Below are 110416 nucleotides of genomic sequence, written 5' to 3'. Positions count from 1 at the left end.
AGCCGGAAACGGTCTCGGCCATTCTCGATGGCATTGCGCGGCACTGGCATGTGCCTGATGGCATCGAGATCACCATGGAGGCCAATCCTTCGAGCGTCGAGGCCGAACGCTTCCGCGGCTACCGCGCGGCCGGCGTCAATCGCGTCTCGCTCGGCGTGCAGGCGCTGAATGACCGGGATCTGAAATTCCTCGGCCGGCTGCATGATGTCGCCGACGCGCTGAAGGCGATAAGGCTGGCGCGCGACATCTTTCCGCGCATGTCCTTCGACCTGATCTATGCCCGGCCCGACCAGACGGTCGAGGAATGGGAAAAGGAACTGAAGGAGGCGATCTCCTATGCGGTCGACCATCTTTCGCTCTATCAGCTGACCATCGAAGAAGGCACGCCCTTCTACGGCCTGCACAAGGCCGGCAAGCTGATCGTGCCTGACGGCGAGCAATCGGCATTGCTCTACGAGGCGACGCAGGAGATCACGGCGCGCGAGGGCATGCCGGCCTATGAGGTTTCCAATCATGCCCGGCCGGGGGCCGAAAGCCGGCATAACCTGACCTACTGGCGCTACGGCGATTATGCCGGCATCGGCCCGGGCGCCCACGGCCGGCTGACGCGTGGCCCGGAGAAGCTCGCGACGGCGACCGAGCGCAAGCCGGAAACCTGGCTCGATATGGTCGAGCGTGACGGGCACGGCATTCTCGACGAGGAGCGGCTCGGCTTCGAGGAGCAGTCCGACGAACTGCTGCTGATGGGACTGCGGCTGAGAGAAGGCGTCGATCTCGCCCGCTGGCAGCAGCTTTCGGGCCGTGACCTCGACCCGAAACGCGAGGAATTCCTGCTCGAACACAAATTCATCGAGCGGATCGGCAATTCACGCCTGCGCTGCACGCCATCAGGCATGCTGATTCTCGATTCCGTCGTCGCCGATCTCGCCTGCTGACACCCATACGGTGCGTGGATTTGCAGCGGCGGCATTGACATCACCGCCGCGCAAGAAGGCATGTCTCAGCCGTGGCTGGTGGCACCCGCCTTGAAGAGGCTGCCGGTCGGTGTCTTCAAAAACATCTCCAGCGGAATATGCTCCTGGTGCAGGAAGCCGGTTGCCGGCAGCAGGCCGTCGCGGACCATCTCGATGACGGCGACGACGGAAGCTGACGTCGTCCAGGCGATCGCCGTGCGGCGCGCCCCGGCAATCTCGATCGGGTAATAGGCGCGCACGAACTCCTTGCGGCGCAGGCCGCCATTCTCGGTGCCTTCGGCGGCGACATGGACATAGACGACATCGTCTTCAACCGGCGGCTTGGCATTGGTCAGGATCTCGCCGGCGAGCTTGCGCTTGTCGCGCATCAACAGCTCGTGGAAGAAGAAGTTCATCAGCTCCATATGGCCGGGATAACGCATGGTCTTGTAATCGAGATTGTCGATCTTGCCGAGCATGGTGTCGCACATGGTGCCAAGGCCGCCCGACGTCGTGAAGGCTTCGAGCTTGACGCCGCCGACATAGACGGTCTCGTGCCATTCCATCGGGGAGACGAGCTTGCGCACACCGCCCTCGATGACCTCGCAGTCGTTCAGATATTCGTTGACGACGCCCTCGGGCGACCAGTTGAAGGCGTAGCCGAGCAGTCCGGTCGGATGCTGCGGCAGGGCGCCGACGCGCATGCGGATCGAACGGCAGCGATCGAAGCCGTCGGCCAGGCTTGCGCCGACGATGCCGACGAAACCCGGCGCCAGGCCACATTGCGGCGCCATCAGGCCGCGGGCCGTCTTCGACAGTTCGATGATGAAATTGGTGGTCGGAACGTCTTCGGTCAGATCGAAATAATGGATGCCGGCGAGATGGGCGGCGCGCGCCAGCTCGATGTTCAAATGATAGGGCAGGCAGGAGAGCACAGCCTCGACATTCGAGAGCAGTTCGCCGATCACCTGGGGGTCGGAGATATCGCCGGTGCGGCACTTGAAGGGGACGTCGCTCAGCGGCAATTGCGCGTCGACGCCGATGACCTCGAAGCCGCCTTCATGCAACAGCGTCGCCGCCAGCCGTCCGACCTTACCCAGGCCGAGAACGGCGATCTTTTCGAAACTCATTCATTCCTCCCACGCGCCGTTTTGGCGCTTCAGTCTTTGACATGCACGTCATGCGCGGGAGGTATAGAATAAAAAACTTATAAAAGAAAACGGCCGGAATCGCTTCCGGCCGTCGATTTTTCGGGAAAACTAGTCGATTATTCGTTGATCAGGCGCTTCAGAAGCTCGACTTCGTGCGAAAGCTTGGTGTCTCCCGAAATCAGCTCCTCGATCTTGCGCACGGCGTGCAGCACGGTCGTGTGATCGCGCCCGCCGAAACGGCGGCCGATCTCCGGGAAGGAGCGCGGCGTCAGCGTCTTCGACAGATACATGGCGATCTGGCGCGGCTTGACGATGACGCGAGTGCGGCGGTTCGACACAAGTTCCTGACGCGAGACGTTGTAGTGCCTTGCGACGATGCGCTGGATATCCTCGATGCGCACACGGCGGGGCTCGCCGGAGCCGACCAGATGGGCGAGCAGTTCGTCGACGCGTTCGATCGACAGGTTCGGCTCGAAGGAGCGGCGGAAGACCAGCTGGTTGAAGGCGCCCTCGAGTTCGCGGCCGCTGGCCGTGACGTTGCGAGCAACGTGCTGGAGCAGTTCGGCCGGAATTTCAAGCGACGGATCCTCGAGCCGGGCGACAGCAAGGCGACGCTTGAGGATTTCGAGACGCATCTCGTAATCCGGCGCATCGAGTTCGATCGCCACACCGCCCTGCAGGCGCGAGCGAACGCGGGGATCGAGCGACTCCAGCTCCCAAGGCGCACGGTCGGCGGCAACGACGACCTGCTTGGCACTGTCGAGCAGCATGTTCAGGAGATGGCAGAATTCATGCTGGATCATCTTGCCCTGCAGGAACTGCATGTCGTCGATGATCAAGAGATCGATGTTGCGCAGCGAATCCTTCAGCGTCAGCGCATCATTGTCGCGGATCGCGGTGGCGAAGCGCCACATGAAATATTCGGCCGTCAGATAGACGACGCGCAGAGCCCGTGGATTTTGCACCGCCGCATTGGCGACCGCCTGCAGCAGGTGGGTCTTGCCGAGACCGACGGTCGAATGAATGAAGAGCGGATTGAAGCGCACGGCGCCCTGACCAGCTTCCGCGATCGTCTTCGCAGCCGCAAGCGCGACCCGGTTCGAGCTACCTTCGACGAAGGTGTCGAAGGTAAAGCGGGAGTCAAGCGGCGAACCGAAGAGCGGCGAGCCAAAGCTGGCGGGCCTTGCGGCGGCAACAGCCGAAACCGCCTGCTGGACGGCCTGACCGGCCGGCTGCGCGCTTGTCGGGCGGCGCATCTGCGTGGGGGCGGCTGGTTCCGGCGCGACCGCCTCATCGAGCGCCTTCGTGCCGTGGCGCGTCGCCGTACGCACCAGGACTTCGATTTTCAGAATTTCAGGATCTTCGGCCTGGAACAGACCGGTGATGAGATCGAGATAACGATTGTTGATCCAAGACTTCAGGAAGGTCGTGGGGACCGAAAGGCGAACGACGCTCTTCGATACCGAATGCAGCTTCAGCCTGGCGAACCAGCTGGCGTAGACATCCTGACCGACCTGAGCCTTCAAGCGCGCACTGACGCGCTCAAACAATACGTTCTGCTTCATATCCGCCTTTACTTCCGCCGATTCCAGGCGAATTGAGCCGAACGCCTGCGGTGCCGCATCCCCATTGTCGAGCCCGCCCGTCGTCATCGTATTCATCTGCATAATGCCGCCTTTCAATTCCACCGGGCGGCATCCGCTAAAACGGCCGCCCGATCATTCCCCGCTTTGGCGGGCTGACGGATCCTCATGAGCCGCTCGCCTGCCGGTTCACTCAAACACTGCCCCCGAAGGGACCGGCACAGAATTCCGTTGCCGGTGCCGTGTTCATGCGGCAACCTTCATCGGCTTTCCGTGCCAAGCTGGCGGTCGAACCTCGTTTTCGGCCGACCAGCCCGAACGCAATATTACTTTACCTTCTCCGGTGGCCTCGCCTTAAACGTGTAGCCACTGAAGGCACAAAACATCCCCGCTCCGTAACAGCCACGTTACGGTTCAAATCCGTCGAGTGCTTGAAAAAACGGAAGCGCAATGCTCCGTAACAAACGGCACAAACTTATCGCCCTGCCGACGTGGCAGTTAAGACCGAGCCTCTGCAGGTGATGTCCGCGCCCTTTGTTGAAAGCCATTTAGGCAGGATCAAAAGGCAATATCAACGATGAATTTTACGCAAAATTAAGAAGCGGGCATTGACTCCGCCTGCCCTTTTCGGGCGTCACACCAGCGTCAAAAAAGAATCGCAGTTGAATCAAAGAGATTCCCCCGTTCGGGCTATTTTGACACGCATTGAAAGAAAAAAAATAAAATCCTCTTGACTCGCCTGTGGTCCCGGAAGCTCGGGGCAGAGTCGCGCGGCGTGAAAGCATCCTTGCGCAAGCTATTGTTTTTTAACGATTTTTCCTGTCATGGCGCTGACACGAAACAGTCGTCGGATTAACCATGCAGGGGCTGATCGATGGAATCGAAAAAGCCCGGTAAAATTACCGGGCTAATCATAAAGAAGAAGTCGTTAATGGAAGATTACGCGGTCGTGGTGACCGAAAGAGCCTTCACACGAGCGGCCAGACGCGAGACCTTGCGCGATGCCGTGTTGGAATGCAGCACGCCCTTGCTGGCGGCGCGGGCAAGCTCGGGCTGAGCAGCCAGGAAAGCTTCCTTCGCCTTGGCGGCGTCACCGGATGCGATGGCCTCTTCGACCTGGCGAACGAAAGTGCGAACGCGCGAGCGACGAGCCTTATTGACGTCGGTACGGCGGGCGATCTTGCGGGTCGCTTTTTTCGCCGAAGTTGTATTGGCCATGGATGCCTCTCTCAAGAATTCGAACAAACTCCGCCATTACCGCGGGCCCTGCGGCCACAAAATCCAGCAATGCGGGAGCAATCGCGGAAAACCAAACCGGCTTTCCGAACCGTGGGCGGGCATATAACTCTAAAGCCGGCCCACGTCAACGCGGATTTTCAAGCTTTACCACCGGCAAGCGCCTAAAAGCATTCAACGGTGCGTAAAAGCCGGTTTGCGCTTCTCGACGAAGGCCGCCATGCCTTCTTTCTGGTCGTCTGTGGCAAAGAGACTGTGAAACAGGCGGCGCTCGAAACGCAAGCCCTCCTCCAACGTCGTCTCGAATGCGCGGTTGACCGCCTCCTTGGCCATCATCACCGAGGGACGCGAAAGCGAAGCGATCTTTTCGGCCGCGGCAAAAGCCTCGTCGAGCAGACGTTCGGGCGCCACCACACGCGAAACGAGTCCCGATCGTTCGGCTTCCGCCGCATCCATCATGCGGCCGGTCAGAATGAGATCCATCGCCTTCGCCTTGCCGACGGCGCGCGTCAGCCGCTGCGAGCCGCCCATGCCGGGAATGACGCCCAGGGTGATTTCCGGCTGGCCGAACTTCGCCGTCTCCGAGGCAATGATGAAATCGCACATCATGGCGAGTTCGCAGCCGCCGCCGAGCGCAAAGCCGCTGACGGCGGCGATCACCGGCTTGCGCGCCTTGGCGACCTCATCCCAGCCGCTGATGAAATCACTCTTATAGATATCGGCGAACTGGAGCGGCTGCATCTCCTTGATATCGGCGCCGGCAGCAAAGGCGCGCTCGGAACCGGTCAGCACGATCGCCCCGACCGTCTCGTCGGCGTGGAAGGCGGCATAGGCCTCTTTCAGCTCCTTCAGGACGGTGGAGTTCAGCGCGTTCAGTGCCTGCGGGCGGTTCAGCGTGACGAGGCCGACATTGCCTCGGGTTTCGACGATCAAGGTCTCATAGGCCATGCTGTTCTCCCGGTTTCTCACTCTTACTTCTGGCAGGCTTACTTCTGGCAGGTGGCACAATAGAAGGTGGAGCGACCCGCCTGGACGATGCGGGCGACCGTACCGCCGCAGCCGGGCGTGCGGCAAGCCTGACTTTCACGATCATAGACGGAGAAGGAATGCTGGAAATAGCCGAGCGATCCGTCGGTCTGGATATGGTCGCGCAGCGACGATCCGCCGGCGGCGATCGCATCGGCGATGACGTCGCGGATCGAGGCGACGAGCAGACCGAGCTGCGCTTTCGGCCGGCCAGTCGCCGTTACTAGCGTACCGGCGGCGCGGATCGGCGAAAGATGCGCGCGCCACAGCGCCTCGCAGACATATATATTGCCAAGGCCGGCAATGTTCTTCTGGTCGAGCAGCGCGCTCTTCAGCGGCTGCGCCTTGTCCCGAAAGCGTTCGGCCAGATAGGCGGCGCCAAGCTCGTTGCCCGTCGGCTCCGGGCCGAGATCGCGGAAGAAGGGATGGGCGGCGAGATCGGCACGTCCCACCATATCCATGAAGCCGAAACGGCGCGGATCATTGTAGACGACGCGGCGTGGGCCGCTTGCGGCTTGCAGATGGAAGACGACGTGATCGTGCTTCTCGTCCTTCGAGCGGGCATGGTGGAATTCGCCCGGCACGCCGGAGGCGGCACCCTCCTCGATGCGGCCCTCCTCGATGCGAAACGAACCGGACATGCCGAGATGGGAGATAAGCGTGTTGCCGTCGTCGAGATCGACCAGCAGATATTTGGCGCGGCGGCCAAGGCTGACGATGGTGCGACCGGAAACCCTGTCCGCGAAAGCGTCTGGAAAGGGGAAGCGCAGATCGCCGCGGCGCAGCTCCAGCCTGGTGATGCGCGTGCCCTCCATCGCCGGCGTCAGGCCGCGTTTCACCGTTTCGACTTCTGGCAATTCCGGCATCTTAACCCATCTATCTGTAACGTGTTTCAACCGACGACGATGTGCGCTATAGCGCCAGTGTGCCGCGGAAAACGCGGCCCATAGATAACGTCGCGCGCGGTCTTTCGCTATGGCCGTCGCGCCCGAATCTTCAGGAACGGAGCAGTCTGATGTCAGAAAGCCGCACTTCCGCCGATGGCGGCATGGAGACCTCCTACGGCTTCCGCGAGGTGCCTGATGGTGAGAAGCAGAGCCTGGTCAACCAGGTGTTCCACAAGGTCGCCAAGCGCTACGACATCATGAACGACGTCATGTCGATGGGCATGCACCGCGCCTGGAAGGATGCGATGATCTCGGCGCTCAATCCGCGCAAGGAGCCGGGCTACAAGGTGCTCGACGTCGCCGGCGGCACGGGCGATATCGCCTTCCGCATCGTCGAGGCGTCAAGCAGACAGGCCCATGCCACCGTGCTCGACATCAACGGCTCGATGCTCGGCGTCGGTGCCGAGCGGGCGGAAAAGAAGAAGCTTTCCGGCAATCTCACCTTCGTCGAGGCGAATGCCGAGGAACTGCCTTTCGAGGCAGGCAGCTTCGATGCCTATACGATCGCCTTCGGTATCCGCAACGTGCCGAGGATCGACGTAGCGCTGTCGGAGGCCTATCGCGTGTTGAAGCGCGGCGGACGGCTGCTGGTGCTGGAATTTTCCGAAGTCGATATGCCGCTTCTCGACAAGATCTATGACGCCTGGTCGTTCAACGCCATTCCGCAATTCGGCAAGGCGATTACCGGCGATGCGGAACCCTACCAATATCTGGTGGAATCGATCCGCAAGTTCCCGAACCAGGAGAATTTCGCGGCAATGATCCGCCAGGCCGGCTTTTCGCGCGTCACCTTCACCAATTATACCGGCGGCATCGCCGCACTCCATTCCGGCTGGAAGCTCTGACGCATGACGCCGAAAAGTGTAGAGCGGTTTTCGAATAGCGTCGCGCGAGAATCAAACAGAACATGAGTACTTTCGGCGCATATTTCCGCCTTTGGCGCGTCGGCTGGGTGCTCGTGCGTGAGGGTGTCGTGTCAGCTCTCCCTTCCGAAGGGCTGCCGCCTCCGGTCGCACTCGCCAAATCCTTCGTCACGATTTTCGAGCGAAGCAAGGCGCGGCATCAGAAGCGCAGCGACCGGTTGGCCCAGGCGGTCGAGCGGCTCGGTCCCTCCTATGTGAAGATCGGGCAGTTCCTGGCGACGCGGCCGGATGTCGTCGGCGTCGAATTCGCCAATGACCTGTCGCAGCTTCAGGACCGCATGGCCTTCTTTCCCTCGGCGGCCGCCAAGGCCAATATCGAAGGCTCGCTCGGGCGGCCGATCGGCGAACTCTATGCAAGCTTCGGCGATCCGATCGCCGCCGCCTCGATCGCGCAGGTGCATCCGGCCGAGGTCGATAGTGCCGAGGGCCGGAAAAAGGTCGCCGTCAAGATCGTCCGGCCCGGTGTGCGCCAGCGTTTTGCCCATGACATCGAGGCGATGTATCTCGTTGCCCATATGCAGGAGCGTTTCATGCCGTCCAGCCGGCGGTTGCGGCCGGTCGAGGTCACGAAGACGCTGGAACAGACCACCAAGGTGGAGATGGATCTTCGCCTGGAGGCGGCAGCCCTCTCCGAGATCGCCGAGAATACCGAAAAGGACCCGGGTTTCCGCGTGCCGAAGGTCGACTGGGAACGCACCGGGCGCGACGTCATCACCATGGAGTGGATCGACGGCACCAGGATGTCCGATGTCGACGGCCTGCGCGCGGCGGGCCACGATCTCAACCTGCTTGCCGATACGCTGATCCAGTCTTTCCTGCGCCACACGCTACGCGACGGCTTCTTCCATGCCGACATGCATCCGGGCAATCTCTTCGTCGACGCTGACGGGATGATCGTCGCCGTCGACATGGGCATCGTCGGGCGGCTGGGCAAGAAGGAGCGGCGGTTCCTCGCCGAAATCCTCTATGGCTTCATCACCCGCGACTATATCCGCGTCGCCGAGGTGCATTTCGAGGCCGGCTATGTGCCCGGCCACCACAATGTCGAGAGCTTCGCCCAGGCGATCCGGGCGATCGGCGAGCCGATCCATGGGCAGCCGGCCGAGACGATCTCGATGGGCAAGCTGCTGACGCTGCTGTTCGAAGTGACCGAACTCTTCGACATGGCGACGCGGCCGGAGCTGGTGATGCTGCAGAAGACCATGGTCGTGGTCGAGGGTGTGTCGCGCATGCTCAATCCGCGCTTCAACATGTGGAAGGCCTCCGAGCCTGTCGTCGGCGACTGGATCCGTACCAATCTCGGTCCGAAGCGGATCGCCACCGATCTCAAGGACGGGCTGAAGGCGGCAGTCAAGCTCGCGGAAGCCGTGCCGGAAATCGCGGCGAAGACCGAAAAATTCCACCATCAGCTGCTGCATATGAGCGAGCACGGCTTACGTTTCGACGCTGAGACGGCGGAGGCGATCGGCAAGGCCGAAGCGCGGCACAACCGCTCGGCCAAGATTGCGCTGTGGATCATCGCATTGACGCTTGTCTATATTGCCTGGATGCTGAGCTGATCCGCCTGCCAAAAACATGCTGTGTTCGGCATTTGGGATATCCCATGTGACGGAGGGCTCGCTTAGTCTCGTCTTCAAAGCATGATGCCGAAAGTGTGAGCAGTTTTCGACATCATGCTCTGACTCTTTAATTCAGAACGGGATTCAGATTTTAGGCCGATCCGGCCTAAAATCATCCTGTTCTAGGGAGATAGGCACATGAAGCACGAACGCCTTGGCATCGAACTTTCCGGACGACCGCTCGGTTTTGCCGAGATGGTGACGATTGGTGCGGGCAAGGCTAAGATTTCGGCTTCGGCGACAGGCATGGCCCGCATCGCGATCGCCCGCGAGATCGTCGAGGATGCCATTGCCTCCGGCATGCCCGTCTACGGCTCGACGACAGGCGTCGGCGCCATGAAGGATGTGGAGTGGTCGGCCGACGAACTCGACACCTTCAATCTCGGCCTGGTGCGCGCCCATCATTTCGGCACCGGCACACCCTTTTCCTGCAATATCGTGCGTAATGCCATGGCGATCCGTATCAACACGGCGCTGACCGGCCAGGTCGGCTGCACGCCGGAGCTGATCCAGGCCTATATCCGGATGCTCGAGGCCGATCTCATCCCGGTCGTGCGCCGTACCGGCTCGATCGGCTGTGCGGATATCGGCCTGATGGGACAGATCGGCGCGGTGCTGACCGGCGTCGGCGAAGCAATCTATCGCGGAAACCGGATGCAGGCGGCCGAGGCTTTCCAGGCGGCCGGGCTGGAACCGATGCGGATGGCGCCGCGCGACAGCCTCGCTTCGCTCAGCATTAATGCGGTGAGCTTTGCCTCGGCAGCGGAAACGACGCGCAACGCCGCGGCCTCGATCCGCGTCCTGCTGGCAACCGCCATGATGGCGGCCGGCGCGCTGGGCGCTTCCCGCGATCCCTGGAAGGCGGTCCGGCATGTCGGCACGGCGCGCGAGGCGCTGATCGGCGCCTGGCTCTGCAATGCCTCCGACGAATGGAACTGGCCTGTCGCAACGCATGTACAGGATCCGCTCAGCCTGCGCATGATCGCCCAGGTGTTCGGCGCGGTGATCGAAAACCTTTTATCGACCGGCCACAAGATCCTTGCCGCCACCGGGCGCTCGGACGACAATCCCGTCGTCGTCGAAGGCCGGGTGATGACATCGGGCGGTTCTCTTCCGCTCGACGTAACGATCCTGCTCGAATCGGCAGCACTCTGCATGGCGCATGCGGCGCGCAACGCCTTCAACCGCTGCGTCATTCTCGGCAACGGCCAGCGGCGCGACCTGCCGGTCAATCTCGTGCCGCCGGGGCGGATAGCCACCGGTTTCGGGCCGATCATCAAACTTGCCGGCGAGATCTTCTCGCGCGTGCTGTCGATGTCCAATCCCGTGTCGGCCCAGTCGCTGGTGGTTGCGGCCGGACTGGAGGACGAGGCTGCCTTCCTGCCGCTCGTCATCGAGCGTTTCGACCGGCAGATGCGGGCGCTGAAGCGTCTCGCGGCCCTTGAGGCGCTGCTGTCGGCCCAGGCGATCGACATTCTCGGCGATGAACCGAAGGGTGTTGCCGCCATGCTCTACGCGGTCGTCCGCAAGCATGCGGATTTCTATACGGTCGACCGGCCGCTTTCGGCTGAAGTGGAGGCGATCGAGGAGGAACTTGGTTCGGACGACTTCGTTACGAAGCTGACCGAACAGGTTCCGATCGCCTCCTTCGACGATTTCTTCGCCCTCGGCTCGCTGGAGCGCATCGAGGAACGGCTAGAGCCGGCAGCAGTCTGATTTCCAGTTTGCTGCATAATTCCTTAAATCGAGATCGACTTAAGGGATTATGCAGCAATTCAAAGTGTTACAGCGTCCTTTGCGCATCTAGAAAGACGCGCGGCGCTGCAGGGAGGAAGCAACATGGACTTCGATCTCGTTTTGCAGGGCACGGTGGTGCTGCCGGATCGCATTGTCGAAGAGGGCTATGTCGCCGTGCGCGACGGCAAAATCGCCGAGGTCGGCCTCGGCGTGCCGCCTGCGGGCCGCGAACGGCATCTGCTCGGAAAAGCGCTGATCCTGCCCGGCGCGATCGATGCGCAGGTGCATTCGCTTTCGCAGAAGGACCAGGAGGATTTCATCTGGTCGACGCGCTCGGCGGCGGCAGGCGGCGTGACTACAATCGTCGACATGCCCTATGACGAAGGCAATCTCGTCTGTTCGGCAGCGGCGGTGAAGCGGAAAGTCGACCATGCCGGACCGCAGGCGCGCGTCGATTTCGCGCTTTACGGCACCGTCGATCCGGAAGAAGGCCCGGCGCGGATCCGCGAGATGGTGGAGGCAGGCGTTGCAGCCTTCAAATTCTCGACCTTCGGCACCGACCCCAAGCGCTTTCCGCGCATTCCGCCGGCACTGCTCGACGCCTGCTTCGCGGCGATCGCTCCGACGGGGCTGACAGCCGGCGTGCACAATGAGGACGACGAGGCGGTGCGCACCTATATGGAGCAGGTGAAGGCGAGCGGCATCACCGACTGGCGGGCGCATGGCCTGTCACGGCCGCCGATCACCGAGCTGCTGGCGATGCACACGATCTTCGAGACCGGCGCCAATACCGGCTGCCCGGCGCATGTGGTGCACTGCTCGCTCGGGCGCGGCTATGATATCGCGCGCGCCTATCGCCGCGACGGTTATGCGGCGACGGTGGAATGCTGCATCCACTACCTGACGCTCGACGAGGAAAACGACGTGAAGCGGCTCGGCGGCAAGGCGAAGATCAATCCGCCGGTGCGGCCGCGCGCCGAGGTGGAGAGGCTCTGGCGGAAGGTGGCGGAGGGCGATGTCTGGCTGGTCTCGACCGATCACGTCAGCTGGTCGGAAAACCGCAAGACCAATCCCGACATGCTCGCCAACGCCTCCGGCGTTCCCGGCCTCGAGGTGATGGTGCCGCTTTTCGTCAAAGGGGCCATCGAACGCGGCATACCGCTGACATGGGCAGCCAGGCTGATGGCGGAGAACCCGGCGAAGCATTTCCGGCTCGACCATATCAAGGGCGCGCTGACGCCGGGCAAGGACGCCGATATCGTCGTGCTGGAGCCGCGCGACAGTGTCTATGATGCCGCCGCGAGCGGCAACAATGTCGTCGGCTGGAGCCCCTATAACGGCATCCGCCTGCCCTGGACCGTTTCCGCCACCTACCTCAGGGGCGAAGAGATCGCCGAGGGCGCGAAGGTGCTGGCCAAGCCCGGCACCGGGCACTTCGTACGGCCGCTGCCGCGCCAGGTCATTGCGGGAGCTGAAGCATGAGCCGCAATCTTCCCGTCAATGCCAGCCGGATCGCTGAAGATATCGAGACGCTGGCCGAGATTACCGAGCCGGGGCATCCGTGGACGCGGCGGGCCTTCTCGCCGCTCTTTCTCGACGGCCGAGCCTATATCGACGCGCGGATGAAGGCAGCAGGACTGGAAACGCGGATTGATGCCGCCGGCAATCTGGTCGGACGGCGGACAGGCCGAAAGCCGTGGCTCGGCACGATCATGGTCGGCTCGCATTCCGACACGGTGCCGGACGGCGGCCGCTTCGACGGTATTGCCGGCGTGATCTCGGCGCTGGAGGTGGCGCGCGCGCTTGGTGACCAGAATATCGAGCTCGATCACGATCTCGAAATCGTCGACTTTCTCGCCGAGGAGGTCAGCATCTTCGGCGTGTCCTGCATCGGCAGCCGCGGCATGACCGGCCAATTGCCGGAGGCCTGGCTTTCGCGCGTCAGCGACGGGCGTGACCTGGCTGCCGGCATCGCCGAGGTCGGCGGCAGACCTGATGTGCTGATGCAGCAGAACAGACCCGATATAGCCGGCTTTCTCGAGCTCCATATCGAACAGGGCCCGGTGCTCGAAGCCGAAAAGGAGGATGTCGGCATCGTCACTGCGATATCAGGCATCACCCGCATCGAGATCATCGTCGAAGGGCGGGCCGACCATGCCGGCACGACGCCGATGGACCGGCGGGCGGATGCACTGGTCGCGGCATCGCAGCTGGTGCTCGACATCCGCAATGCCGCTGCCGAGCTTGCCAAAACGCCGGGTCACTTTGCAGCGACGGTCGGCGAATTCCGCATCGAGCCGAATGCCGCCAATGTCGTGCCGTCGAAAGTAGTGCTGCTGATCGACGGCCGTGCCGAAATCCGTGCCGACATGGAGGCGTTCTGCCGCTGGCTCGACGGCCATGTCGAAAAGCTGGCGGGGGCCTACAGCGTGACGATCACGACCCCGAACCGGGTTTCCGACAATCTGCCGACGCCTGCTGATGCCGGGCTGCTGTCGACCTTGGAGGCCGCCTGCGAACGTGTCGGCGCAAAACATCGGCGTATGGCCTCTGGCGCAGGACACGACACGGCCTGGATCGCCAAGGTGGCGCCGGCGGCGATGATCTTCGTGCCCTGCCGGGAAGGCCGCAGCCATTCGGCCGACGAGTGGGCTGAAAACGACGATATCGCGCTCGGCACCGCCGTGCTTTTCGAAGCGGTGCGCGAAATGGACAAGAGCTTGAATCAGGAGAGGACCGATGGGACGCATACTCGTTGAGAAGGACGTGGAAGCTGCCGTCAAGGGCGGCTCCGTCTATGCCGCCGGGGGCGGCGGCTGGGCCGATCACGGGCGGATGCTCGGTTATGCCGCCGTCAATGTCGGCAAGCCGGAGCTGGTCTCGATCGACGAGTTGAAGGACGAGGAGTGGATTGCGACTGCGGCCGCGATCGGCGCACCGGCCTCCACCACCCCCTGGGAAATGCAGGGCATCGACTATGTGAAATCAGTGCAATTGCTGCAGGAGGCGCTGGGCGAAAAGCTTTCCGGGCTGATCATCGGCCAGAACGGCAAATCCTCGACGCTGAACGGCTGGCTGCCGTCAGCGATCCTCGGTACCAAGGTGGTCGACGCGGTCGGGGATATCCGCGCACATCCCACAGGCGACATGGGCTCGATCGGCATGGCCGGTTCGCCCGAGCAAATGATCCAGACCGCCGTCGGCGGCAATCGCGCCGAGAACCGTTATATCGAGTTGGTGGTGAAGGGCGCGACGGCGAAGATCTCGCCGGTGCTGCGCGCTGCCGCCGATCAATCCGGCGGCTTCATCGCCAGTTGCCGCAATCCGCTGAGAGCCTCCTATGTCCGCAGCCATGCAGCACTCGGCGGCATCTCGATGGCGCTTGCGCTCGGCGAGGCAATCATCGCGGCGGAGAAGCGCGGCGGATCTGCCGTCATCGACGCGATCTGCAAGACGACGGGCGGACATATCCTTGCCGAGGGCGTCATTACCCGCAAGGACGTCGTCTACACCAAGGAAGCCTTCGACATCGGCACGATCACCGTCGGCGCGGGCGAAAAGTCGGTGACGCTGCATGTGATGAACGAATATATGGCGGTGGACGACGCGGATGGCGGGCGGCTTGCCACCTTTCCTGCCGTCATCACCACGCTTTCACCAGAGGGCGAGCCGCTCAGCGTCGGCCAGCTCAAGGAGGGGATGCGGGTGTTCATCCTGCATGTACCGATGGATATCATTCCGCTGTCGGCAAGCGTGCTCGATCCGACCGTCTATCCCGTCGTCGAAAAGGCAATGGGGATCGAGATCGCACGCTACGCACTGGCGACGAAGGCCTGAGCCATGGCGCGCGATCGGGGTCTCGAAGAACTGATGCGTGAGGAACTCGGCGATCGACCCGGCCTTGCCGAAAAATCCATGTTCGGCGGCTGGGCCTTCATGCTGAACGGCAATCTTCTCTGCTGCGCGCGCCATGACGGCATGCTGATCCGTCTCGGCAAGGGCAATGACGGCTGGGCGCTGGCACTGCCGGACGTGATCCAGATGCTGTCGGGCGAGCGTGTGATGCATGGCTGGGTGCGAGGCGGTGCCGAAGTTTATGGCGACGATACCCTGAGACGGCGTTTGCTCGATGCGGCGCTCGCCTATGTGGAATCGCTGCCCAGGAAATAACGAACGAAGGCAGAGCAAAACGAGGAACCCACGATGCCGAAGGCCAATCCACGTCATCCGAAATTTCCGATTCCCGGCGGGCCGGAACTGCGGGCCAAGGGCTGGCGGCAGGAGGCGCTGCTGCGGCTGCTCGAAAACGTGCTCTCCGTCGGCGAGGATCCCGACAATCTGGTCGTCTATGCCGCGCTCGGCAAGGCGGCCCGCAACTGGGCGGCGCATAGAGGCATCGTCAAGGCGCTGACCGAGATGGAAGAGGACCAGACGCTGCTCGTCCAGTCCGGCAAGCCGATCGGCCTCGTTCGAACGCATGCCAAGGCGCCGCTGGTCATCATGGCGAACTGCAATATCGTCGGGCAATGGGCAAAGGCCGAAGTGTTCTACGAGCTGCAGCGCAAGGGACTGATCTGCTGGGGCGGGCTGACGGCCGGCGCCTGGCAATATATCGGCAGCCAGGGCGTCATCCAGGGTACCTACGAGATCTTCATGCGCATTGCCGAGCGGCGCTTCGGCGGCGATCTCCTCGGCCGGTTCGTGCTGACGGCCGGCCTCGGCGGCATGGGCGGGGCGCAGCCGCTTGCCGGCCGCATGGCGGGGGCTGCGATCCTCTGCATCGACATCGACCCGGAGCGGGCCCGCAAGCGCCAGCAGATCGGTTATCTCCAGGAAATCGCGCCCGATCTCGATACCGCCCTTCAGATGATCGATGCGGCGGTGAAGGACAAGCGGGCGCTGTCCGTCGGCCTCGTCGGCAATGCGGCGGAGGTCTATCCCGAGATCGCCCGGCGCGGCATCGTGCCCGACATCGTCACCGACCAGACCTCGGCGCATGACCTCGTCTACGGTTACGTGCCGAAGGGCATGAGCCTCGAGCAGGTCAAGGGCCTGCGTGACGACGGCCAGGGGCAATTGATGGCGGCAAGCCGCGCCTCGATCGTCGACCATGTGACGGCGATGCTGGAATTCCAGAAGCGCGGCTCGGAAGTCTTCGACAACGGCAATCTGATCCGCACGCAGGCCAAAGAGGGCGGCGTCGCCAATGCCTTTGACATCCCGATCTTCACCGAAGCCTATCTCAGGCCGCTGTTTGCCCGGGCGATCGGCCCGTTCCGCTGGATGGCGCTATCGGGCGAGGAGAGCGATATCGCCCGGATCGACGACGTGCTGCTGGAAATGTTTCCCGATAACAAGATCATCACCAACTGGATCCGGCTGGCGCGCGAGCATGTGCCCTTCGAGGGACTGCCGGCCCGCATCGCCTGGCTCGGCCACGGCGAACGCACCGCACTCGCAAGGCGCGTCAACACGCTGGTTGCGAGCGGCGAACTCAAAGGCCCGGTCGCCTTCTCCCGCGATCATCTCGACGCCGGCGCCATGGCGCATCCGAATATCATGACCGAGGGGATGAAAGACGGCTCCGACGCGATTGCCGACTGGCCGCTGATCGATGCGATGATGCTCTGCTCGTCGATGGCCGATCTGGTCGTCATCCATTCCGGCGGCGGCGGCTATGCCGGCTACATGACGAGCTGTGGCGTCACCGTCGTCGCCGACGGCACGGACGCCGCCGACGAACGGCTCGACCATGCGCTGACCAACGATACGGCGCTCGGCGTCATGCGTTACGCCGATGCCGGTTACGAGGAGGCGCTTGATGAGGTGGCGAAGAAGGACGTGCCCTACATCCGGCTTGGTTGATCAAAAATTGCTATGTATCATTGTCACATCTCATCGGGAGCCATGACATGGAAACAGCAAAGATCTTCTGGTCGGGGCGCTCTCAAGCCGTCCTGCTGCCCAAGGAATTCCGTTTCGACGGCGATAGCGTCACCATTCGACGGCAGGGGCGTGCGATCATTCTCGAGCCGATTTCCGATAATTGGGACTGGCTTGTCAACGTGACCAGTCCAGTCGATCCCGATTTTGCGACGGCGGTGGAAGAACAGCCTGTCGGGCAGGAGCGATCCGAACTCGCCTTCTTCAAATGAAATGTCTGGCCGATGCGAATGCCGCGTCAGTGCCGTGATGAAGGGCAGCGAGCACCTCGTCGCGGAACAGGGCAAACACCCGTAAGTCTTCGACGGGTCGGCTGGAGCCGGAGCAGCGCGTCAGGCAATCAGATTGGAGACTTCGAGGAGGTTGCCGTCGGGGTCTCTGAAATAGACCGAGCGCAAACGCCCGGTCGCGCCGGTGCGCTCGACCGGACCCTCTTCGATCGTAACGCCCGCGGCCTGTAGATCAGCGATGACATCGGCAAGCGGTGTCTCGGCGATGAAGCAGAGGTCACCGGAGCCGGGTGTGGGATGTCTCGCCTTGGGATCGAATTCGCGGCCGGCCTGGTGCAGGTTGATCTTCTGGCCGCCGAATTTCAGCGCCTTGCGACCCGCTGCAAAGGTTTCGACCGACATGCCGAGGATGCGGGAATAGAAATCGCAGGTGATGGCGATATCGGCGACGGTCAGCACGAGATGGTCGAGGCGGTCTATGCGGATCATGCTTTTCTCCTCGCGAGGTGCTGGGCAAGACAGGCGGAGACAAAGGCTAGGCCCAGCATGGCAAGTGTGAAGATAACGACGGCGGCCCAGCCTTCAACCGCAAAGAACCAGCCGCCTGCCGAACCCATGAGGCTGGAGCCGACATAATAGGCGAGCATATAGAGCGACGAGGCGTGCCCCTTGGTGCCATGCGCCAGCTTGCCGACAAGGCCGCTGGCGATCGAATGGCTCATGAAGAAGCCGGTCGTGAGTACGATGATGCCGAGGATGATGACCGGGAGCGAGGCAGCGAGCGTCAGCGCGCTACCGGCGGCGGTGAGTGCCAGACCGAAGAGAAGCACGGAAAAGTGCCCGATCCGGTCTCCCAGCAGACCGCCGATCGAAGAGGCGCCGATACCGAAGAGATAGACGGTGAAGATCAGGCCGAGTTCGGTCTGGTTGAGGCCGTAGGGCGGCGCCACCAGACGGAAACCGGCATAGTTATAGATCGTCACGAAGGAGCCCATCGCCAGGAAGGCGATGGCGAAGATGAAAGGCAGCGCCGGATTGCTGAGATGGCCGAGCCAAGCCCTGAGATGAAAGCGCGGATCGAAGCCTGGCCGGCGGACGAAATTGCGTGACGGTGGCAAGAGGGCGATGAAGCCGATCGCGGCGGCAAGGCCGATGGCGCCGATGATGAAAAGCGCTGGACGCCAGGTGAGATATTCGGCGAAGATGCCGGTCAGCACGCGGCCGGACATGCCGCCGAAGGCCGTGCCGCCGACATAGAGGCCCATGGTGGCGCCAAGGCCGCGTGGGTCGATTTCCTCGGCGAGATAGGCCATGGCGACGGCCGGCACGCCGCCGAGAACGAGACCCTGCAGCGCGCGGATGACGAGCAGCAGGTGCCAGTTCGGGGCAAAGGCCGTGGCGATGGTCAGCAATGCCGCGCCGACCAGCGATATCGACATCAGGCTGCGGCGGCCAAGACCTTCCGAGACGGCGGCGGCGCAGACGATCGCGACCGCCAGGAAACCGGTGGAGAGCGAGAGCGACAGCGAGCTTTCGGCCGGGCTGACGGCGAATTCCTGCGAGAAGATCGGCAGCAGCGGCTGCACGCAATAGAGCAGCGAGAAGGTGGAGAAGCCGGATAGGAAGAGTGCCAGGCTGGCGCGGCGATAGGCGCCGGTGCCACGGGTCAGGTAGTGCTTCTGCCCTGGGATCGCAGCTGTCTCGGAGGTCTTCACTGCATGCACTGACGGCGGCATATCTTCATCCTTCCGACCTCCGATCTAGTCAAAGCGCCTCCATTTGTCCAATATATGAGACCGTCGATTCCGATAGGTTTTGGAGATAGCGATGGAGCTGCGGCATCTCAGGTATTTCCTGGCAGTGGCGGAAGAAGGCAATTTCACCCGCGCCGCCGCCAAGCTCGGTATCGGGCAGCCGCCGCTCAGTCAGCAGATCCGCGACCTGGAGAGGGAAGTGGGTGCGGCGCTGTTTCACCGCGTGCCGCACGGCGCCGAATTGACGGCGGCGGGCGCAGCATTCCTCGGCGAGGCAAAGGCTTCGCTGGCGGCCGCGGAAAAGGCGAAGCTTGCGGCGCAAAGCGCCAATCGCGGCGAGACCGGCCGGCTGTCGCTCGGTTTCACCGCCTCCTCCGCCTTCAACCCCGTGGTCAGCACGACGATCCGCCGGTTTCGCGCGCGCTGGCCGGAGGTGCAGCTGTCGTTGACGGAAATGAACACGCTGGCGCTGATGCAGAAGCTGGAACGCGGCGAGCTCGACGCCACCTTCATGCGCCCCAGCCTCGACGATCCCACGGGCATCCGGCTGCGGCGGCTGCCGGACGAGCCGATGGTGATTGCCCTGCCCGCCAGCCATCCCCTGGCACGGCGCAGCGAGCTACCGCTTGCGGCGCTCGTGGACGAACCCTTCATCCTCTTTCCCCGGCTCGTGGGCTTGAGCCTTTACGACGATGTCGTGCTTGCCTGCCGCAAGGCGGGATTCGAGCTGACCGTGGCACAGGAGGCGCCGCAGATTTCCTCGGTCGTCAATCTGGTGGCGGCCGATCTCGGCGTCTCGATCGTGCCGGCCTCGATTTCGCAGATCAAGCTCGAAGGTGTGGCCTACCGGCCGATCGAAGGGCCGCCGGCCGTGGCGCGCCTGGCTCTGGCAATCCTGAAAACACATCGCTCGCCGGTCACCGAGAACCTGATCAGCCTGCTGAACTAAAGCGCGTCGCGATCTTTCAGATCTTCGCGCTTTAGGTCTTTGTTTTTGCACATGTCGTTTTCGCAAAACCGCTGCACACTTTTGCGCGACATGCTTTAGCCCACCAGATCCCAATAGGGCGGATCACCAAAACTCTGCTTCAGATGATCGGCGATGGCGCGGAGCTTGGCGGAGGGATTTCGGCCCTCGGGATGGGCCATATAGATGAATTCGGCCTCCGGCCTATGGCCGACATCGATTTCGGCAAGCCGGCCCTCGCGGATGGCCGGGCCGGCTATGAAGGCGGGCAGCAGCGCAATGCCGAGCCCGGCAATCGCGGCATCGCGGAGCATGTCGCCATTGTTGATGCCGAGCGCCAGTTTCGCACGGACGACGATCGCACCCTCCGGCGTCTGGAAGCGCCAGTCGGCAACGCCGCGGTTGGTGTAGAAAATTCCGCGATGGCTGTTGAGATCAGCCAGCGACGACGGAATTCCCTGGCGGGCGAGATAATCCGGTGAGGCACAGAGAAGACGGCGGCTTCGCGTGAGCTTCCAGGCGACCAGCCTGTTATCGGCGATCGGACCATTGCGGATAATGGCGTCATAGCCGTCCGAGGCGGCATCGACCCGCCGGTCATCAATATCGAGGGTCAATTCGATCTCGGGATGCTCGGCGAGAAAGGGATAGAGCGCCGGGCCGAGATGCATGCGGCCGAAGGTGACGGGGGCGGCGATGCGGATCGGGCCTGACAGTGTTCCGCGCCGCTCGGCCATATCGGCCGCGGCTTCCTCGATCTCGCGCACGATGCGCGCGGCGCGCTCGAGGAAGACCGTGCCATCCTCCGTCAATGTGAGCTTGCGGGTCGTTCGGTGCAGCAGCATGCCGCCGAGCGATTTCTCCAGCTCGGCCAACCTTTCGCTGACGACGGATTTGGACAGCCGCAGGCGCCTGGCCGCCTCGCTGACCGAGCCCGCCTCGACCACGGCGACGAAAGCCGCAATGCCTTCTATCCTGATCATCGTTCGGCTTTTCCGAATACGAGTTCCCCGATCTGGAGACTAATCCGAACGAAAGGAAAATGCCATCTTCCATTCAACGGAAGGGACGGCAAGGGCCGCCTCGCCTCAACACAGGAGATGGAACCATGAACCGCTTGAACAACAAGGTCGCGATCGTCACCGGCGCAAGCTCCGGCATCGGCCGCGCCACGGCAAAACTCTTCGCCGCCGAAGGCGCCAAGGTCGTCGTCGGCGCCCGCCGTCAAGGAGAACTCGACAGCCTCGTTGCGGAGATCAAGGCAGAGAGCGGCGATGCCATCGCCATTGCCGGCGACGTGCGCTCGGAAGATTATCACAAGGCGCTGGTCGCCGCCGCCGTGAGAAATTACGGCAAGCTCGACGTCGCCTTCAACAATGCCGGCACGCTCGGCGAAGCCGGTGCGAGCACCGCCGTTTCCGAAGCGGGCTTCAGCGAGGCGCTGGCAATCAATCTGACGGCCTCCTTCCTCGCCGCCAAGCACCAGATCGGGGCAATGGTGGAGAATGGCGGCGGCTCGGTGATCTTCACCTCAACCTTTGTCGGCTACAGCTTCGCCTTTCCGGGCGTTGCCGCCTATGCCGCCAGTAAATCCGGCCTGATCGGCCTGACACAGGCGCTTGCCGCCGAATTCGGTCAGCAGGGCGTGCGCATCAATGCCATCCTGCCGGGTGCAGTCGATACCGACATGTATCGGGACATGAACGATACGCCTGAGAAGCAGGCCTTCGTCACCAATCTGCATGCGCTGAAGCGTGTCGCGACACCCGAAGAACTCGCCCGCTCGGTTCTCTATCTCGCCTCCGACGATGCGAGCTTCGTCACCGGCACGGCCTCGCTGGTCGACGGTGGCGCTTCGATCACCCGCACCTGAAATGGCGCGGCACGATTATCCGCTGCGGGTTGACGATCCTTCAACACGCCGGCTTATCGCGCCGCTTTTTTCAGAGCATTCTCCCATTGAATAACAACGGGCCGCGGCCCAAAATTCGATCAAAGGAACGTCATCATGTCACGCCTGCAAAACAAGACAGCCCTCATCACCGGCGGCACCAGCGGCATCGGTCTCGAGACCGCCCGCCAGTTCATCGCCGAGGGCGCCCGCGTCGTCGTTACCGGCAGCAGCGCGGCAAGCGTCGAGGCGGCCCGCGCCGAACTTGGCGGCAAAGCCACCGTCATCCAGGCCGATGCCGGCAATGCGGTCGGCCAGAAAGCCGTCGCCGAGAGCGTGAGGGAGGCTTTCGGCACGCTCGACATCCTCTTCATCAACGCCGGGGTCGCCGAATTCGGGCCGCTGGAACAGTGGAGCGAAGCCGCCTTCGACAAGTCGGTTGATATCAACGTCAAGGGCCCGTTCTTCCTGATTCAGTCGCTGCTGCCAATTTTTTCGAAGCAGGCCGCGATCGTGCTCAACACCTCGATCAACGCCCATATCGGCATGCCGAACTCCAGCGTCTATTCGCTGACGAAGGGCGCGCTGCTGACGCTTGCCAAGACATTGTCGGGCGAACTCATCGGCCGCGGCATCCGCGTCAACGCCGTCAGCCCGGGGCCGATCGCCACGCCGCTCTACAGCAAGCTCGGGGCATCGGAAGCCGATTCCAAGGCGATGACTGCGCAGATCCAGGCTCAGATCCCCGTCGGCCGCTTCGGAAATCCCAGCGAAGTCGCCAAGACGATCGTCTTCCTCGCCTCCGATGAGGCGGCCTATATCGTCGGCAGCGAACTCATCATCGACGGCGGGATGAGCAACCTCTGACCCCACGAGCGCGGCGGAGACCAGAGTAGCTCCGATGCCTGTCGCCCGCGCGATTGCATGTTCTCCACCAAAGGCTTAGGGTCGAGGGCGGTCAGAAAAGGCAACGGGTAGAAGGCCATGGCTCTCAGCGGCAAACGCATCCTCCTCATCATCTCCGGCGGCATCGCGGCCTATAAGAGCCTCGATCTGATCCGCCGGCTGCGTGAGCGCGGCGCGAGCGTGCGCCCTGTGATGACCAAGGGTGCGCAGGAATTCGTCACGCCGCTAGCGGTCGGTGCACTGGCGGCGGACCATGTCTTTCTCGATCTGTTTTCGCGACAGGACGAACAGGATATCGGCCATATCCGCCTGGCGCGCGACTGCGACCTCGTGCTGATCGCCCCTGCCACGGCCGACCTGATGGCAAAGATGGCGAACGGGCTTGCCGACGATCTCGCCTCGACCGTGCTACTTGCGACCAACAGGCCGGTGCTTGCCGCACCGGCGATGAATCCCGCCATGTGGGCGCATCCGGCGACGCGGCGGAATGCGGCGATGCTCAGAGCCGACGGCATCCGCTTCGTCGGGCCGATGGCCGGCGAGATGGCGGAAAGCCGGGAGGCCGGGCTTGGCCGGATGGCGGAGCCGCTGGAGATCGTCGCTGCGGCCGAAACCATGCTCGACGACGGAGAAAAGCCGCTCAAGGGACGCAAGGCGATCGTCACCTCAGGACCGACGCATGAGCCGATTGATCCGGTGCGCTATATCGCCAACCGCTCCTCCGGCCGGCAGGGCCATGCGATCGCCGCAGCCCTTGCAAAGCTCGGAGCGGAGGTGACGCTCGTATCGGGGCCGGTGACAATCGCCGACCCCGTCGGCGTGACCGTTGTGCATGTCGAGCGGGCGGAAGAAATGCGTGATGCCGTGCTCGCGGCGCTGCCGGCCGACATCGCCGTGATGGTCGCAGCGGTGGCGGACTGGCGCGTCGCCTCGGCCGCCGACCAGAAGCTGAAGAAACATCCGGGCGAATCCATCCCGACGCTGGCGCTGACCGAGAACCCTGACATCCTGAAAACCGTCGGCCATCATACGATGCGGCCGAAGCTGGTGATCGGCTTTGCCGCCGAGACGCAGGATGTCGAAAGCAACGCAAAGGCAAAACTCGAAAGGAAAGGCGCCGACATGATCGTCGCCAATGACGTTTCTCCTGCGACCGGCATCATGGGCGGCAGCCGCAACCGCGTCAAACTCGTTCGCCGCGATGGCGTCGAGCAATGGCCTGACCTGGCGAAGGAAGAGGTCGCCGAACGACTCGCGGCGCTGATCGCCAAGCAGCTCAGCTAATCGCCAGCGGCTCAGGCAGGAATAGCCACGCGCGGCTTGGAGGCACTCCGCTTCTCCGGCCGGAAGTCGACGACGTCGATGCCGTCTTTACCGACGGTGACGGCGCTGCCATCCGGAATTTCCGCCCAGGCATCGCCATCGTCGTTCAGCGGCTCGGAGACAAGGCAATAGCCCGCACCCACAGGCGAGGCATAGAGCGTCGGCGCCTTGCGATCGGTCGCATAGCGAACAGCATAGAGGGTGTCGCCATCGGAGAAGGCAGCGGTAAAGCGCAGCAGGATCGAGCCGATGACGCTGTCGGCCAGATCCTCGACGACACCGATCATGTGAGCCATCGCGGCGACCGGCGCCTCGCGCAGACCGAACTGCAGCGCCAGCAGGAACATCAGCTCGGAATCGGTCGTGCCGCTGCGGGCATTGAACAGCTCGTCGTCGAGCATCGCCTCCATCGGCCGGCGCAGGCGCTCGAAGCCGGAGATCTGGCCATTGTGCATGAAGGACCAGGTGCCATGGGTGAACGGGTGGCAGTTGTCGCGGCGCGTGCCGCCGCCGGTGGCAGCGCGGACATGGGCGAGGAAGAGCGGCGAACGGATCTGCCGCGCCAGGCTCTTCAGATTGCAATCCGACCAGGCCGGCAGGATATCGCGGTAGCGGCCGGGCTCGGGCCTGTCGCCATACCAGGCGATGCCGAAGCCATCGCCATTCGTCGCCGTCTTGGCGCGGGTGGCGCAATGGGACTGCTCGATCAGCGAATGGGCGGGCGAGGATACCAGCTCCTCGAGATAGAGAGGATCTCCACGATAGGCTGCCCAGCGACACATGGCTTTCTTGCTCCGGAACCCGCCGCCGCATCGGCGGGAATGCTCTAAATTGTCTGATGTCACGGCTAATAACAGCTTAACGCGTTGCCGGTTTGCAAGCGCAACATGACAGTTTCGTGGCGCCTGGCACCTTCACATTCGGCGAAAAGCCGTGTTCTTTTGTGAACACCCCCGGTTCTGTCAAAGCAGCGCATGCGTGCATTTCTGCTTGCATCTCAGAAGAATCAGCCTAACTTTAAGCCATCAGCAACAGAACGAAAGGAAGGTGATCCAATGTCTAATGAGATTTCGGACCTCGTAACGGGCATGGAAGAGGTGACGAAGGCGAGGCAGCCCTCGCTCTAATCCCCGCCTTCCTAGGGCTGCATAGACAGTCCAGGCCAGTTTGAGGCCAAACTCATGGAAAAGGGTCGCCGAGGCGGCCCTTTTTTATTGTCTTGATGGCTTTATCGTCTTGATGTCCGGCGTTGACGAAAGATCGAAATCTCACTACTCATAAAGTCATCTGATGACTTTATGAGTAGTGAGATGCGAGCGCTCAACAAGACCAATCTCGCGGATGAGGCGATCGAGGCAATCCGCGGCGACATTCTCGGCAAACGCTGGGCGGTCGGCGAGAAATTGCCGAATGAAGCCTCGCTGTCGGCGATGCTTTCCGTCAGCCGCGGCACGGTACGAGAGGCGGTTCGCGTTCTCGTCTCCCAGGGTTATCTCGAGACAAGGCAGGGTTCGGGCACCTATGTCCGCTCGACGACCGATGCCGGCCGGCCGCTGACGATGGCGCGCCGCGCCAGCCTGCGCGACCAGTTCGAGGCGCGCTTGGCGCTCGACGTCGAGGCCGCCCGGCTGACGGCGATCCGCAAGACGCCGGAGACTGTTGCCGGGCTTCGCAGGCTGCTTGCCGAACGTGGCAATTACGACGGCGGCGATCAGGCCGCCTTCGTCGAAGGCGACCTAGCCTTCCACAAGGCTGTCATCGCCGCTTCGGGCAACCGGGCGATGATCGAGATCTACGATTTCTTCTCGGCCTCGATCGCCGATACCATCGCGGCGACGCTCGGCAAGGATATTCCCGAACCGGACATGCAGGCGCATGCCGATATCGTCGATGCCATCGAGACCGGCGATCCCGACAAGGCGGATGCGGCGGTGCGCCGTTTCATGGCGCCGGTTCTTGCCGCACTCGACCGGATGATCCTGTCATGAACACGCCTTCCAACAATGCCGTCAGCGCGGTCGACTCCGCCGACGAATTGCTGATCGATGCGGAGGCAGGCAGCCTTCTGCTGCCGCAGGCAATGCCGGTGCGGGGAGCTGCGGGGCGTTTCCTGCTCGGCGCGAGCCTGGTGCTGATCGCCTTCAACCTGCGCCCGGTCTTCTCGAGCGCCTCGGCGCTTCTGCCGGAAATCCGCTCGGAACTCGGCCTCAGCGCGCTGGGCGCCAGCCTGCTGACGACGCTGCCTGTTGTTTGCCTCGGCGCCTTCTCGCCGCTTGCGCCTCGCCTTGCCCAGCGCTTCGGTACCGAACGTACGCTGCTCGGCGTTCTCCTGCTTCTGGCGCTCGGCACGGGTTTGCGCGGGCTTTCCTCCGTGCCGCTGCTCTTCATCGGCACCGCCCTTGCCGGCGCCTGCATCGCCGTCGGCAATGTGCTGCTGCCGGGGCTGGTGAAGCGGGATTTCGCCGGGCGCGCCGCGCTGATGACCGGCTTCTACACGATGGCGCTTTGCGCCGGTGCGGCAAGTGCCGCCGGGCTGACGTTGCCGATCGAGCACGGATTGGGCGGCTCCCTCGAAGGCGCGCTCGCCATCTGGGCCCTGCCCGCCCTGATCGTCGGCCTGCTCTGGCTGCCCGAGGTTCTTCGCAGCGGCCGGCAGGCAAGACGAAATGGCTTCCACGTCAAAGGCCTCTGGCGCGACCGGCTCGCCTGGCAGGTGACGCTATTCATGGGTTTGCAATCGGCCCTTGCCTATTGCGTCTTCGGCTGGCTGGTTCCGATCTTGCGCGAACGCGGGCTCGACGGCGTCACATCAGGGGCGATCGTTTCCCTGTCGGTCATGGTACAGGCGGCGTCCTGCCTGGTCGTGCCGCATATCGCCGTGCGCGGCCGCGACCAGCGGCTGATCAATGCGAGCCTCTGCGGCGTTGCCGTCATCGCCCTGCTCGGCCTGCTCTTCGCGCCGCTTTCGACGGTCTGGCTATGGGCGGTGCTGCAGGGCATCGGCCAGGGCGGGCTGATCGCGGCAGCCATGACGACGATCGTGTTGCGCTCGCGCGATCCCGATGTCGCCGCCCATCTTTCCGGCATGGCGCAATGCGTCGGTTATCTGCTCGCCGCCATCGGCCCGCTCATCGTCGGCCTCATCCGCGGCTGGACCGGCAGCTTTTCCTGGTGCGCAGCCCTCTTCGTCGCGCTCGGACTGGGCGCGGCAATCAATGGCTGGAAGGCCGGCCGGGCGGTGGAGATCAATGTCCATGCGGTCGAAAAGGACGGCTGAGCCCTTCGCTCACCTATCCATCACCATCTCTTGATGCCGGTCGTCGGCCGCGGATGTTACGCTATCTCAGCCTCTCATCCCGACCGCCGGAGGAAACATCTTGCGCATACGAACCCTGTTTCTGCTCGCCGCATTTATGGCGTCGCTGGCACCTGCCCTTTCCCATGCGCAGGAAAGCGATCCACCGAGGGCGAATGTCCAGAGGGGTGCGCGCGACGGCATGCTGAAACTGCTGCCGGCCGATTCCGTCACAGAGCACGCGCTGACGATCGGTGGCCAGAAGCTCGCCTATACCGCCACTGCCGGCACGCTGGATCTCTTCGGCCAGGACGGCGCACAGACCGGCGCGATCTTCTACACCGCCTATGTCGCAAGGGATGGCGGGGCGAACCGGCCTCTGACCTTTGCCTTTAACGGCGGGCCGGGTGCGGCTTCCGCCTTCCTGCATCTCGGGCTGGTCGGGCCGAAGGTGCTCGATTTCGGGCCGGACGGACGCGACGGCGCCAATGCGAAACTCGTCGACAACCCGCAAAGCTGGCTCGATTTCACCGATCTCGTGCTGATCGATCCGATCGGCACCGGCTGGAGCCGGACGGCAAAGGCAGACGACGCCTCCAACTATTACAACGTCGGTGCCGATGCTGAGAGCATCGCCAAGGCGATCGCGCTCTATGTCGCGCACAACAACCGTTCCAACTCGCCAAAGTATCTTCTCGGCGAAAGTTATGGCGGCTTTCGCGCCGCCAAGGTCGCCTCGGCGCTTCAGGAGAGCCAGGGCATCATCGTCGCCGGAGCGGTGATGCTTTCCCCCTTGCTCGAGGGTCAGCTGATGTTCAATGCCGACCAGTTCCCGCTCGGTGCAGCACTAGAGCTGCCGTCGCTGGCCGCCGCCGAACTCGACCGGCATAACGCCTTTGACGAAGAAAAGCAGAAGGCGGCCGAGACCTTCGCGCTGGGGGACTATCTGACGACGCTCGCCGGGCCGCCGCCGACGGGTGCCGACGCCGCCGCCTTCTATGGCAGGATCGCCGCATTGACCGGCATTCCCGAGGATATCGTCACCCGCAACCGCGGCTTCCTCGGCAGTTCCTTCGTCAAACATTCAGATGGAGGCAGCGGCGAGGTGGTGAGCTCGTACGACGCCTCCTTTGCAGCGCCTGATCCCTATCCGGAATCGGATTACGATCGCGGCGACGACGCCATCCTTGACGGTTTCACCCGCGCCTATGGCGGGGCTTTCGCCGACTACGCCCGCAACGAACTCGGTTTCAGGACCGAGATGACCTATTCGCTGCTCGACCGCGATATCAGCCGGCGCTGGGAATGGGGCGGCGGGCGCGGCGGCGGATCGCGCTTCCAGGCCAGTGCCACCGACGACATCAGGCAGCTGCTCGCCTCAAACCCGGCCTTCCATCTGCTGATCGCACATGGCTACAGCGATCTGGTGACGCCTTATGGCGTCAGCCGCTACGTGGTCGACCATCTGCCGCCCTCGCTCGCCAGTGGCCGTGTCGGACTGAAGCTTTATCGCGGCGGCCATATGTTCTATACAAGAGCTGAACAGCGGGCCGTCTTCACGGCGGATGCAAAGGCCTTCTACGCCACACACCCGGCCGCTCAGCCGGCGGACTAAAGCGTGGTGATGTCTTGTCGCTAAACCGTTGTACAGTTTTGCACGACATGCTTTGGGGACTTGCCGATGCATATTACCGGAGGATGCCACTGCGGCGCGATCCGCTATCAGGCGGATCTCGATCCGGAGCGGATCTCGATCTGTCATTGCACCGATTGCCAGCGGTTGACGGGCTCGGCCTATCGCATCACAGCACCAGCGCGGCCGGGAAGCTTCACGCTCACGTCAGGCGAGCCGAGAGGCTACGCAAAATATGGCGACAGCGGTGGTCTCAGCCGGCAATTCTTCTGCCCGAATTGCGGATCGCCGCTTTACCGCACGGATGGCGACGGCGGAGGGTTCGGCATCCGCATCGGCAGCATCGACCAGCGGCGGGAACTGGCGCCGAAGAAGCAGATATGGTGCCGCTCGGCCCTGCCCGGGGTGGAGAATATCGAAACGCTGCCGCGCTTCGAGGGCGAGGATTAGGCTGGCCTCGGCTTAACATCCCGCCTTTATTCCGGCAGAGGCATGTCCGGCCAGCTATCGGTGACGCCGGCCTGGACCGGGCGCTCTAGATAGGTGGAAAGCGCGATATAGCTGCGGGTGCCGGTGACACCGGGAACGGCATGGATCTGGGCGAGAAAAGCCTCCAAGGCCTGCGGGCTGGCAGTGCGGACCTTGAAGAGAACGCTGGCGTCGCCGGCGACCGAATGCATCTCCTCGACCTCGGGAAACTGCAGGACCTGCATCAGCCGCTCGCTCTTGCCCCAGCCGGCCGCTTCCACATGCACGAAAGCAAGCAGCGGCTTGCCGAGGGCTGCGCCATCCAGCGCGGCATGCACGCCCTTGATGGCGCCGGATTGTCTCAGGCGGCGCACCCGCTCATGCACGGCCGGCGCTGACAGGCCGACCGCTTCGCCAAGCCTGGCGTAGCTCTGGCTGCTGTCGGCGGCGAGCGCGGCTAATATTCTTCGGTCGAATGCATCGACGACAGCCTGCTGCCTGCGTCCCTGCCGAAGATCGTCTGTATTTTTCGCCATTCCGCAAACTCCCCTTTCTGCCGAAGAATAATCGCCGATACTGCCGTTCTTCAATAGGATATTCGGAAGAGGAGGAACCTCATGGAGATGATCGCGCACAATCCAGCAAACGGGATCTATGCAGCGAGCCCTGATTACATCCATGCGCTGGAGGTCAGGCATCCGTCGCGGCTGCTCTTCGTCAGCGGCACCATGGGTCTCGATCAACAGGGAATGGCGGCGGCCGATCTGGAAGGACAGCTGGAGCTGATCTGGTCCAATCTGCGCGCCATCCTCACTTCTGCTGATATGACCGTGGACAATATCGTGCGGCTGACGAGCTATCTCAGCGACGGCGCCTTTATGGAGGCGAACCAGAATGCCCGCCTTCGGGCACTTGGCGGCCGCGCCGTGCCGACCACGGCGATCATTGTCGAAACGCTGCGCGACGACTGGCTCGTCGAGATCGAGATCATCGCTGCCGGCTAAGCCACATTGGCCGTCGCACCGCAGGGGTGCGACGGCGGCGGCGATCAGGCCGCCTGTTTCAACAGGCCGAGCGCTTCGGCCAGATCGACCTCGCCGCGGAAACCGCCGCTGCTTTTCGCCTCCTGCCGATGCTCGATCGCATGGGCGAAACGCACGGCCGGCTCCTGCTGCATGCGCTCATAGAGGCGATGCAGGCCGGGAAACTGCCGGCGGTCGACGACCTTGTGGAAATCGTTCCAGCGGGCGATCCCGACGAAATAGGCATCCGCCAGGCTTGGCCCATTGCCGAGAAGCCATTCACGGCCATCGAGCAGACGCTCCAGCGTCTGATGCGCCTTTTCGACCGCGGCAATGCCATAGGCCGTGAGGGCCTGCTTCTGCTGCGGCTCCAGCGGATGCTCGATCGCATACCAGAGCGGGCCGAAGGCCTGGAAGAAACTGGTGTTGAGAAAGGCGAGCATCTGGTTCAGCCGATCGAAATCCGCCGACCCCTGCGCAAAGCCCAGACCGTTGCCGATCGTGCGGGCGCCGATATGGTGGAGGATCGCCATGCTTTCGCTGATCGTCCTGCCATCCTCGAGCAGCAGCGACGGCGTTTCGCCGACCATGTTGATCCGCTGGTATTCTTCGCCGGAGACCATGTCCGGCATCTCGACGCGGCAGAGCCGATAAGGCAGGCCGGACCATTCCAGCGCGACGATCGAGCCGAAGGAGCAGCCCTCCGGCACGCCGTAAAACAATATGGGTGACATCAATCGTTCCTTTCAGAATTGAACCCGTTTGGACACGTTGAATGTGCAGATGTGGACGATCCCGCGGTAGAGGCTGTAAATGCATCGCAATGTCTACATAGCTGGAAGCTGACGATGACGCTCTTCAACCTCAACGACCTCCATCTTTTCGTGCAGGCCGTCGACAGCGGCAGTTTTACCGCCGCCGCCAGGCATCTCGGCATTCCGAAATCGACCGTGAGCAAACGGGTTGCGGAGCTGGAGGCCCGGCTCGGCGTCCGGCTGATCCAGCGCACGTCGCGAAGCTTCGCGCTAACCGAACTCGGCCGGGAATTCTTTCAGCATGCCCAGGCCTCGATCATCGAGGCGGAGATGGCCGAAGGCATTGTGCGGCGGCATCTGGCTGAACCCGCCGGCAGCGTTCGCCTGACCGCCTCGGTGCCGACGGCGCAGTTTACCTTGACTGAGCATCTGCCGGCGCTGGCAGCACGTTATCCGAAGCTCCGGCTTTCCGTGCAAGTGACGGACCGCTTCGTCGACATCGTGCAGGAAGGCTTCGACATCGCGCTGCGCAGCCATCGCGGGCCGCTGCCGGATTCCGCACTGGTACAGCGGAAGCTCGCCAGCCACCCTTTCTTCATCCTCGCCTCGCCGGATTATATCTGCGCCCATGGCGAACCGCGCCGGCCGGAGGAGCTGGCACAGCATGCGACGATCATGACCAGCCTGACAGAGGATCAGTGGCGGCTATATTCGCGCGGCGACGAGGTTCTCGTCACGCTGCATTCCGTCATGGCGGCGGATGAGCCCTATGTCCTGATGGAAATGGCCATGTCAGGGCTCGGCATTACCTGCCTGCCGACATCCGTGTGCCGGAAGGCGCTGGCAGACGGGCGGCTGGTGCGGGTGCTGCCGGAATGGACGGCAGGCAGCATCGAGACGACGATCCTGATGCCGCATCGGCGTGGCCAACTGCCGGCAGTGCGCGCCGTCGTCGATTTCCTGGCGGAACGGCTTTGGCGATTAGCTATCACGCCGCCTTGGCGGCGTGATATTCCTTGATCGCGACCATCTTGATCGCCGGATGGCGCTCGGACTCGTAACGCAGCGAGAAACCGTCCTGGGCGAGGAAGACCGGGTCGCCGTCGAGATCGCGGGCGATATCGCCGCGTTTGACGGTGAGGAATTTCTCGAGATCGGCCGGCTGCTCGGCAGAGATCCAGCGGCAGACGGAGAAACGCGACATTTCGAAGGAGACCGGCAAGCCGTATTCGGCCATCAGCCGCTCCTTCAAGACGTCGAGCTGCAGGGCGCCGACGACGCCGACGATCGCCGGCGAGCCGTCTTCCGGCGAGAACAGCTGGACGACGCCTTCTTCGGCCATCTGCTGTAGGGCTTCCTTGAGCTTCTTCGCCTTCATCGCGTCTTCCAGGCGCACGCGGCGCAGGATCTCCGGCGAGAAGTTCGGCACGCCCTGGAAGACCAGCGATTCACCTTCGGTCAGCGTATCGCCGATCCGGAGCGTCCCGTGGTTGGGAATGCCGACGACGTCGCCGGCATAGGCGGTGTCGGCGAGCTGGCGCTGCGAGGCGAAGAAGAATTGCGGCGCCGTCAGGCCAAGCTGTTTGCCGGTGCGGGCGAGCCTTGCCTTCATGCCGCGTTCGAGCTTGCCGGAGCAGATGCGGGCAAAGGCGATGCGGTCGCGGTGGTTGGGATCCATGTTCGCCTGGATCTTGAAGACGAAGGCGGTCATCTTGTCGTCGGTCGCATGCACGGTCCTGGTATCGGCGACCTGGTCACGCGGCGGCGGCGCAAAATCGCCGAGCGCGTTGATGAGATCGCGAACGCCGTAATTGCGCAGCGCCGAGCCGAAAAAGACCGGCGTCATATGGCCTTCGAGGAAGGCTTCGCGGTCGAACGGACGGCAGGCCTCGATCGCCAGCTCCGTCTCCTCGATGAAGACCTGGCGCTCGTTTTCCGGCAGCCTGCCGGCCACGCTTTGCGGGCCATTGACCGGCGTCCCCTCGATTTCGGTATCCGAACCGCGCACCGTGTTGGCGGCGATATTGTAGGAGCCGCAAAAGGTCTTGGAGCGGCCGATCGGCCAGGTGATCGGCGCGGTATCCAGCGCCAGCTTCTCTTCCACCTCATCGAGGATCTCGAAGGGATCGCGGCTTTCGCGGTCCATCTTGTTGATGAAGGTGATGATCGGGATATCGCGCATGCGGCAGACTTCGAAAAGCTTCAGCGTGCGCGGCTCGATACCCTTGGCTGCATCGATCACCATGACCGCGGCGTCGACGGCCGTCAGCGTGCGATAGGTATCGTCGGCGAAGTCCTCGTGACCCGGCGTATCGAGGATGTTGAAGACATTATCGTTATATTCGAAGGTCATCACCGAGGTGACGACGGAAATGCCGCGTTCGCGCTCGATCTTCATCCAGTCGGAGCGCGTCTGCATGCGATCCTTCTTCGCCTTGACTTCGCCGGCAAGCTGAATGGCGCCGCCGAACAGCAGCAGCTTTTCGGTGAGCGTCGTCTTGCCCGCGTCCGGGTGGGCGATAATAGCGAATGTGCGGCGGCGGGAGACCGCCTCGGCGAGACTTTCGGCCATGCTTGTGAATCCTGTGGAATTGCCGCGTATCTAGCGATTAAAGCCCGGCATTGCAATTGACCTCGGGCCTTCGGGCGCAAAGTAATGGGCCATGACCATTCATCACGATACGCGCCCGACGCTGAACCTCATCCGCTTGGCCAATGGCGAAGGCCTCGATCTGCCCGCCTATGAAAGCAAGGGGGCGGCCGGCATGGACCTGCGTGCCGCCGTCGACGAGGCAGCACCGCTGACGCTTCTGCCCGGCAAGCGGGCGCTGGTGCCGACCGGCTTCATCTTCGAGATCCCCGAGCATTTCGAGGGACAGGTGCGGCCGCGTTCCGGCCTCGCCTTCAAAAACGGCATCACCTGCCTGAATACGCCTGGTACCGTCGACAGCGACTATCGCGGCGAGGTGAAGGTGCTGCTCGTCAATCTCGGCGAGGAAGCCTTCGTCATTTCGCGCGGCATGCGCATCGCCCAGATGGTGATCGCGCCGGTGACCCAGGCGCGGGTGGCGGAGATTACCGAGGCCAGCGAAACGATGCGCGGCGCAGGCGGCTTCGGCTCCACCGGCCTCTGATGGCACAGCGCCTCGACAGCGCTGGCCTGACCTTCCGGCAGGACTATTTCGGCGACCCCGCCGGCTGGGCGGCCTTAGTCTGCCTGCTTCAGGATATTTTCGGCATCGATATCGGACCGCTGCAACAGCTCGGCGGACCCGATCCGACGAGCATGCCCTTCGGCTGGTTTAATGCCGAAGGGGAACTTGCGGCGAATATCTCGGCCTTTGCGCTGCCTTTCGTCCTCAACGGCAGGATCGTCCATGCCGCCGGGCTGCAATCCGGTGCCGTGCGGCCAGCATGGCGCGGCCGCGGGCTCTATCGCGACGTCACGGTGAAAGCGCTCGACTGGTGCGAGAAACAGGGTTTTGAAGCCGTCATCCTCTATACCGACAAACCGTCGCTCTACGAAGCCTACGGTTTCCGCGCGATACCGCTGCACCGATATGAGGGAGCGGCTCCCGACCCTTCGTCTTCCGCCGCCCGCGCTCGGCCGCTTTTGCCGACAAACGCGGATGATCTTGCCCTGCTGCAATCGCAGTTGAAAGGACGCGGCCCGGTTTCGACCTCGCTGGCGGTCACGGTCAATGCGGCGATGTTTCTGATCAACACCCAGCTCGATCCCGATGTCCGGATCAGCTTGCTGGCTGAGCGGCAGGCGGTGATCGCCTGGAAGATGGATGAGGCTGGCCGCTTCAGCCTCCTCGACGTCGTGGCGGCGGAGATACCGTCGCTTGCAGTAATCCTCGGCGGGCTGGAGATCGCGCCAGCTTCCGTCGAGGTGTTATTCCGTCCCGACAAGCTCGGCTGGGACGGTGTCCCGCAACCCTTGGAAAGCGGCACGAGGTTGATGCTGCGCGGGCTCGGCGATGCCACCCCGGATTTTCCGGCGATGTTGTCGCCGATGGCGGAATTCTAGATCCCTCTATTTCCGGCGTGAAAGCGGCGGCAGGCGGCGCTTGACGGGCGAGGCTTTGATCATCGCCGTGTTGGTCTCCGCCCTTTCGGCGACCCGGTCGAGGATCCCGTCGAGGTCCGCCATCGAGCGGATGACCAGGCGGGCGATGAAGCAATCATCACCCGTCACCTTATCGCATTCGATGATTTCGGGAATTTCCTGGATGATCCGCTCGACGATGTGCAACTGCCCTGGCAGCGGACGCACGCGCACGATCGCCTGCAGGGGATAGCCGACGGCGGCGGGATCGAGATCAATGGTGAAGGCCTTGATGACGCCACGCTCCTCCAGCCGCCGCAGGCGCTCGGCGGCACTGGGCGAGGAGAGGCCGACCTGCTGGGCCAGTTCCTTCAGCGAGATCCGCGCATTGCCGGCCAGCGCCTCCAGAATGGCCTGATCGATTTCGTCAAGCGATTGCACATCATTAGCCACGGCGAGATATTCTCCTCGTATGATTAGGCGATATCGATCATTTTCCTTCTTATCCTTATATAAAACCGCCTTCCGCCGCAATAATCTTATGCCACCGAAATGGAGGCGACCATGGGCAGCGACATCAGACGGGGCACGGCGGAAATGACGGCAGCGATGCTGATCTCGGGGACGATCGGCTGGTTCGTCGTCATGTCGGGACAACCGGTCAGCGGCGTGGTCTTCTGGCGCTGCCTGTTCGGCGCGCTCACCTTGCTGGTCATCTGCGGCGCTCTCGGGCTGCTGCGGCCAGGCATCATCACGCTGCGCGCCTTCGGCATCGCTATTTTCGGCGGCGTCGCCATCGTCTTGAACTGGCTGCTGCTGTTTGCCTCCTACTCGCATGCGACGATCTCGATCGCGACGACCGTCTACAACACCCAGCCTTTCATGCTGCTGGTGCTCGGCGCGCTCTTTCTCGGCGAGAAGATCACCGCCACCAAGCTGTTCTGGCTGACACTCGCCTTCGCCGGCATGATTGCCATCGTCGAGGCAAAACCGGAGACTGGAGGGGCGACATCCGACGGTTACGGCCTCGGCATCCTGATGGCGCTCGGTGCGGCCTTTTTCTACGCGCTCGCAGCCCTTGCCGCGAAATGGCTGAAGGGCACGCCGCCGCATCTGATCGCGCTCATCCAGGTCGCAACCGGCATGCTGATGCTGGCACCGATGACCGATTTTTCTCATCCGCCGGGCGATGTTGGGTCCTGGGCGATCCTGGTGACCGTCGGCGTCGTCCATACCGGGCTGATGTATGTGCTGCTCTACGGCGCGATCCAGAGGCTGCCGACGCATCTGACAGGCGCCCTGTCCTTCATCTATCCGATCGCGGCGATTGCCGTCGACCGGCTGGCCTTCGGCCATGCGCTGCAGCCGATGCAGATCGCAGGCGCGGCGATCATTCTCCTTGCCGCCGCCGGCATGAATCTCGGCTGGACGCCGCGCTGGCTGCGGCCGCGGGCGGTGGAGAGCTGAGAACCGGGCAGTCCGGGCATGACAGACATGCCCGGTTGCCAATGTTACCTCTGCGGGCGCGTCGTTTCGAACAGGAACCAGGTACGGCGCTCGCCCTCGTCGATCCAGTTCTCGATCAGGCTGGCGGTTGCGACATCATTGTGCTCGTCGCAGAGGCCATGCACCTCGCGCAGCAGCGAAACGAGTTGAGCGTTATCCTCGCGCAGTTCCGACAACATGTCTTCGGGCGTGACGAAATCCGCGTCATTGTCCGAAAGGCGCTGCTGACGTGCGATCTGGCCGATGGAGCGGAGCGTCGTGCCGCCGATCTTGCGGGCACGCTCGGCAATGTCGTCGGTCATCGCGAAGATCTGTTCCGCCTGTTCGTCGAGCAGCAGATGATAGTCGCGAAAATGCGGGCCGGACATGTGCCAATGGAAATTCTTGGTCTTCACATAAAGCGTAAAGACATCGGCGAGCAGTGCGGTCAGCGCCGCCGAAATATCGGTAATGGCATTGGTCGGCAGGCTGGACGGCGTCTTGAGTGGCGAAAGCCTGCGGGTTTCGGCTGGCGTATGGGACATTTAATCTCTCCTTGGTGATGAAAATCTCTAGCGCCACCGGCCGGGACAACCGCGGCGGGCCGCGCTGATCGCGCATTTGCAGAGAGAGAAATAGCAAGGCCGGGTCGCTTTCCAAGTGGATCATGGTCTAGCAGACCTATTCCTTATGGTTATGGACCGATCAGCGCCAATGCATTGATGAGGAAGCGGCGCTTGCCTATAGAGGGGCCGTGGAAGCCCTGAGGGTTAAGAAGATGAGCCTTGCCGCCTTGCTGACCTATGCCGGAGCGCTGTTCATCGCCGCGGCCATTCCGGGACCCGGGATTACTGCAATCGTCGCGCGTGCGCTCGGCTCGAATTTCCGCGAAACCTTCTTCATGGGCCTCGGCCTGGTGCTCGGCGACATGACTTATCTCACAGCGGTCATTCTCGGCCTTGCCTTCGTGGCGCAGACCTTTACCGAGGTGTTCATAACAATCAAGATCGCCGGCGTCCTCTATCTCGGCTACATCGCCTGGAAACTCTGGACGGCGGGGCTGCTGCCGCAGGATATCGCGGCCCGCAAATCCACCAACATCGGCATGTCTTTCGTCTCCGGCCTGCTGGTGACGCTCGGCAATCCGAAGACCATGCTGTTCTATGTCGCCCTGGTGCCGACGCTGATCGATATCGGCAATATCGGGCTACGCGACTATGCGCTCCTGCTCACCACCACCTTCGTCGTGCTGATCGTCGTGCTCGTGCCCTATATGCTGCTTGCCTCGCGGGCCCGCACGATGCTGAAGCAGCCGCGCGCCTTGCAGGCGCTGAACCGGGTTGCGGCCGGCATCCTCGCCGGCACGGCCGCCTTCATCGCCACGCGCGCAGCCTGAAATAAACATTCGGCAAGAAACGGTTTTCAAAGGTTTTTTTCTCTCCTGATCGCCTCTCCAGGTCGAACGCGGTCTGGCCTAGACGGGCCTTTGACCCTATTCTCCCCCCTCGATTTCAGGAGCAGGATTTCAAAGGGAGAGCACCCATGTCGCACAAGCCCGGCCGCGGCCGCATCTATTCCTCGATCACCGAGACCATCGGCGACACGCCGCTCGTGCGCTTCGACAAGCTGGCGCGGGAAAAGGGCGTCGTGGCGAACCTGATCGGCAAGCTCGAATTCTTCAACCCGATCGCCTCCGTCAAGGATCGTATCGGTGTCGCGATGATCGAGGGCCTCGAAGCGCAAGGCAAGATCACCCCCGGCAAGACGGTGCTGATCGAGCCGACCTCCGGCAATACCGGCATCGCGCTCGCCTTTGCCGCCGCCGCCAAGGGCTATCGGCTGATCCTCACCATGCCGGAGACGATGTCGGTCGAGCGCCGCAAGATGCTGGCACTGCTCGGCGCCGAGCTGGTGCTGACCGAGGGACCAAAGGGTATGAAGGGCGCCATCGCCAAGGCCGAGGAACTGGCGGCGTCGCTTCCCGATGCCGTCATTCCGCAGCAGTTCGAAAACCCCGCCAACCCCGAGATCCACCGCAAGACGACGGCCGAAGAAATCTGGAACGATACCGACGGCACGGTCGATATCGTCGTCTCCGGCATCGGCACCGGCGGCACGATCACCGGCGTCGGACAAGTGCTGAAGAGCCGCAAGCCCGAGATCAAGATCATCGCTGTCGAGCCCGCCGATTCGCCGATCCTGTCCGGCGGAAATCCCGGCCCGCACAAGATCCAGGGCATCGGCGCCGGCTTTGCGCCGAAGATCCTCGATACCGGCATCTATGACGAAGTCGTCACCGTGACCAACGACGAAGCCTTCGAACAGGCGCGCCTGGTTGCCAGGCTCGAAGGCGTGCCGGTCGGCATCTCCTCGGGTGCTGCACTGACCGCCGCAATCAAGGTCGGCATCCGTCCCGAGAACGCCGGCAAGAACATCGTCATCATCATCCCCTCCTTCGCGGAGCGTTATCTTTCGACGGCGCTGTTCGAGGGGCTTGGGAGCTGAGGCTGGCTTTGGCCGGGGCTTTCCCCGTCATTCATTTCGGAGATTTCGGGACGCTTCGATGCCCCTTTTTTTGCACAGCAGCCGTCAGCCTTTCGCCGGCGATGCGGGTAGCAGATCGCTTCGGCGAGATGAATGCGGCCGGCCGTCGGCTTGCCGCCAAGATGGGCGAGCGGGCGGTCAAACTTCGGCACGCGATGGTTACCGCGCCGAACGAGCGCACAGTGATGGACAAACGAGGCCTCGCCGGGACGGGCGCACTTGTGCTCGTCTAGGGGGTTGAAGCAATATTATCCGACGCCATGAGGCGCTTTATGTTGAGCCTGTCAAACTGCCACCGGGGAATTGAGTTTGCATCTGCAAGAAGGCCTGAAATATATGCAGACAGCTCCTGCACGTTCTTCACACCCACTAGATGCTTGATGCGCTCAAAGTAACGGGCCGACTTCGCTCGTGCAAACATCTCAAATGGTCCACCATGACGATCGACATACAACAGGGTTTCCGGCCACCAGCTGTTGTAATCATTGAATTTCGTAGCCCTAAAATAGAATATAAAGTCGGCACATAAAACATACGCAAAATCGATGCCTGTGCCTTCATTCCGTTCCTTTAACATGTCGGCCCGAATTGATGTTCGCTTCAACTTAAGGCGCTCACTTCTTATATCGAAGCTCTTAGCGTATTCCCGAAAAATAGTAAAATTATGCATGGTCTCATCAGGTCTACGGCGCGAATTCCAATAGTATTGGTCGTCGATCACTGTAGAGGCCGCGTCAAATCGCTCATATTTCAAGAGCGTAGCCATCCAATACAAAAACAGCTCATGCACAATGAACTGGTAGTTGTCCTGGTCAACATCGGAGTATGAACTAGCGTTCGTCGGTGGATGGAGGTAGGGGATCAGACGTTCGAAAAACCGATGGACAATTCCCACCAATTCAGGTGTTGGCTGATACTGCGCTATCGCAGTGAATAAGGAGATAAATTCGTTCCTGTAGGGAACGAATTTATCAACGTTATCGACTACGACATCGTCGTAATTCTCGCCAATAACCTGTGCGGAGGCTAGACGAAACTTTTCGAAAATTGTATCGGGGGACCCTAAAAATTCGCCGGCTGCAGCTGCGGCATGTGCGGAGCCGTTGCGCATAGCCTCGATAATCCGCCGACTTCCGAGATCGGCCGGCTTTCCAGCCAAACTTTTGGAGTTAAGAAAAGCGGGCTTGGCGCCGATCTCCGGCGGAACGTCCCAAGGCGCGTCCCAGGCCCAGCGAACCACGCGCTCGAATTCCTGAGCATACGTAGCTGGGCTGCTGAGATCAATATAGATGCGGCTCCCATAGTACGTTGGCAGATAGGCCTTACCATGTTCGTCATTCTCACGGACCACCGCCACAAACTTGTCTTGTTCGCGCTCAGCGTAGAGTTCAGGCGTGATGATCTGTGCCTCTGTCCCAGCACCGCCTTTTCGTCCATCTGATTTTTTCGCATAAACTTCGTCGCATATAAGGATAACCTTGGTGACCGTCTTGTCAGTCACCATCTTCTCCATAAACGCGTTTGCGTCGTGTCCGGGCTTAAGATGCCATTTATCAAGGATAACATCGATTCCCTGATGTCGCAGTTGACCGGCAAACTCAACGACCCAGGCCTGATGATCGGCACTGCTCCATGAATAAGAAATGAAGAGCCTCGGCGCGGTTTCATACTCGCCAGTCATGTTCGAATCTCACAATCTTTAAAACTAAGCTCTATCTATACCAGTATACCGAGCAAGCTGAATGCTCAGTTAGAAGGAGGCGCCCGTTTTCCCCAACTGCCGCAGCGCTTTCGTCTCCGGTTTTCTATCTTCGCTGAGTATCGGGGCGCTTCGGCGCGCGTTCTTCCTACGCCGCAGCCGTTAGCCTCTCACCCGCGATCCTGTAGGAGATCGCTTCGGCGAGATGGATGCGGCCGACTGTAGGCTTGCCGTCGAGGTCGGCCAGCGTGCGGGCGACCTTCAGCACGCGGTGGTAACCGCGGGCGGAGAATTTCATTTTCTCGGCGGCATCGCGCAGCAGCTGCAGGCCAGCAGCGTCAGGCTCGGCCAATTTCTCGATCATCGCGGTGGAGCAGCGGGCATTGGTGCCGATGCCTTTTGCGCCGGTGCTTTCGAAGCGCTCTTGCTGGATCGCGCGGGCGCGGGCGACGCGGCGGGCGACGTCGGCGCTGGTTTCGGCCGCCATCGGCCGGATGAGATCGGCAGCGGAGACGGCCGGCACATCGATGCGGATATCGATGCGATCCATCAGCGGGCCGGAGATGCGGGCCTGGTAATCGCTCATGCAGCGCGGGCCGCGGGCGCAGGTATGGCCCGGTTCGCCGGCCATGCCGCAGCGGCAGGGGTTCATCGCCGCGATCAGCTGGAATTTGGCCGGATAGGAAACACGGTGATTGGCGCGCGCAATGACGCATTCGCCGCCTTCGAGCGGCTGGCGCAGCGCATCGAGCGCCTGCGGCGTGAATTCGGGAAACTCGTCGAGAAAGAGCACGCCATGATGGGCAAGCGAGGCTTCGCCCGGACGGGCGCGCAGACCGCCGCCGACGAGGGCCGCCATGGTGGCGGAGTGATGCGGGGTGCGGAAGGGCCTTCGATCGGAAAGCTTGCCGCCGGAGAGCTGGCCGGCGATCGAATGAACCATCGACACCTCCAGCAGCTCGGCAGCGGAAAGCGGCGGCAGGATCGACGGCAGCCTGGCCGCCAGCATCGACTTGCCGGAGCCGGGAGGGCCGACCATCAGCAGATTATGACCGCCGGCCGCTGCCACCTCGAGCGCACGCTTGGCACTTTCCTGGCCCTTGATTTCGGCGAGATCCGGCAGGTTTGCGGCATTAGCACGGATCGACGCTTCCGGCCTGGAGAGTACCTGCGTGCCACGGAAATGATTGGCAAGGGCAATCAGGCTGCGGGGTGCAAGGATATCGACGTCCGAACCCGCCCAGGCGGCTTCGGCGCCGCTTTCGGCCGGGCAGATCAGCCCCTTGCCGAGCGCATTAGCGCCGATCGCTGCCGGCAGCGCGCCTGATATGGCGGCGATCGTGCCGTCGAGGTTGAGCTCGCCGACGACGACAAAATCGGACAGTGCATCGGCGGGAATGGCGCCGAGGGCGGCCATCAGGGCAAGGGCGATCGGCAGATCGAAATGCGAGCCCTCTTTCGGCAGGTCAGCAGGCGCTAGATTGACCGTGACGCGCTTGGCCGGCAGCGCCAGGCCGGAGGCGTGGAGGGCCGCCTGCACGCGCTCGCGGCTTTCGGCAACCGCCTTGTCAGGCAGGCCGACGATTTGCATCCCGACCTTGCCGGGAGCGACCATGACCTGGACCTCGACCGGCACACCCTCAATACCCTGAAAGGCAACCGTACTGACTCGCGCGACCATCAACCCATCCCCTTGCCGCAAACTCTACCATACCGCCCTGCTGCCTTTATTCGATGCATGTCGTGTTCCCAAAACCGCTGCACACTTTTGGGCGACATGCATTAAGGCCAGCGGTTGCAATCTGGCATAGAAGCAGGAATAAAACAAGAACAATCAAAGAACGTAGTCAGGCATTCGCTGTGACCTTGGTTGTGCTCGGTCGCGGGACCAGAACGATCATGGGCGGCTGGCTCAGCCGCGCTTGCGCTCGATCGCATCCCAAAGCAGGCTCGCGATATCAGCGCCGCCGAACTTCTTCACCTCGCGAATGCCTGTGGGCGACGTGACGTTGATCTCGGTCATATAATCGCCGATCACATCGATACCGACGAGCAGGAAACCGCGCTCCCTGAGCGCCGGGCCGATGCGGGCGCAGATTTCCTGTTCGCGCGGCGTCAGCTCGGTCGCCTCGGCGCGGCCGCCGACATGCATGTTGGAGCGGCTGTCGTGTTCGGCCGGAACGCGGTTGATGGCGCCTGCGAATTCGCCGTCGACCAGGATGATGCGTTTGTCGCCCTTGCGCACGTCAGGCAAATATTGCTGGGCGATGAAGGGCTCGCGGAAAAGCTGGCCGAACATTTCCAGCAGCGAAGAGAGGTTGCGGTCGTCGCGGGTCGAATGGAAGACGCCGGCGCCGCCATTGCCGTAAAGCGGCTTCAGGATGATGTCGCCCATCTCGTCGCGGAAGCGGCGGATCTCGGCGGCATCCTTGGTGATCAGCGTCTTCGGCATCAGATCGGAGAATTCGGTGACGAAGATCTTCTCCGGCGAATTGCGCACCCAGGCCGGATCGTTGACGACGAGCGTCTTCGGGTGGATGCGCTCGAGCAGATGCGTCGAGGTGATATAGGCCATGTCGAAGGGCGGATCCTGGCGCAGCAGCACGACATCCATGGTCGAAAGATCGACGCGCTCCGGCGCGCCAAGCTCGTAGTGATCGCCCTTGACGTCGCGCAGCACCATCGGCTCGACGCTGGCATAGAGCTTGCCGTCACGGAAGCTCAGGCGGTCGGGGGTGTAATGGAAGAGCCTGTAGCCGCGCGCCTGCGCTTCCAGGCTCATGGCGAAGGTGGAATCACCTGCGATATTGATGCCTGCGACATGGTCCATCTGGACCGCTACATTGGTGATCTTGGCCATTTCCATCCCTCGCTGAATGCCGGACAGATGTAGGTCGGCCAGATATCAAACGCAACGGTCAATCAAGGGCTTCGGCGGCTGCCATTGGCGATCTTCAGGCGGCGATGCCCTGGTTGCCGTTGTTGCGCAGCATGTTGCGGAGACGGTAGGCAATCGCCAAGGGCTTCGGGAAAGGCTTGCGCAGGAAGGCAACCTTGCGGACATAATTGTCGACCCGCCAGCTCGCCCAGGTTCCACCGGCGAAAAAGGCGACGTCGCCGGCGCGCAAGGTTCGTTCGGTGCCGTCCTCGGCGGTGATATGGACCTCGCCTTCGAGGATCATCACCGTCTCGTCCCAACCGAAGCGCCAGCGGAACTCGCCCGCCGTGCAATCCCAGATCGCCGTCAGCGAGGCCTCGTCATGGCCGCGCGAATGTTCGGCGGTGCGGGCCTGCGGATTGCCGTTGATAACCCAGTCCGGATTGATCGGTGTGGACTTCAGCGGCAGCAGATCGCTCGCATGCGCGATGAAGGATTTCCCGGCCGGCTTCACCACGGCATACGGCACCGAGCGCGCGGCCATGGCGACCGCACTTGCAAGCATCAGCTTCCAGGCCATGAAACAATCCCCAATTGTTATCCCTACCGAGATTTGGGGTAGCAGAAAGTCGTAAGAACCTCGTTCACGCGGGAACTAAAAGTTTAACGATCCGGAAATCCGATGGGTCGAAAGATGTCAGAAGGCATCCGGAAAATGCCGCGGCAGCCGGCCCGGCATGATCGCCACGATATCATAGCGCTGGGAAAGGCGGGCCTGATCCGCCTGGCGGGCGAGCCAGAGATCGCTTGCCGCCCGTATGCGCTTCTGCGCGGCGATGGAGACGGCGTCGACCGCCGCTGTCTCGCCATGGCGGGCCTTGACCTCGACGAAGACAGCGAGATCGCCCTTGCGGGCGATGATATCGATCTCGCCGAGCCGGGTGCGGTGGCGCAGAGCCAGGATGCGATAGCCCTTCAGCATCAGGAAGGCGGCCGCGAGATATTCCGACATGCGGCCCCGGCGCAGCGCCTTCCTTCTGATGGCGGTGAGATCGCTATCGCCCATCGGCGTTCTTGATCTCCAACAGGCGCTGGTAGAGCACCTTGCGCGGCAGGCCGGTGAGGCGGGCGGCCTCGGTCGCGGCGCCGGCCGTCGGCATCGACTTCGACAGGTCGGCCAGCATGGCTTCGACATCGGCCTCATCAGTTTCGACCGGCTCCGGCGGACCGATCACCAGGACGATCTCGCCCTTGACGTTTTCCACCTGCTGATAATGCGCCGCGAGGTCGGCAAGCGTGCCGCGACGGAACTCCTCATAGGTCTTGGTCAGCTCGCGGCAGACGGAGGCGGGCCGCGTGGGCCCGAGCACATCGGCAGCGGCCAGAAGCGTTGCGCCGATGCGGTGCGGCGATTCAAAGAAGATCAGCGTCGCGGGTGCTGCGGCAAGTTCCCCGAGACGGTCGCGGCGGGCCTTGTCCTTGGCCGGCAGGAAACCAGCGAATAGGAAGGCATCGTTCGGCAGGCCGGAGCCGACAAGGGCCGCGAGCGGGGCGGAGGCGCCGGGAATGGGAATGACGCGGTAACCTGCCGTTATCGCCTGCTGCGCCAGCCGATAGCCTGGATCGGAGACAAGCGGCGTGCCGGCATCGGAAACCAGCGCCACCGAACGCCCGGCTTCAAGCGCCTGCAGCAACCTTGGACCGGCCTCGTCGGCATTGTGCTCGTGATAGGCGAAGGGACGGTTCTGGATGCCGTAGCGGTCGAGCAGCACGCGGGTGACGCGCGTATCTTCGCAGGCGAGCACATCGGCGCCGGCCAGCGTTTCCAGCGCCCGCAGCGTGATGTCGCCGAGATTGCCGATGGGGGTGGCGACGAGATAGAGCGCCGGCTCCAGGGGCCGCGCCGGCACCGTTGCATTGTGCAGGCGGAAGCTTCGCCGGCTGGCGGCGTCCGCTGTCGTTTCCTCATTCATGCCATTTGCTTTCGTCCCGCCGGCTCGTCGCCAGCATCGAAGCCTTTATGGGCGAGCCGCACCGCTTCGGCAAGGGTTCGGATTTCTGTGAGCATTGCTCCGGAAAACCGCAAATGCAGGGGTGCCGACGTCCATGCCTCTTGCAAAGCAATGCTGAAGTCTGCCATTTTGCCCGTCCACTCCCCCGGCCTCAAGCCGGGACAGCATTCCTCGGGTGCTCGACGCGCCCGGACAGTCACGGTCGAAAGCGGTAGCATCCCATGCGTATTACTATTGAGCGGTCAAACCTGTTGAAATCGCTGAACCACGTCCACCGCGTGGTCGAACGTCGCAACACGATCCCGATCCTGTCCAACGTATTGCTCAAGGCCGACGGCCAGAAGCTCGACATGAAGGCGACCGACCTCGACCTCGAAATCACCGAGGCGACACCTGCTAGCGTCGAGCAGCCCGGCGCCACTACGGTTCCCGCGCATCTTCTCTACGATATCGTGCGCAAGCTTTCCGACGGCTCGGAAGTGCTGCTTGCCACCAGCCCCGATGGCGGCGCGATGACCGTGCAGTCCGGCCGCTCGAAATTCTCGCTGCAGTGCCTGCCGGAATCGGACTTCCCTGATCTCACAGCCGGCACCTTCACGCATTCCTTCAAGCTGAAGGCGACCGATCTGAAAATGCTGATCGACCGCACCCAGTTCGCGATTTCGACGGAAGAGACGCGTTATTATCTCAACGGCATCTTCTTCCACACGATCGAGAGCAATGGCGAGCTGAAACTCAGAGCGGTTGCGACCGACGGTCACCGGCTGGCGCGCGCCGATGTCGATGCGCCCTCCGGCTCCGAGGGCATGCCAGGCATCATCATTCCGCGCAAGACGGTCGGCGAGTTGCAGAAGCTGGTCGACAATCCCGAAACGACGGTGACCGTCGAGGTCTCCGACGCCAAGATCCGGCTGACGATCGGCTCGATCGTCATGACCTCGAAACTGATCGACGGCACCTTCCCGGATTATCAGCGCGTCATCCCGACAGGCAACGACAAGGAAATGCGCGTCGACTGCACGAGCTTCGCACAGGCCGTCGACCGTGTCTCGACCATCTCGTCCGAGCGTGGCCGTGCCGTCAAGCTGGCGCTTTCCGAAGGGCAGCTGATGCTGACCGTCAACAATCCCGATTCCGGCAGCGCGACGGAAGAAGTCGCCGTCGGCTACGACACGGATGCGATGGAAATCGGCTTCAACGCCAAATACCTGCTCGACATCACCGCCCAGCTTTCCGGCGAGGAAGCGATCTTCCTGCTTGCCGATGCCGGCTCGCCGACGCTGATCCGCGACACGGCGGGCGACGACGCGCTCTACGTGCTGATGCCGATGCGCGTCTGACCGGAACGAAGGCTGCCGCTTGCCGTTTTTCCTCCTGTCAAAACGGAGGATCCCATGACCAAAAAGACGGGGACGGTGCGCATCGGCATATCCGGCTGGACCTATGCGCCCTGGCGCGGCCAATTCTACCCGAAGGACCTGCCGCAGAAGCAGGAACTTTCCTATGCCGCCCGGCACTTCCGGTCGATCGAAATCAACGGCACCTTCTACGGATTGCAGCGGCCTGAAAGCTTCGGCCGCTGGCGCGACGAGACGCCGGATGATTTCGTCTTCGCGGTCAAGGGACCGCGCTTCATCACCCATATGCTGCGGCTGCAGAATATCGAGACGGCGCTCGCCAATTTCCTCGCCTGCGGCGTTTTGCGGCTTGGTCCCAAACTCGGGCCGATCCTCTGGCAATTCCCGCCGAACATGGTCTTCGACCCATCCCTTTTCGAAAACTTTTTGTCGCTGCTGCCGCACGACCGCGACGCAGCGATAGCGCTTGCGAAGCGTCACGACTGGCATATCAAAGGACCGGCCTGGCTTAAATGCGACGGGCACCAGCCGATCCGGCATGCGCTGGAGATTCGCCACGAGAGCTTCCGCTCACCCGCCTTCATCGAGATGCTGAGGCGTCACAAGGTCGCTCTCGTCTGCGCCGATACGGTGAAATGGCCGCTGCTGATGGATGTCACCGCCGATTTCATCTATTGCCGCCTGCATGGCTCCGAAAAGCTCTATGTCAGCGGCTACGAGGAAGAAGCACTCGACATCTGGGCGCAACGTATCCGCGCCTGGGCAACGGGCGGAGAACCTGAGAATGCGACGCGGGTGCTGGCGCCCGTGCCGGTGCGCAACAAGGGCCGCGACGTCTATCTATATTTCGACAATACCGATGTGAAGCTGCGCGCGCCTATCGATGCCGATCACCTGAGCCAAAGGCTCGCCGATCTCATGCCTCGCTCAGCCCCCGTAGCTGCATGAACTGTTGATGCCGATGTCCTTGTTGCGAAAATCCTTGTCCCTTAAGCGACAAGCGGCATATTAAGGCATTCGATCAACATGCGGATGGGTGGAGAATGAGCTTACGGGTCAAGGTGAAGGAACGGTTGGGCAAGAGGTTCGACGACGAGATCCGCTTCTTCCGGGGCATGATGCAGGGGCCGAAGACGGTGGGCTCGATCGTGCCGACTTCCTCGATCACGGCCAAGCGCATGGCAAGCGTCGTCGATATCCATTCCGGGCTGCCGGTGCTTGAACTCGGACCGGGCACGGGCGCCATCACCAAGGCCATCCTCGGCCGCGGCGTCCGTCCGGAAAATCTCGTCGCAATCGAATATTCGACGGATTTTCATAAACATCTGCAGCGGACCTATCCCGGCGTGCACTTCATCAACGGCGATGCCTTCGATCTTCAGGCCACGCTTGGCAATTTCAGCGGTCTCACCTTCGATTCCGTCGTCTCGGGCATTCCGCTTCTGAATTTCCCGATGGCGAAGCGCATCTCGCTGCTTGAAAGCCTGCTCGATCGACTGCCGGCCGGCCGGCCGATGGTGCAGATTTCCTACGGCGCGATCTCGCCGATCGCCGCCAATCCCGACCGCTACCATATCCAGCATTTCGACTTCGTCATGCGCAATATTCCGCCGGCGCAGCTCTGGATCTATAGGCGCGGCTGAGATGTTCGGGATCTACATCACTCATCCGCAGGTCAGGATCGACCCCAACGTGCCCGTGCCGAAATGGGGACTTTCCGATGTTGGCGCGGCGCGCGCCCGCAAAGCGGCAGAGAGCGGCTGGGCCAGGCAGTTGCGGCGCATCGTCTCCAGCGACGAGACGAAGGCGATCGAGACGGCCGAAATTTTGGCAAAAGCTTCCGGTGTGACCGTGGAGATCGTCCACGCGATGCACGAGAACGACCGCACGGCCACCGGCTTCCTGCCGCCACCGCAATTCGAAGAGGCGGCCGACTGGTTCTTCGCCCATCCGGAACAAAGCTTCAAAGGCTGGGAGCGCGCCGTCGACGCGCAGGCCCGCATCGTCGAGGCTGTTAACGCCGTTCTTGCCACGCATGATGCGACGGCGCCGATCGCCTTTGTCGGCCATGGCGGCGTCGGCACGCTGCTCAAATGCCATCTGGCGGGCAGCCCGATCGCGCGCGACCGCGACCAGCCGGGCGGCGGCGGCAATCTCTATGCTTTCAGTCTTGCGGATCGCCGCTTATCATGCGACTGGACACCCATCGAAGACTGGCAGGGGTGACTTCAGATGGACGCACGCGAGCGGTTGATCGTCGGCCTGGATGTTCCAACGATCGGCGAGGCGGAAAGACTGGTTTCCACGCTCGGCGACGACATTCTCTTCTACAAGATCGGCTATCAGCTGGTCTTTGCCGGCGGCCTGGAATTCGCCCGCGATCTTGCCGCCAGCGGCAAGAAGATCTTTCTCGACATGAAGCTGCTCGACATCGACAACACCGTTGCCTCCGGCGTCGAGAACATCGCCAAGATGGGCATGTCGATGCTGACGCTGCATGCCTATCCGAAAGCGATGAAGGCGGCGGTCGAGGCCGCGGCCGGCTCCGGCCTCTGCCTGCTCGGCGTGACCGTGCTGACCTCGATGGATGCCGACGACCTTGCCGATGCCGGCTATAGCCAGGATCCGCACAGCCTGGTGCTGCGCCGCGCCGAACAGGCGCGCGCGGCCGGCATGGGCGGTATCGTCTGCTCGGCGGAGGAGGCGACAGCGGTGCGCGAGATCGTCGGACCCGACATGGCGATCGTCACCCCCGGCATTCGCCCTGATGGTAGCGACAAGGGCGACCAGAAGCGGGTGATGACGCCTTTCGACGCGCTGAAGGCGGGAGCGACGCATCTCGTTGTCGGCCGGCCTGTCGTCAAGGCGCCCGATCCCCGAGATGCCGCCCGCGCCATCCTCAGCGAGATGGTGTCGGCACTCTGGCCGGCAAATCGCTGACCGGAATTCAACGGCAAAAAGGGAGAAGACCATGGCCAAAGGATACTGGATCGCCCGCGTCGACGTTCGAGATGCCGAGCGCTACAAGGATTACGTGGCGGCGGCCAAGCCGGCCTTCGAAAAATATGGCGCGAATTTTCTGGCGCGCGGCGGCGCCTTTACCGAGCTCGAGGGCAGGGCGCGCGTCCGCAATGTGGTGATCGAATTCCCCTCGATGCAACATGCGGTCGACTGCTATAATTCGCCGGAATACCAGATCGCCGCGAAAATCCGCCAGGAAGTCGCGGATGCGGAAATGGTCGTCGTCGAGGGCGTCTAGAGCGCGGTCACTTCCTAAAAAACTGACGGCGTGATGGGCCTTCCCGTCGCGCCGGGATTCGGCTAAGACGAGAGCCAATTCAGCATCCCGCAAAGCCTTTCGAGGAGCCTGCCATGACCCTTGCCAACCTGCCGCCGCTCGTCACCGTGTTCGGAGGGTCCGGCTTCGTGGGCAGGCACGTGGTTCGGGCGCTGGCCAAGCGCGGCTATAACATCCGCGTCGCCGTGCGTCGTCCCGATCTCGCCGGCTTCCTGCAGCCGCTCGGCAATGTCGGCCAGATTTCCTTCGTGCAGGCGAACCTGCGCTATCGCAGCTCGATCGACCGCGCCGTCGATGGTGCGAGCCACGTCGTCAATTGCGTCGGCATTCTGCACGAGACCGGCCGCAACACTTTCGACGCCGTGCAGGAATTCGGCGGTCGTGCGATTGCTGAGGCGGCGCGTGGCGCAGGTGCCACCCTCACCCATATTTCAGCGATCGGCGCCGATGCGAGATCCGATTCGGACTATGGCCGCACCAAGGGCCGCGCCGAAACGGCCATCCTCTCGGTCAAGCCCGATGCAGTGATCTTCCGTCCGTCGATCGTCTTCGGACCGGAGGACAGCTTCTTCAACAAGTTTGCCGAGATGGCGCGCATGTCGCCGATCCTGCCGCTCATCGGCGGCGGCAAGACGAAATTCCAGCCTGTCTATGTCGAAGATATCGCCGAGGCCGTCGCCCGCGCCGTCGACGGCAAAGTTGCCGGCGGCAAGGTCTACGAGCTTGGCGGGCCTGAGGTGCTGAGCTTCCGCGAATGTCTCGAGACGATGCTGAAGGTAACGTGCCGCAAGAACCCACTGGTATCGCTGCCCTTCGGCATCGCTTCGATGATCGGCAGCATCGCCTCGCTGGTCCCCTTCATAACGCCACCGATCACGCCGGATCAGGTGCGCATGCTGAAGCGCGACAATATCGTCTCCCCCGAAGCCGAGGCGGAAGGCCGCACGTTGAAGGGCCTCGGCATTACGCCCACCATGGTGGCATCGGTGCTCGGCTCCTATCTGGTGCACTATCGTCCGCACGGCCAGTACACCGGCACCGGCAAGGCTGCCTGACCATATTTTTCGAGGAACGATAGCGCCGTCCGTCGATACCGCGGGCGGCGTTTTGGCGTTGGCGTGTCCCGCAAAGCCCGGCGCAAGTTTGAAGTGTTCTGGTGCTCGGCATATTCAGTAGCGTTGCATAAAAGACGCATCGGAAATTTTGTGGAATTAACGCGAAATTTAGCAGGAACGTTTATTGCTATTTGCCATTCCACTGACTACCAAACCCGCGCGTCTTCCAACGGACTCAACGCCTGCGGTCGCGCGCGGCAATCACTGTGAAAGGCAATTCTCAATGGGCAAGTCAATCGCGCTCCTGTTTGCGTGTGCGGCGCTGGTTATCCTTGCAGGCTCTTTCGTTGCGCCCGGTTCGGTCGCGGCGGTAAAGGGCGATTGCTCGCCGGCCTACGGCGTCGATCTTTGCTCGACGGCCTCGATCATCCATTGACGAAAGCCCGGCCCTGCGCCGGCATCCTGCTCCAAGCAAGCAGTCGATCGAAACGCCTAATACAGGGCGCTTCAAGATCATCGCTCAGTCCCACCTGCTCAAAGCGGCGGCTGGAGTCTATCCCCTCAATGACCAACTGAAAATTTCGGCACCTTGCCGGTAATCGGGTGCCTGTTTGTGCAGTCCGACGGGGCATGTGCATTCGCGCCAGGAGTTGCGCGAATGCAATGAAGGACGGATGTCTCAGGCAATCAGGCCGGTCGCGGCCATGCCGAGCAGCAAGACACCGAGAATGATGCGGTAGATGGCAAACAGGGTAAACCGGTTGCTTCTGATATAGGCCAGCAGCCATTTGACGGCGATGAAGGCAACGACCGTGGAGACGACGAAGGCGATGCCGAGCGCTGTCCAGTCTTCGCCTGCAGCTCCGCCATCCCTAAACGTCTTCAGCAATTCATAGCCGCTGGCGGCATACATTGTGGGTATGCCGACGAGAAAGGCAAATTCGGTCGCGGCGGCGCGGTTGCCCGTGCCTGCCAGCATGGCGACGAAGATGGTGGCGCCGGAGCGCGAGGTTCCCGGGAAGACGCCGGCAACGATCTGGGCGATGCCGACCAGAATGGCGACAAGCCAGGTGATCTCTTTATGGGGCGGCTTGCGGGCGGCGGCCCACTCGGCAAAAATCATCCAGATACCGCCGATGATGAGCGCCCAGGCGATCGGTGTTGCGGTCTCTGGAAGTTCAAAGCCGAGCTTCTTGACGACCAGTCCGAGAACGGCGGTGATCAGAAAGGCGACGATCAGCTTGGCGGCATAATCGCGGTTGGCAGGATCGCGCCAACCAAGTACCAGATCCACCAGACGACGCCAGTAAATGATGGTGACGGCGAGGATGGCGCCCGCCTGAATGACGATGTTGAACATATCCGACCGATGTCCGAGCCATTGCTCCGCGATGATCAGGTGGCCGGTGCTCGAGATCGGCAGGAATTCGGTGATCCCTTCTATGACACCGAGAATTGCAGCATTTATATAATCCATACATTGTCTCCGGTTTAAAGTTCGGTCGGGCCTGAGCGCTTGGGCCGATCAGGCTGCCGCTTCCATTCGTTCGTTAGACCGTGCTTCGCCATTATCAGATGGCCTGAAAAATCCGATTCGCTTGTATTGGCGGGGCCAAGCACCTATAGCTTCAACCAATGAGTCATGACTAGGGCGCTATAATCGAGCTGCCACACAGTCCTGTAACAGCAATCACAAAGCCCGAGTATCGATGCCCACGCTTTATCATCATCCCATGTCATCCGCATCTCGCTTCGTCCGGCTGATCCTGGCGGAATACGGCTATCAGGCGGATCTGATCGAGGAGCAGACATGGGAGAAGCGCCGGGATTTCCTGGCGCTCAATCCGGCCGGCACGCTGCCGGTCTATGTCGACGACAGCATGCGCGCGCTCTGCGGCGCAAGCGTCATTTCCGAATATCTGGACGAGACGCACGGCGTCTTGAAACGCGACCGGCGGCTGCTCGCCGAAGACCCTTTCCAGCGGGCGGAAATCCGCCGGCTGACCGAATGGTTCATGCAGAAGATGGAAAACGATGTGACCAAGCCGCTCGCCCGCGAGCGTGTCTATAAGTTGCAGATGACCGCCGATCAGGGCGGCGGAGCGCCGGATTCGAAGGTTTTGCGCACGGCCCGCGCGAATATCCGCCAGCATATGCGTTATCTCACCTGGCTTGCCGGCTCGCGTCAGTGGCTGGCGGGCGAGCGGATGAGCTATGCCGACCTTGCCGCCGCGGCCTCGATCTCGATCCTCGATTATCTCGGCGAGATCGAGTGGGCGGATTCGCCCGTCGTCAAGGACTGGTATCAGCGGCTGAAGTCGCGTCCCTCCTTCCGGCCGATGCTGACCGAGCGCGTGCGCGGCCTGACACCGGTTTCACACTATGCCGATCTGGATTTCTGACGAGGGCTCTTCATGCCCGAACCTGACAATGATGACAAAGAGCGCCGCCGCCGCGACAATTTGACCGAGTTCGTCCGGGCGGAATCTGCCGCCAAGGGCTTCGATCTCTGCCGCATCACCCGCCCGGACGCGATCCCTGAAGCGAAGGAGCGTCTCGGCCAGTTCATCGATGCCGGGCGCCACGGGACGATGGACTGGATGGCGGAGACGCGCGACCGGCGCGGAGATCCGCGCACACTCTGGAGCGAGGTGCGCTCCGTCGTCGTCTTCGGCCTCAATTACGCCCCGGAAGAAGATCCCCGCGGCATTCTCGACAAGCCTGACAAAGCAGCGATCTCAGTCTATGCCCGGAACCGCGATTACCACGACGTCATCAAGGGCCGGCTGAAGGAAATCGCCACGCGCTTTGCGGCGCGGGCGAGCGCTGATGTGAAGGTCTTCGTCGATACGGCGCCTGTCATGGAAAAGCCCTTAGCGGCGGCAGCCGGGCTCGGCTGGCAGGGCAAACATACCAATCTCGTCAGCCGCACGCACGGTTCCTGGCTGTTCCTCGGCACGATGTTCACCACCGCCGATCTTGTGGTCGATGCGCCGGAGAGCGATCATTGCGGCTCCTGCCGCGCCTGTCTCGACATCTGTCCGACGGCTGCCTTCCCGGCGCCTTACCAGATCGACGCGCGGCGCTGCATCTCCTATCTCACCATCGAGCACAAGGGACCGATCGACACCGATTTGCGCGGGCTGATCGGCAATCGCATCTATGGCTGCGACGACTGTCTTGCCGCCTGTCCCTGGAACAAGTTCGCAAGCTCCGCCTCCGAGATGAAGCTACAGGCGCGGGAAGATCTGAAGGAGCCGTCGATCGCCTTTCTGCTGACGCTTGACGATGCCGCCTTCCGTGCCTTCTTCAGCGGTTCGCCGGTGAAGCGCATCGGCCGCGACCGCTTCGTCCGCAATGTGCTGATCGCCGCCGGCAATTCCGGCGACAAGGTGCTCATCGGGCCATGTCGCGGGCTTTCGGAGGATTCCTCGCCGGTGGTGCGCGGCATGGCGGTCTGGGCGCTTTCGCGGCTGATGGAGGCTGGCGAATTCTCGGCCTTTGCCGCACAAAGGGCAGACGAGAAAGATGACGACGTCCTGAACGAATGGCGATTGGCGGGAGTGGGCTGATGCATGTGATGATCTTTGGCTGCGGTTATTCCGGCACGGCAATCGCCAAGGCCTTTGCCGGCGACGGCGTGCGCGTTTCCGGCACCACGCGCTCGCCTGACAAGATGGATGCGCTCCGCCAGAATGGCATCGAAGCATTCCTTTTCGACGGCGAGAGCATGGAAGAGGGGCTCCGCCAAGCTTTGGACGGCGTCACCCATCTGGTGCAGTCGATCGCCCCTGGAAAGGCCGACCCGCTGCTGCGGCTGCTTGATAAAGACGGCGCAAGCCTGCTGCCGAAGCTCGAATGGATCGGTTATCTCTCCACCGTCGGCGTCTATGGCGATCACAAGGGCGCCTGGGTGAGCGAGGAAACGCCGTGTGTGCCCGTTTCCGGGCGGTCGACCGAGCGGCTCGAGGCGGAAGAGGGCTGGCTGGCGATGGGCCGGGAACGCGGCGTGCCGGCGGCGGTGCTTCGCCTTTCCGGCATCTACGGGCCAGGGCGCAACGCCTTCTGCAATCTCGACAAGGGCACGGCACGACGGCTGATCAAGAAGGACCAGGTGTTCAACCGCATCCGCGTCGAGGATATTGGCGCGGCGACACGCTTCCTGTCGGAGCACGGCCTCGGCGGCATCTATAATGTCAGTGACGACCGGCCCGGCCCGCCGCAGGATGTGATCGTCGAGGCAGCCCGCCTGATGGGCGTCGAACCGCCGCCGGAGCAGGCGTTCGAGACCGCCGAACTGACGCCGATGGCGCGCTCCTTCTACGGCGAGAACAAACGCATCTCGAATGCGAAACTCAAGGCCGCCGGCTTCGCATTCTCCTTCCCGAACTATCCGATGTCGCTTGCGCAATTGTGGCAGGACGGACGCTGGCGCGGTTAGAACGCAGTCCTGTTTGCGACGGATGCACTCACCCAAAATGAGTAGGAAATTCCTACTTTCCCGCTTTGGCCGGACAATTTTCGCCGCATCTTATGGTTAACGGCCTTTAAATTTGCCCAAATGTGGCAGCAAATATGGCGAAATCGGAAAAATATTTTCGCGATTTTCGTGAACGCCGAGGCGTTAACTATCCCTCCGGAATATTCGTTCGGATTTTAGCTGATTTTATTAGGTTTTTTCCACATTTGGCGACGGCATGGATTCCTGAGATTCCATCACCGCGCTCACGAATGTTACAGATTGTAATATTCCGTGAACACGCCCGGCACTTTTTCGCCACTTTTTCGCAGATTTAAGCCCCGCCGCCTGCAAGGGCGTGAGTTCAATAGTTGAGGGATACTCTGTTTTGAAGAAAATACGTCGTTCTATTATCGTCGCCGCAACTATTGCCGCCTGTTCTTCCATGCTTCCGGCGGAAGGTTTTGCTGCAAATGGCTGTGGCGGTGCTTCATGGTACGCACTTCGCTCCAAAACTGCTTCCGGGGAACGTATGAATCCTGCCATCTTGACTGCCGCACATCGCTCGCTTGCTTTCGGCACCAAGGTGAAGGTCACCAACCGCAACAATGGCCGCACCGTCGTCGTTCGCATCAACGATCGTGGTCCGTTCATCCGTGGTCGAGTAATCGACCTGTCGCGCGCCGCCGCACAGAATATCGGCATGGTGAGCTCCGGCACTGCGAAGGTCTGCTACCAGGTGATCAGCTAAAGCTGACAGCCGAGGTCATCAGCTGAGGCCACCACTGACTGCGCCGGAAGCAGCGCTTGCTCTTGCCGTCAATCGCGGTTACCACCCGGTTGAGACTTGTGAACAATCCACTGCGTGACCATCGCGTTTGCGCTGGTCGTTCACACGCCACGGCAACAGGAGACATGTGAATGCGTCTGGGCGGCCGCCTCGAAGGGGCGATTTCTGTGCTCGCGGACATCGATGCCCGCAAGCGGCCCGTCGCCGACGCGCTGAAGGACTGGGGCCTCGCGCACCGCTTCGCCGGTTCCGGCGATCGTGCTGCGATCGGCAACATCGTCTATGACGCACTGCGCATGCGGCTTTCCCATGCCTGGCTGATGGATGACGATAGTGCCGCCGCCATTGCCCATGCCGTCATGTTCCGCCAATGGGGTTTCACACCTGACAGTCTTGCCGCTGAGCTGGCAGATGACAAGTTTGCGCCGGCGCCGCTTTCGGCCGACGCCGCCTCGGCCTTTCAAAGCCGCTCGCTCGACGATGCGCCGCCGCATATTCGCGGTGATATTCCCGAATGGGTCCAACCCTCCTTCGAACAGGCCTTCGGCGCCGCATGGCTCGCCGAGGCACAGGCACTCGCCGCCCGCCCGACGCTCGATCTGCGCGCCAACAGCCTCAAAGCCTCCCGCGAAAAGGTCGTCAAGGCGCTCGAAAGAGCCAACGCGCATGCTGCGAAGATCGCCCGCCAAGGCATCCGGATTGCCGCCGGCGAAGGCGCGTCGCGTCTTCCGAACGTGACAGCCGAGCTTTCGTTCCAAAAAGGCTGGTTCGAAGTTCAGGATGAGGGATCGCAGATCGTCGCCGACCTGGTGCTCGCCCATGATGGCGAACAGGTTCTCGACTATTGCGCCGGCGGCGGCGGCAAGACGCTCGCCATGGCCGCGGCCATGCAGAACAAGGGACAGGTTCACGCCTATGACGCCGACCGCAAACGGCTAGCGCCGATCATCGAGCGGCTGAAGCGGGCGGGCACACGCAATGTCCAGGTGCATGACGACGCCAGGGCACTCTCCGCCCTTGCCGGACGCTGCGACAAGGTGCTGGTCGACGCGCCGTGCACCGGCACCGGCACGTGGCGCCGCCGGCCCGATACGAAGTGGCGCCTGACGGCCAAGAACCTCGACGAGCGCACCGCCCAGCAGCAGGACGCGCTGGCGCAGGCGAGCAGCTTCGTCAAGCCAAGCGGCGAACTGATCTATGTAACCTGCTCGGTCCTGCCCCAGGAAAACGAGGAGCAGGCGCGCCGTTTCACGGCGGATAATCCCGATTTTCAGATCGTCAGCGCCCTGCCTGCCTGGGATCAGCTCTTCGGAAAGGACGCCCCGCGTCCGCACTCTTCCGACGGCTTGTCGGTGACGCTGACGCCGGCCTCCACCGACACGGACGGCTTCTTCTTCTGCCGCATGCAGCGGAAGGGCTGACGCGGCTTAGCGGGCGTCGACAGCGCATCGTGATGCCGTGGCGGAATGACGCTGCGCTGGACGCGTGAGATGCCGGTTTTCAAGCAGATGCCGTTTAAAAGAGGCAGCGCTGGCAGTGCCTCTGCGTCCTTAAAATCATTCCAAACTAGAGCGTTTGACACAAGTTTGCTTTTGCGCGAAGAGACGGAGCCCGATTAGACGGAAAATCCGTCACAGGAGAGGATCATGAAGCTCAACCGCAAATTCCGCGCAGCCGTGCTGGCGATCGCCCCCGCCGCCCTGCTCGCCCTTCCCGCGCATGCCGAGACCGATGCTGCTAGCGTGGTGAAACACTATGCCGACGTGGCGCATGCGAAATACGAGGACTCGCTGACGACGGCCAAGGCGCTCGACGCCGCGATCGATGCCTTCCTGAAGGCGCCGACCGATGCGACGCTCAAGGCCGCCAGAGACGCCTGGATCAAGGCGCGCGTCCCCTACCAGCAGACGGAAGTCTATCGCTTCGGCAATCCGATCGTCGACGACTGGGAAGGCAAGGTCAACGCATGGCCGCTCGATGAAGGCCTGATCGACTATGTCGATGCCTCCTATGGCACCGAGAGCGACGAAAATTCTCTCTATGTGGCAAATGTCATCGCCAACAAAACGATCAAGATCGAGGGCAAGGATGTCGACGCTTCCAAGCTGACTCCGGAATTCCTCTCTGGCACGCTGGCCGAGGCCGGTGGCATCGAAGCCAATGTCGCGACCGGCTATCACGCCATCGAATTCCTGCTCTGGGGTCAGGATCTGAACGGCACCGGCCCTGGCGCCGGCGACCGCCCGGCAACCGATTACGACCTGAAGAACTGCACGCACGGCAATTGCGACCGCCGTGCCGAATATCTGAAATCCGCCTCCACCCTGCTCGTTTCCGATCTGCAGGAAATGACCGACAACTGGAAGCCGGATGGTGCTGCGACGAAGAACGTCGAAGCCGATCCGAAGGCCGGCCTCGTCGCGATCCTGACGGGCATGGGTTCGCTTTCCTACGGCGAGCTTGCCGGCGAGCGCATGAAGCTCGGCCTGCTGCTGCACGATCCGGAAGAAGAGCATGATTGCTTCTCGGACAATACCTACAACTCGCATCTCAACGACGCGATCGGCATTGCTGCCGCCTATACCGGCAACTATACCCGCGTCGACGGCACCAAGCTCAGCGGCCCGTCGCTGCACGATCTGGTGGCCGCCAAGGACAAGGCGCTCGATGCCGAAGTTGAAGGCAAGCTCAACAAGACGCTCGATGCGATGAATGCCATGGCAAAGCGCGGCGAGGCCGTCGAGAAGTACGACCAGATGATCGGCGAAGGCAACAAGGAAGGCAACGCGGTCGTTCAGGCCGCCATCGATGGGCTGATCGACCAGACGAAATCGGTGCAGCGCGTTATAGCCGCACTCGATCTCGGCACGGTTCAGCTTGAAGGTTCCGACAGCTTGGATAATCCTAACGCCGTCTTCAAATAAGCAAAAAGGCGGGCCGCTTCGAAAGCCGGAGCGGCCCGGACCCTGAAATGTCGCATGCCCCGGCCCGCCGATTTTTCGCCAGCGCAGCGCTCTGCGCCACGCTTGCCGGTTTTTCCGTCAGCATCGCCGCCGGTTTCGATCTGCCGACGAAACGCACCGACCTTTCCGACGCGGATCTGAAACGAGTCGCCGACGTCACCCGGCCGACGGCGGATTTTTCCAAGGCCGAACAATACGAAGCGATGCAGGCGGGGGCGACGACCTCGATCGACCCTGTCACCGAGGACAGCTTCTCACATATTTCGGCCAACATCCCCTTCGAGGAAGAGCAGAATTTCAAGCTCGGCAATGCGCTCTTCCGCAAGCTCTGGGTTTCCGCTCCCTCCTCGACGCAGGCCTCCGATGGTCTCGGGCCGCTCTTCAACGCCCGCTCCTGCATGAGCTGCCATGTCAATGACGGCCGCGGCAAACCGCCGGAGGGAGGCCCGAGCGCCACCTCGATGTTCCTGCGGCTTTCCCGCGCGGCCACGACGCCCGAGGAAGAAAAGGCGATCGCGGTAGCTGATGTCGTCAACTTTCCCGATCCGGTCTACGGCCATCAGTTGCAGGACCTCGCCGTTCCCGGCCTTGCTGCCGAAGGGAAGATGGCGATCAACTATCACGAAGAAAGAGTGACGCTCGGCGACGGCGAGACCGTGTCGCTGCGCCGGCCGAGTTATGCGGTGACGAACCTTGGCTATGGACCGCTCGACCCCGCGACGACGATTTCGCCGCGTGTCGCCTCGGCGATGATCGGCCTCGGACTGATCGAGGCAATTCCCGAGGCCGATATCCTTGCCCATGCCGATCCTGATGATGTCGACGGCGACGGCATCTCCGGCAAGGCGGCGATAGTGCGCGACCACCGCAGCGGCAAGATCGCGCTTGGCCGCTTCGGCTGGAAGGCGCAGAACGCCACGGTGCGCGATCAGAGTGCCGATGCCTTCGCCAATGATATCGGCATCTCGACGCCCGATCAGCCGAAGGCGCAGGGCGACTGCACCAAAGCGGAAGAAAAATGCCTTGATATGCCGACCGGGGTGCAGAAGCGGCTGGGCGCAGAAGAAGCGCCGGGTCCCATTCTCGACCTCGTCACCTTCTATTCCGAAAATCTCGCCGTTCCGGCGCGCCGCAAGGCGAGTTTCCCCGAGACGCTGCGGGGCAAGCGGATCTTCTACGAAAGCGGCTGCATTTCCTGCCACGTGCCGAAATTCGTCACCCGGCGGGATACGCCGGACAAGGCGCAGTCGTTCCAGCTGATCTGGCCCTATTCCGACTTTCTTCTGCACGACATGGGCGACGGCCTTGCCGACGGGCAGCAGGTCGGTCTTGCAAGCGGACGTGAATGGCGCACGCCGCCGCTATGGGGTATAGGACTGACCCGGACTATCAGCGGACACAGCTTTTTCCTGCATGACGGCCGTGCGCGTGATCTCACCGAAGCGATCCTCTGGCATGGCGGCGAAGCTGAAAAGGCCCGCAACGCTTTCTCCTCCCTGCCGACAGACGACAGGGCGGCCCTGATTACATTCCTGGAGTCACTTTGATGCGCCTTTGGCACCGCCTGCTCTGCCTTCCTCTGATCGGCCTCGCGACATCCGCGGCCGCCCAGACGACCACTCCCCCGGCAGGGCTGAACGAGGATGCCGTTCCCGCCGTCATGCAGCGCGCCGTCGACGAGGTTATCCGTCCCGGCTATCGCAACATGCAGCAATCGGCCGCCCGGCTGACGACGGCAATGAAGGATCTTTGCGCCGACGGCACGCAGCAGACGCTCGACAAGGCGAAGTCCACCTTCGACGACACGATCCGCTATTGGTCGATCATCGAGATCGTCCAGACCGGGCCTGTTATCCAGGACAATCTCTTCGAGCACATCCTGTTTTATCCCGACCGCAAGGGCGTCGGCCTCAAGCAGGTCCAGGCGCTGATTGCCAAGGCCGATCCGAACGATGCGACCGTTGATGCGATCGCCGGCAAGAGCGTTGCGTTGCAAGGCCTGACGGCGCTGGAATACGTGCTTTACGGCAATGGCTCCGACGATCTCGTCGGGCAGAAAGGCAGTTTCCGCTGCCTTTACGGCCAGGCGGTCGCCGGCAATATCCAGCGTGAGGCCGGCGAAGTCGTCGCCGCCTGGGAAAAGCCCGATGGCGTGCAGGCGAGCTGGAAACATCCAGGCCCGCAGAGCAACGATTTCATGGACAACAAGGAAGCGGTGACGGCGCTGCTCGGCATTCTCGTCCATGGGGCGGAGAATGTCCGCGACCAGCGGCTGGAGCAGTTCTACAAGGGCAAGGACACCGCGCCACGGCCACGCATGGCGATCTACTGGCGCTCCAAGAATACCTGGAAATCGATGGCCGCCAATCTGGAGGGGCTGCGCACGCTCTGGCAGAAGGCCGGCATGGCCGAACTTCTGCCGCCGGACAAGCAGCCGATCGCTGCCTCGATCGACCAGGACTTCAAATCGCTGCTCGACAGCGTACCGAAGCTCAATCCCGACATCGACATCGCCGTCAGCGATGCGGAGAAGGCGAAGCTCGATGCGCTGCTTGCCGACAGCCGCGACCTGATCACCAGGATCAGCGACGAATATGGCGCGGCTATCGGCCTTTCGGCCGGCTTTTCCTTTTCGGACGGAGATTGAGACGATGATGCGAAGTGCCGCGATCGACCGACGCAACTTCGTCAAGGCGGCCGGCCTTGGCTTCCTTGCTGCCTTGGCGCCGAGGTCGCTGATGGCACTGGAGCGGGCCGATGCCGTCTATGCCTCGGGCATTCGGGCAGCCGACGGCTCCTTTGCCATCGCGACCGTGACCGAGCGTGGCGAGATCGTCGATCAAGTGGCGCTTCCCGCCCGCGCTCACGGCATGGCCTTCAGCGCCAGCACCGGCAAGACTGTCGCCTTTGCACGCCGGCCCGGCACCTATGCGATGGTCTTCGATCCCTGGAACAAAAGCGAGCCTGTTGTCATCAACTCCAGGGAGGACCGGCATTTCTACGGCCATGGCGCCTTCTCTCCCGACGGCCGTCTGCTCTACGCTAGCGAGAACGACTTCGACGGCAATCGCGGCATGATCGGCCTCTACGACGCCACCGACCGCTTCGCCCGCATCGGCGAATTCGAGACCTACGGCATCGGTCCGCACGACATGGCGGTGTCCGATGACGGACGCCTGCTCATCGTCGCCAATGGCGGCATCGAGACACATCCGGATTTCGGCCGCACCAAACTCAATCTCGGCGAGATGCAGCCGTCGCTGGCGCTGATCGATGCGGCAACCGGTGCGCTGGTCGAAAAACATGTGCTGCCGGCGGAATGGGCGGAACTCTCCACCCGCCACGTCGATCTCGACGGCGAGGGCCGCATCTGGTTCGCCTGCCAGTATGAAGGCCACCGTAAGGATTTGCCGCCGCTTGTCGGCCATTTCGCCAAGGGCGAAGATCTTACCTTCATCGACCTGCCGGAGGAGACAACGCGCAGGCTCGCCAACTACGTCGGGGCGATCGCCGTCAATCGCCGCGAAGGTCTTGTCGGCATCACCTCGCCGAAGGGCGGCGCCTCGGTGACCCTTGACGCAAAGTCGGGCAAGGTGCTGGCCGAGACCGTCGTTCCGGATGCAGCGGGCATTGCGCCGGCAAGAAGCGGCTTTGCCGTCTCCTCCTATGACGGCGATTTCCTGTCGACCCGCAGCGACGTCGCCTGGGATCAGCACATCGTGCGGATCTAAATCAGAGAAGCGCAATTCCGGACGCAAAACCGCTGCACACTTTTGCTGAAATTGCTTCAGCCGGCGCGGGAATAGGCTTTCTGCTCGGCGCTGACGCCGGATGCCGCGGCCCTTGCCGCCTCATGCAGCCATTCGTTTCCCCGCACCGCCAAATCCTTCAGGATCGCTGTAACCGCCGCCGCATCGTCGGAATGGCAATTGGCGATCTCGAAGCCCATCAGTTCGAGCATCGTCGGCGAAAGCAGGATCTCGGGATGCTGGTCGATTTCGATCTTGCAGCTGTTCGGCGAGAGCCGGCGCATGAGGATGCGGCCGGAGACCCGGTAGTGAGGATCGACTGAGCGCGCCCGCCCATTGGCGATCTCGCTTGCATGGATCGCCACATCTCGCGGGTTGTGGCGAAGCGACCAGGCGGACGGCACCAGCGCCTTTGCCTCGCGCAGCACCGGTCCACCTTGCCATTCGGCATAGGCGACGAAACGCGGCCGGCCGAGGCTGCCGGTACCGCCGCTGCGCGGCTTCGCCACGAAGGATCCTGACCCCAACGGCAGCGCGTCTGCGAGCGCCTTGACATAGGCTGGTGGTGGCGGCTTCTTGCCGGGAAGCAGCATTTCGTATTTCTCCCAGAATTCCCGGCGTTCGGAATTCGGCAGCAGCAGCGCCTTGCGCAGCCATTTGTGGTCGCGCTCGAGGATGACGGGCAGCGGATTTTCAAGGCCTCTCCGATAACCGCTCAAGATCAATTCGCCGATCATGCGAACCGAGGGACCGTCGCCGCCGCGAGCCAAAACGGCGCTTGTCGCAAGGCGTACGAGATCAAATACATAGGGCATCATCGCCGCGTCGTCGAAATCATTGACGCCCCAGACGAGCCGGCCCTCGACATCGCGCCAGGTGCCGAAATTCTCCAGATGCGTGTCGCCGATCGCCAGTACCTCAGGCGCGCCTTTAAGTTCCGGGCAGATATCGAGGATGATCTCGCACCAGCGCCAATAGGTGGCGCGCAGGAAGACGAAATCGTCGCTCCGCATCTTCTCATGCTTCTCCCGGAGATCGTCCTTGACGAGATCGTCGCCGAGTTCGCCGGCCAGCCAGGTCTCGAAATTCCGGACCGATTGCGATATCGTCGTCATGCTGGCGCTCCGTCATTTCGCAACCCGATGCGGAGAATACGCGTGCCGCGCGAAGCTGCAATCGTCTTCGCATCGGATCGCCACGATCCAGCGGTATTGGCCAGCGGTACCGGCTTGCACGGCGACGGAAAGGTGAAGGGTTGCCCCGGCGACACGGTCCCGGGTTTCCATCACCGGCCAGACCGATTTCAGCAATGTCCAGCTTGTCGAATGCGGCGCGCCATGCCAATTTCGCGGCTGCAAGAGGGGCAGACATGAGCGAGACTGACAGGGGCGATTTCCGCGCGCGGATCCGCCGTAATTTTGCGCGGCAGGCGGCGATGGAAACGATCGGCGCGGAGCTGACGCGCGTCGAGCACGGCGTCGTCGAGATCGAGCTTCCCTTCGACGTCAAGCTGACACAGCAGCATGGCATCCTGCATGCGGGGATCATTTCCGCAGCGCTCGATTCGGCCTGCGGCTTTGCCGCCTATAGCGTCATCGACCCGGAAGCCTCGATCCTGACGATCGAGTTCAAGGTCAATCTCATGTCGCCGGGGCGTGGCGATCGTTTCCTGTTTCGCGGGGAAATCACCAAACCCGGCTCCACCATCATCGTCGCCGACGGACGAGGCTACGCAATCAGCGACGGGCCGGCGAAGCTCATCGCCTCCATGACCGGAACGATGATGGTGATCCGCGGTAGAGAGGGCATCACGGGATGAAGTTTGAATTGAAATCGGTCGCGGGGAAATCCATCCTTTTCGTCATGGCGGCGGAGGCCGAATACGGTCCCTTCCTGCGTTCGCGCATCGAACCTTTGATGACCGGCGTCGGCCCGGTCGAGGCGGCCATCGCGCTGAGCAAGACATTGGCGCGGCTGGATGCCGTCGACGAACTGCCCGATCTCGTCGTGTCCCTCGGCTCGGCCGGCTCCGCGAAACTGGAGCAGACCGAAATCTATCAGGTGACCTCGGTTTCCTACCGCGACATGGACGCCTCGCCGCTCGGTTTCGAAAAGGGCAAGACACCCTTTCTCGACCTGCCCGCAACGCTCGAGCTGCCGCTGCGCATTCCCGGCATTGCCGAAGCAAGCCTTTCTACCGGCGGCAACATCATCTCGGGCGCCGCCTATACAGGCATCGACGCCGACATGGTCGATATGGAGACCTATGCGGTGCTGCGGGCCTGCCAGGGCTACAAGCTGCCGCTGATCGGCCTTCGCGGCATTTCCGACGGCGCCGTCGAGCTGCAGCATATCTCCGGCTGGACCGAATATCTGCACATCGTCGACCGCAAGCTCTCCTACGGCGTCGACAGCCTGTTCACGGCGCTGGAGGACGGGGTTTTCTGGTTCTGAGCCCCTGAATGCGGGACAATTGGAACAATAAAAACCCGATGCCGCCGATTTCCCGGATTGCCAGGCGAAGCACTTTTCATTAAAGCCTCGCCATGACCCAGACAGCACATCCCGACTCCGTTCTCATCGTCGATTTCGGCAGCCAGGTGACCCAGCTCATCGCACGGCGCGTGCGCGAGGCTGGCGTCTATTGCGAGATCGTCCCCTTCCAATCGGCCGAAGAGGCCTTTCGGCGCCTGCAGCCGAAGGCCGTGATCCTGTCCGGCAGCCCGGCTTCCACGGTGGACGAGGGATCGCCGCGAGCGCCTCAGATCATCTTCGACAGCGGCCTGCCGGTCTTCGGCATTTGCTACGGCCAGCAGACGATGTGCATGCAGCTCGGCGGCAAGGTCGAGAGCGGCCATCACCGCGAATTCGGCCGCGCCTTCCTCGAGGTCGACAGGGACTGCCAGCTGTTCGAGGGACTGTGGTCCTCGGGCTCGCGCCACCAGGTCTGGATGAGCCATGGCGACCGCGTCACCGCGCTGCCGGATGGTTTCGAGGTGGTCGCCACCTCCTCCAACGCGCCCTATGCCTTCATCGCCGACGAGAAGCGCAAATATTACGGCGTGCAGTTCCACCCGGAAGTCGTGCATACGCCCGACGGCGCCAAGCTGATCGGCAATTTCATTCACAACATCGCCGGCATCAAGGGCGACTGGTCGATGTCTGCCTATCGCCAGAAGGCGGTCGAGCAGATCCGCGAACAGGTGGGCGACAAGCGCGTCATCTGCGCGCTTTCGGGCGGCGTCGACAGTTCCGTCGCAGCGCTCTTGATCCACGAGGCCGTCGGCGACCAGCTGACCTGCATCCTCGTCGACCACGGGCTGATGCGCAAGGATGAGGCAGCCGGCGTCGTCGCCATGTTCCGCGAGCACTACAATCTGCATCTGCTGCATGTCGATGCCGCCGACCGCTTCATCGGCGAGCTCGAAGGCGTCAGCGACCCGGAAACCAAGCGCAAGATCATCGGCAGGCTATTCATCGAGACCTTCGAGGAAGAGGCGAAGAAGCTCGGCGGCGCCGATTTCCTCGGTCAGGGCACGCTCTATCCCGACGTGATCGAGAGCGTTTCCTTCACCGGCGGCCCGTCGGTGACGATCAAATCGCACCACAATGTCGGCGGCCTGCCGGAGCGCATGAAGATGCAGCTCGTCGAGCCGCTGCGCGAGCTCTTCAAGGACGAGGTGCGCGCGCTCGGCCGCGAGCTCGGCCTGCCCGACAGCTTCATCGGCCGCCACCCCTTCCCAGGCCCCGGCCTTGCGATCCGCTGCCCCGGCGGCATCACCCGCGAAAAGCTGGAGATCCTGCGCGAGGCCGATGCGATCTATCTCGACGAAATCCGCAAGGCCGGCCTCTACGACGCCATCTGGCAGGCCTTTGCCGTGCTGCTTCCCGTCCAGACGGTCGGCGTCATGGGCGACGGGCGCACCTATGAATTCGTCTGCGCGCTGCGCGCCGTCACCTCGGTCGACGGCATGACGGCGGATTTCTACCACTACGACATGGAATTCCTCGGGCGCGCCGCGACCCGCATCATCAACGAAGTGCGCGGCATCAACCGCGTGGTCTACGACGTCACGTCGAAGCCGCCCGGCACGATCGAGTGGGAGTGACGGGGAATACCGTGGGGTAGTATCGGATGGCAGAGGACACTCGAGCGAATCCTATGCCATCGTACTTCTTGGGCCAAATCACACGGCCGTAGATCGATTATTGCTCCTTCTTGAACAAATCGTGGAAGATGAGCTGGCCCCAAGTGCGGCCGCGTGCGTGCACCAGCGCGCCACCCTCGTTGAGCTTTCCCAGCGTGACGGGTGCGAAGCCGAGTTGTTTGGCCAAGTCCGCCACGGAAGCGATCGCGTCCTCGTCGTCGCTCGACAGAAAGACGACCCGGTGGCCGCCCTCGACGATCGGATCGGAAGCCAGGGTGGCGGCAATCAGGTGATTGAACCCTTTCACGAGCTTGGCGCCGGTGAACGCCTTCGCGACGAAGGCGGAGGACGGCAGGCCGTCCAGCTCTTCGGGAGTGAGGGGAAACGAGTTCGTCGTGTCGATGACTGTCTTGCCTTCCCAGCTCGGCAGGGCGTTGGCAACTTCGCGATGCTCCCCGAACGGGACCGCCAGGATGATCGTGTCGGCCTCGAGTGCATCCCGCAGCGACCTGGCGACGATCGTGGGCCCAATCGCCCGAGCCTGCGGCGCCAACGCCTCGGGCGGCCGGCGGCTCGCGACGGCCACCTCGATGTTTTTACGGGCGAAGGCGTGGGCAAGGGCCTGGCCTATCTTGCCGAATCCTACAATTGCGTAGCTCATAATGTTTCTCCGATATTGTGTTGATATTGATTCCCCGGCCTTGAACGGTAATCGAATGGAGCGCCTGGCCGGGTGCAGCGCGTCAGAGTTGCGCAAGGCCGCCGTCAACCGCGACCTCGCTGGCGGTCATGAAGCTGCTGTCCGACGACGCGAGAAAGGCAGCCGCCACCCCGATCTCCGCCGGATCGGCCATACGCTGGAGCGGAGTCATCGAGGCGAAGACCTTCATTCCATCTTCGCCGAGCGCTTCCTTCGCGAGTTCGGTCGCCGTCGCCCCGGGCGACAGCACGTTTACCCGGATGCCGGTGCCCTTCAGGTCCTCCGCCCAGGTCCGCGCGAGGTTGCGCACTGCCGCCTTGCTCGCGCTGTAGGCGGTCATTCCCGGGGCGCCCGTAGTGCCAGCGCTCGATCCAGTCAGGATGATCGAACCGCCCTGGCCCATCAGTGGCAGCGCCTTCTGGACCGTGAAGATCGTACCCTTCACATTGGTGTCGAAGGTTTCGTCAATGTGCTCGGCGGTGATCTTGCCGAGCACAAGTTGGCTTCCCGCCCCGGCATTGGCGAAGACGATGTCGAGGGTTCCGCGCTCGGCCTTCACCGCCGCGTAAAGCCGGTCGAGGTCGCCCAGATCGGAGACCGAGCCCTTCACCGCGCGGGCATTGGACCCTAGGTCGGCCACTGCGGCGTCGAGCGCTTCCTGCCGGCGGCCAAAGATAAAGACGAAAGCGCCCTCCTCGATGAAGCGCTTTGCTGCGGCGCGGCCGATGCCGGTAGCGCCACCGGTGATCACGGCGGTCTTTCCATTCAGTCTGTTCATGTCATGCATCCTTTGGTCGTTGGGGGACGTCCCCGAGACCCTCCAAATAGGTCCGCCGGAGTCAGGCGTTGAGTGCGGAAGCGCGCACATCGGTGGTGCAAAATCGATCCGGGTGGACGACTGACGCCAGCCGCGACGATCGCTGTCGACCGTTCCAAATTCGGCCGTGCTCGTCGACATTAGCTATGATGACCGCCCGTACTGCTGTACGAAAGCGTTCGATACGGACTTTGTAAGACGCACCGCGCGGTGCGGGATTGCACCATGATCGACTGGGATGACATTCGCTACTTTCTTGCCGTGGCGCGCGGCGGCTCGGTGCGGGCTGCCGCCGAGGGCCTCGGGGTGTATCACTCGACCGTGCTGCGACGCATCGCACAGCTTGAGGAACGCCTCGGGGCGCAGATGTTCGAAAAGCTGCCTTCGGGCTACCGCCTGACGGCTGCGGGCGAGGAGGTCCTCGAGCTCGCGAACCAGATGGAAGCGTCGTCGCACCAGCTGGAGACGCGCGTCTTCGGGCGTGACCAGAGCGTGCGCGGCCTTCTGCGGGTAACGTTGGCTCCGCCCCTCGCGACACACCTGCTCATGCCGGACTTCGCCGATTTCGCGCGTCTGCATCCTGATATCGAGATGGAAATCGTGTCGTCCGGCGAGCTGGCAAACCTGACCAACCGAGAGGCCGATGTGGCGATCCGCGTCGTCTACGACCGCAAAACCCTGCCGCTCAATCTTCACGGCCTGAAGGGACCGGAGCTGTTTGGCGGCGTCTACATTTCCTGTGATCGACTGGCCGCATGGCGTGCGGGCGCGCCTGATCCCATCCGGTGGATCGTCATAAGCATGCATGGAATTCCGGATTGGGCCACCGAGGGTGAGGTTCGCGCTACAGGGGTTCCGTTCAGGACCACGGACGGCGAGGCGCAGATCGTTGCGGTACGGCAAGGGCTCGGGATCACGACACTGCCGTGCTTCGTGGGAGATGCCGACCCCCTATTGGTGAGGGTGCCGGGCACCGACCTGCACATGTACGGAACGCTCTGGCTTCTCACGCAGGGGGAGACACGCAAGACGAAGCGCGTCCGGCTCTTCACGGAGTTCGTATCCAGCAGGTTCACCGCGTACGCTCCGCTTCTCGCGGGGCTGTCCATATCGCGCGACTGACGTCCCGCAGGTCGCGCGGTCGTACCGCACAAGGAGAGCGTCATCACTCGCGGACAGCGATCTCCTGGATGAAATCCAGGAGCGCTCTGACCTTCGCCGGCGGGAGGTGGCGCGAGGGATGATAGGCATAGAGCGGAAAGAGTTCTTCCGACCATTCCGGCAGAACCTGAACAAGCTCGCCTCGCGACAGCAAAGGCGCCAAGCCGATCGCGAGGCTCTGGAAAATGCCTTGACCGGCCAGGCAAGCGGAGATCGCAACCGAAGGATCGTCCATGACCAGGCGACTGGAGACCTTAATCTCCTTGACCTCTCCGCCACGCCGGAACTCCCAGGGAAAGGGCAGCCCGGTCTGAGGATCGCGGAAGAGAAGCGCTTCGTGATGGACGAGGTCATGGGGTGATCGCGGTTCGCCGTGTTTTTCGAGATAGGCCGGAGCGGCGACCGTCAGGATGCGGGTCTCCAGCAGCTTGCGCACGATGAGCGATGACTCGTCGGGAGGCCCGAAGCGCACTGCGACGTCGACCCCGGTCATCATCTCCTGGCGATAGTTGCTGGTGGAGAAATCGACCGACAGCAGGGGATAGCGGACCAGGAACTCCTGGAGCTTCGCCGCGAGCACCATGCGCGCGAACCACGGGTCGACCGATACGCGCAGCCGGCCGCGCACGACCGCCGCCGCCCCTGCGGCCTCGGCGGCGGCCTCATCCAGGCCGGCGAGAAGCGGCATCACCTGTGTGTGGAAGCGGCGCCCTTCCTCGGTGAGGCTGACTTCGCGTGGATTGCGATCGAAAAGCCGTACACCGATCCGCGCTTCCAGACGCGCGACGGCCCGGCTCACCGCTGACGGCGTCAGGCCGAGCATCTCCGCGGCGCGGGCGAAATTCCCGGCCTCCGCAACCGCCGCCATGACGCCGACGCCGGTCAGAAGCCGCGTGTCGAAAGCCATTCGATCCCCCTTCGCCTCTGCAGGTCACCGCGCAGCCTCACTCCGGGCCGAATAAGCAGTGAATCTGAGTCATCATAACATTGATTCTAATGCGCGTGAATCACGTCATAGCGCGGTGTAGAAGGATGGTGTCTTACGACGAACGGATCGTCGCGCTCTACGGCGAGTTCGAGCGCAACCTCTATGCCGGGCTCGACTGAGCCTGCGCGACTGGTATCAACCTTCTGGAGAACCATCATGTACGCAATCACCGGAATCACCGGCAAGGTCGGCGGCGCGCTTGCGCGCAGCCTTCTCGCCGAAGGACTGCCCGTTCGCGCCGTGTTGCGCGACGAGGCAAAGGCGGCGGAGTGGAGGACTCGGGGCTGCGACGTCGCCCTGGCCGAGATGGACGAGGCGGCAAGCCTGACTTCAGCCTTCAGGGATGCCACGGGCGTCTTCATCCTGCCGCCCTCCGAATTCGATCCGGAACCCGGCTTTCCCGAGGCCAGACACGTCATCGCCGCCGTAACGTCGGCCTTGGTCGAGGCTCGTCCTGGCAAGGTGGTCTGCCTGTCGACCATCGGCGCGGATGCGCTGCACGAGAACCTGCTGACCCAGCGCACGCTGATGGAGCAGTCGCTGCAGGAGATCGGCATTCCGGTCACCTTCCTGAGGCCCGGCTGGTTCATGGAGAATGCACTCTGGGACATTCCCTCGGCGCGCGACGAAGGCGTGCTGCGCAGCTTCCTGCAGCCGGCCGGAAAGCTGTTTCCGATGGTCGCGACGCAGGATGTCGGGCACTTGGCCGCCGCGCTTCTCCGCGAGGAGTGGAGCGGGGCACGGGTCGTCGAGCTGGAAGGCCCCGCACGTATATCGCCAAACGATATCGCCAGAGCCTTCGCCACGGCGCTGAAGCGTCCCGTCCGGGTCGAGACGGTGCCGCGCGCGAGCTGGGAACAGATTTTCCGCTCTCAGGGAACGCGAAATCCATTGCCTCGGATCCGGATGCTCGACGGCTTCAACGAGGGATGGATCGACTTCAGCGAGCACGGCCGATCGGCAGTGAAGGGCACGACGTCACTCGAAAGCGTCATCGCCGAACTCGTCGGGGCGGACCAGGCAAAAGCATCCGTTTGACGCCGTCCAGACCGTCGGCGTCATGGGGGATGGCCGCACCAAGACCAGACTTCCGCGGCGATTTTCATCTGGTGAGTCCCGAGATCAAGCCGGAACGTAAGTCAACCTGATCACATCCTCGCCAATCCGGTCATGAGCCATCAGGCGGAGCGGCGGCCGGGGTCCGGCGAAATATGGCTTGCCGTGACCGAGCACGACGGGGTGCAGGTAGATTCGATACTCATCGATCAGGCCAAGTTCGGTGAGGCTTTGCGCCAAATTGGGGCCGGCAACTTCGATCTCCCCGTCGCGTTCCGCCTTCAGCGCGCGGATCGCGGCCTCAAGATCCTCCCCAACAAGCCTGGCGTTGGGGCCGACCGACGTCAACGAGCGCGAGAGGACCCATTTCGGCTGGTTCCGCCACGCCGCCGCGAAGGCCTGTCGCTCTGCATCCCATTCAGGATGTTCGTCGTCCCAGTAACGCATGACCTCATACATCCGGCGACCGTACACACTGCCCGCCTGCCGCTGAGCCTCTTCGATGAAGTGGCGGAAGAGCGTGGGGCTTGGCCCAAACGCCATATGATCGACGTAGCCATCCAGGGACTGGTTCATTCCGAACACAAGCTTAGCCATACTCACTTCCTTTCCTTAAACGGCATATCCGCGCAGGCTGATTGCATTATGCAATCGGTTGAAGCTAACTCAACTGATTTTATATCGCAATTGGTTTTTGAAATGCGCATAAATCCGCGACCTGATGTTCGCCACCCGCAGGCCGGAGAAGCCCGCAGAGGAAATGGCCGGCCAAGGTTCAGTCGCCTCGGCCGGCCGTTGTCATGGAAGGATGATGGCTGCGAACTGGCTTCAGCGGCCGTAGGTGACCTCGACGGAGGCCTTGTCGAGCGTGTTTGCCCTGACATAGAAGCCAACCATGGCGGCCGGCGCAGTATCGGGAAGCGGAAGCTTGTCGACCGAGAGCGCGTAGACGGTGAACTGATAGCGGTGCGGCGCATCGCCGGCCGGCGGGCATGCGCCACCATAGCCGGACATGCCAAAATCCGTGTGACCTTCGACAGTGCCTGCCGGAAGCTTTTTGTCACCGCTGGCGCCGGTGGCAATCTCCGAGGCATTTGCGGGAATGTTGAACACCGACCAGTGCCACCAGCCCGAGCCGGTCGGAGCATCCGGATCGTAAGCCATGATGGCGAAGCTTTTGGTCGCCTCGGGCGCACCCGACCAGGTCAGTTCCGGCGAGATGTTCTTGCCGACGCAGCCGAAGCTGTTGAAGACCTGCGCATCGGCCATGGACTTACCGGCTGTCAAATCCTTCGAGGTGAGCTTCATTTCGGCCTGTGCGGCCGTCGCGCCGAAGACGGATGTGGCGAGAAGTACTGCTGTGATAAAACGCATGCTGTTTTCCTGCGGTTGATAATGCAGGAAAACTATCGTCACGGAGCAAGTGCATCTGCCCCGCTATGCTCAACTTCTGCCCCGATCCGCTCAAAACGCTCGGCCCCGCCCCGCACATGGCGTGGATTGACGCCAAACCGCTCTTTGAACCGCGCCGCGAATTGCGACGGGGAGTCGTAACCGACCTCAAGCGCGACCTGCGCCATTGGGAGGGTTGTGGTTTGAATGAGGCCCAAGGCGCGGTTCATCCTTGTATCGCTCAAGATCTCAGTAAAGCCGGTATTCTCGGCGGCCAGCTTACGCCTCAGCGTCGCTTCGCTCATGTTGAACGCGCGCGCCGCGTGCCCCAGCGTCCAATCAAAGGCCGTATCACTTTCGATCATCTGCCGCAGCCGGTCTTCGAGCCGAGGGCTTTGGCTTTGGCCGAGCACCGCTCCGCAGAGCGCAAACCAGGTGATCAGTTCCATCAAACGAGCCTTGGCAATGGCGCCGGGAAGCCTCGTCAGATTGCCGGGCTGACAGCAATAGTCAAACAATGCCGCGGCTTCCTCCGGCAGCTTCGAGGTGCCTGTCGGGACAGGCCTCGATGGAACGGCGATCGATCCCATCCTGGTATAGGCTTCCTCGAAGAGCTGCCGCGGAACAGGAAGCGCCAGCGTCTGATACTTCTGCGGCGCCTTGGGAATGTTCTCCATCGTCAACGGTCGATAGTCGGGCAGCAAGCCATAGGCGCCGGCCTCAAGGCGCAAAGCCTTGTCATCTGCCATGACGATCTTCGTTCCCGATTGCACCTGTATCAACAGGGGGCTCGTATTGACGAGACGAAAAAACAGGCCCGCCCGCCCTGGCGGATCAAGGCCCTGGTCGGAATGGGAAGGACCTCGTCGAGCATATGTTCTCCGGCAACAGGATGGACGATCGTGGGGCTCGGGCTGCCAGGCCGTGAGATTGGAACTATCATCGGTAGACTTGCCACCACCGATCCCTTGAGGATCGGGAATAGCAAAACCGCGTGTCATGGGCAATCTTGAGCGTCATTCAGGTGTTCGAACTCAATGGAATTCCGTGCGTCCCACCTCAGCGCATTTTTGTGACTGGTGTTTGCTTGTCATCGATGTGAATTCGGGTTTTGTCGGCAGCGTCGGCCCGGCTTTTCACGTGATCGATGAAGGCCCGCAGCTTCGGCATCACCTGATGACGGCTGGGATAGTAGAGGAACACACCCGGCACCATCGGGGCGAACGCCTCCAGGACGCGGACGAGTTTTCCCGCCTTCACCGGTCCTGCGGCGATTGGCTCCGGCACTTGCGCAAGCCCCATATCTTCGACCGCGGCTCCCAACATGGTGGGAAAGTCGTGGGCGATCAGCGGCCCGGAGACGACAGCCTCGATCGGCTTTTTGCTGCTGACAAACGACCACGGCGCGATTGAGCCGTTCGAGCGGCGCATGCGGATGCAGGCATGTTGACGCAGATCGTCGATACGCTCGGGCCGCCCTCTTCGGTGCAGATATTCGGGGCTGCCGACGACCACCAGCGGGAAGGACGGCGTCAGCCGGACCGCGACCATGTCGGCTGCGATGAACTGGCCGAGCCGGATACCGGCGTCAAATCCTTCTGCGGCGATATCGACCAGTTCCTCATTCGCGGCGACCTCCACCTCGATCTCGGGAAAGGCCTGGCAGAAGGATGCAATCAGTGGCTCCAGCAGGATCGGCACCACTGACGGCGGCACGGTGAGCCGCAACAGTCCAGCCGGTCTCTGGCCGAGCTCACGCGCAACCGAGCTTGCCGCGACCAGTTCCTCGAAAGCGGGCTTTGCGCGCGTCAGGAACCGCTCGCCGGCTTCAGTCAGGCCGACACTGCGCGTCGTGCGGATGAAGAGTACTGCACCGACACGCTCCTCAAGAACGCGTACGGCCTGGCTGATTGCCGATGGGGTCACCCCGAGTTCCGCGGCTGCTCTGCGAAAACTACGGTGATGGGCAACGCTCAGAAACGCCTCAACGCCGTCGAGCGCGCCTTGCCTGAGTGTGAAGTTCTGCTTCATACCGCATCGATATTATCGCCAATAGTCGATCGCGGGAAGCGGCCGTACATCTGGACCCCACAAATCAGGAGTGCCCCGATGTCGACGGAATCCATCTTTCAAACCCATCTCGTCCTAGGCTATGTCGCGTGGCTGCTTTGCTTCGGCGCGTATATTCTGCCCTGGCTCAAGTCGATGGACAGGGTCAAGGCGCACCGCGCCATCGCCACTCTGCACAGCTTCCGCTTCTTCGGGCTCGTCTTCATTCTGCCCGGCGTCGTCGGTCCCAACCTGCCCGCCAGCTTCGCCACTTTCGCTGCCTATGGCGACCTCGCGGCCGGGCTGCTTGCCATGCTGGCGCTCGTCACGATCAGCATGCGTCCGGTCTTCTGGCTGTTCGTCGTCGCCTTCAATCTCGTGGGAATGGGCGACCTCGTGCTCGACTACTATCACGCGATCCAGGCCGGCCTGCCGGCGCGGGCGGACGAATTGGGCGCCGCATACGCGATCCCGATCTTTTACGTGCCCTTGCTGATGATCACCCACGTCTTTGCATTCTATTTGCTGCTGCGTCCTCAGCCTAACGCGGCTCAGGCCCTCACCGGCGAATCTACGGTATTTTAGGACTCCGCCGCCTCAAGCCATGGACCTCGCGATAGTGTGGTGACGGAACTATTTGCCTCGCATATCTTATCTTTGTGTTACCTGCGGGACTCAACTGATGGCTCACTCCGAAAACCTCATTACAACCGTCTCGACCAACGGGCAGGTCATTCTCCCAAAAACGATCTGCCGGCGGCGGGAGTGGGAGGCTGGAACTCGTCTCATTGTCGAGGAAACCCCGGAAGGCGTGCTTCTGAAGCAGCTCCCTGCCCTTGCGCCGACGCGGCCTGACGATGTGTTCGGTATGCTTCCCTTCGGCGGCGAGCCGAAAACTCTGGAAGAGATGGAAGCCGGCGTGTTGGCCGATGGCCCCGCCGCCGACATCTAACCCCTCTCAAACCTGCGCACATAATCGACCAGCGCACGCAGCTTCAGCGGCTGCCTCTGGCGCCTGGGGTAGTAGAGATAGAATCCCGGGAATGGCGGGCAGAAATGCTCCAGCAGCGGCACGAGTTCCCCGCGCTCGATATAGGGCTGGAAGGTTTCCACCATGCCGAAGGTGATGCCTGCTCCCGCGCAGGCCATGCGGATCATCATGCCCATATCGTTGGTCGTGACGGTGGGATCGACGGAGACGTCGAAGTCGCGGTCGTTTTCGGTGAATTCCCAGCGATAAGGCGCAGTATCCGGGCGTGGCCGCCATCCGATGCAGGCATGATCCTGCAGGTCGCGGGGGTGGCGGGGATGACCGCGGCGCTCGAGATAGCTGCGGGATGCTGCCGCGCATTGTCGCTGCTCTTCGGAGACTGATATGGCGATCATGTCCTGTTCGATCACTTCGCCCAGCCGGACGCCGGCGTCGAAACCGGCCTCGACGATATCGAATTCGTCATCGGTGATGGTGATATCGAGTTTGACGTCAGGGCAGGCTTCCATGAAGCCGGCCAGCAAGGTGCCGGACAGGAAGTTCTCGGCGATCGAGGAAACGGTGATCCTCAGCAGGCCGCTCGGGCGCGCCTGCATTTCCCGCACCGTCTGCATCGCATCCTTGACCTGACGGACCGAGGGACGAACCGCGTCGAAGAACACTTCGCCGGCTTCGGTCAGGCTGACGCTGCGGGTCGTGCGCTGGACCAGGGCGACGCCAACCCGATCCTCCAGGCGCTGCAGGGCCTGGCTGACGGCGGAGCGGGTGACGCCAAGCCGCTCGCCGGCAAGGCGGAAGTTCCGCGCCTCGGCCACCGCAAGAAAAACTGAAATGCCTTCGAGGTCATCGACCATTGGTTAGCACTTCTAACCAAGGCATCCTGGATTGGCAACTCAATCACTCGGGCTCTCCGTATTATCTTTCAGTCGAGGTAAACGAAGGCGTCGAAAGGCAAGGCAATGCGAAGGATTTTCAAAAGCCCCATCCTGCAGTTTTTCACGGCGGTCATCCTTGCTGGCACGGCGATCAGTTCGTCCGCCACCGATGCTGTGACCCGCCAATCTCACCAGCAACAAACAAGCGAGAACAGTATGCAGCAACATCCCTATGTCGGCATGTGGGTTACGGATGATGGCCGCGTCCGCCACGAACTTTTGCCGAATGGCCGTTACGACGAGGCCCGCGGAAACCGGGAAAGCGCCTACCGGGGACGCTACGAAGTCACCGGAAGCCATATCGAATACTGGGATGACACGGGCTTCACGGCCGACGGCGATTTCGTCGACGGCAATACCCTCCATCATGGCGGCATGGTGCTTCGGCGCAAATGATGTGCCGCCTGAAAGGCAACATCACACAGGAGAAGGCCGCGTTAGCCGGCCGGAAAGGATGACGATCATGTCTTCCCCAACACCCCTTTGGTTCATCACCGGCGCATCGTCCGGCCTCGGCCGGGCGCTCGCCGAAGCCGTTCTGGTCCGTGGCTGGCGCGCCGCCATGACGGCGCGCAGACCCGAGACACTGGCAGATATCACGGCAGAGCACGGCGACCGCGCGCTTGCCCTTGCACTGGATGTGACGGACAGCCGCTCCATCGCCCGCGCGGTTCGTGACGCCGAAGCGCATTTCGGCGCGATCGACGTCCTCGTCAACAATGCCGGCTACGGCTATCTCTCGGCGATCGAAGAGGGTGACGAAGCTGAGGTACGCGCCCAGTTCGAGACCAATGTGTTCGGTTTGATCGCTGTCACCAAGCAGGTTCTGCCGGGCATGCGCCGACGCCGGCAAGGGCATATCTTCAACGTCTCCTCGCTTGGCGGGCTCGTCGCTTTTGCCGCAACCGGCTACTACCACGCCACCAAGTTCGCGGTCGAAGCCTTGTCGGAATCGCTTTCCCACGAGGTCAAACCGCTCGGCATCGATGTGACGATCCTCGAACCCGGCGCCTTCCGCACGGATTGGGCCGGCCGGTCGATGGTCGAGTCCAGCACGATCATCGACGACTATGCCGAGACATCCGGCAAGCGGCGCCGGGCGACCCGCTCGATCTCCGGCAACCAGCCGGGCGATCCCACGCGCGCGGCAACCGCGATCATATCGGCGTTCGAAGCGGACGCACCGCCGCTGCGCCTGCTGCTCGGCGCGCCAGCCCTGAAGATCGCCCGCGAACGGCTGGATGCGCTGCGCGCCAACTTCGACGCCTGGGCGGAGACGACGCTCAGCGCCGATTTTCCCGCCTGACCACCCAAAAACCCACAGCCGCATCGCCAGGCGAGCGGCGTACAAATGGAGCTTGAAATGTCTGATATCAAAGGAAAAGTCATTGCCATCACCGGAGCCAGCAGCGGCATCGGAGAGGCTGCGGCAAAGGTGCTGGCTGCAGCAGGCGCCCATGTCGTGATCGGTGCCCGCCGCACCGAGCGCCTGGAGGAACTCGCCGGCGAAATCGCCGCAAACGGCGGGACGGTGCGCCTGCGACAGCTTGATGTCACCGACCGTTCCCAAGTGGAGGCCTTTGCAGGCTTTGCCCGCTCCGAATTCGGCCGGTTGGATGTCATCGTCAACAATGCCGGCGTCATGCCGCTCTCGCCGCTCGACGCCCTCAAGGTCGACGAATGGGACCGGATGGTCGACGTCAATATCAAGGGTGTTCTCTACGGCATCGCCGCAGTCCTTCCGATCATGAAGGCACAGGGATCGGGGCAGATCATCAACCTGTCTTCGATCGGCGGCCACAGCGTCTCGCCGACGGCGGCCGTCTATTGCGCGACGAAATTTGCGGTGCGGGCGATCTCGGACGGATTGCGGCAGGAGACCGATCGTATCCGCGTGACCGTCATCTCTCCCGGCACGACGACATCGGAACTGGCCGACACGATCACCGATCCGACGGCGCGGGACGCTATGAAGGCTTTCAGGGCGATCACGATCAGCCCCGAGGCGATCGCCAATTCCATCCTCTACGCCATCAGCCAGCCTGATGACGTCGATGTCAGCGAGATCATCATCCGGCCGACAGCCAGCCCGCATTGATCGGCCGAGACTTTGCCGAAGCAATTCCAACAAAAGTGTAGAGCGGTTTTGTCAGGCAAAGCGCGAAGCGATTTTGCCGGGAATTGCGGAAAACGAAAAAGCCGCCGCCTAAAAACCCAGCGACTGCTGGGCAGGCGGCGGCGGTGCAAGGCTGACGCCTTCGAGCTCCAGCATACGGGCCTTCGATGACGACCCGCCGGGCGCGGAGAAGCCGCCGATCTTGCCGCCGGCGGCCAGCACCCGGTGGCAGGGGATGATCAAAGCGACCGGGTTCTTCGCCATTGCCTGGCCGACGTCGCGAGCGGCTTCCGGCCCGACGCCGAGCTCCTTCGCCAGCGCGCCGTAAGTGGTGGTGCGACCCCAGCCGACACGCCTTGCCGCCGCATAAATATCCCGGAAGAAGCTATCCTGACCGGCAAGGTCGAGTTCGACGCCGGAAAAATCCATCTCCTCGCCCTGAAAGTAGCGCCTCACCGCAGCGACCGTTTCCAGCACGGCAGGCGTCGGCGCGCCGGCTTCGGCATCCGGCAGGCGGCGCAGCAGCAGCCGTTCGGTCGCCTCTGCGGTTTTGGTCGGCAGTTGGAAACGGGCAATGCCCGCGTCGCTCCAGGCGATGCCGCAGAAACCGCCCGCGGTTTCGAAGATGAGATAGTGGTGCGTTGTCTCAGCCATGACACAGCCTCCGCGTTTTCGATAACCCTCAAAATCGTATGGGACGGCCGCTGTTTCAACCCGTTTCTTGCGCGCGCCGGGCTTCCCGGAAATATTGCGATGCGCCCCTGCATTGTCGACCAAATCTCCATTCATCCGGTCCTGGGGCAACGGTTCGCGTAAGTGAGGTATCGAGCATATCGGGAGATTATGTTCTCTTTTTGTTCTTGATGTTGCTTCCTTTCGGAGTATCCTTCGTCGCGTTTTGGAAACGACGAGGCGGGTCATGACGACCTGAAATTCTATGAACCAGATGCCCCTCGACTTCGGAGACGACAAAAATGGTCGCCGACGGCCCAGCAAACGTCACAGCGCTGAACACGGGCTTTTCTTCGCCATTTGTCCTCCCCCGGCCGTCGAGCAACAAACCGCCTTGATTGCCGGCGATTATTGCAAAACCTTCTCACTCTGCGGCAAGCCGCGCCTGAGACGCTGCATGTGACAATCACTTGTGTTGGAAAATATGATCAACTGCCGGAGGAGATAGTTTTCGCTGCACGGCAGGCTGGCGCCATGGCGGAAAGCGCACCGATCGCAATTGATTTCGACCACATCATGAGCTTCAGGCATTCGGAGGCACTCGTACTTTACGGCGAAGGTGGGCTAAAAGCGTTGACGCGCCTGCACGTCCAACTCGGCCTCGGCATGCACAATCTCGGATTGCCGCACAATATCAAGCGCGATTTCACGCCACACATGACGCTGCTTTACGACCGCAAGATCGTACCATCGACAGCCCTCAACAAATCGGTTTCGTGGACGGCGTCCGAATTCCTGCTCATCGAGAGCCTGATTGGAGAAACAGAACATCGGATTATCGATCGTTGGCCACTGCTCGGTTGAGGCAGGCTGATGCCCTTGGCCACGGCTTGCGCTTGCCTAGCTTCTGCGCATAAAGCTCGTTCAGGTGTTGCACAGGGAGCGAAATCAGCATGGACGTTTCAGAGATCATCATCCCTGGAGATACGCCGGGAACGGAGTGGCGGCTGCCGGTGCTGCGCTTCAAGGGCGGCGATCCGAAGGCGCCGAAGACCTATATCCAGGCGGCTCTGCATGCCGGCGAGCTGCCGGGAACGGTGCTGTTGCATTTCCTTTGCGAGCGGCTGCGGCAGGCGGAAGGCCAAGGCGGGATCGCCGGCGACATCACCATCGTGCCACAGGCCAATCCGATCGGTGCGGCGCAATCGCATTTCGGCGAATTGCAGGGCCGTTTCGACTTGGGCTCGCGCACCAATTTCAACCGGGATTTTCCGCTAATCTCCATTGCCGATCGGGCCACGCTGATCGACGACCTCGATGATTATCCGGCTACCGACAGATTGAAGCGACAGCTGCTGCACATGGCACTCGGAGCCGATCTGGTGCTCGACCTGCATTGCGACGATGAATCCCTGCAATATGCCTATATCGACGAGGCCTTCTGGCCGGAGGCGGCCGATCTCGCTGCCGCGCTCGACATGGAGGCCGTGCTGCTTTCGGATGGCGAAAGCTCGGCCTTCGAGGAGGCGGTCGGCTTTGCATGGAAATATGAAGTTCCCGGCGAGCGCCGGTCCCGGCTGCCCGGCAAACTCTCCGTCACCGTCGAACTCCGCGGCAAACGCGACGTCGATCCGGTGCTGGCGAAAAAGGATGCCGACGGGCTCTGGCACTTCCTCGCGGCACGGGGGATCGTTGGCGACGAAAAATTGGCGGCTACGGCATTTTCCGGTCCGGCCGTGCCGCTCGACAATGTCGAGATCATCCGCACTCCGGAAGGTGGCGCCGTGCTTTTCCATCGCAATATCGGCGAAAGGATTTCGGAAGGCGACCGTCTAGTGACGATCGTCACCCGGCCGGGGCAGCCGGGCGGCAGCATCGAGCTCACCGCGCCGCAGGACGGGCTGATCTTGACCCGAACCTCCGACCGACTGGTGCGGCGGCGCGGCGACCTGATGAAGATCGCCTGCGACGAACCCAGCAAGGCTTCGCGCAAGGCCGGCACGCTGGAGAATTGAACGGGGCCGGTTTTGTCTTGCTGCTATTGTCGACGCGCTCGGGGATAAAACGTCGCACGGCGTTTGCGCCGGCCGTCGTGCATGTTATCTCGCTGCTATTACAGGGAGATCGATCGGGCATGGCCGTCACCATTTATGGCATCAAGAATTGCGACACGATGAAGAAGGCCCGCAGCTGGCTGGAGGAACACAGCGTCGCCTATGAATTTCACGATTACAAGGCGCTCGGTATCGACCGCGCCCATCTCGAAGCCTGGATCGACGAAGCCGGCCTCGACACCGTGCTCAACCGCGCCGGCACCACCTTCCGCAAACTGCCCGATGCCGACCGCGAGAACCTCACCCGGGAGAAAGCAATCCAGCTGATGCTCGACCAGCCGTCGATGATCAAGCGGCCGGTGCTGGAGGCGAGGGGCAAGCTGCTGATCGGCTTCAAGCCGGAGATTTACGCCGGTATGCTCGGAGGCTGACAGGCGCCGCTGAACTCACGAGGGGAAGAGATGTCCAAGACAACGCGCGCGACACAGCTTCTTTCGCAGGCAGGTGTCGCCTTCACCGTTCATGTCTATGACTACGACCCCAATGCCGAGCGCGTCGGGCTGCAGGCGGCCGAAGCGCTCGGCGAGACGCCGCATCGGGTGCTGAAGACGCTGATGGCGGAGGTGGACGGCAAACCGGTCTGCGTCGTCGTGCCGTCGGATCGCGAGGTCAGCATGAAGAAGCTTGCGAGCGCCTTTCACGGCAAATCGGCCAATATGATGAAGCCTGCCGATGCCGAGCGGCTGACGGGCTATCATGTCGGCGGCATCAGCCCGTTCGGCCAGAAGAAGACCGTGCCGACGGCGATCGAGGAAGCCGCGCTTGGCGAATCGCTGGTCTATATCAATGGCGGGCAGCGCGGGCTGCAGGTGCGGCTCGATCCGAAGCATGCGTTGAAGGCACTGAAGGCTGTCGCCGCGCCGCTGATTGCCTGATCGGAGCATGATGCCGAAAAGTGTGAGCGGTTTTACGACGACATCTTGCTCTCACTCTTCAATTGAGAACATGATTCAGAGGAAGCGGTCAAGCAGGCCGGCGATCGCTTTCGCCTCGTTCTCGGCAAGCTTGCAGCCAATATGGGTCTCGATCGATCTGGCATAGACCGACCACATGCGCTCGCGAAGTTTTCGGCCGGCATCTGTGATCACCACCCAGCGGCCGCGCCCATCCTTGGCGAAGGCCTCGCGCCGGACCAGACCTTCTTTTTCCAGCCGGTCGATCAGCCGGGAAAGATTATACTGCGCCAGCAATGTCTGCTCTTCGATCTCGTAGGGGCGCAGCATGCCGTCTTGCGAGCGCGCCAATTCCCAAAGCACGTCATACCAGGCAAGCGGCGGCATGCCGGCCGCTTTCAGGTCGGCTTCGATGGCAGCCAGCAACCGCTCGCGGGCGCGCATGATGCTCGTCCAGGCGGAGGTGACCGCTTCGCTTGGATTCAAGGTTTTTTCGGACATAATGCAATTACATCTATCTTGAATTCCGCCGCAAGCGATATTAGATGCAATTACATCTATTGTCATCGCCAAGGAGGCCCCCATGAGCAAGCTTACCCTCGTCAGCCATCATCTCTGCCCCTATGTACAGCGCGCCGCGATCGCGCTTCTCGAAAAGGGCGTGCCCTTCGAGCGCATCAATATCGATCTTGCCAACAAGCCGGACTGGTTCCTGAAGATCTCGCCGCTCGGCAAGGTGCCGCTGCTGCGGATCGAGGAGGAGGACGGCAGCGAGGCGGTGCTGTTCGAAAGCAGCGTCATCTGCGAATATCTGGAGGAAACGCAGCCAGGTGTGGCGCTGCATCCGAAAGACGCGCTGACGCGTGCCCGCCACCGCGGCTGGATGGAATTCGGATCCTCCGTGCTTTCCGATCTCTGGGGTTACGAGACGGCTGAGGATGCCGCGCAGTTGGAGGCCAAGCGCACGGCGCTCATTTCCAAATTCGCGACTGTCGAGAACGTATTGACGGACGGCCCCTATTTCGGCGGCAACGACTTCAGCCTCGTCGACGCCGTCTTCGCGCCGGTCTTTCGGTATTTCGATCTGTTCGAAACGCTCGGCGACAGCGACATCTTCGAAGGGCTTGAGAGGGTGACGCGCTGGCGCAAGGCGCTCTCCGAGCGGGCGAGCGTCAAGGCCGCCGTTGGCGAAGACTACCCGCAACGGCTGATGGAATTCCTCGAAAAACATAACTCGATCCTGCTCAGGCTGCCTGCCGCCGCCTGAAGCGCGCCGGCGGCCGGACATATATCCGGCCGCTGCAATTCGGCAGCGGCGCGCTTCATTTTCGCCGCAAACGGGTCTAAGTCTTCCAGCCTCCCACCGTCGATGACAGAAGGCAGGTTGAACCATGACTTTCATGCCCCAGAGCCAGAACACAATTGATCCCGTCAAGCTGGAAAAGCTTGCGGAAGTCGCCATCAAGGTCGGGCTGCAGCTGCAAAAAGGTCAGGATCTGGTGATCACCGCGCCTGTCGTGGCGCTGCCGCTGGTTCGCCTGATCACCAAGCACGCCTACCAGGCCGGCGCCGGGCTGGTCTCTGCCTTCTATTCCGACGAGGAAACGACGCTGGCGCGCTATCAATATGGCAGCGACGAGAGCTTCGACCGCGCCTCCGGCTGGCTCTACGAGGGTATGGCCAAGGCCTATACCAACGGGGCGGCGCGTCTTGCGGTCGCCGGCGACAATCCGATGCTGCTGTCCGAGCAGGATGCCGGCAGGGTCGGCCGCGCCAATCGCGCCAACTCCACCGCCTACAAGCCGGCGCTGGAAAAGATCTCGAACTTCGACATCAACTGGAACATCGTCTCCTACCCGAACCCCTCCTGGGCCAAGGTGGTCTTCCCCGACGATCCGGAACCGATCGCGATCGCCAAGCTCGCCAAGGCGATCTTTGCCGCCTCGCGCGTCGATGTCAGCGATCCCGTCGCCGCCTGGGCCGAGCACAATGCCAATCTTGGCAAGCGCTCCGCCTGGCTGAACGGCGAGCGCTTCGCCTCGCTGCATTTCCAGGGGCCGGGCACCGACTTGACGATCGGACTTGCCGACGGACATGAATGGCACGGCGGCGCTTCCACCGCCAAGAACGGCATTACCTGCAATCCGAACATCCCGACCGAGGAAGTCTTCACGACGCCGCATGCGCTTCGCATCGAAGGCCATGTGTCGAGCACCAAGCCGCTCTCGCACCAGGGCACGCTGATCGACAATATCCAGGTGCGTTTCGAGGGCGGGCGCATTGTCGAAGCAAAGGCCTCGCGCGGCGAAGAGGTCTTGAACAAGGTGCTCGATACCGACGAGGGCGCGCGCCGGCTCGGCGAAGTGGCGCTGGTGCCGCATTCCTCACCGATCTCGGCGAGCGGCATCCTGTTCTACAACACGCTGTTCGACGAAAACGCCTCATGCCACATCGCGCTCGGCCAGTGCTATTCCAAATGCTTCCTCGATGGCGCGACACTGAGTCAGGAGCAGATCAAGGCGCAGGGCGGTAATTCCAGCCTGATCCATATCGACTGGATGATCGGCTCGGACAAGGTCGATATCGACGGCATCAAGCCGGATGGCTCGCGGGTTCCGGTGATGCGGCAGGGCGAATGGGCCTGAGCGGCAGCATCGTGCGCTGAGTGGATAAAACGAGGTGGTGCGGCCAGCCCCGTCCTTCGAGGCCCCTCCGGGGGCACCTCAGGATGAGGCTGGAGAGACGTGGCGGCTCGGCTCAAGAGGGAGGCGCAGCGACAACGCAGGCCGGAAATGTTAGCCCAGGCGGCAAGCACCACGGATCAGCCCTCATCCTGAGGTGTGGAGGCCAAAGGCCGGAGCCTCGAAGGACGAGAGCGGGTGGCCCCGCGCCCACCGCAGCGCCCGCATTGCTGGAGGCGCCGTGGCCAGCCCCGTCCTTCGAGGCCCCGGCGGGGCACCTCAGGATGAGGCTGGAGAAGAGCCCGTGCCAGAAGGATAGCGGCAAGCTCATCAGCCTGGGATGGCTGGAGTCTTTATCAGCCCACCACCACACGCCACCGCGATCAGCCCTCATCCTGAGGTGCGGAGGCCAAAGGCCGGAGCCTCGAAGGACGAGGGCGGGTGGCAGACACCTCCAGCATTATTGCCGCCCGCCGACCCACCATGCTAGCCTCCCTCTATGGAAGTCACCGTCTATATTCTCCGCTGCAGCGACGACTCATATTATACCGGCCTCACCAAGCAGGAGATCGAGGCGCGTGTCTGGGAGCATAATGCCGGAACCTATGACGGCTATACCGCCAAGCGACGTCCGGTCGAACTCGTCTTCACCGAAACCTATGACCGCATCATCGACGCCATCGCCCGCGAGCGCCAGATCAAGGGCTGGTCGCGCCGAAAGAAGGAAGCGTTGATGGCAATGGATTACGAGGCCCTGCCTGACTTGTCGAAGCGCGGGCCTGTCAAAGCCGGATGAGCCGCCCAAGGCCAGCCCCGTCCTTCGAGGCCCCTGCGGGGCACCTCAGGATGAGGCTGGAGGGAGGGCGTGCCTCAGGTGATCCTTCACTGCCGATCACGCCTGAGGATAAGACCGGGAGCAAGGGCGTGCCAGCCCCACGGCATCATGACTAGCCCTCATCCTGAGGTGCGAAGGCCATAGGCCGTAGGCTCGAAGGACGGGGGCGGGTGGCTGCACAGCACGCGACATTGTCCGAGACGCAACATGCCCCAGCATGCATGCTCTAACTTTTGTTTTACGCAATCCGAACGCAAACCCGCCGCACACTTTTGCTGGAATTGCTTTAGCGGATCGCCGATAGCAGCTTGCGCACGCGATCGAGATGCGCCTTGCGCTTTGCATCCGTGGCCCGGTCCATGTCGTGCAGGCTGAGCATGCGAAAATTCAGCCGCTTCGAACAGAAGGCGGCGATGCCGCGCTTCAAGAGCCGGCGCACCGGATCGCCCATATAGAGACGCACCAGCCACCAGGGTGAGCCTGTCGTCGTCAGCGCATAGAGCAGCCGGATATTGGTCAGCTGCGGCACGATGCGGCCGCCGGCGGCATCATGGCTGAAGGCAACGCCGGGGGCGAAAACACGGTCGAAGAAACCCTTCAGGATGGCGGGGAAATTGAACCACCATTGCGGAAAGACGAAGATCAGGCCGTCGGCAGCCTTCAGGCGGGCGACAATATCGGCAACGGCTGAGGTATCGTAGGGCTGGTCGAAATAACCGCTGCGCTCGGCCCTCGAAAGACGCGGATCGAAATCTTCGCGGTAGAGATCAAGCAGATCAACCGTATGGCCTGCCGCTTCCAGCGCCTCACGCGCGGTCCGTGCCACAGCGGCGGCGAAACTGTCCTCCAACGGATGGGCCAGCACCAGCAGGATCCGCATCGTCAGAACAGGCTTCCCTGCTTCGGCGGTTCTGCGGGTCTTACGCTGCGCTTCTTGGCACCGGCTGGCGGTGTGCCACCTTCCGTGGTCATGGCGCCGACACGGCCGTCGGCGAATTCGATGGCGATGCCCATGCCGGCGGAGAGGTGAGCAGCCTGCGAGACCGGCCTGTTATCCTCATCGCGAATGACGGCGTAGCCGCGCTTCAGCACATTCTTATAGGAGAGCGACTGCAGTACGCGGTCCTGCGCGGAAAGCTCGGCGCGCGCGCGGGTCAGCTGATGGCGGATCGCCGTATCGGCATGGCGCGAAAGATTGCCGAGGCGTTCGCGACCGCGGTCGGTCTGGGTCTTCAGCCGGGCCGGCAGTGAGGCGAGGATGGCTTCGGCGCGGTCGACGCGTGATTTCGAGCGGTCGATCAGCCGCTCGACCATGCGCTCGGCCCGGGCCATGCGCTCGTTCAGCGTCTGACGGCGCTCGGCGATGCGGCCGGCGAGCAGGTCCGGGCGCAGATGCGAGCCGACGCGCTCGAAGCCGCGGCGCTTGTTGATGGTATTGAGCTCCAGCCCGCGGCCGAGACCGGTCGCCGCCTCGTCGAAACGGCGACGCGGCAAGGCGAGAAGCTGATCGAGCGACGGCAATGCCCGCATCAGCGCGCGCACCGACTGGCGGCGCTGATCCATCTGCCGGTTCATGCAGCCCTGCAGGCGTGCCGCAAGAGCGGCGGCCTGCGCCTCGAGCTCCGCCTTGACCGGCACCGCCATTTCCGCTGCCCCCGTCGGCGTCGGCGCGCGGACATCAGCGGCATAGTCGATCAGCGTCCAGTCGGTCTCATGGCCGACGGCCGAGATCAGCGGTATGCGGCTTTCGGCCGCAGCACGCACGACGATTTCGTCGTTGAAGCTCCAGAGATCTTCCAGGCTGCCGCCACCGCGCGCGACGATCAGCACGTCCGGGCGCGGAATGGCGCCTGCCGGCTGAAGCGCGTTGAAGCCGCGGATGGCGTTCGCCACCTCCTCGCCGGATCCCTCGCCCTGAACCTTCACCGGCCAGACGAGTACATGCACGGGAAAACGATCGGAGATGCGGTGAAGGATATCGCGGATCACGGCACCGGTCGGCGAGGTGACGACGCCGATTACGCTGGGCATGAAGGGCAGCCGCTTCTTGCGGGCGGCATCGAACAGGCCCTCGGCGCCGAGCTTGCGCTTGCGCTCTTCGATCAGCGCCATCAGCGCGCCGGCGCCGGCCGGCTCCAGCGTCTCGATGACGATCTGATATTTCGAGGAGCCCGGAAAGGTAGTGACCTTGCCGGTGGCGATGACTTCCATGCCCTCTTCCGGGCGGAACTTCAGCCGCGAGAAGGTGCCCTTCCAGATGACGGCGTCGATGCGGGCGCGGTCGTCCTTCAGCGCGAAATAGGCATGGCCCGAGGAGTGCGGCCCACGATAGCCGGAGATTTCGCCGCGCACGCGAACCTGGTCGAAGGCGGTTTCGACAGTGCGCTTGATCGAGCCGGAGAGTTCCGAAACCGAATATTCGGCAAGGTTGGTCGGCGAATCGCCGTCGAAGACGTTGCTCATCCCTTCTTTGTATGTCGATCTCCATCAAACGGGAAGCTCGGCTTCAGCAGACGGACCTGTTTTCCCGGCCGTTAAAATCGGTGGTGGGAGAAGTTCGTCGCCAGTCCATCGAGCGCGCTCGTCTCAACGTATCCTGCACATGCATTCGTTGCAGCCAGGCAGACAAACAACAAAATCGAGCAATTCTGTTTTGTTGCGGAACGTATAGTTAGACAATGCGTTTCACACGAAAGGGATTGCTAACCACCGCAATACAAAGGCTTTTCGGCAAAGCCTGCCGGTAAACCTTTGTTAGTTGGCGCTTCCTATGCTTCCCCTCGTTATCTCTGGGAAGGTGCTGAAATGATTATTCTCACAGCAGCAGCATTAGGCATCAGCGCCGGGCAAACGCGCTCGGCTGCCGTGATCGCGTTGGTCGCCGCGCTGATCGGAATGACGTTCGTGTTGGCGGCGATAACCTCGCCCGGCCCGGTGTCCATTCTCGCATTCGTCTATGCCGTGCTCGGCTTTAATGGCGGCCTCATGCTCTTCGTGCTCGGGCTCTATGCCAATCACCGCCTTCGTCGTGCCACGCGCGTTTCGCACTGATAAGCGCGTCGCGATCTTTTAGATTGGCTTCCCGCGCTTGCGTTGTTTTTAAGCATGTCGTTATAGCGATCTGCTTTATCCCATCCTGAAGACTGCCAGCGTCAATTCGTCGCCGGCCGATAGCGAAAGAACTGCACGCCCACGTCCGCTGCCTTTGGGAGCGGTTCCAGATAGGGCGGGATATTCCCCTTGCCGAGTTGCGCATAGAGCCCGTCTGGTTTCAGCTTGGCGATCTCGCGCGTCTGCAGGTCGCCGGGGCAGAAGGCAAGCACCGTCACGCCGGTCCCCTTCAGGAAGGCTTCCGCCTCCTGCGGCTCGGCCATGCCGATGTGCAGCTCCGTCAGCATGCCGCCCTGATTGCGATGATAGGGCGCGGAGAGAACCCGGTTCGCGGTGAAGCGGAGGATGGGTACGCCCATTTCCGACGGCGCCGAGACCAGTCCGGCCGGTAGCCCGGTGAGCGGCGCCAGCGCCGCTTGCGATGTGCAGGAAATCTTCTTTGCCGGCTCTGCCGCCTTCTTCTGCGCAGCATTCTGCATCTGCAGCGAGACAAATCCGCCGCCGACTGCCCAGGCGGCCGGAGCACTGGCGAGCACGGTGACGATATAGACGAAAGCGGCTGCGACATTCTCGCTGTCGCCGTTAGAGATGCGGCGGACATCTATTATCAACAGGGCAAGCGGGAGGATGGAGATCAGGTTCGAGAACGTCGAACCGCGTACCTGGACCAGCGCGATTGCCCAGCTCGTCATCAGCAGGAAGAGCAGGACCAGGTGGATTTGCACGCGGTCACGCTGGACGACGCGGAAGATGCAGACGGCGATACCGAACAGACCGGCCGCATAGAAGCCACCGATCGAGAAGAGATCGGTGCGTCCGAGAGCGAAAATCGACTGCGCTTCCGAAACATTTCTGAGCCAGAGCTCGACCAGCATCGGGTCGAGACCGGCCAGCGGATCGCTCAGGCATTGCGGTGCGATGACGATCGCCGAACCGAGAACGCCGGCGCCGACGACGGCGAGTGCGGCAAAGCGCAAGGGCCGGCGCAAACGGCTGGCAAGAACCGCCGAAAACAACAGCAACCCGCCGCCGATCGCCGCCAGGCTGTAATAGCCGAGCGAGAGATTGTCGCAGGTGACCGTCGAATAAAGCCGAGGCGGCACCGTTGCGAAGAAAAGGATGCTGATCGCAATCGCCAGCGCCAGCCCGAAGGCCTTGGCGGCGGCGGCGAAATTTTCGCCCTCCCATGCCCAGAGCAGGGCGATGGTCAGGCAGACGGCGGCGACGAAGGGGGTCGTCTCGGCGCCGATGGCGATGGCGATGGCAGCCGCGATGCCGGCAACCACATAGCTCCAGGCACGACGCTCTGGATCCAGCAGCATCGCGATCATCGTCGCGACCAGAGCCAGCTGCGCATTGTGATGATCGATGGCGCCCGGCGCGAAGCGGTTTCCGGTGTAGATCGCAAGACCGGTCAAGCCGAGACTGATATGCATGGCGGCAACACCGCCGATGCGCCGGCCGGCAACCGCCATGGCGAGCATGGCGGGCAGGATGAGCGATACCGGCCAGACGGCGAGCGCCAGCGCTTCAGCCGTCTCGCGGGGCGCAAACAGGCCGAAGAACCAGATCAGCGAGGCGATCGGCAGATCGATCAGCCGCGACCAATGCATCAGCGTGCCGCCGTCGAGGCCGAGACGATATTGCATCAGATCGAACCAGCCCTGCCCGGCCAGAAAATCGCGAACCTCGACGAGACGCATTCCGTCATCATTGTCGGGGCCGACGTAATCGGTGGCGCCGGAAAGCTTGGTGATGAGGATGGCGGCAGCAAGGATGACGCTATAGGCGATGACGGTTGGCCAGAGACGCGTCAGCAGGTCGCGCACCCCGACCCTGGGAGCGGGCAACCCGCCCCTGGGAGCGTCGATCGCGGAGGATGCATGGGGGATCGGCTGCACAGCGTTCATCGTGGTTAGCGGTTCGTTTCGATACCCGAACTTTAGCCGCCGCCGATCAAGAAAGTGTAAAGCCGTTTGTGGCAGCAGCCGATTTTGCCTGCGTCATAGGGTCTTATTAACGGCGCATGATTTAGGCTAAGCGCGGCTTTAAGTGTAACGAGTAGAGTCATGGCCCGATCGCGTACCGATAATCTGAATATTGCCGTCCTGCTCCCCTGTTATAATGAGGCCGCGACGGTCGGCGCTGTCGTGCAGGGTTTCCGGGCGACGCTGCCCGATGCTGCGATCCACGTCTACGACAACAATTCCACCGACGGCACCGCCCTGCAGGCGATGCTGGCCGGCGCGCATGTCGTGCGCGAGCGGCGTCAGGGCAAGGGCCATGTCGTGCGCCGCATGTTCGCCGATATCGACGCCGACATCTACATCATCGCCGACGGGGACGGCACCTATGCGCCTGAGGATGCCGAGGAACTGGTGCGCACGCTTCTGACCGAGCGCGCCGACATGGTGGTCGGCACCAGGCGAGGCGTGCACGCCGATGCCGGCCGTCAGGGCCATGCGCTCGGCAACCGGCTTTTCAACCTGCTCTACCGGATGATCTTCGGCCCTGATTTCACCGATATCTTCTCCGGCTACCGCGCGTTTTCGCGCCGCTTCGTCAAGAGCTTCCCGGCGGTATCAGGCGGCTTCGAGATCGAAACCGAGATGTCCGTGCATGCCTCGCGGCTGAAGCTGCCGGTCAGCGAGCTGGAACTCGACTATGGCCGCCGGCCGGAAGGCTCGCATTCCAAGCTTTCGACATTCCGCGACGGCGCCAAGATCCTCTGGATGTTCGCGATGCTGATGAAAGAAACCCGGCCCTTCGCCTTTTTCAGCGCGATCAGCGCCACCTTCATGCTGGCGAGCCTCGGCTTCATGGCGCCGGTGCTGGCGGAATATTTCGAGACAGGTCTCGTCAGCCGCATGCCGACCTGGGTGCTGTCGACGGCGCTGATGATGATTTCCTTCATGCTGTTCACCGCCGGCGTCATCCTGGATTCCGTGGCGCGCGCCCGCGCCGAACAGCTTCGTATCCATTATATCGGCCTGGAAAGGCCGAGCGCGTTGCAGGCGCCGCTCAGTGACGCAAGGCCGGTCTCTCGCGCGCGTCCCGGCAAGGCGGATGCGGCATGAGAAAGCTCGTCCGCTTCACCATTGCCGGCGGCATCGGCTTCCTCGTCGATGCCGGCATCCTGTCGGCGCTGCTCGCATTGACGCCGCTCGGGCCGTTTCTGGCGCGGCTTATCGCGATCGCCTTCGCGATGGCCGCGACCTGGGGTTTCAACCGGAGCTTCACCTTCGATCGCTCCGGCCGTTCGCTTGCCGCCGAAGGCTTCCGCTACGGCTCCGTCGGGGTGACGGCAGCGCTCGTCAATTACGGGCTCTATTCCGCGCTTCTGCTGTCGCTGCCGGCGCTTCAGCCGCTGGCGGCCATGGTGATCGCCAGCATCGCCTCGATGATCTTCAGCTTCTTCGGCTATTCGCGCTTCGTCTTCCGCGCGGAATGATGAGAGCGCCGCGCGTCCAATGGGACGCGCTCAGGACGCTCTAACCCTCGGGGTTATGCGCTAGACCGCTTCCCAGCCGTCCTTCTCGCTGGCGCGATAGATCGCGTCGATCACCTTCTGGTTCAGCTTCGAATTTTCGAGCGTGACGATCTCTTCCTTGCCGTTCGTCACCGCCCGGGCGAAGGCCTCGACCTGCCGTTTGTACTGGCGGCTGTCCTGGAAGCGGAAGATGCGCGATTCATTGTGGCTGCGGTCGGCAAGCTCGATCTCTTCCGACCCCCAACGATTGGCGTTGAACGGCGACTTGACCTCGATGTACCCTTCGGTGCCGTGGAAGACCATGACCTGGCGGTTGGCCATCTGCGTCGAGATATAGAAGCTCAGCTCGAAATCGCCGAAATCGGCCTTGACGCTCGAATAGATATCCGTGCCGAAATCCGCATCGCGCTCGGTGATCGCCTGGATCCACAGCGGCTCCTTGCCGGTGGAAAAACGCGTGCCCATGACGGGATATACGCCGATATCGGGAAGGCCGCCACCGCCGAGCTCGGGGACGTTGCGCATATTGGCGGGGTCGCGATTGAAATAGGTGAAGGCGCCCTGCACATGCCGGAGCGAACCGATCGCGCCTTCGTCGATCAACGAGCGCACCTTCTGCCAGACCGGGGAATAGGTGATCATATAGGCTTCGGTGACCACCACCCGGTTGCGGTCACGGGCGGCGATCACGTCGTCGATATCGTCGGCCTTCAGCGCTAAGGGCTTTTCGCAGAGCACGTGCTTGCCGGCATCGGCTGCTTTGATCGACCATTCGATATGTTGCGAGGTCGGCAGCGGGATGTAGACGGCGTCGATGAGGTCGGAGGCCAGCATCTCCTCGTAGGAGCCGAAGGCATGCGGCACCGAGAAGCGGTCGGCCATCTCTCTTGCGCGCGTCAGATCACGGCTGGCAATCGCCGTGACGACACAATTTTCCGCATCCTGGATCGCCGGAACGACATTGTCGCGGCCGATCTTCGCCGTTGAAATGATACCGAAACGCAGCATGATTCAAGCCTCCCCAAATTGAGTTCGGCGAACCATATTCAGGCCTTCACTGTGGCGCAATGGCGCGGCCCGAAATCACGGAAGTTTGCCTTCCCGGATGCGCGGATCGCACTAAATTGGTCAGGGCGGCGTTCTGCCGTATCCGCAATTTCAATTCCTTCACACTTCTGGAGAGCGTCATGGAAATGCGCCGGCTTGGAAAAACAGGTCTTTCGGTCGCGCCGATCGTCATCGGCGGCAATGTCTTCGGCTGGACGGCCGACGAAAAAACATCCTTCGCCATTCTCGACGCCTTCTTCGATGCGGGCCTGAATACGATCGATACGGCCGATGTCTATTCCTCGTGGGTTCCGGGCAACAAGGGCGGCGATTCCGAGGAGATCATCGGGCGGTGGCTAAGCCAAGCCAAGGTTTCCCGCGATAAGGCCGTCATCGTCACCAAGGTCGGTTCCGACATGGGACAGGGAAAGACGCTGAAGGAGACCTATATCCTGAAGGCGGTCGAGGATTCGCTGCGCCGGTTGCAGACCGACTATATCGACGTCTATCTGTCGCACTGGCCGGATGAAGATACGCCGCACGAGGAAACGCTCGGCGCCTATGCCAAGCTGAAGCAGCAGGGCAAGATCCGCGCCATCGGCTGCTCGAATTATGATGCGAAACTGCTTCAGGCATCCTTCGACGCTGCCGAAAAGGCCGGATTGCCGCGTTACGATGTGTTGCAGCCGGAATATAATCTCTATGAACGTTCGAGCTTCGAGGGGCCGCTTGCCGATCTCTGCGTCAAGGAAGACATCGGCGTCATCACCTATTTCAGCCTCGCCGCCGGCTTCCTCACCGGCAAATACCGCAGCAAGGCCGATACGGAAGGCCGCGCACGCGAGGGTCGGGTTTCGAAATATCTCGACGACAAGGGCCTGCGCATCCTGGCCGCGCTCGACACGGTTTCGGCCGAGACAGGCGCCAAGCCTGCGGAAATATCGCTCGCCTGGCTGCTGCGCAAGAAGGGCGTGACGGCGCCGATCGCCAGCGCGACCAGTCTTTCGCAGCTTGAAAGCCTGGCGAAATCGGCGACACTTGCGCTTTCCGATGATGCGATGGCGCTGCTCGACGAAGCCGGGGCCTGAAAGAAAGAGACGCCATGACCGTCGATACGTGAGGCCCGCCCCGAGGACGAAGCCCGCTGGCGCGAGCTCTGGGCGGCCTATCTGGTCTTTTACGACGTCACGGTCGATGCCGATATCACCGATTCCACATGGCGCCGGGTCTTCGATCCGGCGTCGGCAATCGCGATGCGCGTCGCCGAAATCGACGGCCGGATCATGGGATTTGCGCTTTATCTCACCCATGAGAGCACGTGGATCCGCGGCAGGGACTGCTATCTCGAAGACCTGTTCGTCGATGCCGAAGCGCGCGGCAAAGGCGTCGGGCGGGCACTGATGGACGATCTCGTTTCAACCTGCAAAGCCAAGGGCTGGTCGCGGCTCTATTGGCATACGAGCGAGCAGAACAGAACGGCGCGGGCGCTCTACGACAGCTATGTCGAGAGCGACGGCCATATCCGCTATCGCATCACCTTCTGAGCACCGCATCAGTTTCTGAGCGGGGGAAAGCCTTCGTAAAAGGCGGCATGATCACCTTCCCAATTGGCCATGCCGGATTTGGTCAGGATGCCGCGCGGGCTGACATAACTCTGGATCACCCGCTTCGGCCGTTCGTGCCACTGGATATTGAAGGCCCAGAGCTTCGGGAAGAAGCAGAGCGAGGCATAAGGCAGGTGGTCGTGAATCCACCAGGCGAGCCGCTGCCAGTCGCTTTCATTGTGGTAGTGGTCGATCATCCACGGCACGGCAATGCAGACGGCTGCACCCATGCAGCCGTCAAAATCTCTCATATCCCAGATGTGATGCGCTGATGTGGCGGCATTGGTCGAGCAGTTCAGTTTGTTCTCATTGCCGAACCTGTTGACCGCAGGCGAACGATAGCCGGAACGGATATGCAGGCGCCCGAACGTCGCCTCTAGCGGCTCCAGCAATTCCTCGCAGAGCCTCTTGCCTGTCTCGATCGCCAGATCGGGATCCTCGGGGATATTGGGGATGCGGTAGAAATCGGCGATTTCGGAATGCAGGAAATCGCGGAGAAAGAAGTTTTGCGAGAGGCGCACACGGCCGAGATCCTCCAGACCCTTCATCGAATTCGGCTTTCGCATGACGTCGTTCTCCTGCGCATCGATGGCAGGAATCATCGCCCGGCACCGATTTACAGTCCACCCGAAATCGATCGGGAACAATTAGCGCGATCTTCTCTTCTTAATGTGTCGCCGCATTCGCGGTTTTCCCCAGAACAAGGATCGAGAAAATGGCCAAGGAAAAGACGTTGGAAGATCTCTTCTACGATACGCTGAAGGACATCTACTTCGCCGAACGGCAGATATTGCGCGCGCTGCCGAAGATGGCGCGCGCCGCCCAATCCCCCGAACTGAAGAAGGGCTTCGAAAAACACCGCGAGGAAACCGAAGGCCAGGTCGAACGCCTGCAGCAGGTTTTCGAACTGATCGGCAAACGCGCCCAGGGCAAGACTTGCGAGGCGATCCAGGGCATCATCGCCGAGGGCGAGGAAATCATGGAGGAATTCAAGGGCACGGCGGCTCTCGATGCCGGCCTGATTTCGGCCGCCCAGGCCGTCGAGCATTATGAAATCGCCCGTTACGGCACGCTGAAGACCTGGGCCGCAACGCTCGGCCTCAAGGAAGTCGTCGGCCTGCTCGACCAGACGCTGCAGCAGGAAACGGCCACCGACAAGACCCTCTCGCAGCTCGCCACCACGGCGGCGAACCAGAAGGCAAAGGCTGCCTGATCAAATAATGCGAACGGGCGGCCTGTCCCCATTCCTACGGGCCGCCCGTATCCTGCTCGCTATACCTAAAAAAATCGATGAAGGCGCGTAGCGCCGGGCGCATCTGCCGCCGGGTGGGGTAATAGAGAAACGGCCCGGAATAGGGCGCGCACCAATCTTCCAGCACCCGCACAAGTGTGCCGCCCGCCAGTTCGTCATAGACCCGCATGTCGAAAAGATAGGCAAGGCCGGCGCCGTTCAGCGCTGCAAGCAGGGCCAGCCGGTCCTCGCTGACGATCAGCGGCCCATCGACCGAAACGACGAGTTCCTGCCCGTCCTTTTCGAATTCCCAGCGATAGATCGAGCCGTTGGTGAAGCGCCGCTTGATGCAGCGGTGATGGACGAGATCACGCGGATGCTCGGGCTTTGGATGATGCTCGAAATATTCGGGCGAAGCGGCGATCACCGTCGTCAGATTGGGCGAGATCCTGACCGCGATCATATCAGCCTCCAGGCTCTCCTCCAGCCGGATGCCGGCATCGAAACCCTCCTTGACGATATCGGTGAAGCCGTCCTCATTGGCGATCTCCAGGGTGATATCGGGATAGAGGTTGAGAAAGTCGCCGAGCCGCGGGGCGAGCAGCAGATCGGAGGCGAAGCGCGGTGCCGTGATGCGCAGGTTTCCGGCCGGCTTGCCGCGCGTATCGCGGACGGCCTCCAAGGCGATATCGATCTCCTCGAGTGCGGGACGAAGTCTTTCAAGCAGCAGTCGGCCCTCTTCCGTCGGCGCGACGCTGCGGGTGGTCCGCGCCAGCAGCCGCACCCCCAGACTGTTTTCGAGGCTGGAGATCGCATGGCTGATGGCCGAGGGCGCGACGAGGAGTTCCTTCGCCGCAGCCCGGAAGCTGCGATGCTCCGAGACGGCGGCGAGAACGGCGAGTTGCGAGAGCTGGGTTCTGTTCATTGATCGAAATAATAGAACAACCTGTTAGAAACTGCATGTATTTTCTGATGGATAGCGCAGCGATAAGGTCTGCCCGTACTGCAACAACCGATCAAGCGGTGCAAAACTGCTCACAAAGGAGCGCATCATGAAAACCCGGAAACTCGGAAACGATCTGACCGTCTCTGCCGTCGGTCTTGGCTGCATGGGCATGAGCTTTGCCTATGGCGCCAGCGACGATGCGGAATCGATCAAGACACTGCATCGCGCCATCGATCTCGGCGTCACTTTCTTCGACACCGCCGAAGTCTATGGTCCCTTCACCAACGAGGCTCTGCTCGGCAAAGCGCTGAAGCCGTTCCGCGACCGCGTGGTGATCGCCACCAAATTCGGCTTCAAGATCGATGCCAGCAAGCCGGGTATTGCCGCCATCGCCGGCGTCGACAGCCGCCCCGAGCACGTGCGAACCGTGGCCGAGGCCTCGCTGAAACGCCTCGGCATCGAAACCATCGACCTCTTCTACCAGCACCGGGTCGATCCCGACGTGCCGATCGAAGAGACAGTCGGCGTCATGGCGGAGCTGGTGAAGGAAGGAAAAGTCCGGGCGCTCGGGCTTTCGGAAGCCGGCAGCGCCACCATTCGCCGCGCCCATGCAGTCCATCCGATCGCAGCCCTCCAGAGCGAATATTCGCTCTGGACGCGCGATCCGGAAGAGGAGGTGCTTGCGACATGCCGCGAACTCGGCATCGGTTTCGTGCCCTACAGCCCGCTCGGCCGCGGCTTTCTGACCGGGGCAATCCGCAAGGCGGAGGATCTCGATGCGGACGATTTCCGCCGGCAGGTGCCGCGGTTCCAGGCGGAAAATTTCGACGCCAATGCCGCCCTCGTCGTGACTCTCGAGCGGCTTGCCGCCGAAAAGGGCGTGACGGCAGCACAGCTGGCGCTCGCCTGGGTGTTGAACCAGGGTGACGACATCGTACCGATCCCCGGCGCCCGCAAGCTTCATCATCTCGAACAGAACGCCGCTGCCGCCGATATCGCCCTGAGCCCGGCGGAACTCGCGAGGCTTGAAGAGATCATCCCCGCCGGACAGGTTGCCGGCAAGCGCTATTCGGACGCCTCGCTTGCCATGACGAACATCTGAACCCCTACCGAAGCAGAGAGCGAAAGCCCGGTCGGCCACAACCGGCCGGGCTTGCCTTCGGCGCTGGCGAAACTATCTAACGCCATCTCTGAGAACGGGATGAAAATATGTCGGACAGGCAGGCAGTCGAACAGACGGTTCATCTCTATGTCGAAGGCATGGCCTTCGCCAATGAGGCAGCCTTGAAAAAGGCCTTTCATCCGAAAAGCTCGATCATCGGCCATTACGAAAATGCCGTCGAATGGCTGACGCGGGACGAATTCATCGCCGCGATCCTGCAGGAGGAGCCGGCGCCGCCCGGCACGCAGCCCTACATGGACATTCAGAGTGTCGACGTCGAGGGCGATGCGGCAAGCGTCAAGGTCACCGACGATTTCGCCGGAATGCGCTTTACCGACTATCTCTCGCTGTTGAAGATCGACGGCCGCTGGACGATCGTCAGCAAACTCTTCCATCTGCATCGGTGAAAAGACCGGCCGCCATTCGCGACCGATCCGTTATCTGGCGACGTTGGGTGACGCTCAGCTTCTGAGGACACCGCCGGTGAATTTCATGACGCTGGCGACGATCTTCTGCGTCAGCACCTCGAAATCCTCGTCCGTCAGCGTGCGCTCGACCGGCTGGATCTGCACCTCGATCGCCACCGACTTCTTGCCGTCGCCAACCGATGCGCCCTCGAAAATATCGAAGACATTGACGCCGGTCACCAGCTTGCGGTCAGCGCCGGTCGCGGCCTTGACGATGGCGCCGGCTTCCACCGTCTTGTCGACGACGAAGGCGAAGTCGCGCCGCACCACCTGGAAAGGCGACAGCTCGAGCGCCGGCTTGGTGCGCGTCGCCTTGCGCTTGGCCTCCGGCATGGCGTCGACATAGACCTCGAAGCCGCACAGAGCGCCTGAGACATCTAGCGCTTCCAGCGTTAACGGATGGAATTCACCGAAATAGCCGAGCACGACCTTCGGCCCCATCTTGATCGTGCCGGAGCGGCCGGGATGATACCATTCCGGCCCGCCTTGCTCGATCTGGATATTGCCCATCGGCAGGCCGCAGGCTTCGATGACGGCGAGCGCGTCGGCCTTGGCGTCAAAGACGTCGACCGGCTTGCCGCCACCCTTGGCGGGGTTCGACCAGGCGCGACCGGCGCCGGCAAGCGAAGCCGTGCCGCGGCGAATGCCGCCGGCCACGCGGCGCTGACCCTCAGGCCTGTCGTTCTCATAAGTGCCGGAGACCTCGAAGAGGGCGACGTCGCCGTAACCCTTGTCGGCATTGCGTTGCGCTGCAGTCAGCAGGCCCGGCAGCAGCGAGGGGCGCATATCCGACATTTCGGCGGCGATCGGGTTGGCAAGCTTGAGCATCGGGGAACCGCCGCCGAAGAGCTTTGCCTGGTCTTCCGGAATGAAAGACCAGGTGACGGCTTCGAGCATGCCGCGCGCGGCGAGCGCGCGCTTGGCGAGGCGGCTGCGGATCTGCAGCGTCGTCAGGATCTTGCCGTTGACGGCCGCATGGCTTTCGAGCGGCGACGGCTTGATATTGTCGACGCCGTGAATGCGCATTACTTCTTCGACGAGATCGGCCTTGCCGTCGACATCGGGGCGCCAGGAGGGGACAGCGACGGAGACGCGCTCGCCGGAACCGGAGACGGTGAAGCCGAGGCGCGTCAGAATCGTGTTGCTTTCCTCATTCGAGACGTCGAGGCCCGTCAGACGCTTGACCTCCGAATAGGGGAAATCGACGATCTTCGGCTCATGACCCTGGTAACCGACGATCTCGGCCTTGGCGGCCCTGCCGCCGCAAAGTTCCAGCACCAGTTCCGTCGTGCGTTCGAGACCGGGGACCATATAGTCCGGATCGACGCCGCGTTCGAAGCGGTAGCGGGCATCGGTGATGATGCCGAGGCTGCGGCCTGCTTTGGCGATGTTCATCGGGTCCCAGAGGGCGGATTCGATCAACACGTCGACGGTGCTCTCGTCGCAGCCGGAATGTTCGCCGCCCATGATGCCGCCGATCGATTCGATGCCGTTGTCATCGGAGATGACGACGTTGTTCGGCGACAGCTTGTATTCGCTCTGGTCGAGCGCCAGCACCGTCTCGCCTTCGGCGGCACGGCGGACGGTCAGGTTGCCGTTGATCTTGGCAGCGTCGAAGACGTGGATCGGCCGCCCCTGATCGAAGGTCATGTAGTTGGTGACATCGACAAGCGCGTTGATCGGGCGCAGGCCGATGGCAATCAGCCGCTGCTGCATCCAGCGCGGGCTCGGGCCGTTTCTGACGCCCCGCACGAGGCGGAGCGCAAAACCCGGGCAGAGCTTCGGATCGTCGAGATCGAGCGTCAGCTTCACCGGCGTCTCGCCTTCGACGGCGAAGGACGGGGCGGGCCGCGTCTTCAGCGTGCCGAGGCCGGAGGCGGCGAGATCGCGGGCGATGCCGTGGATCGAGGTGCAGTCCGGCCGGTTGGGCGTCAGGTTGATCTCGATGAGGGGATCGTCAAGATGAGCATAGGCGGCATAACTCTGGCCGACCGGCGCATCCTCGGGCAGATCGATGATGCCGTCGTGACTGTCGGAGATCTGCAGCTCCTTTTCGGAGCACATCATGCCATGGCTTTCGACGCCGCGGATATTGCCGACGGCGAGCGTCACGTCGATGCCGGGAACATAGGTTCCGGGGGCTGCGAAGGCGCCGACGAGACCGGCGCGCGCATTCGGGGCGCCGCAGACGACCTGGACGGGTGCGCCGGAACCGGTGTCGACCATCAGCACCTTCAGGCGATCGGCCTGGGGATGTTTTTCGGCCGAGATGACTCGCGCGATAACAAAGGGCTTGAATGCCGCCTTGTCGTCGACATCCTCGACCTCCAGCCCGATCTCGGTGAGGCGCGTGCAGATTTCATCGAGGCCGGCATCCGTTTCCAGATGCTCTTTCAGCCAGGAGAGCGTGAATTTCATCGTCCCAATTCTCCGTTCAAGCGCTGAGGCCGCCGAACAGCGTCGGCATGTCGAGCGGGCGGAAGCCGTAATGCGTCATCCAGCGGACGTCGGCGTTGAAGAAGTCGCGCAGGTCGGGCATGCCGTATTTCAGCATGGCGATGCGATCGAGGCCCATGCCCCAGGCAAAACCCTGATATTCGTCCGGATCGAGCCCGCCGTAACGCAGCACGTTCGGGTGGACCATGCCGCAGCCGAGGATCTCCATCCAATCGGTGCCCTCGCCGAACTTGACGATCGGACCGGAGCGGTCGCACTGGATATCGACCTCGAAGGAGGGCTCGGTGAAGGGGAAGAAGGACGGGCGAAAACGCATCGTCACGCTGTCGACCTCGAAGAAGGTCTTGCAGAATTCTTCCAGCACCCAGCGGAGGTTGGCGACATTGGCCTTCTTGTCGACGACCAGGCCCTCGACCTGATGGAACATCGGCGAATGGGTGGCGTCCGAGTCCTGGCGGTAGGTCTTGCCGGGAATGATGATGCGGATCGGCGGTGTCTGCGCCTCCATGGTGCGCACCTGCACCGGCGAGGTATGGGTGCGCAGGACCTTGCGCTCGCCATTCTCATCTGGATTGAAGAAGAAGGTGTCGTGCATCTCGCGGGCCGGATGGCCCTCGGGGAAATTCAGCGCGGTGAAATTGTAATAATCGGTCTCGATGTCGGGACCTTCGGCGATCGAGAAACCCATGTCGGCGAAGATCGCGGTGATTTCGTCGACGATCTGGCTGATCGGATGGATACGGCCGCGCTCGGCGGGCGAAGAGCGCACCGGCAGGCTGACATCGACCGTCTCGGCCTTCAGCCGCGCATCGATCGCCGCTTGCCGCAGCGTCGTCTTGCGGGCGGTGAGCGCCTCGGTCACCGCGTTCTTTAGAACGTTGATCGCAGCACCCTTGCTCTGTCGCTCTTCCGGCGTCATGGCGCCGAGCGTCTTCAACAGTTCGGAGACGGAGCCCTTCTTGCCGAGGGCGGAAACGCGCACGGCTTCGAGCGCCGTCTCGTCATCGGCGGCGGCGATTTCGGCGAGCAGCGATGTGTTGAGCTGGTCGATATCTGACATTGTCACTTCTTTCCGTCCAGTATCAGGCGGGCGATCGGGAGGCAGGCGGCGCCGGCCGGCGCCAGGAATATAAAGAAAGAAAAACCCGCGCTAGCCCAAACCAGCGCGGGTTTCCCAAAATCATAACTTCAAAGCTTGGGAAGCGCTGGTAGCGCATGTCCCGAGCGGGCGCGCCCGCTCGAAAGGTACATGCGCCACTTAAAGCAGTTGAGCCAGCTTTTGCGCGTTCTTACGAACGCGCGCGGCTCAACGGACCGCGCCTTCAAACTCGTTCGCCGTGCCGGCTTCCTTGAGGTATTCAAGAGCCTTCTTGGCAGCGCTGACCAGCGCGCCGAATGCTTCCGGCTCGTGGATCGCCATGTCGGAGAGAACCTTGCGGTCGACTTCGATGCCAGCCTTGTTCAGGCCGTCGATGAAGCGGCCATAGGTCAGGCCGAATTCACGCACGGCGGCGTTGATGCGCTGGATCCAAAGCGCGCGGAAGTTGCGCTTGTTGACCTTGCGGTCGCGGTAGGCGTACTGCTTCGAACGATCGACAGCAGCCTTGGCGGTACGGATGGTGTTCTTGCGACGGCCGTAAAAGCCCTTTGCGGCCTTCAGAACCTTCTTGTGCTTGGCGTGAGAGGTGACGCCTCTTTTGACACGTGCCATATCATGATCTCCTTAAATCTAGCGTTCGCGGACGAGTCTCAGAGACCGTTCGGCAGGTAATTCTTGATAACCTTGCGGCCATCCGGTTCTGCGAGAACCATGGTGCCGCGTGCATCGCGAATGAACTTGTTGGAACGCTTGATCATGCCATGGCGCTTGCCGGCAGCGGCAGCCTTGACCTTGCCGGTTGCGGTGATCTTGAACCGCTTCTTGGCAGAGGACTTCGTCTTCATCTTGGGCATTTTGCTACTCCTTCTGTCCTCCCTGCGCGCTTTATCGAAAAAGCCCTTCTCGCGAAGTCCGGTTCTCCGGCCGTCGCAACAAGGTGCGGGAGCGTTTGTTGTTGATCTGCGGCATCGGCGACGAACCGTTCCGCAAGCATTCGAAACTGCCACGGCATGCCCTGCCGGTCAGTTCGGACGCGCGCTTATAACCGCAGCGTCATGAAAGTGCAACGGGGCCGCGGAGGAATCTTCGCGCATCCCAAAATACACCGGCCCAAAGCAGAATGGCAGAAAGCACAAAAGCCGCCCTTGCGGACGGCCTTGGGCGAAAAACTGCCTGACGCTTATTTCGGCGCCAGCACCATCATCATCTGGCGGCCTTCGAGCTTGGGTTCGGCTTCGACCTTGGCGAACTCGATCGTATCGGCCTTGACCTGCTGCAGAAGCTTCATGCCGAGTTCCTGGTGAGCCATTTCACGGCCGCGGAACTTCAGCGTCACCTTGACCTTGTCGCCTTCGTCGAAGAAGCGACCCATCGCCTTCATCTTCACCTCATAATCATGGGTGTCGATGTTCGGGCGCATCTTGATTTCTTTGACTTCGACGATCTTCTGCTTCTTGCGCGCCTCGGCAGCCTTCTTCTGGTTGGCATATTTCAGCTTGCCCAGATCGAGGATCTTGCACACCGGCGGTTCGACATTGGGGGAAATTTCGACGAGATCGAGGCCGGCTTCTTCCGCCATTCTCAAGGCCTGGTCGGTAGGCACGACGCCCATATTCTCACCGTCAGCCCCGATCAGCTGAACTTTGGGAATGCGGATTTCACGGTTCGAGCGCGGTCCGTCCTTCACGGGCGCGTCGGTTTTAAAAGGTCTGCGAATGGTCGTATTCTCCTCGCGTTGTTTCGGAACGTTGCAGCATCGCGCTCCCAATCAGGGGTGCACAAACGTGTCGCGTCATCGCTGCAACGGAGTCAATATCATCCTTTAGCGGAAAAATCACCCGCTGTCAGCCTGCCAAGAATCTGTTTTATAGGCCAAAACAACAGGAGTTTCGCCGATGTCCGATCAGTTGTCCAATGCCCAGCCGCAGTTCCTGACGGTCGGCGAGGGTGAGGCGGCGCGTGAGATCGCCATGCTCGTCCGGCCGGCGCAGGCGGGCAATGGCGCACCGGCACTCGTCTGGCTGTCCGGTTACCGCTCCGACATGAGCGGCACCAAGGCGGTGGAACTCGACGGGCTGGCGGCGGAACTTGGGCTCGCCTGCATCCGCCTCGACTATTCCGGCCACGGACTTTCCGGCGGCAGCTTCGGCGACGGCACGATCTCGCGCTGGCTGGAGGAGGCGCTTGCCGTCATCCGCCATGTCGCGCCCGATCGGATAGTCCTCGTCGGCTCGTCGATGGGCGGCTGGATCGCGCTCAGGCTGGCGCAGGAGCTTGCGCGACAGGGCGGCGAAGGCCCGAAGCTCGCAGGGCCAAAACTCGCAGGGATGGTGCTGATCGCGCCGGCCCCAGATTTCACCTCCGAGCTGATCGAGCCGAACCTGAAGGCCAAGGAGCGCAAGTCGCTTGCCGAGCGCGGCTATTTCGAAGAGCGCTCGCAATATAGTCCGGAACCGAACATCTATACGCGGGCACTGATCGAGGATGGCCGCGACAACCGGGTGCTCGACGGCATCATTGAAACAGGCTGCCCGGTGCATATCCTCCAGGGCATGAAAGACGCCGACGTGCCGCATGCACATGCGATGAAACTGGTCGAACATCTTCCCGCCGACGACGTGGTGCTGACCTTCATCCGCGACGGCGACCATCGCCTTTCCCGCCCCGGCGACATCGCGCTTCTCCTAAGTGCCGTCAAAGGCATCATCCGTTCATCAACAAATAGGCAGATGCCCGATTGAATGGCAGAGGCGGATAAATTCGCCTGATGCAGGTCCCCAACCCGTTGCATTTTAACCATGTCCGCGAGTCGCAAGGTCCTCCCAAGAAGTAACGATTGACTCTTTTGGGCCCTCTCCATTAACACTTTGTTAATAAATAAGGGGCGATGCAAGGAAAGAGCGGGCGTGCGGATCAAGGGTATCTTTGTGGCCATGATGGCCGTGTTTGCGATGGCGACTGCCGCCATACCGGCCCCAAGCAGAAATGCTTCAATGGTAACGGGCAACGCCACCTCACAGCCGATCGGCCACTACGATTTCTGTCAGATCCACCGCAATGAATGCGGCGCAAACCGCAACGCAGGCCCGGTCGCCATGAACCCGGGGAAGTGGTCGCTCGTGCGTTCGGTCAACGCTACGGTCAATCGCACGATCACGCCGATGACCGACAAAGAAATCTACGGCAAGGATGAGGTCTGGGCCTATCCGACCACTGCCGGCGACTGCGAGGATTTCGCGCTCTTGAAGCGCCGCATGCTGATCCAGCGTGGCTTTTCGGCTGCCGACCTGCTGATGACCGTCGTGCGCAAGCCGGATGGCGAAGGCCATGCCGTGCTGACGCTGCGCACCGCCGAGGGCGATTTCGTACTCGACAACCTCGCCTCCGACGTCAGGCCGTGGTTCGGGACCCCCTATTCCTTCGTCAAGCGCCAGTCGAGCTACAATGCCGGCCGCTGGGTCACCATCGAGAACGGCCGCGACGTCCTGGTCGGCGCGCTGCGGTAAGGGTTGCGATAGAGAATGTGGAAAGGGCCGGCTGTTTGCCGGCCTTTTTCGTTTTGCGGGTTTGGGATGACGCACCGTTTCCCGGCCCTTCGCTCTGGGCTCAGGGCCTTCGTTGTTGCAATCGATTCACTGGATCGATTGCTCGGGCTGCGCCCGACCGGCTTGATGCCGAGTATGAGGCAACGTCTCCCGGCCCTTCGCTTTGGGCTCAGGGCGTTCGTCGCTGCAATCGATTCACTGGATCGATTGCTCGGCTTCGCCGACCGCTCCTCACCCATTCCCAATCAATATACCCGCGCCGAGCACCAGGCCGCCGCCGAGGACCACCTGGAAGGCGGCGCGCAGGAAAGGGGTTTCCATGTAGCGGTTCTGGATGAAGGCGATTGCCCAGAGTTCGAAGAAGACGACGATGGCGGCGGTGATCGTCGCCGTCCAGAAATGCGGGATCAGATAGGGCAGTGCGTGGCCGAGGCCGCCGAGCGCGGTCATGATGCCGCAGGCAAGGCCGCGCTTGACCGGCGAGCCTCTGCCGGAGATCTTGCCGTCGTCATGGGCGGCTTCGGTGAAGCCCATCGAAATGCCGGCGCCGACGGAGGCCGAAAGACCGACAAGAAAGGTCTGCCATGTATCCTGGGTGGCGAAGGCGGCGGCGAAGATCGGCGCCAGGGTCGAGACCGAGCCGTCCATCAGCCCAGCAAGACCCGGCTGTACATAGGTCAGCACGAATTGCCGATGCACCGTCGCGTCCTCGTCGTGCTTGACGTCTGCGGGCGTATGTTTGTCGCCCAGCATACGGGCGATATCCTCATGTCCCTGTTCGGCGAGGGCGAGATCGCCGAGAAGTTCACGCGTCGAGGCATCCGAGGTCCGTTTTGCCGCCTCGACATAGAAACGGTAGGCCTGCTCCTCCATCGCCTCGGTTTCCCGGCGCATCGCATCCAGCGAAAGGTTTGCCCTGAGCCAGTCGGGCTTGCGCTCGTAGAAGCCCTCCACATGCTCGCGCCGGATCAACGGAATGCGCTCACCGAAACGTTGGCGATGGATCTCGATCAAAGATTTGCGATGCGTATCCTCGACCTCGGCCATGTCCTCGAAGACCTTGGCCGAGGCCGGAAATTCGCGGTGCAGCCTGTCGGCATAGGCAAGATAGATGCGGGCATCGTCTTCCTCGGAGGCGATCCCAAGGGCAAGGATCTCCTGCTCGGACAGCGACTCGAAAGATCGTTTCGAGGATCTGAAAAACCGCGCCAGCATGACTTTCTCCAATTTTTAGAATTATTCTAAATCTAAAGAAGGAGGCGGTGACGGTCAAGTGGATGGGGCAGGCCAGCTGACAGATTGACGCAAGCGACACGGGTGACTTTGGCTCGCCGCCATAAACACCTATATGGAGGCTGCCGCATCACGCGGTGCCGGGGTTTTGGAATGGACAATGACATTCAGGGCCGCCCTGCCCATGTCGCGGCGATCCGCGAAAAGGCGGAGGCGGAAATGCGGGAGATGGGCGTCGACGCGGCCTTCATCGACAGGCTGGTCGAGACCTTCTACGCACGCGTGCTAACGCATCCCGATCTCGGCCCGGTGTTCGACGCCAAGCTGTCCGGCCGCTGGCCGGAGCATATGGCGAAAATGAAGAGCTTCTGGTCATCAGTCGCCTTCCGAAGCGGCGCCTATGGCGGCAAGCCGGTGCAGGCGCATACTCACGTCCAGAACCTGACGCCGGATCTCTTTCCGAAGTGGCTGTCGCTTTTTGCCGCAACGCTCGACGATATCGCCCCGTCGCCGGAGGCTAAGGCCTGGTTCATGGCCACGGCGGAGCGGATCGCCAAAAGCCTGATACTGTCGCTGTTCTACAATCCAGCGCTCGACGATCCCGCGCGCAAACCCGCCTGATCTCAGGCCCTTTCCGCCGAGGCGGTGGCGCCGGCGCTGGCCGCCACCACGAGCGCCGTACCCAGCATCTGCAACGCGGTCATCGGCTGGGCGAGGATCAGAAAACCGGCGAGCGCGCCGAGCGCCGGTTCGAGGCTCATCAGGATGCCGAATGATGCCGCCGGCATGCGCCGCAGCGCCACCATCTCCAGCGCATAGGGCAAGAGCGGCACAAGGATGGCAAGGCCGAGAACCTCGACCAGTCCCTTCAGCGTGAAGGCGCCCCCCGTCTCGGCAAGGCCGAAGGGTGTCGCGACGAGGCCTGCAACGATCAGCGACATCGAGAGACCTTCCAGCCCCTTGAAGGCAGCGCCGACCTTCTTCGTCAGCAGGATATAGACCGCCCATCCCACGGCAGAGCCGAGGGCAAAGAGGACGCCCGGGAGATTGCCGACCCAGCCTTCGCCGTCATGGGCGAGGAAGAGAATGCCGGCCGCAGCGATCAACGGCCAGGCGAGCCGCCAGGTCAGACCATAGCCGAAGACGGCGACCGAGAGCGGCCCGAGGAAATCGATGGCGATCGCCAGGCCGAGCGGCAGCCGCTGGATCGCAGCGAAGAAGCAGAGCGTCATGGCGGCCGTCGTCGTACCGAGCAGCAATGTCGCCCGCCATTGGGCGCCGCTATAACGCAGCAGAGAAGGTCTGACGACGACGGCAAGGATGATCGCCGCGAAAGCAAGCCGCAGCCAGGTGGCGCCGGCAACGCCATAGGTCGCAATGGCTGACGAAGACAGTGCCGCGCCGAACTGGATCGAAGACATCGACATCAGGCACATCGCAACACCGGCCGCCAAGCCGCCAGAAGTCGGCGATACGCCCGGCTCAGCAATCAAGGCTGCGCCGTCTGTCCCGGTCTCGATGTTCTTGATGTCCATGTGGCCCCCGATCCTGGCGCGGTTCTAGGCCGAAGACGGGTGAGAACCAAATTCAAACTTTTCATGCCGGGATCAAGAGCGCTGATGCTGAGGCGCCAAGGAACGGCCGGCGGTGCGGGATTGATCCCGCACCTTGGCCCAGGAGATCGCCGATAAGTGCCCCTCACCCTAACCCTCATATGCGCTAGGTTAGGCGGGCATGTAGAACGTCGCATTGTTTTCGGCGTCTTCGCGGCGG

The 110416-nt window shown here is 62.3% G+C and carries 117 protein-coding genes and 1 pseudogene (1 of these 118 cut by a window edge); 71 read left to right on the top strand and 47 right to left on the bottom strand.

Features of this window, described 5'->3' with window-relative positions; translation table 11 throughout:
* Positions 1-935 carry the 3' portion of a radical SAM family heme chaperone HemW gene (gene hemW / locus A6U98_RS05380; protein WP_064648417.1) on the top strand. The gene continues 268 nt to the left of window position 1, outside the view, so the window shows 935 of its 1203 coding nt (coding positions 269-1203); its start codon lies off the left edge, out of view; the stop codon is at positions 933-935.
* A gap of 65 nt (positions 936-1000) precedes the next feature.
* Here hemW and A6U98_RS05375 read toward each other — a convergent pair whose 3' ends face one another.
* From A6U98_RS05375 to mutM, 5 genes are all read right to left on the bottom strand, one after another.
* Entirely contained in the window at positions 1001-2083 is a 1083-nt protein-coding gene (locus A6U98_RS05375; protein ID WP_064648416.1) for a saccharopine dehydrogenase C-terminal domain-containing protein, read from the bottom strand.
* A gap of 137 nt (positions 2084-2220) precedes the next feature.
* Positions 2221-3771 carry a chromosomal replication initiator protein DnaA gene (gene dnaA, locus A6U98_RS05370; protein ID WP_064648415.1) on the bottom strand — a complete coding sequence of 517 codons (1551 nt, stop codon included), beginning with the start codon at positions 3769-3771 and terminating at the stop codon, positions 2221-2223.
* Positions 3772-4626: 855 nt separating this feature from the next.
* Positions 4627-4905 carry a 30S ribosomal protein S20 gene (rpsT, locus tag A6U98_RS05365; protein ID WP_003544819.1) on the bottom strand — a complete coding sequence of 93 codons (279 nt, stop codon included), beginning with the start codon at positions 4903-4905 and terminating at the stop codon, positions 4627-4629.
* A 192-nt stretch (positions 4906-5097) separates the two neighbouring features.
* On the bottom strand, positions 5098-5871 hold the full coding sequence (locus A6U98_RS05360; RefSeq protein ID WP_064648414.1) for an enoyl-CoA hydratase: 774 nt from the start codon (positions 5869-5871) through the stop codon (positions 5098-5100).
* Between the two features lie 38 nt (positions 5872-5909).
* Positions 5910-6815: a bifunctional DNA-formamidopyrimidine glycosylase/DNA-(apurinic or apyrimidinic site) lyase gene (mutM, locus tag A6U98_RS05355; protein ID WP_064648413.1), complete on the bottom strand. Its 906-nt coding sequence runs from the start codon at positions 6813-6815 to the stop codon at positions 5910-5912.
* Positions 6816-6964: 149 nt separating this feature from the next.
* On the opposite strand from mutM, the gene ubiE reads away from it, so the two are divergent.
* The 9 genes from ubiE to vapB all read left to right on the top strand — a co-directional run bounded on the left by ubiE (position 6965) and on the right by vapB (position 17330).
* A complete protein-coding gene (gene ubiE, locus A6U98_RS05350; protein WP_064648412.1) occupies positions 6965-7741 on the top strand; it encodes a bifunctional demethylmenaquinone methyltransferase/2-methoxy-6-polyprenyl-1,4-benzoquinol methylase UbiE in 777 nt (258 codons plus the stop codon).
* A gap of 62 nt (positions 7742-7803) precedes the next feature.
* Complete coding sequence (gene ubiB / locus A6U98_RS05345) at positions 7804-9378, top strand: 2-polyprenylphenol 6-hydroxylase (protein WP_064648411.1); 1575 nt, start codon at positions 7804-7806, stop codon at positions 9376-9378.
* 198 nt (positions 9379-9576) lie between these two features.
* Positions 9577-11154 (top strand): aromatic amino acid lyase, encoded by a 1578-nt coding sequence (locus A6U98_RS05340; protein ID WP_064648410.1) that lies wholly within the window; start codon positions 9577-9579, stop codon positions 11152-11154.
* A gap of 123 nt (positions 11155-11277) precedes the next feature.
* On the top strand, positions 11278-12657 hold the full coding sequence (locus tag A6U98_RS05335; RefSeq protein ID WP_064648409.1) for an amidohydrolase family protein: 1380 nt from the start codon (positions 11278-11280) through the stop codon (positions 12655-12657).
* Positions 12654-13934, top strand: coding sequence for a Zn-dependent hydrolase (locus tag A6U98_RS05330; protein ID WP_064648408.1), 1281 nt, complete (start codon positions 12654-12656; stop codon positions 13932-13934). Before A6U98_RS05335 ends, A6U98_RS05330 begins: the two co-directional genes overlap by 4 nt.
* Positions 13915-15012 (top strand): DUF917 domain-containing protein, encoded by a 1098-nt coding sequence (locus tag A6U98_RS05325; protein ID WP_064648407.1) that lies wholly within the window; start codon positions 13915-13917, stop codon positions 15010-15012. Before A6U98_RS05330 ends, A6U98_RS05325 begins: the two co-directional genes overlap by 20 nt.
* 3 nt (positions 15013-15015) lie before the next feature.
* A complete protein-coding gene (locus A6U98_RS05320) occupies positions 15016-15345 on the top strand; it encodes a TfoX/Sxy family protein (RefSeq protein WP_064648406.1) in 330 nt (109 codons plus the stop codon).
* A gap of 33 nt (positions 15346-15378) precedes the next feature.
* On the top strand, positions 15379-17040 hold the full coding sequence (locus tag A6U98_RS05315) for a urocanate hydratase (RefSeq protein ID WP_064648405.1): 1662 nt from the start codon (positions 15379-15381) through the stop codon (positions 17038-17040).
* A gap of 47 nt (positions 17041-17087) precedes the next feature.
* Positions 17088-17330 carry a type II toxin-antitoxin system VapB family antitoxin gene (gene vapB / locus A6U98_RS05310; protein ID WP_064648404.1) on the top strand — a complete coding sequence of 81 codons (243 nt, stop codon included), beginning with the start codon at positions 17088-17090 and terminating at the stop codon, positions 17328-17330.
* 120 nt (positions 17331-17450) lie between these two features.
* Here the strand turns inward: vapB and A6U98_RS05305 are convergent, their stop codons facing one another.
* Together A6U98_RS05305 and A6U98_RS05300 are read right to left on the bottom strand one after the other, a co-directional pair.
* A complete protein-coding gene (locus A6U98_RS05305) occupies positions 17451-17837 on the bottom strand; it encodes a VOC family protein (RefSeq protein ID WP_064648403.1) in 387 nt (128 codons plus the stop codon).
* Positions 17834-19084 carry an MFS transporter gene (locus A6U98_RS05300; protein ID WP_064648402.1) on the bottom strand — a complete coding sequence of 417 codons (1251 nt, stop codon included), beginning with the start codon at positions 19082-19084 and terminating at the stop codon, positions 17834-17836. The genes A6U98_RS05305 and A6U98_RS05300 overlap by 4 nt, the downstream gene beginning before the upstream one ends.
* Before the next feature lie 91 nt (positions 19085-19175).
* Between A6U98_RS05300 and A6U98_RS05295 the strand changes: the two genes are divergently transcribed.
* On the top strand, positions 19176-20051 hold the full coding sequence (locus tag A6U98_RS05295) for a LysR family transcriptional regulator (RefSeq protein WP_064648401.1): 876 nt from the start codon (positions 19176-19178) through the stop codon (positions 20049-20051).
* Between the two features lie 95 nt (positions 20052-20146).
* Here A6U98_RS05295 and A6U98_RS05290 read toward each other — a convergent pair whose 3' ends face one another.
* Positions 20147-21052, bottom strand: coding sequence for a LysR family transcriptional regulator (locus A6U98_RS05290; protein WP_064648400.1), 906 nt, complete (start codon positions 21050-21052; stop codon positions 20147-20149).
* A 125-nt stretch (positions 21053-21177) separates the two neighbouring features.
* Between A6U98_RS05290 and A6U98_RS05285 the strand changes: the two genes are divergently transcribed.
* The 3 genes from A6U98_RS05285 (at position 21178) to coaBC (ending at position 24150) form a co-directional block, all read left to right on the top strand.
* Positions 21178-21942 carry an SDR family oxidoreductase gene (locus tag A6U98_RS05285; protein ID WP_064648399.1) on the top strand — a complete coding sequence of 255 codons (765 nt, stop codon included), beginning with the start codon at positions 21178-21180 and terminating at the stop codon, positions 21940-21942.
* Between the two features lie 135 nt (positions 21943-22077).
* Positions 22078-22827 carry an SDR family oxidoreductase gene (locus A6U98_RS05280; RefSeq protein ID WP_064648398.1) on the top strand — a complete coding sequence of 250 codons (750 nt, stop codon included), beginning with the start codon at positions 22078-22080 and terminating at the stop codon, positions 22825-22827.
* A 117-nt stretch (positions 22828-22944) separates the two neighbouring features.
* Complete coding sequence (gene coaBC / locus A6U98_RS05275; protein WP_064648397.1) at positions 22945-24150, top strand: bifunctional phosphopantothenoylcysteine decarboxylase/phosphopantothenate--cysteine ligase CoaBC; 1206 nt, start codon at positions 22945-22947, stop codon at positions 24148-24150.
* A gap of 11 nt (positions 24151-24161) precedes the next feature.
* Here the strand turns inward: coaBC and A6U98_RS05270 are convergent, their stop codons facing one another.
* Positions 24162-24971, bottom strand: a complete 810-nt coding sequence (locus tag A6U98_RS05270; RefSeq protein ID WP_064648396.1) for a class II glutamine amidotransferase — start codon at positions 24969-24971, stop codon at positions 24162-24164.
* A 528-nt stretch (positions 24972-25499) separates the two neighbouring features.
* On the opposite strand from A6U98_RS05270, the gene A6U98_RS05265 reads away from it, so the two are divergent.
* The 4 genes from A6U98_RS05265 to A6U98_RS05250 all read left to right on the top strand — a co-directional run bounded on the left by A6U98_RS05265 (position 25500) and on the right by A6U98_RS05250 (position 29567).
* Positions 25500-26177 (top strand): FadR/GntR family transcriptional regulator, encoded by a 678-nt coding sequence (locus A6U98_RS05265; RefSeq protein WP_064648395.1) that lies wholly within the window; start codon positions 25500-25502, stop codon positions 26175-26177.
* The gene (locus tag A6U98_RS05260) at positions 26174-27466 is read left to right on the top strand and encodes an MFS transporter (protein WP_064648394.1); all 1293 of its coding nucleotides are present in this window, start codon (positions 26174-26176) and stop codon (positions 27464-27466) included. Before A6U98_RS05265 ends, A6U98_RS05260 begins: the two co-directional genes overlap by 4 nt.
* Positions 27467-27566: 100 nt before the next feature.
* Complete coding sequence (locus A6U98_RS05255; RefSeq protein WP_064648393.1) at positions 27567-29099, top strand: carboxypeptidase; 1533 nt, start codon at positions 27567-27569, stop codon at positions 29097-29099.
* A 66-nt stretch (positions 29100-29165) separates the two neighbouring features.
* Positions 29166-29567, top strand: coding sequence for a GFA family protein (locus tag A6U98_RS05250; RefSeq protein ID WP_064648392.1), 402 nt, complete (start codon positions 29166-29168; stop codon positions 29565-29567).
* 26 nt (positions 29568-29593) lie between these two features.
* On the opposite strand, the gene A6U98_RS05245 is transcribed toward A6U98_RS05250, so the two are convergent.
* Positions 29594-30175 (bottom strand): Lrp/AsnC family transcriptional regulator, encoded by a 582-nt coding sequence (locus tag A6U98_RS05245; protein WP_064648391.1) that lies wholly within the window; start codon positions 30173-30175, stop codon positions 29594-29596.
* 27 nt (positions 30176-30202) lie between these two features.
* Between A6U98_RS05245 and A6U98_RS05240 the strand changes: the two genes are divergently transcribed.
* Positions 30203-30589 (top strand): RidA family protein, encoded by a 387-nt coding sequence (locus A6U98_RS05240; RefSeq protein WP_064648390.1) that lies wholly within the window; start codon positions 30203-30205, stop codon positions 30587-30589.
* A gap of 44 nt (positions 30590-30633) precedes the next feature.
* Here the strand turns inward: A6U98_RS05240 and A6U98_RS05235 are convergent, their stop codons facing one another.
* Positions 30634-31341, bottom strand: coding sequence for a glutathione S-transferase family protein (locus A6U98_RS05235; RefSeq protein ID WP_064648389.1), 708 nt, complete (start codon positions 31339-31341; stop codon positions 30634-30636).
* A 114-nt stretch (positions 31342-31455) separates the two neighbouring features.
* Here A6U98_RS05235 and A6U98_RS05230 point away from each other — a divergent pair, with 114 nt between their 5' ends.
* On the top strand, positions 31456-32382 hold the full coding sequence (locus tag A6U98_RS05230; protein WP_064648388.1) for a LysR substrate-binding domain-containing protein: 927 nt from the start codon (positions 31456-31458) through the stop codon (positions 32380-32382).
* Here the strand turns inward: A6U98_RS05230 and A6U98_RS05225 are convergent.
* On the bottom strand, positions 32351-33934 hold the full coding sequence (locus A6U98_RS05225; RefSeq protein ID WP_017990055.1) for a peptide chain release factor 3: 1584 nt from the start codon (positions 33932-33934) through the stop codon (positions 32351-32353). The two genes, A6U98_RS05230 and A6U98_RS05225, sit on opposite strands and share 32 nt — an antisense overlap.
* A gap of 91 nt (positions 33935-34025) precedes the next feature.
* Between A6U98_RS05225 and dut the strand changes: the two genes are divergently transcribed.
* Complete coding sequence (dut, locus tag A6U98_RS05220) at positions 34026-34496, top strand: dUTP diphosphatase (RefSeq protein ID WP_064648387.1); 471 nt, start codon at positions 34026-34028, stop codon at positions 34494-34496.
* On the top strand, positions 34496-35395 hold the full coding sequence (locus A6U98_RS05215) for a GNAT family N-acetyltransferase (RefSeq protein WP_064648386.1): 900 nt from the start codon (positions 34496-34498) through the stop codon (positions 35393-35395). The genes dut and A6U98_RS05215 overlap by 1 nt, the downstream gene beginning before the upstream one ends.
* 6 nt (positions 35396-35401) lie before the next feature.
* Here A6U98_RS05215 and A6U98_RS05210 read toward each other — a convergent pair whose 3' ends face one another.
* Positions 35402-35866, bottom strand: a complete 465-nt coding sequence (locus A6U98_RS05210) for an Lrp/AsnC family transcriptional regulator (RefSeq protein ID WP_012759850.1) — start codon at positions 35864-35866, stop codon at positions 35402-35404.
* Positions 35867-35965: 99 nt separating this feature from the next.
* On the opposite strand from A6U98_RS05210, the gene A6U98_RS05205 reads away from it, so the two are divergent.
* Positions 35966-36880: a DMT family transporter gene (locus tag A6U98_RS05205; protein WP_197496349.1), complete on the top strand. Its 915-nt coding sequence runs from the start codon at positions 35966-35968 to the stop codon at positions 36878-36880.
* Between the two features lie 44 nt (positions 36881-36924).
* Here the strand turns inward: A6U98_RS05205 and A6U98_RS05200 are convergent, their stop codons facing one another.
* Positions 36925-37443, bottom strand: coding sequence for a DNA starvation/stationary phase protection protein (locus A6U98_RS05200; protein WP_064648384.1), 519 nt, complete (start codon positions 37441-37443; stop codon positions 36925-36927).
* 233 nt (positions 37444-37676) lie between these two features.
* On the opposite strand from A6U98_RS05200, the gene A6U98_RS05195 reads away from it, so the two are divergent.
* From A6U98_RS05195 to A6U98_RS36640, 3 genes are all read left to right on the top strand, one after another.
* Complete coding sequence (locus A6U98_RS05195) at positions 37677-38294, top strand: LysE family translocator (RefSeq protein ID WP_064648383.1); 618 nt, start codon at positions 37677-37679, stop codon at positions 38292-38294.
* A 146-nt stretch (positions 38295-38440) separates the two neighbouring features.
* Positions 38441-39403, top strand: coding sequence for a cysteine synthase A (gene cysK, locus A6U98_RS05190; protein WP_064648382.1), 963 nt, complete (start codon positions 38441-38443; stop codon positions 39401-39403).
* A gap of 101 nt (positions 39404-39504) precedes the next feature.
* Complete coding sequence (locus A6U98_RS36640; RefSeq protein ID WP_156667813.1) at positions 39505-39675, top strand: hypothetical protein; 171 nt, start codon at positions 39505-39507, stop codon at positions 39673-39675.
* Here A6U98_RS36640 and A6U98_RS05180 read toward each other — a convergent pair.
* The 7 genes from A6U98_RS05180 to A6U98_RS37065 form a co-directional block, all read right to left on the bottom strand.
* A complete protein-coding gene (locus tag A6U98_RS05180; protein ID WP_064648380.1) occupies positions 39672-41123 on the bottom strand; it encodes an SEFIR domain-containing protein in 1452 nt (483 codons plus the stop codon). The two genes, A6U98_RS36640 and A6U98_RS05180, sit on opposite strands and share 4 nt — an antisense overlap.
* A gap of 166 nt (positions 41124-41289) precedes the next feature.
* Positions 41290-42822 carry a YifB family Mg chelatase-like AAA ATPase gene (locus A6U98_RS05175; protein ID WP_064648379.1) on the bottom strand — a complete coding sequence of 511 codons (1533 nt, stop codon included), beginning with the start codon at positions 42820-42822 and terminating at the stop codon, positions 41290-41292.
* A 231-nt stretch (positions 42823-43053) separates the two neighbouring features.
* A complete protein-coding gene (gshB, locus tag A6U98_RS05170) occupies positions 43054-44001 on the bottom strand; it encodes a glutathione synthase (protein ID WP_064648378.1) in 948 nt (315 codons plus the stop codon).
* A 94-nt stretch (positions 44002-44095) separates the two neighbouring features.
* Complete coding sequence (locus A6U98_RS05165) at positions 44096-44599, bottom strand: cupin domain-containing protein (RefSeq protein WP_064648377.1); 504 nt, start codon at positions 44597-44599, stop codon at positions 44096-44098.
* Between the two features lie 117 nt (positions 44600-44716).
* Positions 44717-45085, bottom strand: coding sequence for a YraN family protein (locus A6U98_RS05160; RefSeq protein WP_064648376.1), 369 nt, complete (start codon positions 45083-45085; stop codon positions 44717-44719).
* Positions 45075-45992, bottom strand: a complete 918-nt coding sequence (gene rsmI / locus A6U98_RS05155; RefSeq protein WP_064648375.1) for a 16S rRNA (cytidine(1402)-2'-O)-methyltransferase — start codon at positions 45990-45992, stop codon at positions 45075-45077. The genes A6U98_RS05160 and rsmI overlap by 11 nt, the downstream gene beginning before the upstream one ends.
* Positions 45989-46159 (bottom strand): hypothetical protein, encoded by a 171-nt coding sequence (locus A6U98_RS37065; protein WP_197496348.1) that lies wholly within the window; start codon positions 46157-46159, stop codon positions 45989-45991. Before A6U98_RS37065 ends, rsmI begins: the two co-directional genes overlap by 4 nt.
* Positions 46160-46252: 93 nt before the next feature.
* Between A6U98_RS37065 and dnaN the strand changes: the two genes are divergently transcribed.
* The 8 genes from dnaN to A6U98_RS37060 all read left to right on the top strand — a co-directional run bounded on the left by dnaN (position 46253) and on the right by A6U98_RS37060 (position 52178).
* On the top strand, positions 46253-47371 hold the full coding sequence (gene dnaN, locus A6U98_RS05145) for a DNA polymerase III subunit beta (RefSeq protein ID WP_064648373.1): 1119 nt from the start codon (positions 46253-46255) through the stop codon (positions 47369-47371).
* 54 nt (positions 47372-47425) lie between these two features.
* Complete coding sequence (locus A6U98_RS05140) at positions 47426-48337, top strand: DUF72 domain-containing protein (RefSeq protein ID WP_064648372.1); 912 nt, start codon at positions 47426-47428, stop codon at positions 48335-48337.
* A gap of 95 nt (positions 48338-48432) precedes the next feature.
* Entirely contained in the window at positions 48433-49032 is a 600-nt protein-coding gene (gene pmtA, locus A6U98_RS05135) for a phospholipid N-methyltransferase PmtA (RefSeq protein ID WP_064648371.1), read from the top strand.
* A gap of 1 nt (position 49033) precedes the next feature.
* Entirely contained in the window at positions 49034-49615 is a 582-nt protein-coding gene (locus A6U98_RS05130; protein WP_027682060.1) for a histidine phosphatase family protein, read from the top strand.
* Positions 49616-49621: 6 nt separating this feature from the next.
* Positions 49622-50329, top strand: a complete 708-nt coding sequence (gene pyrF / locus A6U98_RS05125; protein ID WP_064648370.1) for an orotidine-5'-phosphate decarboxylase — start codon at positions 49622-49624, stop codon at positions 50327-50329.
* A 31-nt stretch (positions 50330-50360) separates the two neighbouring features.
* Entirely contained in the window at positions 50361-50648 is a 288-nt protein-coding gene (locus A6U98_RS05120; RefSeq protein ID WP_064648369.1) for a DUF1330 domain-containing protein, read from the top strand.
* 113 nt (positions 50649-50761) lie between these two features.
* Positions 50762-51742, top strand: a complete 981-nt coding sequence (locus A6U98_RS05115; RefSeq protein WP_064648368.1) for a complex I NDUFA9 subunit family protein — start codon at positions 50762-50764, stop codon at positions 51740-51742.
* A 283-nt stretch (positions 51743-52025) separates the two neighbouring features.
* Complete coding sequence (locus A6U98_RS37060) at positions 52026-52178, top strand: hypothetical protein (RefSeq protein ID WP_197496347.1); 153 nt, start codon at positions 52026-52028, stop codon at positions 52176-52178.
* Between the two features lie 243 nt (positions 52179-52421).
* On the opposite strand, the gene A6U98_RS05110 is transcribed toward A6U98_RS37060, so the two are convergent.
* Positions 52422-53219, bottom strand: a complete 798-nt coding sequence (locus A6U98_RS05110) for an undecaprenyl-diphosphate phosphatase (protein ID WP_027682063.1) — start codon at positions 53217-53219, stop codon at positions 52422-52424.
* Between the two features lie 232 nt (positions 53220-53451).
* Here A6U98_RS05110 and A6U98_RS05105 point away from each other — a divergent pair, with 232 nt between their 5' ends.
* The 3 genes from A6U98_RS05105 to A6U98_RS05095 are packed head-to-tail and all read left to right on the top strand — an operon-like array spanning position 53452 to position 56183.
* Positions 53452-54144, top strand: a complete 693-nt coding sequence (locus A6U98_RS05105) for a glutathione S-transferase family protein (RefSeq protein ID WP_003544722.1) — start codon at positions 53452-53454, stop codon at positions 54142-54144.
* 12 nt (positions 54145-54156) lie between these two features.
* The gene (gene queG, locus A6U98_RS05100) at positions 54157-55314 is read left to right on the top strand and encodes a tRNA epoxyqueuosine(34) reductase QueG (protein ID WP_064648367.1); all 1158 of its coding nucleotides are present in this window, start codon (positions 54157-54159) and stop codon (positions 55312-55314) included.
* Entirely contained in the window at positions 55314-56183 is an 870-nt protein-coding gene (locus A6U98_RS05095) for an SDR family oxidoreductase (protein ID WP_064648366.1), read from the top strand. The genes queG and A6U98_RS05095 overlap by 1 nt, the downstream gene beginning before the upstream one ends.
* Positions 56184-56411: 228 nt before the next feature.
* Here A6U98_RS05095 and A6U98_RS37480 read toward each other — a convergent pair whose 3' ends face one another.
* A complete protein-coding gene (locus A6U98_RS37480; protein ID WP_245304488.1) occupies positions 56412-56747 on the bottom strand; it encodes a hypothetical protein in 336 nt (111 codons plus the stop codon).
* On the opposite strand from A6U98_RS37480, the gene A6U98_RS05090 reads away from it, so the two are divergent.
* The 6 genes from A6U98_RS05090 (at position 56647) to A6U98_RS05065 (ending at position 63685) form a co-directional block, all read left to right on the top strand.
* The gene (locus A6U98_RS05090) at positions 56647-56952 is read left to right on the top strand and encodes a septal ring lytic transglycosylase RlpA family protein (RefSeq protein ID WP_018447889.1); all 306 of its coding nucleotides are present in this window, start codon (positions 56647-56649) and stop codon (positions 56950-56952) included. The genes A6U98_RS37480 and A6U98_RS05090 overlap by 101 nt on opposite strands.
* 170 nt (positions 56953-57122) lie before the next feature.
* Positions 57123-58412 (top strand): RsmB/NOP family class I SAM-dependent RNA methyltransferase, encoded by a 1290-nt coding sequence (locus A6U98_RS05085; protein WP_064648365.1) that lies wholly within the window; start codon positions 57123-57125, stop codon positions 58410-58412.
* 225 nt (positions 58413-58637) lie between these two features.
* Positions 58638-59915: an imelysin family protein gene (locus A6U98_RS05080; RefSeq protein WP_064648364.1), complete on the top strand. Its 1278-nt coding sequence runs from the start codon at positions 58638-58640 to the stop codon at positions 59913-59915.
* 47 nt (positions 59916-59962) lie between these two features.
* Positions 59963-61501, top strand: a complete 1539-nt coding sequence (locus A6U98_RS05075) for a di-heme oxidoredictase family protein (protein ID WP_064648363.1) — start codon at positions 59963-59965, stop codon at positions 61499-61501.
* Positions 61501-62601 carry an imelysin family protein gene (locus A6U98_RS05070; RefSeq protein ID WP_064648362.1) on the top strand — a complete coding sequence of 367 codons (1101 nt, stop codon included), beginning with the start codon at positions 61501-61503 and terminating at the stop codon, positions 62599-62601. Before A6U98_RS05075 ends, A6U98_RS05070 begins: the two co-directional genes overlap by 1 nt.
* 4 nt (positions 62602-62605) lie before the next feature.
* The gene (locus A6U98_RS05065) at positions 62606-63685 is read left to right on the top strand and encodes a DUF1513 domain-containing protein (RefSeq protein WP_064648361.1); all 1080 of its coding nucleotides are present in this window, start codon (positions 62606-62608) and stop codon (positions 63683-63685) included.
* Positions 63686-63741: 56 nt separating this feature from the next.
* On the opposite strand, the gene A6U98_RS05060 is transcribed toward A6U98_RS05065, so the two are convergent.
* The gene (locus A6U98_RS05060; RefSeq protein ID WP_064648360.1) at positions 63742-64818 is read right to left on the bottom strand and encodes a DUF2252 family protein; all 1077 of its coding nucleotides are present in this window, start codon (positions 64816-64818) and stop codon (positions 63742-63744) included.
* Between the two features lie 254 nt (positions 64819-65072).
* On the opposite strand from A6U98_RS05060, the gene A6U98_RS05050 reads away from it, so the two are divergent.
* The 3 genes from A6U98_RS05050 (at position 65073) to guaA (ending at position 67812) form a co-directional block, all read left to right on the top strand.
* Complete coding sequence (locus tag A6U98_RS05050) at positions 65073-65522, top strand: PaaI family thioesterase (protein ID WP_003544704.1); 450 nt, start codon at positions 65073-65075, stop codon at positions 65520-65522.
* Positions 65519-66157 (top strand): 5'-methylthioadenosine/S-adenosylhomocysteine nucleosidase, encoded by a 639-nt coding sequence (locus A6U98_RS05045; RefSeq protein ID WP_064648358.1) that lies wholly within the window; start codon positions 65519-65521, stop codon positions 66155-66157. Before A6U98_RS05050 ends, A6U98_RS05045 begins: the two co-directional genes overlap by 4 nt.
* A 92-nt stretch (positions 66158-66249) precedes the next feature.
* Positions 66250-67812 (top strand): glutamine-hydrolyzing GMP synthase, encoded by a 1563-nt coding sequence (guaA, locus tag A6U98_RS05040; protein WP_064648357.1) that lies wholly within the window; start codon positions 66250-66252, stop codon positions 67810-67812.
* Between the two features lie 97 nt (positions 67813-67909).
* Here the strand turns inward: guaA and A6U98_RS05035 are convergent, their stop codons facing one another.
* Positions 67910-68512, bottom strand: coding sequence for an NADPH-dependent F420 reductase (locus A6U98_RS05035; protein WP_064648356.1), 603 nt, complete (start codon positions 68510-68512; stop codon positions 67910-67912).
* 82 nt (positions 68513-68594) lie between these two features.
* Positions 68595-69329, bottom strand: coding sequence for an SDR family oxidoreductase (locus A6U98_RS05030; RefSeq protein ID WP_064648695.1), 735 nt, complete (start codon positions 69327-69329; stop codon positions 68595-68597).
* Positions 69330-69593: 264 nt separating this feature from the next.
* Between A6U98_RS05030 and A6U98_RS05025 the strand changes: the two genes are divergently transcribed.
* Positions 69594-70490 carry a LysR family transcriptional regulator gene (locus tag A6U98_RS05025; protein WP_064648355.1) on the top strand — a complete coding sequence of 299 codons (897 nt, stop codon included), beginning with the start codon at positions 69594-69596 and terminating at the stop codon, positions 70488-70490.
* Between the two features lie 43 nt (positions 70491-70533).
* Here A6U98_RS05025 and A6U98_RS05020 read toward each other — a convergent pair whose 3' ends face one another.
* Entirely contained in the window at positions 70534-71436 is a 903-nt protein-coding gene (locus A6U98_RS05020; RefSeq protein ID WP_064648354.1) for a LysR family transcriptional regulator, read from the bottom strand.
* Between the two features lie 237 nt (positions 71437-71673).
* Here A6U98_RS05020 and A6U98_RS05015 point away from each other — a divergent pair, with 237 nt between their 5' ends.
* Positions 71674-72555 (top strand): NmrA family NAD(P)-binding protein, encoded by an 882-nt coding sequence (locus tag A6U98_RS05015; protein WP_064648353.1) that lies wholly within the window; start codon positions 71674-71676, stop codon positions 72553-72555.
* 84 nt (positions 72556-72639) lie between these two features.
* Here A6U98_RS05015 and A6U98_RS05010 read toward each other — a convergent pair whose 3' ends face one another.
* From A6U98_RS05010 to A6U98_RS04995, 4 genes and pseudogenes are all read right to left on the bottom strand, one after another.
* Positions 72640-73170: a dihydrofolate reductase family protein gene (locus A6U98_RS05010; protein WP_064648352.1), complete on the bottom strand. Its 531-nt coding sequence runs from the start codon at positions 73168-73170 to the stop codon at positions 72640-72642.
* Positions 73171-73401: 231 nt separating this feature from the next.
* Entirely contained in the window at positions 73402-73947 is a 546-nt protein-coding gene (locus A6U98_RS05005; RefSeq protein WP_064648351.1) for a YbhB/YbcL family Raf kinase inhibitor-like protein, read from the bottom strand.
* Positions 73948-73985: 38 nt separating this feature from the next.
* Positions 73986-74839: pseudogene (locus A6U98_RS05000) on the bottom strand (helix-turn-helix transcriptional regulator).
* 185 nt (positions 74840-75024) lie between these two features.
* Positions 75025-75996, bottom strand: coding sequence for a LysR family transcriptional regulator (locus A6U98_RS04995; RefSeq protein WP_064648350.1), 972 nt, complete (start codon positions 75994-75996; stop codon positions 75025-75027).
* A gap of 78 nt (positions 75997-76074) precedes the next feature.
* On the opposite strand from A6U98_RS04995, the gene A6U98_RS04990 reads away from it, so the two are divergent.
* Positions 76075-76599: a hypothetical protein gene (locus A6U98_RS04990; protein WP_064648349.1), complete on the top strand. Its 525-nt coding sequence runs from the start codon at positions 76075-76077 to the stop codon at positions 76597-76599.
* A gap of 97 nt (positions 76600-76696) precedes the next feature.
* Positions 76697-76966 (top strand): AbrB/MazE/SpoVT family DNA-binding domain-containing protein, encoded by a 270-nt coding sequence (locus A6U98_RS04985; RefSeq protein WP_064648348.1) that lies wholly within the window; start codon positions 76697-76699, stop codon positions 76964-76966.
* Here A6U98_RS04985 and A6U98_RS04980 read toward each other — a convergent pair.
* Positions 76963-77859, bottom strand: a complete 897-nt coding sequence (locus tag A6U98_RS04980; protein ID WP_064648347.1) for a LysR family transcriptional regulator — start codon at positions 77857-77859, stop codon at positions 76963-76965. The genes A6U98_RS04985 and A6U98_RS04980 overlap by 4 nt on opposite strands.
* Before the next feature lie 105 nt (positions 77860-77964).
* On the opposite strand from A6U98_RS04980, the gene A6U98_RS35465 reads away from it, so the two are divergent.
* Genes A6U98_RS35465 through A6U98_RS04965 form a run of 3 tightly spaced genes read left to right on the top strand, consistent with a single transcriptional unit; the run spans position 77965 to position 80038 of the window.
* A complete protein-coding gene (locus A6U98_RS35465; protein WP_082933844.1) occupies positions 77965-78336 on the top strand; it encodes an Atu4866 domain-containing protein in 372 nt (123 codons plus the stop codon).
* A 58-nt stretch (positions 78337-78394) separates the two neighbouring features.
* The gene (locus tag A6U98_RS04970; protein WP_197496346.1) at positions 78395-79246 is read left to right on the top strand and encodes an oxidoreductase; all 852 of its coding nucleotides are present in this window, start codon (positions 78395-78397) and stop codon (positions 79244-79246) included.
* Between the two features lie 57 nt (positions 79247-79303).
* On the top strand, positions 79304-80038 hold the full coding sequence (locus tag A6U98_RS04965; protein WP_064648346.1) for an SDR family oxidoreductase: 735 nt from the start codon (positions 79304-79306) through the stop codon (positions 80036-80038).
* A gap of 108 nt (positions 80039-80146) precedes the next feature.
* On the opposite strand, the gene A6U98_RS04960 is transcribed toward A6U98_RS04965, so the two are convergent.
* Positions 80147-80710, bottom strand: coding sequence for a methylated-DNA--[protein]-cysteine S-methyltransferase (locus A6U98_RS04960; RefSeq protein ID WP_064648345.1), 564 nt, complete (start codon positions 80708-80710; stop codon positions 80147-80149).
* Positions 80711-81187: 477 nt separating this feature from the next.
* Here A6U98_RS04960 and A6U98_RS04955 point away from each other — a divergent pair, with 477 nt between their 5' ends.
* From A6U98_RS04955 to ybaK, 4 genes are all read left to right on the top strand, one after another.
* The gene (locus tag A6U98_RS04955; protein WP_245304481.1) at positions 81188-81592 is read left to right on the top strand and encodes a 2'-5' RNA ligase family protein; all 405 of its coding nucleotides are present in this window, start codon (positions 81188-81190) and stop codon (positions 81590-81592) included.
* An 89-nt stretch (positions 81593-81681) separates the two neighbouring features.
* Complete coding sequence (locus A6U98_RS04950) at positions 81682-82743, top strand: succinylglutamate desuccinylase/aspartoacylase family protein (protein ID WP_064648344.1); 1062 nt, start codon at positions 81682-81684, stop codon at positions 82741-82743.
* A gap of 119 nt (positions 82744-82862) precedes the next feature.
* Positions 82863-83213 (top strand): ArsC family reductase, encoded by a 351-nt coding sequence (locus A6U98_RS04945; protein ID WP_064648343.1) that lies wholly within the window; start codon positions 82863-82865, stop codon positions 83211-83213.
* Positions 83214-83243: 30 nt separating this feature from the next.
* On the top strand, positions 83244-83717 hold the full coding sequence (ybaK, locus tag A6U98_RS04940) for a Cys-tRNA(Pro) deacylase (protein ID WP_064648342.1): 474 nt from the start codon (positions 83244-83246) through the stop codon (positions 83715-83717).
* Between the two features lie 75 nt (positions 83718-83792).
* Here ybaK and A6U98_RS04935 read toward each other — a convergent pair whose 3' ends face one another.
* The gene (locus A6U98_RS04935) at positions 83793-84236 is read right to left on the bottom strand and encodes a helix-turn-helix domain-containing protein (protein WP_064648341.1); all 444 of its coding nucleotides are present in this window, start codon (positions 84234-84236) and stop codon (positions 83793-83795) included.
* 82 nt (positions 84237-84318) lie between these two features.
* Here A6U98_RS04935 and A6U98_RS04930 point away from each other — a divergent pair, with 82 nt between their 5' ends.
* The 3 genes from A6U98_RS04930 (at position 84319) to A6U98_RS04920 (ending at position 87212) form a co-directional block, all read left to right on the top strand.
* Positions 84319-85002 (top strand): glutathione S-transferase family protein, encoded by a 684-nt coding sequence (locus A6U98_RS04930; protein WP_064648340.1) that lies wholly within the window; start codon positions 84319-84321, stop codon positions 85000-85002.
* A gap of 124 nt (positions 85003-85126) precedes the next feature.
* Positions 85127-86380 carry an aminopeptidase gene (locus A6U98_RS04925; RefSeq protein WP_064648339.1) on the top strand — a complete coding sequence of 418 codons (1254 nt, stop codon included), beginning with the start codon at positions 85127-85129 and terminating at the stop codon, positions 86378-86380.
* A gap of 535 nt (positions 86381-86915) precedes the next feature.
* On the top strand, positions 86916-87212 hold the full coding sequence (locus tag A6U98_RS04920; RefSeq protein WP_064648338.1) for a GIY-YIG nuclease family protein: 297 nt from the start codon (positions 86916-86918) through the stop codon (positions 87210-87212).
* A 325-nt stretch (positions 87213-87537) separates the two neighbouring features.
* On the opposite strand, the gene A6U98_RS04915 is transcribed toward A6U98_RS04920, so the two are convergent.
* Positions 87538-88131 carry an NAD(P)H-dependent oxidoreductase gene (locus A6U98_RS04915; protein ID WP_064648337.1) on the bottom strand — a complete coding sequence of 198 codons (594 nt, stop codon included), beginning with the start codon at positions 88129-88131 and terminating at the stop codon, positions 87538-87540.
* Between the two features lie 2 nt (positions 88132-88133).
* On the bottom strand, positions 88134-89714 hold the full coding sequence (gene xseA, locus A6U98_RS04910) for an exodeoxyribonuclease VII large subunit (protein WP_064648336.1): 1581 nt from the start codon (positions 89712-89714) through the stop codon (positions 88134-88136).
* Positions 89715-90056: 342 nt separating this feature from the next.
* On the opposite strand from xseA, the gene A6U98_RS04905 reads away from it, so the two are divergent.
* Positions 90057-90302: a hypothetical protein gene (locus A6U98_RS04905; protein ID WP_064648335.1), complete on the top strand. Its 246-nt coding sequence runs from the start codon at positions 90057-90059 to the stop codon at positions 90300-90302.
* Between the two features lie 101 nt (positions 90303-90403).
* Here A6U98_RS04905 and A6U98_RS04900 read toward each other — a convergent pair whose 3' ends face one another.
* Entirely contained in the window at positions 90404-92272 is a 1869-nt protein-coding gene (locus A6U98_RS04900; protein WP_064648334.1) for a hypothetical protein, read from the bottom strand.
* A gap of 159 nt (positions 92273-92431) precedes the next feature.
* Between A6U98_RS04900 and A6U98_RS04895 the strand changes: the two genes are divergently transcribed.
* Both A6U98_RS04895 and A6U98_RS04890 read left to right on the top strand, forming a co-directional pair.
* Entirely contained in the window at positions 92432-93439 is a 1008-nt protein-coding gene (locus A6U98_RS04895; protein ID WP_064648333.1) for a glycosyltransferase, read from the top strand.
* Positions 93436-93813, top strand: coding sequence for a GtrA family protein (locus A6U98_RS04890; protein WP_064648332.1), 378 nt, complete (start codon positions 93436-93438; stop codon positions 93811-93813). The genes A6U98_RS04895 and A6U98_RS04890 overlap by 4 nt, the downstream gene beginning before the upstream one ends.
* A 60-nt stretch (positions 93814-93873) precedes the next feature.
* Here A6U98_RS04890 and A6U98_RS04885 read toward each other — a convergent pair whose 3' ends face one another.
* Positions 93874-94860: a Gfo/Idh/MocA family oxidoreductase gene (locus tag A6U98_RS04885; RefSeq protein ID WP_064648331.1), complete on the bottom strand. Its 987-nt coding sequence runs from the start codon at positions 94858-94860 to the stop codon at positions 93874-93876.
* A gap of 179 nt (positions 94861-95039) precedes the next feature.
* Between A6U98_RS04885 and A6U98_RS04880 the strand changes: the two genes are divergently transcribed.
* Entirely contained in the window at positions 95040-95987 is a 948-nt protein-coding gene (locus A6U98_RS04880; RefSeq protein ID WP_064648691.1) for an aldo/keto reductase, read from the top strand.
* Positions 95988-96011: 24 nt separating this feature from the next.
* Complete coding sequence (locus tag A6U98_RS04875; RefSeq protein ID WP_064648330.1) at positions 96012-96443, top strand: GNAT family N-acetyltransferase; 432 nt, start codon at positions 96012-96014, stop codon at positions 96441-96443.
* Between the two features lie 8 nt (positions 96444-96451).
* On the opposite strand, the gene A6U98_RS04870 is transcribed toward A6U98_RS04875, so the two are convergent.
* Positions 96452-97105: a hypothetical protein gene (locus A6U98_RS04870; protein ID WP_064648329.1), complete on the bottom strand. Its 654-nt coding sequence runs from the start codon at positions 97103-97105 to the stop codon at positions 96452-96454.
* A 113-nt stretch (positions 97106-97218) separates the two neighbouring features.
* Here A6U98_RS04870 and A6U98_RS04865 point away from each other — a divergent pair, with 113 nt between their 5' ends.
* Positions 97219-97716: a ferritin-like domain-containing protein gene (locus tag A6U98_RS04865; RefSeq protein ID WP_003544628.1), complete on the top strand. Its 498-nt coding sequence runs from the start codon at positions 97219-97221 to the stop codon at positions 97714-97716.
* A 34-nt stretch (positions 97717-97750) separates the two neighbouring features.
* Here the strand turns inward: A6U98_RS04865 and A6U98_RS04860 are convergent, their stop codons facing one another.
* Complete coding sequence (locus A6U98_RS04860) at positions 97751-98659, bottom strand: LysR family transcriptional regulator (RefSeq protein WP_064648328.1); 909 nt, start codon at positions 98657-98659, stop codon at positions 97751-97753.
* A 127-nt stretch (positions 98660-98786) separates the two neighbouring features.
* On the opposite strand from A6U98_RS04860, the gene A6U98_RS04855 reads away from it, so the two are divergent.
* Positions 98787-99782 carry an aldo/keto reductase gene (locus A6U98_RS04855; RefSeq protein ID WP_064648327.1) on the top strand — a complete coding sequence of 332 codons (996 nt, stop codon included), beginning with the start codon at positions 98787-98789 and terminating at the stop codon, positions 99780-99782.
* 107 nt (positions 99783-99889) lie between these two features.
* Complete coding sequence (locus A6U98_RS04850; RefSeq protein ID WP_003544625.1) at positions 99890-100249, top strand: nuclear transport factor 2 family protein; 360 nt, start codon at positions 99890-99892, stop codon at positions 100247-100249.
* Positions 100250-100303: 54 nt separating this feature from the next.
* On the opposite strand, the gene pheT is transcribed toward A6U98_RS04850, so the two are convergent.
* The 5 genes from pheT to infC all read right to left on the bottom strand — a co-directional run bounded on the left by pheT (position 100304) and on the right by infC (position 105582).
* Positions 100304-102727, bottom strand: coding sequence for a phenylalanine--tRNA ligase subunit beta (gene pheT, locus A6U98_RS04845; RefSeq protein WP_064648326.1), 2424 nt, complete (start codon positions 102725-102727; stop codon positions 100304-100306).
* Between the two features lie 16 nt (positions 102728-102743).
* Entirely contained in the window at positions 102744-103826 is a 1083-nt protein-coding gene (gene pheS / locus A6U98_RS04840) for a phenylalanine--tRNA ligase subunit alpha (RefSeq protein WP_024322278.1), read from the bottom strand.
* Positions 103827-104072: 246 nt separating this feature from the next.
* Entirely contained in the window at positions 104073-104477 is a 405-nt protein-coding gene (rplT, locus tag A6U98_RS04835) for a 50S ribosomal protein L20 (protein WP_025396750.1), read from the bottom strand.
* A gap of 38 nt (positions 104478-104515) precedes the next feature.
* Positions 104516-104719: a 50S ribosomal protein L35 gene (gene rpmI / locus A6U98_RS04830; RefSeq protein ID WP_003544621.1), complete on the bottom strand. Its 204-nt coding sequence runs from the start codon at positions 104717-104719 to the stop codon at positions 104516-104518.
* A 326-nt stretch (positions 104720-105045) separates the two neighbouring features.
* The gene (infC, locus tag A6U98_RS04825) at positions 105046-105582 is read right to left on the bottom strand and encodes a translation initiation factor IF-3 (RefSeq protein ID WP_075225634.1); all 537 of its coding nucleotides are present in this window, start codon (positions 105580-105582) and stop codon (positions 105046-105048) included.
* A 178-nt stretch (positions 105583-105760) separates the two neighbouring features.
* Here infC and A6U98_RS04820 point away from each other — a divergent pair, with 178 nt between their 5' ends.
* Positions 105761-106606 (top strand): alpha/beta hydrolase, encoded by an 846-nt coding sequence (locus A6U98_RS04820; protein ID WP_064648325.1) that lies wholly within the window; start codon positions 105761-105763, stop codon positions 106604-106606.
* Between the two features lie 165 nt (positions 106607-106771).
* Positions 106772-107371 (top strand): transglutaminase-like cysteine peptidase, encoded by a 600-nt coding sequence (locus tag A6U98_RS04815; RefSeq protein WP_064648324.1) that lies wholly within the window; start codon positions 106772-106774, stop codon positions 107369-107371.
* A 270-nt stretch (positions 107372-107641) separates the two neighbouring features.
* Here the strand turns inward: A6U98_RS04815 and mbfA are convergent, their stop codons facing one another.
* Positions 107642-108625 (bottom strand): iron exporter MbfA, encoded by a 984-nt coding sequence (gene mbfA, locus A6U98_RS04810; protein WP_064648323.1) that lies wholly within the window; start codon positions 108623-108625, stop codon positions 107642-107644.
* A 171-nt stretch (positions 108626-108796) separates the two neighbouring features.
* On the opposite strand from mbfA, the gene A6U98_RS04805 reads away from it, so the two are divergent.
* A complete protein-coding gene (locus A6U98_RS04805) occupies positions 108797-109264 on the top strand; it encodes a truncated hemoglobin (protein WP_064648322.1) in 468 nt (155 codons plus the stop codon).
* 2 nt (positions 109265-109266) lie between these two features.
* Here A6U98_RS04805 and A6U98_RS04800 read toward each other — a convergent pair whose 3' ends face one another.
* Complete coding sequence (locus A6U98_RS04800) at positions 109267-110178, bottom strand: EamA family transporter (protein ID WP_064648321.1); 912 nt, start codon at positions 110176-110178, stop codon at positions 109267-109269.
* Positions 110179-110416: the final 238 nt, after the last annotated feature.

The sequence above is a fragment of the Rhizobium sp. WYCCWR10014 genome (genome assembly GCF_001657485.1).
GTDB lineage: Bacteria > Pseudomonadota > Alphaproteobacteria > Rhizobiales > Rhizobiaceae > Rhizobium.
This window is presented reverse-complemented; position numbering and strand designations above follow the sequence as displayed.

Excerpts from the sequence above, each read along its gene's own strand:
- pmtA (WP_064648371.1), top strand. The coding sequence starts at position 48,433 with ATGAGCTTACGGGTCAAGGTGAAGGAACGGTTGGGCAAGAGGTTCGAC.
- rpsT (WP_003544819.1), bottom strand. The coding sequence starts at position 4,905 with ATGGCCAATACAACTTCGGCGAAAAAAGCGACCCGCAAGATCGCCCGC.
- A6U98_RS05280 (WP_064648398.1), top strand. The coding sequence starts at position 22,078 with ATGTCACGCCTGCAAAACAAGACAGCCCTCATCACCGGCGGCACCAGC.
- A6U98_RS04885 (WP_064648331.1), bottom strand. The coding sequence starts at position 94,860 with ATGCTGCGTTTCGGTATCATTTCAACGGCGAAGATCGGCCGCGACAAT.
- A6U98_RS05230 (WP_064648388.1), top strand. The coding sequence starts at position 31,456 with ATGACGCTCTTCAACCTCAACGACCTCCATCTTTTCGTGCAGGCCGTC.
- dnaA (WP_064648415.1), bottom strand. The coding sequence starts at position 3,771 with ATGCAGATGAATACGATGACGACGGGCGGGCTCGACAATGGGGATGCG.
- A6U98_RS04800 (WP_064648321.1), bottom strand. The coding sequence starts at position 110,178 with ATGGACATCAAGAACATCGAGACCGGGACAGACGGCGCAGCCTTGATT.
- A6U98_RS04930 (WP_064648340.1), top strand. The coding sequence starts at position 84,319 with ATGAGCAAGCTTACCCTCGTCAGCCATCATCTCTGCCCCTATGTACAG.
- A6U98_RS05325 (WP_064648407.1), top strand. The coding sequence starts at position 13,915 with ATGGGACGCATACTCGTTGAGAAGGACGTGGAAGCTGCCGTCAAGGGC.
- ubiE (WP_064648412.1), top strand. The coding sequence starts at position 6,965 with ATGTCAGAAAGCCGCACTTCCGCCGATGGCGGCATGGAGACCTCCTAC.
- A6U98_RS05095 (WP_064648366.1), top strand. The coding sequence starts at position 55,314 with ATGCATGTGATGATCTTTGGCTGCGGTTATTCCGGCACGGCAATCGCC.
- rpmI (WP_003544621.1), bottom strand. The coding sequence starts at position 104,719 with ATGCCCAAGATGAAGACGAAGTCCTCTGCCAAGAAGCGGTTCAAGATC.
- A6U98_RS05300 (WP_064648402.1), bottom strand. The coding sequence starts at position 19,084 with ATGCCGCCGTCAGTGCATGCAGTGAAGACCTCCGAGACAGCTGCGATC.
- A6U98_RS04980 (WP_064648347.1), bottom strand. The coding sequence starts at position 77,859 with ATGGTCGATGACCTCGAAGGCATTTCAGTTTTTCTTGCGGTGGCCGAG.
- A6U98_RS05290 (WP_064648400.1), bottom strand. The coding sequence starts at position 21,052 with ATGATCAGGATAGAAGGCATTGCGGCTTTCGTCGCCGTGGTCGAGGCG.
- A6U98_RS04880 (WP_064648691.1), top strand. The coding sequence starts at position 95,040 with ATGGAAATGCGCCGGCTTGGAAAAACAGGTCTTTCGGTCGCGCCGATC.
- A6U98_RS04895 (WP_064648333.1), top strand. The coding sequence starts at position 92,432 with ATGGCCCGATCGCGTACCGATAATCTGAATATTGCCGTCCTGCTCCCC.
- A6U98_RS04860 (WP_064648328.1), bottom strand. The coding sequence starts at position 98,659 with ATGAACAGAACCCAGCTCTCGCAACTCGCCGTTCTCGCCGCCGTCTCG.
- A6U98_RS04920 (WP_064648338.1), top strand. The coding sequence starts at position 86,916 with ATGGAAGTCACCGTCTATATTCTCCGCTGCAGCGACGACTCATATTAT.
- A6U98_RS05035 (WP_064648356.1), bottom strand. The coding sequence starts at position 68,512 with ATGAGCTACGCAATTGTAGGATTCGGCAAGATAGGCCAGGCCCTTGCC.
- A6U98_RS05305 (WP_064648403.1), bottom strand. The coding sequence starts at position 17,837 with ATGATCCGCATAGACCGCCTCGACCATCTCGTGCTGACCGTCGCCGAT.
- A6U98_RS05160 (WP_064648376.1), bottom strand. The coding sequence starts at position 45,085 with ATGGGCGATAGCGATCTCACCGCCATCAGAAGGAAGGCGCTGCGCCGG.
- A6U98_RS04890 (WP_064648332.1), top strand. The coding sequence starts at position 93,436 with ATGAGAAAGCTCGTCCGCTTCACCATTGCCGGCGGCATCGGCTTCCTC.
- A6U98_RS37480 (WP_245304488.1), bottom strand. The coding sequence starts at position 56,747 with ATGGCAGGATTCATACGTTCCCCGGAAGCAGTTTTGGAGCGAAGTGCG.
- A6U98_RS05025 (WP_064648355.1), top strand. The coding sequence starts at position 69,594 with ATGATCGACTGGGATGACATTCGCTACTTTCTTGCCGTGGCGCGCGGC.
- A6U98_RS05215 (WP_064648386.1), top strand. The coding sequence starts at position 34,496 with ATGGCACAGCGCCTCGACAGCGCTGGCCTGACCTTCCGGCAGGACTAT.
- A6U98_RS05285 (WP_064648399.1), top strand. The coding sequence starts at position 21,178 with ATGAACCGCTTGAACAACAAGGTCGCGATCGTCACCGGCGCAAGCTCC.
- A6U98_RS04915 (WP_064648337.1), bottom strand. The coding sequence starts at position 88,131 with ATGCGGATCCTGCTGGTGCTGGCCCATCCGTTGGAGGACAGTTTCGCC.
- A6U98_RS04970 (WP_197496346.1), top strand. The coding sequence starts at position 78,395 with ATGACGATCATGTCTTCCCCAACACCCCTTTGGTTCATCACCGGCGCA.
- A6U98_RS05015 (WP_064648353.1), top strand. The coding sequence starts at position 71,674 with ATGTACGCAATCACCGGAATCACCGGCAAGGTCGGCGGCGCGCTTGCG.
- A6U98_RS05030 (WP_064648695.1), bottom strand. The coding sequence starts at position 69,329 with ATGAACAGACTGAATGGAAAGACCGCCGTGATCACCGGTGGCGCTACC.
- cysK (WP_064648382.1), top strand. The coding sequence starts at position 38,441 with ATGTCGCACAAGCCCGGCCGCGGCCGCATCTATTCCTCGATCACCGAG.
- A6U98_RS05180 (WP_064648380.1), bottom strand. The coding sequence starts at position 41,123 with ATGACTGGCGAGTATGAAACCGCGCCGAGGCTCTTCATTTCTTATTCA.
- A6U98_RS04925 (WP_064648339.1), top strand. The coding sequence starts at position 85,127 with ATGACTTTCATGCCCCAGAGCCAGAACACAATTGATCCCGTCAAGCTG.
- coaBC (WP_064648397.1), top strand. The coding sequence starts at position 22,945 with ATGGCTCTCAGCGGCAAACGCATCCTCCTCATCATCTCCGGCGGCATC.
- xseA (WP_064648336.1), bottom strand. The coding sequence starts at position 89,714 with ATGAGCAACGTCTTCGACGGCGATTCGCCGACCAACCTTGCCGAATAT.
- A6U98_RS05075 (WP_064648363.1), top strand. The coding sequence starts at position 59,963 with ATGTCGCATGCCCCGGCCCGCCGATTTTTCGCCAGCGCAGCGCTCTGC.
- A6U98_RS04935 (WP_064648341.1), bottom strand. The coding sequence starts at position 84,236 with ATGTCCGAAAAAACCTTGAATCCAAGCGAAGCGGTCACCTCCGCCTGG.
- A6U98_RS05200 (WP_064648384.1), bottom strand. The coding sequence starts at position 37,443 with ATGTCCCATACGCCAGCCGAAACCCGCAGGCTTTCGCCACTCAAGACG.
- A6U98_RS05330 (WP_064648408.1), top strand. The coding sequence starts at position 12,654 with ATGAGCCGCAATCTTCCCGTCAATGCCAGCCGGATCGCTGAAGATATC.
- A6U98_RS04960 (WP_064648345.1), bottom strand. The coding sequence starts at position 80,710 with ATGGCTGAGACAACGCACCACTATCTCATCTTCGAAACCGCGGGCGGT.
- A6U98_RS37060 (WP_197496347.1), top strand. The coding sequence starts at position 52,026 with ATGGGCAAGTCAATCGCGCTCCTGTTTGCGTGTGCGGCGCTGGTTATC.
- rsmI (WP_064648375.1), bottom strand. The coding sequence starts at position 45,992 with ATGAATGAGGAAACGACAGCGGACGCCGCCAGCCGGCGAAGCTTCCGC.
- A6U98_RS05250 (WP_064648392.1), top strand. The coding sequence starts at position 29,166 with ATGCATATTACCGGAGGATGCCACTGCGGCGCGATCCGCTATCAGGCG.
- dut (WP_064648387.1), top strand. The coding sequence starts at position 34,026 with ATGACCATTCATCACGATACGCGCCCGACGCTGAACCTCATCCGCTTG.
- A6U98_RS04855 (WP_064648327.1), top strand. The coding sequence starts at position 98,787 with ATGAAAACCCGGAAACTCGGAAACGATCTGACCGTCTCTGCCGTCGGT.
- A6U98_RS05110 (WP_027682063.1), bottom strand. The coding sequence starts at position 53,219 with ATGGATTATATAAATGCTGCAATTCTCGGTGTCATAGAAGGGATCACC.
- A6U98_RS05140 (WP_064648372.1), top strand. The coding sequence starts at position 47,426 with ATGACCAAAAAGACGGGGACGGTGCGCATCGGCATATCCGGCTGGACC.
- A6U98_RS05060 (WP_064648360.1), bottom strand. The coding sequence starts at position 64,818 with ATGACGACGATATCGCAATCGGTCCGGAATTTCGAGACCTGGCTGGCC.
- A6U98_RS04905 (WP_064648335.1), top strand. The coding sequence starts at position 90,057 with ATGATTATTCTCACAGCAGCAGCATTAGGCATCAGCGCCGGGCAAACG.
- A6U98_RS05375 (WP_064648416.1), bottom strand. The coding sequence starts at position 2,083 with ATGAGTTTCGAAAAGATCGCCGTTCTCGGCCTGGGTAAGGTCGGACGG.
- A6U98_RS05320 (WP_064648406.1), top strand. The coding sequence starts at position 15,016 with ATGGCGCGCGATCGGGGTCTCGAAGAACTGATGCGTGAGGAACTCGGC.
- rplT (WP_025396750.1), bottom strand. The coding sequence starts at position 104,477 with ATGGCACGTGTCAAAAGAGGCGTCACCTCTCACGCCAAGCACAAGAAG.
- A6U98_RS37065 (WP_197496348.1), bottom strand. The coding sequence starts at position 46,159 with ATGGCAGACTTCAGCATTGCTTTGCAAGAGGCATGGACGTCGGCACCC.
- pheT (WP_064648326.1), bottom strand. The coding sequence starts at position 102,727 with ATGAAATTCACGCTCTCCTGGCTGAAAGAGCATCTGGAAACGGATGCC.
- A6U98_RS05115 (WP_064648368.1), top strand. The coding sequence starts at position 50,762 with ATGACCCTTGCCAACCTGCCGCCGCTCGTCACCGTGTTCGGAGGGTCC.
- pyrF (WP_064648370.1), top strand. The coding sequence starts at position 49,622 with ATGGACGCACGCGAGCGGTTGATCGTCGGCCTGGATGTTCCAACGATC.
- A6U98_RS05240 (WP_064648390.1), top strand. The coding sequence starts at position 30,203 with ATGGAGATGATCGCGCACAATCCAGCAAACGGGATCTATGCAGCGAGC.
- A6U98_RS05130 (WP_027682060.1), top strand. The coding sequence starts at position 49,034 with ATGTTCGGGATCTACATCACTCATCCGCAGGTCAGGATCGACCCCAAC.
- A6U98_RS04900 (WP_064648334.1), bottom strand. The coding sequence starts at position 92,272 with ATGAACGCTGTGCAGCCGATCCCCCATGCATCCTCCGCGATCGACGCT.
- A6U98_RS05295 (WP_064648401.1), top strand. The coding sequence starts at position 19,176 with ATGGAGCTGCGGCATCTCAGGTATTTCCTGGCAGTGGCGGAAGAAGGC.
- guaA (WP_064648357.1), top strand. The coding sequence starts at position 66,250 with ATGACCCAGACAGCACATCCCGACTCCGTTCTCATCGTCGATTTCGGC.
- A6U98_RS05050 (WP_003544704.1), top strand. The coding sequence starts at position 65,073 with ATGAGCGAGACTGACAGGGGCGATTTCCGCGCGCGGATCCGCCGTAAT.
- A6U98_RS05020 (WP_064648354.1), bottom strand. The coding sequence starts at position 71,436 with ATGGCTTTCGACACGCGGCTTCTGACCGGCGTCGGCGTCATGGCGGCG.
- A6U98_RS04870 (WP_064648329.1), bottom strand. The coding sequence starts at position 97,105 with ATGATTCCTGCCATCGATGCGCAGGAGAACGACGTCATGCGAAAGCCG.
- A6U98_RS35465 (WP_082933844.1), top strand. The coding sequence starts at position 77,965 with ATGCGAAGGATTTTCAAAAGCCCCATCCTGCAGTTTTTCACGGCGGTC.
- A6U98_RS05205 (WP_197496349.1), top strand. The coding sequence starts at position 35,966 with ATGGAGGCGACCATGGGCAGCGACATCAGACGGGGCACGGCGGAAATG.
- A6U98_RS04950 (WP_064648344.1), top strand. The coding sequence starts at position 81,682 with ATGGACGTTTCAGAGATCATCATCCCTGGAGATACGCCGGGAACGGAG.
- mbfA (WP_064648323.1), bottom strand. The coding sequence starts at position 108,625 with ATGCTGGCGCGGTTTTTCAGATCCTCGAAACGATCTTTCGAGTCGCTG.
- A6U98_RS05010 (WP_064648352.1), bottom strand. The coding sequence starts at position 73,170 with ATGGCTAAGCTTGTGTTCGGAATGAACCAGTCCCTGGATGGCTACGTC.
- A6U98_RS05270 (WP_064648396.1), bottom strand. The coding sequence starts at position 24,971 with ATGTGTCGCTGGGCAGCCTATCGTGGAGATCCTCTCTATCTCGAGGAG.
- A6U98_RS05080 (WP_064648364.1), top strand. The coding sequence starts at position 58,638 with ATGAAGCTCAACCGCAAATTCCGCGCAGCCGTGCTGGCGATCGCCCCC.
- A6U98_RS05195 (WP_064648383.1), top strand. The coding sequence starts at position 37,677 with ATGAGCCTTGCCGCCTTGCTGACCTATGCCGGAGCGCTGTTCATCGCC.
- A6U98_RS05340 (WP_064648410.1), top strand. The coding sequence starts at position 9,577 with ATGAAGCACGAACGCCTTGGCATCGAACTTTCCGGACGACCGCTCGGT.
- A6U98_RS05265 (WP_064648395.1), top strand. The coding sequence starts at position 25,500 with ATGCGAGCGCTCAACAAGACCAATCTCGCGGATGAGGCGATCGAGGCA.
- A6U98_RS05315 (WP_064648405.1), top strand. The coding sequence starts at position 15,379 with ATGCCGAAGGCCAATCCACGTCATCCGAAATTTCCGATTCCCGGCGGG.
- gshB (WP_064648378.1), bottom strand. The coding sequence starts at position 44,001 with ATGGCCAAGATCACCAATGTAGCGGTCCAGATGGACCATGTCGCAGGC.
- pheS (WP_024322278.1), bottom strand. The coding sequence starts at position 103,826 with ATGTCAGATATCGACCAGCTCAACACATCGCTGCTCGCCGAAATCGCC.
- ybaK (WP_064648342.1), top strand. The coding sequence starts at position 83,244 with ATGTCCAAGACAACGCGCGCGACACAGCTTCTTTCGCAGGCAGGTGTC.
- A6U98_RS04945 (WP_064648343.1), top strand. The coding sequence starts at position 82,863 with ATGGCCGTCACCATTTATGGCATCAAGAATTGCGACACGATGAAGAAG.
- A6U98_RS36640 (WP_156667813.1), top strand. The coding sequence starts at position 39,505 with ATGCGGGTAGCAGATCGCTTCGGCGAGATGAATGCGGCCGGCCGTCGG.
- A6U98_RS05085 (WP_064648365.1), top strand. The coding sequence starts at position 57,123 with ATGCGTCTGGGCGGCCGCCTCGAAGGGGCGATTTCTGTGCTCGCGGAC.
- A6U98_RS05225 (WP_017990055.1), bottom strand. The coding sequence starts at position 33,934 with ATGGCCGAAAGTCTCGCCGAGGCGGTCTCCCGCCGCCGCACATTCGCT.
- A6U98_RS05065 (WP_064648361.1), top strand. The coding sequence starts at position 62,606 with ATGATGCGAAGTGCCGCGATCGACCGACGCAACTTCGTCAAGGCGGCC.
- A6U98_RS05105 (WP_003544722.1), top strand. The coding sequence starts at position 53,452 with ATGCCCACGCTTTATCATCATCCCATGTCATCCGCATCTCGCTTCGTC.
- mutM (WP_064648413.1), bottom strand. The coding sequence starts at position 6,815 with ATGCCGGAATTGCCAGAAGTCGAAACGGTGAAACGCGGCCTGACGCCG.
- A6U98_RS05165 (WP_064648377.1), bottom strand. The coding sequence starts at position 44,599 with ATGGCCTGGAAGCTGATGCTTGCAAGTGCGGTCGCCATGGCCGCGCGC.
- ubiB (WP_064648411.1), top strand. The coding sequence starts at position 7,804 with ATGAGTACTTTCGGCGCATATTTCCGCCTTTGGCGCGTCGGCTGGGTG.
- queG (WP_064648367.1), top strand. The coding sequence starts at position 54,157 with ATGCCCGAACCTGACAATGATGACAAAGAGCGCCGCCGCCGCGACAAT.
- A6U98_RS04820 (WP_064648325.1), top strand. The coding sequence starts at position 105,761 with ATGTCCGATCAGTTGTCCAATGCCCAGCCGCAGTTCCTGACGGTCGGC.
- A6U98_RS05070 (WP_064648362.1), top strand. The coding sequence starts at position 61,501 with ATGCGCCTTTGGCACCGCCTGCTCTGCCTTCCTCTGATCGGCCTCGCG.
- A6U98_RS05090 (WP_018447889.1), top strand. The coding sequence starts at position 56,647 with ATGCTTCCGGCGGAAGGTTTTGCTGCAAATGGCTGTGGCGGTGCTTCA.
- dnaN (WP_064648373.1), top strand. The coding sequence starts at position 46,253 with ATGCGTATTACTATTGAGCGGTCAAACCTGTTGAAATCGCTGAACCAC.
- A6U98_RS04865 (WP_003544628.1), top strand. The coding sequence starts at position 97,219 with ATGGCCAAGGAAAAGACGTTGGAAGATCTCTTCTACGATACGCTGAAG.
- vapB (WP_064648404.1), top strand. The coding sequence starts at position 17,088 with ATGGAAACAGCAAAGATCTTCTGGTCGGGGCGCTCTCAAGCCGTCCTG.
- A6U98_RS05335 (WP_064648409.1), top strand. The coding sequence starts at position 11,278 with ATGGACTTCGATCTCGTTTTGCAGGGCACGGTGGTGCTGCCGGATCGC.
- A6U98_RS05045 (WP_064648358.1), top strand. The coding sequence starts at position 65,519 with ATGAAGTTTGAATTGAAATCGGTCGCGGGGAAATCCATCCTTTTCGTC.
- A6U98_RS04850 (WP_003544625.1), top strand. The coding sequence starts at position 99,890 with ATGTCGGACAGGCAGGCAGTCGAACAGACGGTTCATCTCTATGTCGAA.
- A6U98_RS04805 (WP_064648322.1), top strand. The coding sequence starts at position 108,797 with ATGGACAATGACATTCAGGGCCGCCCTGCCCATGTCGCGGCGATCCGC.
- A6U98_RS05175 (WP_064648379.1), bottom strand. The coding sequence starts at position 42,822 with ATGGTCGCGCGAGTCAGTACGGTTGCCTTTCAGGGTATTGAGGGTGTG.
- A6U98_RS05120 (WP_064648369.1), top strand. The coding sequence starts at position 50,361 with ATGGCCAAAGGATACTGGATCGCCCGCGTCGACGTTCGAGATGCCGAG.
- A6U98_RS04990 (WP_064648349.1), top strand. The coding sequence starts at position 76,075 with ATGTCGACGGAATCCATCTTTCAAACCCATCTCGTCCTAGGCTATGTC.
- A6U98_RS05005 (WP_064648351.1), bottom strand. The coding sequence starts at position 73,947 with ATGCGTTTTATCACAGCAGTACTTCTCGCCACATCCGTCTTCGGCGCG.
- A6U98_RS05235 (WP_064648389.1), bottom strand. The coding sequence starts at position 31,341 with ATGTCACCCATATTGTTTTACGGCGTGCCGGAGGGCTGCTCCTTCGGC.
- A6U98_RS04965 (WP_064648346.1), top strand. The coding sequence starts at position 79,304 with ATGTCTGATATCAAAGGAAAAGTCATTGCCATCACCGGAGCCAGCAGC.
- A6U98_RS05260 (WP_064648394.1), top strand. The coding sequence starts at position 26,174 with ATGAACACGCCTTCCAACAATGCCGTCAGCGCGGTCGACTCCGCCGAC.
- A6U98_RS04985 (WP_064648348.1), top strand. The coding sequence starts at position 76,697 with ATGGCTCACTCCGAAAACCTCATTACAACCGTCTCGACCAACGGGCAG.
- A6U98_RS04995 (WP_064648350.1), bottom strand. The coding sequence starts at position 75,996 with ATGAAGCAGAACTTCACACTCAGGCAAGGCGCGCTCGACGGCGTTGAG.
- A6U98_RS05360 (WP_064648414.1), bottom strand. The coding sequence starts at position 5,871 with ATGGCCTATGAGACCTTGATCGTCGAAACCCGAGGCAATGTCGGCCTC.